A 109989-nucleotide genomic window follows, 5' to 3' on the forward strand; every position below is an offset into this window, starting at 1 on the left:
AGATTGCTGATCTCATGGTGGGCCAGCGCCAATCTTTCCAGAATGGCCGCCGCGTGAATCGCCAGTTGCTGGCCACTCGCCGTCACCGTCAGGGTGTTGTGGACCCGGTCACGCAACACCAGCTTCGACCCAAATTCCGTTTCTAATCGCTTGATGGCAGTGGTAATTGTCGGCTGAGTCACGCCAAACTCTAGGGCCACTTGCGAAAAGTTTTTTAAATTAATTAAACGGTCGAAATAGGCTAAGTCTTTTGTGTTCATTTCAGAATCTCCCTCTAGCACTGTTTATAGACTCATTATAAATTATTTTTATAACGACTGCTAGATTTGACTATAGTTTTCGTAACCGGTTATAGTATGACTTGTAAAGTTAACCACGAATTGGAGGAAATCATCTATGAAATCCACAGCTTCAATCTTAAATAATCCATTTTTAAACAAAGGCACCGCGTTCACTCAGGCTGAACGCCAATCACTCGGCCTCGTTGGCACGTTGCCTAGTCACGTCCAAACGCTGGACGAACAGGCCACGCAAGCCTACACCCAATTCCAAAGCAAGCCTAACGACCTGGAAAAACGCATTTTCCTGATGAACCTGTTCAATGAGAACCGGACGCTCTTCTTCCGGCTGATGGACGATCACGTCGTTGAATTCATGCCAATCGTGTATGACCCAACGGTTGCCGACTCCATCGAAGAATACAGCCACCTCTTCACCGACCCCCAAAACGCCGCCTTCATCTCCGTGGATGATCCCGACAACGTCGAGGCTGCCTTGAAGAACGCCGCTGACGGCCGGGACATCCGGTTGGTCGTGGTTACCGATGCTGAAGGTATCCTCGGTATGGGCGACTGGGGCGTCAACGGTGTCGACATCGCCGTAGGTAAGCTGATGGTTTACACCGCAGCCGCCGGTATCGATCCCGCCCAAGTGCTACCCGTCAGCATCGACGCTGGTACTAACAATGCAACCCTACTCGCCGATCCCCTCTACTTAGGGAACCACCACAAGCGGGTCTACGGTGACCAATATTATGACGTCATTGACCGCTTCGTAACCGCGGAACAGAAGCTATTCCCAGAATCACTCCTGCACTGGGAAGACTTCGGGCGCTCCAACGCTCAAGTCATCCTCGATAAGTACAAGGATAAAATTGCCACATTTAACGATGACATCCAAGGGACTGGGATGGTCGTCTTAGCCGGGATCCTCGGCGCCTTGAACATCTCCAAGGAAGATATCAAGGATCAAAAATTCGTGACGTTCGGTGCCGGAACTGCCGGCATGGGTATCGCCAACCAAGTTCTCGATGAATTGAAGCGCGCTGGTCTTTCCGAAGACGAAGCCCGCAAGCATTTCTACGCTGTTGACAAGCAAGGCCTGTTGTTCAGTGACACGCCTGACCTGACCGCAGCGCAAAAGCCATTCACCCGCGACCGTGCCGAATTCGACAACGCCGACGAGCTGACGACCTTAGCTGCCGTGGTCAAGACGATTCATCCAACGGTCTTGATCGGAACTTCCACGCAACCGGGAACCTTCACCGAAGCCATCGTTAAGGACATGGCGGCTCACACGGAACGGCCAATCATCTTCCCACTGTCTAACCCAACGAAGCTGGCCGAAGCGACGGCTGCTGACCTGATCAAATGGACGGACGGTAAGGCCCTGATTGCCACCGGGATTCCTGCCGGCGACGTGGACTACAAGGGCACCACTTACCACATCGGTCAAGGAAACAACGCGCTGATGTACCCCGGCTTGGGCTTCGGTCTAATCGCCGCTAAGGCCAAGGTCTTAAATGGTGAAACACTATCCGCCGCTTGCCACGCCCTCGGGGGCATCGTCGACACCACAAAACCCGGCGCTGCCGTCCTGCCACCCGTTTCTCAACTGACCGCATTCTCCCAAAAGTTGGCTGAAATCGTGGCCCAAAGCGTCCTCGACCAGAAATTAAACAAGGAACCCATCACCGATGCCAAGCAAGCCGTTGCTGACATGAAGTGGATTCCAGAATACAAGAGCCTCGACTAACCTGTTCCTAAACAACTTAATTCAATGTCACCTTGTGCCAGCAGGAGTTGGTTCGCCCCAATTCCCGCTGGCACAATGCGTCACGGTCTATTGTGTATGATTAAATTGCAGTATAACAGTTAATCAGTAAAACCACTTATCTCAAAAATAAATCACTACCTTACAGCACTTGGCATAAGTCGCTGAAAGAAATTATTTGAAAGAAGGACGTCACTCGTGGCTGTTTTATGGAATTCAATTCAAAGTGTCCTCGTCGTTGTTTTAATCATGATTCTCGGTTTTGTCCTCCGGCGACAAGGCTGGTTCGACGATAAATTCGGCGGGACCATCTCAAAATTTATTAAGAACATTGCCCTGCCCGCTTCCATCTTCGTTTCCGTTTTAAGTCGGTTAACGCGGGGGCAACTGGTCTCCTTCTCAGGCTATCTGGTCTACGCCTTTCTCGCCGTTATCATCGGCTATGTCATTGCGTTTGGCCTGGTGCGACTCATGCACGTGCGGCCCGGTCGTAAGGGGATATTTATCAACGCGATGGTTAACGCCAACACCATCTTCATCGGATTGCCTTTGAACATCGCCCTGTTTGGCGACAAGAGTATGACCTACTTTCTGGTCTACTATATCGTCAACACCGTGTCCACGTGGGCGTTCGGGGTCTTCCTGATCTCAAACGATGACCCAACCCAGCCGAAGGAAAAGCACCACAACAAGATCGACTGGAAGAAAGTCATTCCGATGCCACTGGTCGGTTTCCTGGTTGCGCTGATCTTCTTGCTCCTCAATATCCCCGTGCTCAAGGTCAGCTTCATTAACTCGACGCTGACCTACGTGGGAAACCTGGTAACGCCGCTCTCCCCGATTTATATCGGGATTGTCCTGGCCGATGCCGGGTTGAAGAGTATTCACTTTGACCGCGATACCGTTGTCGCCTTGCTGGGTCGGTTCGTCCTGTCCCCTATCCTGATGGTCGGGGTACTCCTGGCTGCCGGTCATTTCGGCGCCACCTTCCCAACGCTGGCTTCACAAACGCTGATCGTGCAATCCGCAACACCAATGCTAGCCGTCCTGCCAATCCTGGCGAACGAATCCCATGGTGACGTGGAATACGCCACCAACGTGGTCACGACCAGTACCGTCCTGTTCATTATTGTGGTACCAATCTTGATGTCATTGATTCAATTTATCTAGTTTGCTTACTTCCGATTTTACGAGGGGCACTGCCGTTATGGTGGTGCCCCTTTTTGATGCCTAAATTTTCTCAAACAAAAAGGCCACCCCTCACTGGAAGTGGCCTCTAATGTTTCACATGAAACATTGACATTGCTTTAATTTTTACCCGTCAGTAGGTCGTCACGACGGCTCCCATAATCTGCAGCTCGCCAGCGACGCGTTGGACCATCATATCCGTATTCAGTGGCCATTCATTCTTGCCACTGCCATGAATACTGGCAACAACCCGGTTCTGCCCAACAACTCGCCAGCCATCGCCAACAGCCGTTACCGTCACGTGATCCTCAACGGATGAGAAGTACCGCATGGTGCCCCGTTGGAGTTCCCCCAGCCATTCGGCGCGAAGCTGAACGTAGCCGGTCATATGGGTCAGTGTGAAGTCTGGTGCCAACAGCCGATCCAATACCACCGTATCGTCAGCGGCCATGGCAACGTTGTAGGCGCGATATAAATTCAAGATTTCTTCGTTCATAGTCATCACTTCCGGTTAATTCCCAAGCTGTCTCGTGACCCCAGCGTGTCGTCGTGCGCTAACCGCATCACGAGGTCGGCAATACTCTGCCTGGAAACATCGTGGCCACCGAAGGGCTCGCCCTTCTTAGTGACTTGGTAATCCGTGTCGCCACCATTGTCGAACCAGCCGGGACGGATCACCGTGTAGTTCAGGTCAGAGGCTTCCACAGCATCGGCCGCGTTCCGATAACCCTGTAACATGGGGTTGCTACGCAGGTTCCCACTCGCACCAAGACTAGCCGGAATTTCATTGTAGATACCCATGGAGGCGATGAATAACAGCCGCTTGACGCCGGCCTCGTCCATCCCCGCAATCAAGCTCTTGGCCATGCCAGCCAAGTTGCCACTCAAAGCGGCGAAGACCACGTCCTGCCCCTTTAAAGCATCCTGTAAAGCCGTCGCATCGGTGACGCTCCCACTCACTGCCCGCTCGCGATCAGACAACTTGCCTAAACGTGCCGTGCTCCGGGCCATCAACGTTAAGTGATCGTCCGTATTGCCCAAGAAATACTGCCGGGTGACACTGCCCACAGAACCCGTTGCGCCAATAATTAAGATGTTTGTCATAATGAATATCCTCCGTTCGTGATTGCTTAAAACTAGTGTAGTGCCTTGCAGTTACTTCAAGGCAAGCGTTATTTGCAAATTAATTTAACTTTTTTATTTTGACTGCCGTTCACCCGGCACAATCAGAAAGATTGCCGCTAACAGAGCCAATATCAACAGGGCACCACCCATTAAGATAGCGTGTTGGAAGCCAGCGACTTGGCCGGTAAACAGCCCTTGCACCGTCACCAGAATTGACAATCCCACAGAGCCCCCAATCTGATGCATAACGTTAACAACACCAGAGGCTGCCCCCGCGTCAGTACCACGGGTATGGGCCACACCGGCCGCCGTAAAGGGACTCAGCGAGAAGCCTTGACCAATCCCGACGATGACCATTGGGGCGGCAATTCCCCACCAGTAGCCAACTGCCGGCGTAAAGCGGCTCATCCAAATCATGCCAATTGCAGTCAGGGCAATCCCGATGACCAGCAAGCCGCCATTGCCCCATTTCGCCGTTAACCGCGCCACTTGTAAGGCCACGATAAAGTTTACGATGGTTAAGGGGAAGAACGCCACCCCAGCCATCAGGGCACTGAATCCGAGTTGATTCTGCATCAGCTGTGGCGTGATGAACCAGAAACCCATCATCGCCCCCAGATAGAGAAACCGGCCAATGTAGGCCCCGATGCGTTCGCGGTCGGTGAATAATCGCAAGGGCATGATGGGTTGCCCCGTCCGGTGTTCCTGATAGATGAAGATTCCCAAGAACAGGATCGCTAACAGAAAAACTGACAACTTGGCCCAGTCACCGATGATGCTGTAGACCAGCGCACTCATCCCGATTAGAGAACTAAAGGTACCCAGCCAATCTAATTTACCCGTCTGACCGTTGTCCCTGTTCAACTGCTTAGTGGCTAAATAGAACATCCAGATGCTGATGGGAACGTTCATGAAGAAGCCGACACGCCACGTCAATAGGCTGGCGAAGACCCCACCGATAACCAGACTTACACTGGCCCCGATACCAGCCATGGCCCCGTAGTAGGCAATTGCCTTCACCCGTTCGGCCCCCTTATAGGTGTCCATCAGGATGGCTAACGTGGTCGGTGCCAGAATGGCCGAGCCAATACCCTGAAACGCCCGCGACGCAATGATCATGGGCGCGTTAACGGCCAGGCCGACAAGTAGCGACCCCAGGCCGAAGATCACCAGCCCAATCTCGAACACCCGCCGCCGGCCAAACAAATCACCCGCTCGGCCACCTAGTAGTAAGAAACCACCAAATGTCAGGGAGTAGGCGCTGCTGACCCAAGACAGGGTCGCCTGATTTAAGTTCAAGTCCTGAGAAATCTTGACCATTCCCGTAAAGATAATTGAATTGTCCAATAGAATCATAAAGTAACTCATTAAGATGACCAGTAAGATCCAGTCGAATCGTTTTTGCTTTGCCATGTTTGTTTTACCTCTCTCATCTTTCAAGTGAATGATTAGGAGTTTAGACCTTCATCTGCACTTCAAGGCAAGGGGGAATTTGAAAAAAGTTACATTTAAATTCAACACGCGAGAATTTTTCAAGCTACGCCAGTCATTCGCAAGAAAAAAGGGGCAACGAAAAACACGTGCTAACCCATTAAAGTTAGCACGTGCCAATTATCATTATATTATGATTTTCTTCAAGCCCATTTTGTGGGAGAGCATCTGGCCTCAGGTAAAACCGGCCACGCCCTTTCCCCCATAATTATTATACCATGGCCACGTTAACAAAAACAGACTAGTCATTGCCACCAAAGGGCGTAAACTAGGGGCTCGGAGGTGATTGGATGTCACAATCAGAGGCACACCACTTACAGGTGATCTATCAGCGTTTAACCAGCGATATCGATCGGTTAACGGCCCAGTTGGCTGATCTGAGTCAGTCCGCACGCGCCATGAAACAGCAGCTGAGTAGCGAAGGTCATCTCGACTTAGGGACCTTCAGTGATCAGTTGGAGACCTTTGCCAGTATTGAGGCCAATAATCGGCAGATTGACACGTTAAATGCCCGCCACGATACCGCGGTGACGCGACTGGCCCACGCCCAATTCTTGTTGCCGCAAGCTTACTTTGCCAAACTCCAACTCGACTTTGGGGATGGCGACCACGAGGCGCTTTACTTAGGCAAGGTCGGCTACACCGATGAAAATACCAACGACCTTATTTACGATTGGCGGGCGCCCGTGGCTGACGCGTACTATGCCAACCGAACGGGCGCTACTAGCTATCAAGCTAACGGTCGCACCATCCCCGTCACCGTCGTTTCTCGGCAACAATTTATCATCGACCACGCCACCCTCCAACAGACGATTGACACCGACGCGGCCATCGGCGATCCCCTCTTGCTCGATGTTCTCGCCAGCAATCGCAGTGGTGGTCTGCAGGAAATCACGGCCACCATTCAACAGGAACAAAACGCTATTATCCGCGAAAACAGCCAGCCGACGGTCATCGTCGACGGCGTAGCAGGTAGTGGCAAGACGTCCGTGCTCCTCCAGCGCGTGGCTTACCAACTGTACCGTCACCGAGACAGCTGGACGCCGGCCGATATCCTCATCTTAACGCCCAATGCTGCCTTCAGTCGCTACATTCGCGGCGTGTTACCGGCGCTAGGCGAGGCCGAACCACTGAGCACGACCTATTCGAATCTCGTCGGCTCGTGGGGGCGTCGGTTTGGGCTGACCATTTCCACCACTCACGGCAACCACCTCGTCGAACTGGCCGAAATCATCCAAGCACCATTATCTAAAACACCAGCTGGCCTAGCCGAGGATGCGTACGTCCAGTCCAGTGTGCACGACAGCCTATTAACCCGCATGCAGCGGGCCTGGCGATGGCTACAAGCCGTTGGTCGCCTCCCAGAAGACGTCAGTCAATGGCTCGACTGGCCGGCATTGGCCCATCAACTGGGCCTGGCTGAGCTGACGCTTTATGACCAATTGTATCTGCTCATTCGTTTCACAACCTACCAACAAACAACGACGGCTGCCCTTTTCGTGGATGAAGCCCAGGACTATGCCGCCGATACCTGGCTCTTTCTGACCGCCCTCTATCATAACGCCGAGCTGACCATCGTTGGCGACCACCGCCAGCGGCTAGCAGGACAGGCCGTCACCATCTCCGATTACTTTGACCCGGCGAAGACGGCCGTCCTCCACCTCACCACGAGTTACCGCGCGACGGGTGAGATTACGCAGTTTTTCGCGCAATTCGCTGGCGACTGGCAAACGACGATCCAGGCGGTACAGGCTGCGGGGACACCGCCACGCCAACTCGCAGCCGCTGATTTGAAAACCACACTCGCTGATCTACCAGCGACCACCGACCAAAGCATTGGTATCCTCACCCCCTCAGCAAAGGCCGCAGCCGAACTTGCGGAACGCCTGCCAAATGCACAGCTGATTACCAGCGATGGCACACGCACCGTCCGGCCCGGCATCAACATCCTCCCCCTAACCGTAGCGAAGGGCTTGGAATTCGACTTCGCCGTAGTGACCGATTGGGAGGCCAGCTTCTATCAGGACCCACAATTCGGTAATAACCGGCGTTACGTGGCCGCCTCGCGGGGAACTAAAGGGTTGCTTTTGTTACACTAACTCACGTAAACAAAAAGGCCCACGTCAATCAGACGTGGGCCTTTATTATTAATAATTGTAAATTAATTAATCGCTAATAACTAATAATGACTTGATAGCTTCACGCTTATCCATTGCGGCATAAGCCTCCGCTACGTGGTCAAGGTCGAAACGCTGGGTGAATACCTTACCGGGGTGAATCTTACCGGTCAAAACGGCATCCAACAACACGTCGCGGTCATAAGTCGTGACGGAAGCAATTCCCCCACGCAGGCCAATATTCTTCCAGAAGAGGTTGTTCGTGTTCATTTCAGCCTTTTGTGGCACGCCGACGCGGCCAACCACGGCTCCAGCCCGGCCAACTTTAACGGCCGTATCGACAGATTGGGCCGTCCCCACACATTCCAAAACAGCATCGGCACCAGCGCCGTCCGTTAGTTCCATGACGCGCTTAACCGCGTCATCCCCACGTTCAGCCACCACATCGGTCGCCCCGAACTCTTGGGCTAATGCTTGGCGATCGGCATGCCGGCTCATCGCGATGATTCGTTTGGCACCACGAAGCTTGGCGGCAATCACACCACACAGACCCACGGCGCCATCACCCATGACCATGACCGTGTCGCCGTCCTTGACCTCGGCGGTGGCAGCGGCATGGTACCCGGTCGCCATCACGTCGGCCAACGTCAACAGGTCGTTGAGTTGGGCATCGGAATAATCGCTAGGTTGGCCAGGAACCTTAACCAGCGCCCAGTTGGCATTCTTGAAGCGTAAATACTCGCCTTGGTAGCCGACGATTTCGTCATCGGTCCGGGCGTTTTCACAGTTACCATCGAATCCAGCTAAGCAGGCCGCACAGTGACCACAACCGTGTGTGAACGGTGCGATAACAAAGTCGCCGGGCTTAACGTTGGTAACTTCACTCCCAACACTTTCCACGATACCAACGGCTTCGTGCCCGACCGGCGTATTCTTCTGACGGTCATTGATGCCACGGTACCACCACAGGTCGGAACCGCAGACACAGGCCCGTACAATTTTTAAAACGGCGTCCGTTGGGTTCTTGACCGTTGGCTTTGGTAACTCTTGGGCTTCAACCTTGCCCGGTTCGACAAATACTGCTGTTTTCATTGATTCATCCTCCATTTTTGATCGATACAGTCAGTGTAGACCTTAAAGTGGACTTCAAGACAAGCAAAATCTGCTTAATTCTGGAAATTACGCCACCAACCACGCAGCACCTGTTGGTCACGAGCCAAGTCACCAGCCATCATCCCGAGCCCCATCACAAAGGTTCCCCGCGGAACCAACTGTTCGAAGTCATCCTCATAGCCGCCAGGATTGCCCGTATCCGTATAGAATGGCGCGACAATTCCCTGAAAACTAGTCAGTTGTTGCAGAAAGCTACGCACCGGTGTAGCAACCTTACCGTTCCAGACGGGCCCCCCAACCAGCAGCGTTTGATAGTGACTAAGGTCTGGTTGTTCATTGGTCAGCGTCGGCAACTTGCCACTCGAAAGTTGTTGACTGGCGACGTCAGCGGTCGCAAACATATCGGGTGGAAACGTCCCTTGCGTGACGGTCAAATTGACCTTGTCGGCCCCCGTCACCTGCTGTAAATCAACGGCCATCTGGGCGGTCGTTCCGGACCAGGAATAGTCTACAATCAAAGCTGAGCTTGCCATCTGAAAATCTCCTTCATGTTTCATCTTGTGTCTAGTATACCGGGTTATAGTCCCTCTAAGTCAATGCTTAGCTCAGGAATCGTATTAACCATATATTTATTATAGTTATTAACTGTTTAGGAAAAGCAAGGGCTCAGCCACCCCCATTATCGCGGTGACTGAGTCCATTCTAAACTTCGCTGACTTAACACGATTCGGCAGCTCACCAATTGTGCCTGCCATGCACGGCTCCTCGACAATCTAAATAGACTAAAAAGGGACGGCTCCCTCATACAAGGCCATCCTTCATCATTAATAGTTGGTCAACCCATCGCCATCTTCGGTCGGCTTCTGCGTAACCTTATCAGCATGTTGACGCTCCAACTCGCGGAGCTCTTGTTCCGTCGATTCCATGTGGTCGTAGAAGTGGTTGAGCTTGTAATTCAGGTGGTCAATGGCCGCCTGCAAGTCACCGTGCTTTTCTTCCATCACGCCGAGCTGTTCCTGCAGAAGGGCCTTTTGTTCCTTGGTATTGTCCTCCTGAGCATCAAACAACTCGATGTAACGCCGAAGATTTTCAATGCTCATCCCCGCTGCTCGCATTTGCGTGACAAACGTAATCCTCCGAATGATCCGGTCGTCGATGTCTCGGTTACCAACCGCGGTCCGGTCGATAGGTGGAATCAATGATTCTTTTTCGTAGTAGCGAATCGCTGCGGAGGAGACCCCCGTCTTTTCGCTGGCTTCTTTAATATTCATTTTATCTTCGCTCCTCACAGATTAATAAACAGGTCGCTCTTGGCCCTCGGTATCAGGGTCAGCCATCCCAATACTATCGCGACTGTACTGGATAGGATCAGCGACAATGTGCAACACAACATCGGCAACACTCTGCCGTGACCCGGAAACACCATTGTAGGCTTGATCCTTGGTGGTCACCACGTATTTAATGCCGCGGTCATTCAGCCAAGGCAGCCGCAACGTCGTGTAATCTAAGCCAGAATCGGCCAATAGTTTATCGGACTCGCGCGCCGGTGCCATGCCAGCACCGATCATTTCTGAATTCCACCGACCAAATTCACTACCGACTTCATTGTACAACCCTAGGACATTAGCGAACAGCACCCGGGAAACATTGTTGGCCTTCATCCCGGCAATGACGCTGTTGGTCAACCGATTCTGCTGGTCATGGTCTACGACGGCAACAAATACTAGGTCTTGGCCGACCATGGCAGCACTCACGGCAGCGGGGTCGGTGATGTCCCCTTCAACCAGCGTCACTCGTGGATTGTTTTGCAAGTTGGCGAGCCGACTGGTGTTCCGTAAGAAGAGTGTCAGGTCAACGTCTGCGAATTGGTCTTCCGTTAAGACTCGGTGTTCTACGATTTGGGCAATTTGCCCGTTAGCTGCTAAAATCATTACTTTTTTCGTCATTATTAAAATTCCTTTTCTCACGCTTGAATGACCTTAAGTTAAACCTTCATGTGTACTTCAAGGCAAGGGAAAAGTTTGAAAGATTCAAAAAAGATGATTGCTACCTCATTTAGTAGCGAATCATCCCTAAAGTGTTAATTAATTTTCTCTTTGCCAATCGGCTCTTTGCGCTCAAAGTTACCGATATCTTTTATCTCAGACCGGAAATCAATATCACTGAAAGACCCATTCAACCAAGGATTCGACCTCTGCATTTTATTAGTCAATACGTCACCCTCCTTTAATTACCAGAAGCACTTAATATTAAGCTAAAAATGCCGCGCGATTCTGCAAATAACTCATCTCATCATAAATAATCTGTTCTTGCAAATCATCTGCCACCACCGTCGACATTTCACCTGAGGCTAATTTGGCTTGGACCAATTCATACTCCGTGTGGAACGCCGCCAAGAATAGTTGGTAGACAATGGCTGGATCAACCTCTGCCGCGTTGAGTTGCCGGCAGCGTTCGTTGTAGTAGCGTTGGACAACGTCAACCGCCGTACGATTTTCGACAGTTTTCACCGCCGCTAATTTTGCCGAAGCCGCCTGATTGCCGACTGCCTCAATGGGCCGGATATCCTCGCCATGCTTCTCAAACCACCGCTGCCAATAGATCTGCTCCATCACCAAGGGCGACGTCATGAAGGTATCCTGAGCCTTCTGGATATCGTGATACATTTGTCCCATGTGCACGCCAAACCATACACGCAAAATGAGATTCTTCCACCACCGCTGATCAACGGTGAAGCGACTGTATTTTAGAAAACGCCGATAGTGGCTCCACGCCTGCTCGGTAATCTTACCGTCTTCATGCAGTGCCTTTACGGCTTGTTCTTCCACCTGATCGGCCTGACGGAACACTGCCCGCTGCTGACGGCGACGCGGGGCCTGCTGCCATTGAAATTGCTGAAGTAACGCATCAATGACAATCTGACGTTCACTTGGATGAGTCGTTTGGCCTTCCAAATCTTCAATCGCTGCCAACCGCATCCGGTGGTGCCAAGCCATTATCGACTCGGTCTCCGTTGGCCCCGCCTTTAAAAGGTGTGGCAGGGCAAAGGTCGGCACTAACAGGCTCAACAAAATAACCACGGTCGCCGTAAAGATCAGCGACCCCCGGAGCGCAAAGGGTTGCCCCTTAATCAACAGCGGCAAAGAGAAGGCTAAGGCCAACGTAATTGTGCCGTTAGCCCCGCTCAACGCCATTAGCCAACTGTCCGACCACCGATGCTTGCTGGGTGCATGCATCCAAACAAAGTACCGCGACCAGACTAGCCGCATCACGAACTTCAGACTGTAAATGAAGATTCCCGCTAAGGTGAGTTGCCACCACAGGACCTGTTCATTTTGCCAAACGGCCTGGAATACCCGTGGTAATGAAATCCCGAGCAGCACGAAAACCAAGCTGGAGGGAATGCCATTAATAACCTCCCAAACGTTGGCGCTGACCATCTGCATGCGACTGGACGTCATGCGCAGGTGTTCCCGCTCGCCACCTTGAACTAGGCCAGCTGCGACAACCGCCAAGATTCCCGAAAAGCCTACCCGATCCGCCACATAGTAAAGGACGAATGGCGTCACCAGTTCGATGGTCACTAAGACCAATGGCGAGTTATCTCCCCATCGAATCAACAACTGGCGAACCCAGGCAATGGCCAATCCTAGGAGTGCCCCGAGTAAGAGTCCACCCAGGAACTCCTTTCCAAAGTCCAGTAACGCGGTACCCACTGCAAATTTACCGGACACATACGTCGCGATTGCGAGATCAAATGCCACAATACCGGAAGCGTCATTGAATAGCGATTCATTTTGAAGAATCGTTTGCGGAACCCGGTACTCCTCACTCTCCGGCGCAATCGCACTCACTGCGGAGGCATCCGTTGGCGTCACCACTGCACACAGCGCAAAGGCCAGGCTGAGTGGGAAGATGGGAAATAACCAGTGGACACCCATGCCCACGACCAGCACCGTCAGGACAACCAAGACGATTGCTAGTGAGAAAATATTAACGATTCCCCGACCAACCCAGTAACGCGAAACATTTTCCGATTCGTTATACATAAGCGGGGCAATAATGGCAAATGTAAATACATCTGGACTGAACTGAAACCCATGGTACAGTGGGAAAAATGCAAATAATAACCCTAAACCAATGAGAAAAAAAGGTTGTGGTATTCGCGGACAATGTTTCCCAAGAACATTGCCCCCCACGACCGCAATCAACAAAACCAATACTAAAAATACAGTTTCCATCCGTAACCTCCATCCCGCTAATCAAATTAGAAAAATTAAGCTAGACATTCTCCAAAAAAAATCACTAGCACCTAATCTTAATTTGATCGATGGCCGCACAACTTCAACCGCCATCGCCGATTGTTGCGTCCACTGCACACCTTAAGCACAACTAACGGTGGACGCTCGGCTCGTTAAATCATTGCGTCACACCAAAATTGGCGTGACCATTCAACTTGTCTGCAGGTCATTATAGCATCAAATAGATAACGGTTTCAGCTTAAATTTTCATGTATGGGTTACTCTGGAAACTATTTCAGATTCAATTGCTGATGCGTTTGTTCATCAAAGTTGCTTAATTCCAATCGTTATTATAATCATATGTCTCATATGAATAGTCATCGCCATCATCATTGTCCTCATAATCTGAGTAGTCACTATTGGCGGTTAAGTCAAACGTTTCCTTGAAAGTATCGTTTGACTTAGGTCCCTTGGACCAGATGACCAATTGATCATCACCTGAAAATTCATATTCATCAAAGTTACCTTCAACGCTAATTTTAAAATAGCCTGAAGCATCTGCCACCGTACGGGCTTCCTCATCTCCACTAATAGAAACTTCCGCATTTGGAATCGTGTAACCACTCACGAATGAATCGAAAATATCAGGAGTTCCTGATAACTTGATAAAATTGCTAGGCTTATAATCCTCCAAGTATCCCTTGATATACAGTGCATCAGAACTGTCAACATACCGCTTAGTACTCATGCTCAGCGACTTTACGTTTGCATGATGGTCAACTTCTCTGAGTTTGTATTTAAACGTCAACGTCTTGCTCCCAGCAAATTTGCGCTTCAAATGGATGGTATAACGTGATTTTGCCGAACCAGTGACGTAAGAAATCTTGTAGGTCCGTTTGCCAGCATGCAAAGACTTTTTATTAAAGTAGATATAATCTCCAGGAACGTCGTCCATCTTCCACTGGTAGTTCCACTTTCCTTGTAAAGCTTTTGGTACTGTATGCTGATGCTTGGCCGCTTGTGCTGTCGTGACCGACATGCCAGACAAACTTGTGGCACTCACTGCAAATAGCGCTAGTGCGATAATCTTCTTCAAGTTTCTTCCTCCCCAGGAAATCATTTAGCCTTGATCATTCAGATGGCCATTATCCAAAACTACATTTTTAGCAGAAATATACATATCTTTATAAATAGGCGTTCTGTTCATCTACCCTTGAATCATATCAGATATACCATTAAATTCCATCTATAACGTCTTATAAATTTAATTGTATATTAATTATTATTTACATTAACTATGTAATAAAAAAGACGACCGTTGTCGTCCTTTTTCACTTAATCTTTAGTTAACACCTTCAAGCCAGTCCAGCAATCTCAAATTGGAAATCATGGTCCTGATCCCCAGCGATGTGATACTGCGGTTCAACATCAGCGCCCCAACTGTCGATACCGCCCACACCGCGAACGGCACCGTAGACAGTCAACACGGTTCGCCGTGGTGCCGGCAGTTCTTCCTGATGCGTCGCATTTTCCAGCTCTAATGGCGTATACGGTAGGCAGCTAAAAGCAAATGGCGCGTCATGCTTCTGCAGCGTGATACCAAAGGGCTGGTGGTCGGGATCGGCATTATTTAGCGTGTGGTCTCGCGTCACCGTGACCCAGTCATTCGCCATATGCATCCCACATTCCTGAGGTACCAGGTACGGCGTCACAGGCAATCCCGTCACGTGGTAAGTTCCCGGTTGTCCCCCGGCCATACGATCCGGATACGTTTCCCCCGAAAGGCCTTGGTAGTCAAAGCCACTAGCCGCCGTAGGCAACACGAAACGTAACCCCAGCGCCGGTAACTCTGGCAAGCCAGCGGCGCCGCGGTAGTGGACCGCAACCGAGAGTTTCCCCGTGGCATCCATGAGGTAACTCACAGTTACCGTCGTTGCCGGGACGGTCGGTGTGGTATACGTGAAGGTAACTGCCACCGTAGTCGCCGTCTCGTGGTCACTGTAGCGATTGTTCTCTGGCGCAATTGGTAGCGGAATCGACTGACCATCCACAGCCACCGCCACTTGGGTGCAGTGGGTAAAGGCATCAGCTCCCAGCCACATCGCCGATTGCTGCGAGAAGCCGTTTCCCCGGTCATTATCGGTCGTGGCGCGCCAAAACGCTGGCATCGGCGTCCGATACAACCATTCTTTTCCGTAGCGCACTAGTGATTCCAAGCCGCCGCGGTCGTAGGCGAAGATATAACGAAAGTGATCCCCACTAACGCCCAACGTGACGTCGCCATACGTCACATTTAGTTTAGTCGTGTTGGCCATACTCATAGCGCACCTCCTGCAAAGCTGGCTTAGGGGTTCGGTCGGCAAAGAGCAGCCCGTCGCCCGAGAATTCATAATCTGAATGGCGGTCATCAAAGTCCCCACCATAACGTAGGACTGGCTGACCGGTCACTTCATCTTTTACCCAGAGTGCCTGGTCGATGAAGTCCCAAATGAAGCCACCCTGATACATGGGGTAACGATCAATTAAGGCCGTATAGCTCGCCATGCCACCGAGTGAATTTCCCATATCATGCATGTACTCACAGTCCAAGAATGGCTTGGTTGGTGACTCCTGCAAGTATTTTTCAATCTCCCGGGGTGGATTGTACATCCGACTCTCCACATCAGAAATGCGGTCAGCATACGCCCGATTCTGAAATACCCCTTCGTAGTGGGTCAACCGCGTTGGATCGACGTGATGATAATAGGCGTCCATCGCAACTAAGTCTTCACCTGCATAGGATTCATTTCCCAACGACCAGAATAGGATGGCTGGATGATTTTTAAACATTTCATAGTTACTCTTTGCCCGATCAAGCACCGCCAGTTGCCACTGCGGCAAGTCGCCAGGAACGTTGTAAGACGGCTCTACGGCGCCCATCTTCTGCCAAGTGCCGTGCGTCTCCAAGTTATTTTCGGCCATCATGTAAACCCCGTGTTGGTCGCACAAGTCGTACCAGACTGGCTGATCCGGGTAATGGCACGTCCGCACGGCATTGATATGATTGTCCGCAAAGACTTCCAAGTCGTGGTGCATATCGGCCGTCGTCACCGCGCGCCCCCGGTGGGCATCCCATTCATGACGGTTAACGCCATTTAAAATCAACCGCTGACCATTCAGCATGATCACCTTGTCCTTAATTTCCAGTCGCCGAAATCCAACTGGATAAGGAATCACTTCGACCAAGTCGCCAGCAGCATTATGTAAACAGATCCGCAAGTGATAAAGGTAGGGATCGTGATGTTGCCACAGATGGACGTGCGCGATTGTTGTGGTCGCTGTCAGCGTATCGACTACGGCTTGTTCCGTAGTCCACAACGGTTGCCCCGTTGCATCTTGTAATGTGATGACCGCTGTGCCCGCAAGCTGCTGTGCGGCTGAAAGTTGGAGCTGTAAATTGAGCGTCCCAGTGGTCAATCCAGCATCTACCGTGGGGCGAATCGTCAGGTCTTCCAAGTGAAGAGCGGGCTTCGCAGCCAACCGGACGCTCCGGAAGATTCCAGAGAAGCGGAACATATCCTGATCTTCAAGAAAAGCGGCCGTGCTGTGCTTAAAGACTTCAACCGCTAGTAAGTTCTCTCCGGGCTGGAGGTAGCGCGTCAGGTCAAACTCGGAACGGCTAAAACTATCCTCGGCATAGCCAACGAAATGGCCGTTCAGCCAAAGATACATGGCTTGCTCGACGCCATCAAATTCAATGCTGACCCGCTGATTCTGCAGTGCTGGCTGCAACGTGAATCGTTTAACGTAGGCGCCGACTGTGTTTTCGGGGTCTTCGCTAAACATCCCATGAGCCGGTTGATCAGCGCCCATGCTGTATGCGGGCCGGCGATAGTGCTTGCCCTCCCAAGGATAAGCCGTATTGATATACTGAATCTGGCCGTAACCGGCGAGCTCAATGTGGCCTGGAACTGTAAGTTGGTCAAAATCGGACCGATCATAGTCCGGTTGATAAAATCCAGCTGGCCGGTGTTGTGGGTCGGCCGCAAACTGAAAGTCCCAATTACCATCGAGACTCTGAACAAGACTGCTTTGACCCGCTTGGGCTTCCGCAACCGTCGCGTAACCGCGATGATCACTATGGGCCGGCAACTGATTGATACGAAACGTCTGGGGATCATCAAGCCAAGTAAGATCTGCTTGCATTTGTATTTCCTCCTTCATGAATTGTTACCCCTTTCATTATACTCTCCTTGCGACCACCACAACCCGCAACCATTAATCGATTTCGCCACCCAGTAGAGGAAAATATAGGAAATTAATTTCCCGGGTTATTTTCTGCACAAAAAGGACCGGCTCACAGCCAGTCCCCAATTTACTCAGTTAGCCTTGTTCCCGTAACCCGTCCCAGAATCCCATGATGAAGTCCATAATTTGTGGCATCAGCAGTAAACCAAGGACCGCGATAGCAACGACGATGACCAGTCTCGACAGTGCGTACTGCCGGCGCTGCTGATTCCGATAGATCATCCCTAATAGGATGATGACGCCAATCAGTAGGGGTATCTGTACCCAATCCGACAGAGTTGCCGTGTGAATACCCAGGGCTAATGCCACCACAGCCAAGGGTATGGCCACTCCCAAACCACCAACGACAATCAGTCCCAATGGCCCCGTCACTGGACGGTCAAACGTCCGTCTCAGGTCGATGTCGTCACGGACTAAGTCATCGATGGTTAAATTGAATAAGTCACTGATCAAGACCACATTGGCAAAGCTCGGCAGCGCCGTCCCCTGCTCCCACTTTGAAACTGACTGCCGCGAGATCTTTAAACGATCAGCCAAAATCTGCTGTGACCAGCCCCGTTGTTTCCGCTGAATCTTTAATTGCTCCCCAATTTTCATACACTCTCCTCCTCAATTCCTGCTTCTAGCATACTAAACAATGCTCCCGATGACACGCATCCTCTGGTTGCCGCGGGAAATTAGGAGAATATAACCCGGGTTAACCCCCATTATTTTGAAATTTCTACTCACAAAAAGAACGTTTGTTCGTTTATTTTCATCTTGGTTTCCGGTATACTTATCATATCTAATTTTTCAGAGGAGGTCCGGCGTCGGCATGCACAAATTCATTAAAATCGGGTCAGGGATCATTGCACTGCTTGCCGTTATCTGCGCGGGATGGCAAACGGCTAGTGCCCAGACTGAACGGCCCAGCGCACTGGTCAAGGTTGGTAATTTTACGGCCAGCACCGACTTCTTAAATCTCAGTCAATACTACGTGCTCACCCGGACGATTAAGGTCAAGGTCAATTACGTTCCCACGCACAAGGTCGGTCACGCAATCAACCGCGATTTCAGGCTCCCGGTTGGGACAGTCGTCGCGGGAAATCTCACGAGCACCAAATCTGGAGACTTCTTAGTGCCCGGTCTCCAACTATACTTATCGCGGCTGAGTTACCCCTTGATTCAACAGAGCGCCCCTGTCGGCTACACGATTGACCCCGGCGCTGGCGCCTATGATCCTCAGGCAACGCTCAAGGCGACCGATAAGCTGACGGCCTTCAAGCGGATTAAGGCCCCCGACTTTATGCCCGGATACAGCCACGGTGACCTTTACTTGGGTGGCGCCAAGGCAGCCCTGAGCGCTGTTGAAACGACTACTTCGAGTATTCGGGTCACGCCAGATGGCTACCTCGAGTATCTGAAGTACGATGCCAAAGCCAATGCCGGCTTAGGCTTCATGCAGAAGCCCACTGGCATGGCTAAGATCACCAAGACGGACTTTCACGACCCCTATCGCGTGCTGTACTTCGCCCACGATATTTCAGGTCTCAAAACTAAACGCGTCAGTCATACCGGATTATATCAATACCGCTTAACACTAAAGAACCTCCACGACCCGCAGCATAATGCCGGTAACGAGGACAAAGGTATCGCCGGCACCTTTGACAGTTTGTATCACATCGGTGGTCACACCTACTTTACATTTATCGGTTACGATGGCGTGACTGGGTAATTATCTGCCAACTACTCATGTGTACAATCATCATCGTCTTCAAGACTTTTGGTATTCCCCACACAACATGCTATACTCGGGCCAACAACCCAAGGGAGGTCCGCATCATCAGAGGAAAAGTTCTGAAAACTATTTTGGCGATTATTATTCTTGGTGCCACAGCGAGCATCTGCTTGGGCCACTGGGGAACGCGCGCCGAAGCACAAGCCGACTTACCCCAAGTAACCCTGACAACGACTAACTAATTCGCAAAAAACGAGTGACCACCACGGCCACTCGTTTTAATTTACGTTAATCCTCAATGTCCAATCCTAGTGCCGCCGCAAACGTCACCGCCTGGAGTGCATCAATCTTACAGCCCCGTACCAATCCCGGAGTAAAGACCAGCGCGTCAATATCACTGGTCCGCAGATCAACTAATTTCAACTGGCTCTCCGAAAAGTCGGCGCGTACCAGTTCACACCGGTTGAAACTCAGTCGCCGCTTGACCGTCACCATCTGGAAACTCGCCTCGTTCAGTCGCGTCTCGCTGAAGTCACAGCCGGTCAGGACGGCCTCTGCGAAATTGGCGTAGTCCGCCCGCGTTTCGCTGATGGTCACGTCCTTGAGTCGGGCCGCAGTAAAGTCACTGCCCAATAACTGGCAACCATCGAATTGGCACCGATACAAGTAACTCTCCTGGAATTGGCAATTCAAAAATTGGCAGCCTTGAAACTGGCAATCCAGCCACTCACTATTTTTAAAATCCGTCTGTTGAAACCTACACTTCTCGAAGGTAACCTCTTCTACCCGAATATCTTGGTTGGAATAAGTCAGCTCGCAGTTCACGTACTGGTTACCGGCTTCCAACGCATCTAGCGAAAGGGTCTCGCCCGTTACAGTTGCCATGTACTCGTCTCCCTTAGTGGTTTTAGTAATCCTAGAATACCACGAAAAAGTCCCGCCACGGCAATTGACCGCAACGGGAACCGATTTGTTTCACATGAAACATTAGCGCAACTGATTTTGTCGGCGCATCCCCCAAACGTTAGGAAGAATCACGGCACCAATAATCACCAGCACTCCCACAATCTGGAGCCAATCGACCTTTTCACCCAAGACGAGAAAGGCAATCGTGATGGACGCTGGTAATTCCAATGAGGACAGAATAGGACCGATTCCCAAGTCCAAATACTGCATGAAGATCGAGTACGCCACCAATGGAAAGACCATAGAGAAGATGGCAATCCAGAAGGCCCACTTCACGGTATCAAACGTCACTGGTGCCGACACAATCTGTGGCCCCCAGACGACCGAAATCAGGATAAACGCGCCGATACACAGCAGCCACGTCTTACTCAACGGGTCCAGGTTATTTCCCAACATTGCGGTGAATTGAATCGTGCAGGCGTAGGCACATGCCGCCAGAAACGCCAGGAATAAGCCCCACAACGACAACGGTTGGGTAATTGGAAAGAGGCCCGCAGCCAACACCGTCCCAATCAAGACTAGGACAATGCTCACGACCTGCAGCCGAGTCGGTCGGCATTTATGCAGGATGCTGCCCAGCAGAACCGACAGCCACACGGCCTGCATCAACATGACCGCCGCGGCCGCAACCGGAATTAATTTCAACGACTGAATGTAGAAGGTATTGGTAAACCCGGAAGCCGTCCCGGCCGCCATAACCGCCAGCAGTTGCTTCCAGTTTGTATGCTGGTAACGTAGCCAGCGACGACGCGCCACGTGAATAATTCCCAGGATGATCACGGCACTCAGAAACGACCAGAACAACAGTGGCCCGTTGACCACACCCTCACTACGCGCAATCTTCATCAAGGTGGCTGGAACCCCAAAGCTGATGGCGCCCAATGCCACAAAGAATGGTGCTATTTTTCGCAAAAACTTTCACTCCATTTCGTAAAATCTCACCATTCCATTATACGCTTCGTGTGTTGGCCCTGCCTGTCTCGACATGAACAGTTCCAATTACGCCGTTACCGCGTCATTTCGATGATCATAGAAGAACGCCAGCGTCCCCAAACTAAAGACCACCACGATACCGACTAATATCCAGCAAATTCCGGCAATCGAGCCGCCCAAGGAAATCGTGTGCCGTAACCCAGACATCGCAATCGTCATCGGCAAATACGGATGGACTGTCCGATAGAGGGGATTGGTCAGTGCAATGGGATAGGTGCCACCCGAACAGCCAATCTGAAAGATCATGAAGATCAGCATTAGCCAAGCACCGGTGAGCCCCAGCCATAAACGGAAGAACGTGACCAGACTGAAGAATGCTAGCACAATGAGCAGCGAGAGCAGATAGGTCTTCCCCGGCTGGAGCGGTCGTAAACCATTGATGTCCCGGACCCCTAGCCACATGGCCGAGGCCGCCAGCATCACAAATGCCCAAAGCATCCCCATCTTGTCTAGCCACGCCAATGCAAAGTTTCGGTATTTCCCGTGACGTTTGCCCGCATCGTAAATGATATTCAAGGTAATGCAGCCAACAAAAAGTGAAATTGCCATAAAGTAAGGTGCCATGCCGGTTCCATTGTTGACGACCGACGTGACATTGTGCTGAACCAGCCTGATTGGCGCAGCCAACGCCCGCAACTGATACGGCCGCTTAGACTGCTGCGTCAACCGTTGACCACTGTGCGTCAGTCCCTGAATGATTGCTTCATTCGTTTCGTTGGTCAGCGCGGCCGGAGCGCCTGCCGCACTGGCTCGAACCACCTGCTGTAACTGACCAGCCGTGGCGACCAAACGTCGGCCGGATTGCACCGTCTGCTGTTGAATTGCCACCAGTTCGGCTTGAATCACAGTTTGGTTAAGCGTGGCCTGCAGCTTTTGCATGGCAGTACTAGTCATCTTAGCAGCCACCGCGCTCTGCCCAGCATCCGTTTGATAGGTTAGTCGCAATGTTTCAGGATGACTTGCCAGCCGACTTAATTGAGACGATGACTGCCGTGGAATCGTCAAGACTAAATAAAGCTTCCCCGCACGTAGTTCTCGATGGGCCTGCCGGGCGGCCATCCGGTGGAACTGCAATGACTTACTGCGTGTGAGTTGCCGCGTAACGGTCTGCCCCCAATGCATCGTCGCCGTCGCTCGGTCCTGGTCGACCACCGCCATTGGCAGGCGATGAAGCTCGCCATACGGATTCCAAACGGAGGCTAACAAAATTGCCGCATACGCCAGTGGAATCACCAAAATTCCCAACAAGATACGCCAAACCGTTGGATGCTGCTTGATATAGGTCCATTCATGAAAATTCATGATCTCATCCCCCTTATCTCAAACGAGTGAACGAATCATTCATTCGAATTGCCCCCAGTTTAACCACTGACGTGTAAAAGTCATTTTAAAGTGATTAAAACTGCGGCGTTCACTCGTTGAGATAACGAAGGGCCTTACTGATAGCTCCGGCGTAACATCTCTCGAACGACCGCGATCATCCGGTCATCCTCACCGTGAGCCATCTCCATCTCGAAGCTGTCATAGCGCTTGTGCGCGCACCACCAGAAGACCAGATCGACCACGATGACGCCGTTACGCTGTGGCTCTGGAATCGCCGATAGTTTTTCCGCGATAAAAGCCCCTACCTGTTGATACAACGTCTGCCGTTGCTGGCGATAGAGTGCCGTCAACGCTGGATTCACCGTTGGATTGTGCTCCAAAATCAAAAAGTATTGCCCGTACCGTTCGAATGCCTGAAATAATGCCGTCAAAAGGTCATCGAAGCTCGCGGCCTTGTGACTAGTCAATTGCCGATTCCAGTCGGCATAGGCTGCCTGCGTCCGGTTGACTAATTCCCGTGGATCGACCGATTCCAATGGATAAGTCTTCATCGTCATTGTGGCTGTCGGCAGGGTCGTCAAGAACACATAGTCCAAGAGCGCCGCCTTACTGGTAAATAATCGATAGAGTGTCCCCACTGCGAGCTGCGAGCGCTGCGCAATCATCTGCATCTGTGTCTCATGATAGCCCGGCTGAATGAACAATTCACTCGCCGCTGCATAAATCCGTTGTAGCTTTTCTTCATCCGTCATCGTATTTGCCCCCTTTCTCCTATTAAACCCACAATCCTATAAAAACACCGCTTAAATCTCTTTAAGCGGCGTAACTTTGTCAGTGAGTTTACCAACCATCAATGTTTCATGTGAAACACTTCCAAACCACTGCTAGTAATTTTTGACAGGCTAAGGTATAACTGATGTAGCGTTTACATGCGAACACAAACTTTACCATAAGCGCCCATCCAGCAGAAAGAAGGCCGTCCCTTGTCCCTTGACCAACTCTATCTAGAAGCTTTGGCGGTCCCCGCCGCCATCTTTAAAACCGTCCAGCATCGACCGAAGATCACCTTCAAGCAGGGTAAAATCTTAACGTCAGCGTACATCGCCCTATTTCACGAAATACCCGACCACGAGGCCATCATCACCGTCTTTCGGCACAGTCAGAACCTGTTTTCAATCTGTCTTAAACAGGCTGACCTCACCTATATCTTAGGTCCTATCCTGGTCACCGACGTCACGGCCCACGATCCCACCGATAACGAAGCCCGCACAATTTATCTGCCACAAGTTTTAAGTACATACTCGATTACACGCGACCAGTGTCTAACACAGATCCTAGCGTTGACGCAGATTATCCACTTATCCATGACTGTTGAAGCCGTGACGACCGCCTTCGAACAGGCCCTGCGTTCCGATCAGTTCAATGACAAACTGATTCTGGTCAACTTCGATGACGAGGGGGCTCACGTCAGTTATGCCTACGAAAAGGCGCTGAAAACCGCGGTCGAGCTGGGTAAACCCTCCATGGTCCACGACGCCTTCGTTGGGCTGGTCAACTCCGGTCGCATTGGCATTCTCGCGGACGGCAGCAACCTCCGTAATATCAAGAATTGGGGCATCATTAGTACTTCGGTCACGCTCAGAGCGGCCATCCATGCCGGCATGGACTTCGACCAGGCTTACTCGCTCAACGACCACTACGTCCGTACCCTGGAAACACTGACAACCTACGACGACGTCATGACCGGGATTGAAACGATGATCAAGGACATGGCCCAACGCGTTCATCAGCTCAAGAGTGTTCATCTGTCCGCACCGGTTCGGCGGGCCTACCAAATCATCATGAACAGTCCCGAATCCAACATCACCGTGACCCAACTCGCCAATCAGCTGGGATTATCACCACACTACCTATCGACCCTTTTCAGTGCAGAGATCGGCGTGCCCATCTCGCGCTTCAAGATTCTGGTCAAAATTAATCGGGCCGTTGAGATCCTACAGACGACCAATCTGCCCCTCTCAGAGATTGCCGCAATTTTGAATTTTACCGATCAAGCCTACCTGACGCGCGAGTTCAAAAAGTTTGTCGGTGTCTCTCCTAACAAAGCGCGTAATAATCCCCATTTAACGGATGACTGGCACTTATATAACTTCACAAGTATCAATATCGGTTAGTTATTAATAAGTCAGGACTGGGATTTCATCCCAGTCCTGACTTTAAGTTCATGATTTCGTTGTAACCAAGCGTCACTAACCTTACGCACCAAATTCAGCTTTCACATCATCAACAATATCTTTGACTTCGCCGCGACCTTCTTGCAAATTGCCTTTAGCCTTGGCGCTCACGTCGCCGGTCAACGTTCCCTTGATTTGTTGGGCCTTGCCAGCGACCTTATCGACGGCGTTATCTGCCCGGGACTGCAATGCTTTAAGTTGCTCTTTGTCCTGAAGAACGAGATAGGCTAGGGCCACGTTGGCTGCTAAACTAAAACCTAAGAGTAAATTTTTCATTGTAGAGGTCCCCCTTTAGATTGGCTAATGATTTATATTAGCTTTGAGTATACGGGAGACAAGACGCCGACGCAACGAATATGCTCATTGCCTGTCTAATATTTATTATTAATAATTGATTATTAAAGTGGCCGACCAGTCAGACCCGGTCGGCCACTCATTTTAACTTAGACAAATTAGTTGTTACTTAACTCGGTTGATACATCGCCGCAACTTCCTCAGCGGTTGGATAGGACTTCTGCGTCCCCCGCCGCGTCACGGTGATGGCGGCATATTCATTGGCGTGCCGCAATGCCTTAGGTACCGTCTCACCCTGGGCGTAGTAATTGGCAAACGATCCGATGAAGGAATCGCCTGCACCAGTGGTATCGACTGCATCGACTCTGACCGCATCAATCAGCTGACTCGTCGTGGCACTGACCCACAGCACGCCGCGAGATCCAATCGTGACCAGCACGTTCTTCACGCCCATATCGACTAAACGTTGCGCGGCCCGCGAGATTTCATCCATGGACTCCGTTGGTAAGCCGGTCAACGTCGCTAATTCCGTTTCGTTTGGCGAGAAGAAGTCCACCCGCCGCACGTGTTCCATGTCGAGTTGCTTGTTGGCGGGCGCTGGATTCAGGAGGACCGGTACGCCATAACGATTGGCCAAGTCGATGGCATGATAGTTAGTCTCCAGCGGAATTTCCTGCTGCAACACAATTAACTTCGTATTTCGAATCATATCGAGATGCTCATCCAAAACGGCCGGTGTTAACTCACTATTGGCCCCCTTGACGATGAGAATGCGGTTGTCAGCCGTTGGGTCCACGAAGATCGGTGCGGCACCACTGTTCTTATGACCAACACCAACGCCAGACACATCAATGTTTGCGGCTTTGAAGTTGGCCAGTTGCTGTTCTCCGAAGCTATCGTTACCAACCATCGAGATGAAGCTGACCTGGGCACCTAACCGGGCAGCGGCCACGGCCTGGTTCGCACCTTTACCGCCAAAACCCATCGAGAAGTCATCGGCCTCAACGGTTTCGCCCGCCACCGGCATGCGCTTAATATACGTCATGAGATCAATCATGTTTGACCCAATTACTAACACATCACTTTTTTTCATACCTGGACACCTCTTTATTTCTAAACTAACACAAATCGCCTGTTATGTAAACGCTTTCAAATCTTTTCACAAAAGCGTAAAGGGTATGAATAAGTATATGCGATAGTGATTGCCATCTGCTCATATTTTCTGAAAGGCGTGCTCGTAGGACTCACCGCAAGTAAGAGTTGCCTAGACCAATTGACTAACCTCACAATTATCAGTATCATTGGAGAAGTTGTGCAAGTTTAATAGAATAGAAGGCCGTTTAATGTCAAAGGAAATTAAGCATTCGTTATTTATCATGGTATTTGGCACTTTCTTCGGCATCCTATGTTCCACTCTGATGAATGTAGCATTACCAACGTTCATGACCGTGTTTCACGTCAACTCGTCCACCGTTCAGTGGATCAGCAACGGCTACATGCTAGTGAGTGCGATGATGATTCCTGTCAGTGCCTACCTGATTAAAAAGTTTACGTTTCGCAGACTGTTCATTCTGTTTTCCGTCATTTTTCTGATTGGAACACTACTCGGCAGTCTGGCACAGAGCTTCTGGATGTTGATTCTGGGCCGCATGATCCAAGCTACCGGTTCAGGTGTCATGATGCCGCTAGTCAATATCCTGGCGATTCGCTACGCCGCGCCCACCAAAAAAGGCGCGGTCATGGGGATCGTTGGTCTGGCCTTCAACTTTTCTCCTATTATAGGACCGACATTGTCCGGGGTCATCCTGACCTACATGTCGTGGCGGTACCTGTTCATCCTGGTGCTCCCCTTCATTCTGCTGGATCTCATCTTGGCCTACTTCTACCTGCCAAGTGTACCCACGAATGAATCGCCGACCTTGGACCGTTGGGGCCTGTTTCTCATTAGCTTTGGTGCGTTAGGGCTGTTGTGGAGCTTCTCAAATGTAGGCCAGTACTCACTGGTCTCCCCATTTGTCGTCGCCCCATTTATCATCGGTCTCATCCTAACTATCATCTTCATCCGGCAACAATTACATAGCACGAACCCCTTGATCAATCCTAAAATTTTCAAGAGCGTTCAGTTCACCACGGCCACCAGCCTCAACGCGTTGATTGTGGCTACCATGTATGGGAACACGATTCTGCTGCCCCTCTTGATCCAGTCGATCATGCATCAAAGTCCGATTATCTCTGGAATTGCGCTGCTGCCTGGTGCCTGTCTAACAGGGATCATGTCGCCAATCAGTGGGCGGCTCTATGACCGTTACCCCGTGCGGCGAATCGTCACAGCTGGCCTGTTGATCGACTGCTTTGGGACTATCATGCAGGCGTTCATTGACGTCAACGCTTCCGTGGTCATGTTGACGGTTGGCCAAACGATTCGGCAATTGGGACTCGTCTTGATTCTGATCCCGATTCAAACACACGCACTGACCCACCTGCCCAACCGGTTAGTTGCTGACGGTGTTGCGACGTTTAACACTCTCCGGCAGATTTCCGGCTCATTTGGGACCGCGATCATCATCGCCACGATCAACTTAGCCACTAAGTTCTTCACAACCCATCCCAATGCCCCACAAATGGGGATTCAAGCTGGATTTACCATGTGTCTGGTCTTCTTGGTCATTGCCCTGGGCGTGTCAGTCAAACTCATGACAATTCGCGAAACCAATTAAGGTTGACTTCCCGCAGTACCCGTGCGATACTATCCAATGGTGCCAAACCAAGGTGGGGGTACGCGATCGGTGCGCAAGCATTCAGAAGGTCGCCGCACCTCACCACTGCCATCCCGAGTAGAACGCGGGATGGCTTTTTTTGTATAGAGAGTGAAGCAAGCCGCTTAGATTCTGAGCATTAGGGAAATAAGGAGCTTCTGTTCGGCTACGCCGGACAGGAGTTCCTTATTTTTCTAAGCGTAAGAATCTGGCTTGCGGAACTCGTTTCCGAGGCCGCATATTTCCGGATATTCCGGCGAGAGAAAGTCTAGCTCTCTGAATCAAAATAGCCACTAAAAAACCTCGTCGGACAGGAGAACTTAGATTTCTAAGCGGAAGAACCTGCCTTGCGGAACTCGTTTCAGAGGCCGCATGTTTCCGGATATCTTGGCGAGAGAAAGTCTAACGACCTTAACCAAAACAACCACCAACGACCTCGTCGGACAGGAGTCACTCAGCTTTCTAAGCGGAAGAACCTGCCTTGCGGAACTCGTTTCAACCAGAGTGTGAAAACGGGCGGTAGGTCCTGAGCATTAACGTAGATGAGTGCCAGCTTGGCGGAGCCGAGCCGGTGCTTATCTGGGTTAAGCGCAGGGACCTATCCGACTGAACACGTTTTCGAGGCCGCAAATTCCCAGATATTCTGGCGAGAGAAAGTCTAGCTCTCTAAACCAAAATAACAACCACTACTAACGCCCAACGTCAATGACACTAGACTTCATCCCCAGGCTTATAATCCGCCCAATCCGGCCGCGGCTCCCCCGCAATCTCGGCCTGTTTAATCGCCGAATAAAATGCCACCTTCTGGGTAATGTGGCGGTGATACTTCTCAAGTTGGGCCAATTGCCGGGCTACTTCATCTTCGTGCTCATTTAATATCGCCAAAATCTTATCCAAATCAGCACCGGTCTCTTGGTAGCTCAGGAGTTCCTGCAACTCACTCATGCTCATCCCGGAGTTCTTGAAGCAGACAATACTATTCAGTTTTTCAAGATTCGCTTCATTGTAGACACGATGATTTCCCTTCTGTTGAACATTGGGAATCAACCCTAATCGCTCATAGTAACGGAGCGTCGATGGGGCTAAATCATACTGTTTGGCAACTTCTGAAATCGTTAATTCTGTCATCTCATATCAGTCCTAATCATTTAGTAAAAAAACTTTACTTGAAGCGTACTTCAAGTGCTATGCTTAAAATATTCAGAAGGGAAGGTTAACCACTATGGAATTTAGAACATTAGGAAAAACTGGTTTTAACATTAGCGAGGTTTCACTAGGCACCTGGCAACTAGGCGGTAAATGGGGGGACCCATTCGACGAAAAAGATGCTATGGATACCCTGGAAGCCGCTTATGACCACGGCGTTAACTTCTTTGATACCGCCGATGGCTATCAGGATGGTTTGAGTGAAAAGGTCATTGGCCAATTCATCAAACGCCACCCCGACGTACACTACTCAACCAAGGTTGGTAGAAAAGAAATGCCCCTTTCCGAGGAACATTTCAGTCCTAAATTCATCAGACGTTACGTCGAAGAATCCCTGCAAAACATGCAAGTCGACTCTCTCGACCAAGTCTTATTACATTGTCCGCCAATGAGCATCTACTACCAACCAGAAACGTTCAAGACCTTGGACGACCTCAAAAAGGAAGGCAAAATCGCCAACTATGGGGTCAGCGTTGAACGCGTTGAGGAAGCTATTAAGTCCCTGGATTACGATATCTCCAGTGTTGAAATCATCTTTAACATGTTCCGCTTACGGCCAGCCAAGTTATTCTTCGACTTAGCTAAGAAGGCCAACGTTGGGATCTTGGCTCGGGTACCTTTAGCTAGTGGCCTACTCACCGGTAAGTTCACTGCCGATACCCACTTTGGCCCGCAAGACCACCGGACAAACAACCGCGATGGCCAACTCTTCAGTAAGGGTGAAACCTTCTCCGGCGTTGATTACCTCACCGGGGTCAAGGCTGCCAACGAATTGAAGGAACGCTTGGGGACGAACAATTTGGCCGCTACCGCCTTACGTTACATCCTGATGTTTGACGCCGTTTCAGCCGTTATTCCTGGTGCCAGCACCCCTAACCAAATCGAACGGAATACGAGTGCCGCTGAAGTAAAGCCACTGACGAAAGACCAAATGGCCATCGTCACGGACGTTTACGACAAATACATTAAAGATCCAATTGAATACATGTGGTAAATCCACACTTGATGGGCGACTGTAACTGGTCGCCTTTTTTGTTGGCAAATGTTTCATGTGAAACATCCTAAACAAGATAATCTGCCGAGTGGCGCTCCCGCCTCTGCGTCTTGCGAAAGGCACTCGGGGTCATCCCCGACCACTGTTTGAATTGCTTACTGAAGCTGGCCTGACTGCTAAATTTCATCTGGAGGGCAATTGCTTCGATCGAATTCTCCCCAATCTCCAAGAGGCCCTTCGCCCGGCTAAACTGGCGCTCCTTGGCATATTCGGTCGGTGTGACCCCGTAGATCTTCTTGAAGATGCGATGGCCATACGTGGTGCTAATGTTGCGGTGCGCACACACGGCCTGGAAGGTCCGGCGCGTGGTATCCTCGGCAAATAGGCCACTGGCCAACTTCTGGGCCAAGATGACTTCACGCTCCGGGTACTCCTGCGCAGTCGTCACCACCGGTTGCGACTTGGATAAGGCAATCATGAAGTCTAAGAAGAAAATCTCCAGCCGAAATTTGCGTTCGGTTGCCTGAACGTTGGCCTCTTCCAGGACCACGATTGATTGAATCAGCTTGCGAGCAGCCTGACTGACCACCGAATCGGCGGGAATCACTACATTTCCCAGATTCTTAATGATCCGCGTCTTCAGGTCCAGGTCACCCACATTAAAGTGAAAGCAGAAGAACTGCAACCGGTCACCACTGAAATTGAAACTCTCATGCGGCGTTTCCGGCGTGATAATCACCGATTCGCCGGCCGAGATTACCCGACGACTAGTCCCCATAAACATGGTGACACTCCCCTGCATGACGGCAATCAGTTCGAATAACTGATGCTGTTCGCGCGGATAGTGCCAGCTGGGAAAGTTTCGCTGGAAATGACCCCCATACAGGTAGATATTTGATTCAATTGTCTGAAAAAGCTGTTGCTGCGCCATGGTCTCGTCCTTTCTCAAGTGAAATCGCTATAGTCTCAGCCTACCAGCTAATCCACGCGGCGACAATCCCTTTTAGTTGCCATTTGGACAAATTGAGGGTGGTAATTGCCATAGACGAATCCACTGTAAGCGGTTACGATAAAGGGGTAAGGGCGCTGAACGACTGGGGTTTTATCCCTGGTTACGATTAATTTCAACTCAAACAAGTCTTATTGGAGGCAGTTTAGTTATGAGAAAATTCAAAAATGAATTTTGGACCACAACTTCTGGCGATCTGACCCAACGGCGCGAACCGTTAGCCACCCCAGATTATCAAACCGACATCGCTGATGCCAAGAAGATCGTGATTGATCCTACAGACAAGCACCAGGACTGGAAAGGTGCTGGGGCCGCCATCACCGACTCCGCTGCTCACTTACTGTGGCAGGACATGGATGCCAAGCAACGGCACGACCTGTTGACCGAACTCTTCGATCCTGCACAGGGCGGCTTCTCCAGTGTCCGGGTACCTTTGGGCTCCTGTGACTTCCAGAGTCAAGACTACTATACTTACGACGATATGCCTTATGGCGAACACGATAACAAGCTGGAACACTTCTCCATTGGTGAGGGTGAACCCGGTGCACCGGACGCTACCAAGGACCTGAAGAACATTGTGCCCGTCCTCCAAGAAATCTTGGCAATCAACCCCGCACTAAAGATCATCGCCTCGCCTTGGTCTGGGCCGGCTTGGATGAAGAACACCGGTCACCTGACCCACGGAGGTCACTTACGCTTCGGCGAATTTACCGGCAACGGCTATACCGAGGAGAACCGTTTCGAATACATCTACGCCCAATACTTCATTCGCTACATCGAAGAATATCAAAAGCTGGGTATTCCCATCTACGGTCTGACGATTCAAAACGAACCCTCAACCGCCGCTCACTGGCCAGCCATGATCTGGACGGTACCAGAATTGGCTAGCTTCGGCTACAAGTATCTCCGGCCAGCGCTGAACCGGTCGTTCCCAGATACCAAACTCTTCCTGCTGGATGACAGCTTCCACGCCTTGACCAAGCCAATTGAAGAAGAAGTCACCCCTGCCGAGGCATCTGCCTTTGATGGTTTGGCTGTCCACACCTACTCCGGGCCATTTGAAAATATGTACCACGCCAACCGGGCCTACCCTAACTGGGACGTGGTCATGACGGAACGGCGTTGCATGATGACCGACGATCCCGAGGAAAGTGCCCACATCATGTTCGGCATTATCGGTAACTGGCTGGTTCACAACGGCTTGAACATGATCACGCTGTGGAACCTGGCACTGGACGAACGGGGCTTGCCAAATGCTGCCGACTCCACCGGCCGTGAAGGGGTCGTCACCATCGACCACACCACCGGGAAAGTCCAACGGAATCTCGAATACTTCATGCTCAGAAACTTCGGGCAAGACGTCCCCACCGGCTCCAAGGTCATCGGCTCAACCAACTACACCAAGGATGGGTACACCGGCAGTCTCGGCTCCGTAGCCTTCTTGGGCACTAACGGCGACATTGTTGCCCACCTCTACAACCCAACGGATACGCCAATCAAGGCAGCCGTGACGGTCAATGGCGACGGCAACGACTGGCAAATCGCAACCGTTCCCGCCTATGGGACAGTTACCTTGCACAAGTCGGATGCCGCCATCAACACGACGACCATCCCAACCGACGATGAGTTCCCCCTGAACCCAACCCCAGCTAACCACGATGACGTGGCCCCTGGCCAGAGTGAAGGCAGTCAACTCGTCTAATCATTTTGAATTTACGAACACCGCTTTGAAGAGCTTGGACGCAGGTCTGAGCTCTTTTGTTGTGGATAAAGCGAACGCAAAATAGATGCACCTATGCTATGATTGAACCCTAATCACTCCGAAAGAAGGCCTCGTTTGCCATGAAAATCATCATCGCGCCCGCTAAGAAGATGGTCATCGATACCGACACCTTCGCTTACGATGGCGTTCCTCAGTATCTAGCGGCCACCCAACAAATCTTAGATCAGCTACGACAACTCACTTACCCACAGGCCAAAGCCCTCTGGCACTGTAGCGACAAGTTGGCACAACTTAACTACGATTGGCTACAGCAACTCGACCTACATCGCCAACTCACACCGGCATTGTTGGCCTTTAGCGGCATTCAATACCAATACATGGCACCCGACCTATTTACCGCACCCGCGCTGGATTACGTCCGCGATAACTTACGGATTCTCTCCGGTTTTTACGGCCTTCTGCGGCCATTTGATGGCGTCGTCCCCTACCGTTTGGAAATGCAATCCAAGCTTGCCGTAGCTGGAACGGGTAATCTCTACGCCTTCTGGGGCGACCGCCTCTATCGCGCACTGACGCCCACACCAGAACCCATCCTCAACCTCGCGTCGCAGGAATACGCTAAGACGATTACGCCCTATCTCGCAGAAAACCAGGCGATGGTCACCGTCACCTTTGGTAGCCTCGTTGCTGGCCAATTGAAGACCAAGGCGACCCTCGCCAAGATGGCCCGTGGCGCGATGGTCCGATACCTGGCGGAGCACCAAGTGACCAAGGTCGCCACCGTGACCCAATTCGACCATCCGGATTGGGCCTATTCGGCAGCGCGGTCGACTGCGACGAATATCGTCTTCGTCTATCAAGAATAGAACCGAAAAGGACGCCGGACTGGCGTTCTTTTTTTAGCCACGAAAATCACCCAAAAATCCCTGTAGCCCGCGCATATTTAGCGTCACCAGCCGTTGCTTGAACGCCGGTAGCGAAAGATCCAACTGCCCGGTAATGTACAGCCGAAAGAGGGTCAGTGTGCTATCGATCAGGAAGTTGACCCCAATCTGCGCATCCATGGCACTCAATTGATAATCCTGTTGGAAGCTAGCTGTTAGCCCGGCAGCCACCCGGCGTTTAACGCGCCGCGACAGGAAGCTGTAATCATCCGATGTCAGAATAAACGTATAGAACTTTGGGGCCTTCTCGAAGAAGTCATCCAAGCGTTCAAACCACACACCCGAGTTATTCAGAGGATCGTGGTCGGCCGGTTCCTGGAGCAACAAGCTCAGCAGCTGGTCAGCAATCTCAGCGGTAAAACTGTCCGCTAAGTCATCGATCGACTCAAAGTGTAGGTAAAACGTCTTGCGATTGATATTGGCCTCCGCCGTTAACTGTTGTACCGTAATTTCGCGGAACCGGTACTGCTGGGCCAGCTTGCGAAAGGCTTCCCGCAGTGCTTGGTTAGTTCGCGCAACGCGTCGATCCGTCATAAAATCCCTCCAGTTAGACCCCAGATGTGGCAAAAGTGCGGTTTAATCCCCAGACTGCACCATTCTGTTGTGGACGATCACGCACGAGGCGACTATGATTTGGCCACACATGAGGTTTAGTTTGACCTTAGCGTACCACATCAAAGGGGGAGTCGCCGATGATTCGAGCTGAATGGCGTTACTTAATCAAACACAAGTTACTATTAATCGTGTTGGCGGTAATCATGTTAATCCCATCCATCTACGCCGTCACATTTCTCAAGTCCATGTGGGACCCCTACGGCAAGCTGGATGATCTCCCCATTGCCGTCGTCAACCAGGACCGCGCCGTACATTATCAGGGGAAAACGCTCGCGGCCGGAAAAAATCTGACGACCACCCTCAAACACGCGACGTCGATGAAATTCATTCCCGTCAGTCACGAAGCAACGGCCAAACGGGGTCTTAACAATGGCACCTACTACATGGTCATCACGATTCCAAAGGATTTCTCATACAACGCGACGACCCTAATGCAGGCGACCCCACGCCAAATGATTCTGCACGACGAAACGAGTGCTGGTCACAGCTTTATTGCCGCAAAGCTGACCGCCACGGCTGCCAAGACTGCCGCACAGGCGGTCAGTGATACCGTCACCCAGAGTTACGCCAAGACCATGTTTGCCACGATCAAGCAGCTCGGCACTGGGTTGACGGCTGCCGGTAAGGGGAGTCACCAGTTAGCAAGTGGCGGACAACAACTCACTAATGCCGACCGCAAGATTGCAACGGGCCTAAACACCCTTGCCGCCAGCACGGTAAAGTTAACGAACGGCGACACCACGATTACCACCAAGCTCAATCAATACGTCGGCGGGATGCAACAGGCACAAAACGGTAGCCAGCAGCTAGCGACCGGCCTGGACCAACTACTCAGCAAGTCTCACACTCTGACCACCGGCGTCCAGCAACTGGCCACCGGGAGTCGACGCGTGGCCAACGGTGTCAACGCCTACACGCAAGGTACCAATCAGCTCACAACCGCAGCGGGGAAACTCGCCAGCGGAAGCCAGACTGTCAAAACTGGAACGCAACAACTCAGTAGGCACACCGACGAACTCGCCACCGGCAGTCAACAATTGACTGGCAATTTCGTGAAACTGGAAACCGGCAGCGCCGCCCTCACCAGCGGCCTCAAACAGCTGCAAGCTGGGCTAAAGTCTTCACAAACCCAACAGGATCAACTCAAACAAGCGGTGGCGCAACTCGCGACTGACCAGCAATCCAGTAATACCGTCTCCGAAGATGCTACCAAGCTCCAGACGGCGCTCGACGCCCTGACGAACGACAATAGTCATCAAAATACAGCCCTACAAAGCAAACTTGCCGCAACCGCGGATGCGCAGGGACTGACCGCTACCCAGAAGGCCGCGATGCTCAAAGCTGCCAATGACAGTTCCACTGCCGACACCGACGTCAACACGGCGCAGTCCGCCGCCAAACAACTGAGTCACGATTTAGCCGGCCTGAAATCGGCTAACTCAGGGACTACCAGCCTCAACAGTAGTCTCACCAAAGCTGCAAGCGCGCAATCTGAACTAGCCACAGGCTTGACCACCCTGACGACTAACGCTGCGACCTTAACCAGTGGACTTCAACAGGCCAATCACGCCCTAACACAACTCAACACAGGTATCGGTTCCTTGGCTACCGCGACCCCTACGCTAACCAACGGCACGACCCAACTGGCTGAAGGTGCCTCAAAGCTTGCATCGGGAGGACAAAAGCTCGTTGCCCAGACACCGCGTTTAACGGCTGGAACGGCTGCCTTCACAAGTGGTCTCACTAGCTTGAACCGGCAAACGCCGCAACTCACAACCGGCGTTAGCCAACTCGCGAGTGGCGCTGATAAGTTGAATACTGGATTGGCCACGCTAGCCGCCAACGGATCGAAGCTAACGACCGCGATGGCCACCGCCACTGCTGGTTCATCTGCCCTACATGCCGGTGCCGCACAGCTGGCAACTGGTGCCACACAAGCAACCACCGGCGCAACGAAGGTTCAGTCTGGGAATGCTAAGCTAGCAACGACGCTTCACCAAGCCAGTCGGCGTGCCGCCGTGCATCCCTCGCAACTGACCTATAAGCAATTTGCCCAGCCGACGACCACGGCGCACAGCGATCCCGACCATGCACCGGATAATGGAACCGGAATGGCGCCGTACATGATGTCCGTCTCCCTATTTGTGGGGGCCTTGGCCTTCAATCTGATGTTTGACATGTACACGCCCCGGAAATATCCTCGGAGCGGCTGGAGCTGGTGGCTTGGTAAGTCTTCCATCATGACTGCCTTTGTGCTCGGCGAAGCCCTCTTCATGACGGGCCTACTGGCAGCCATCGATGGCCTGAACCCAATTCACCCGTGGGCGACATTTATGATGCTACTGATCACCGGTGGGACCTTCATGAGCATCGTCTACTGGCTCAATCTGGTCTTCGGCAAACCCGGTGCCTTCTTTAGCATGGTCCTCCTCGTCCTGCAACTAGGCGGCTCGGCGGGAACCTACCCCCTGCAGCTGACCAACGGCTTCTTCCGGGCGATTCATCCCTGGCTACCGATGAGCTACTCAGTCGACGGGTTGCGAGAGACATTGATGATCGGTAATTCTGCTATTCCAGAAATGTTGGTCCTGTGTGCCATTGCCACCGCCTTCTCTGGAATGGGCATCTTGTTCTATGCACGACGTCACGGCCGCATCAACGAGATGGATATTCCGGAACTTTGATAGCAAGCGTAAAACCTACTGGGTATTGTCCTGGTAGGTTTTTGCGCGTTAAAAGTTACTAGGCCGTATGGCATCTCCCTCCTGTCGTTGCGTAGCGGGTCCGGTCCATAATCCGTCGAAATAAAATCGGCCATTCGTCAAATCCCCCCTACACTTATTACTAATGTAAAAATCTCGGAATTTGTCGCATCTTTCTAGCCAATTAAAGAAATTCTTTAGCATTAGAATTCAGATGTTTCACATGAAACATTGTCCGTCAAAAAGGCAGTCCCCCCATTCGTTGAGAGACTGCCGCGTTATGACGAATTTAGTTATGAAACGACTGCAACACCGGTTCGTTTGACAGGTACCGTATTAGTCAGATTGTCCATCACGGGACACGTATTTTCCGCAAAGTCCATGAACTCGTGACACTTCTGCTTGGATTCATCGGTATTCAGGTGAACAGCTACACCAATGCGGTCCATGCCTGGCCGCTCGGAATCCCCGGTTTTAATCCCCTCCACCGTGTAGTAGAAATCGCGGTAAGTAAAGTCCTGTTGCTTGTTGAAGGACGCCATCACAATGGCTTCACACGCACCTAACGCCTGTAGAATTGCCTCGTGAGAGCTCGCGGCAGACGTTGAATCTGGCGCTAGTTTGACTTTAAAGTCCCGCACAGCGGCCTGATATTCATTTGGTCGACCCGTGCCGGTCACTTGTACTTTGAACGTTTCCATTGCCATGTTGAAGGCCTCCTTTAGACGATTTCGACTTGGTCTAGGACTACCGTGACACCATTGCTAAGCATATCCTCAATCGGACAGTTGGCCGCCACAAGGTCCGCAAATGCCCCACAGGCAGCCTGCGATTCGGTCGTCTTGAATTGCAAATTATAGCGGATCTCTTGGAACCCATTTCGGATGTCTGGATCGCCCATGAATCCGGCCGCATCCAAATCGCCCTCTAAATTGACGATCATTTGCTCATATGTGAACTTGTTTTCTGGTGCTAATCGGGCCGCGGTCTCCTGTAGCGAAGTGCCCAGCGAACTCAGAACCAACTCAACCGGGTTCATCCCCGTATTGGTTCCACCCAAGCTCTCTGGCTCGTCAATAGTCGTGTGTACGCCGCGGGAATGGACATCAACTTGTAGACTAGATAAGGTCTTTCTGGCTGTTGCGTTATATCTTTCCATTGGTGTAGCCCCCTATTCCATGATTAGTAAAGCGCTTACAACCCCAGTATAACGAATCACTGCGCAAAGTCAATAGTTAGCTAACTATCTATTTTTAGAGAAATCATGGTATAATAAGGCCATAATTTTCTCGAGGGCGGTGACGAATAATGGCAACATCTCAATTCGATTTGGATAGCTGCATCATGTGTATTACATCGCGTAGCAGCAAGCTGTTTGCCAGCAAATTCAATGACGCGCTGGCGCCCATGGGCATCAATCGCAGCGCCTGGATGGCCCTCTACTACATCGACCAACACCAGCAGATTCGGCAGCGTGATCTCGCCGAACTCGTTGGGATCACCGGCCCCAGCATGGTCAAAGTCGTCAATCAACTGAGCACGGCCAACCTCATTACGGTAGCGGTCAGCGCCAAGGATCACCGCGCGCGGTTGCTGGCGCTGACGCCGGCTGGCACGGCACTTTTGACCAAGAGTATTCCCCTGGCCGAGGCGTTTCGCACCCAGGTCACCGCTGGAATCCCCCAAGCTGACCTCAACACCCTCGACCGGGTCATGGAACAGATGATGGCCAACGCTAACGACCTTTAACCGGACAAACAAACCCACATCAGCCGACCGAAATGGCCAGTTGATGTGGGTTTTCTTTAGTCTTTTTTAGATAGCCAACCGGTTAACCGGTCCAGATAAGCTGGCGCCTCCTCGATGAAAGCCATGTGGCGACTGTGAGCAAAGAGGGTCCACTCGGCATGCGGTAGGTGATCGACCATGGTCTTAGCCACCAACGGCGTGCAGAGATCGTTGACGCCGCTAGTCACCAGCGTGGGCAAGGTCAGTTGCGCCAATTTATCGGTATACTCGTAATCCTTGAGCGTGCCGGTCGGGAAGTACTCGTTCGGCCCCCAAGCGGTCGTGTAAGCCACGGTACCACTACGTTTTGGCCGGCGTAAAAACTCAGGAGATGCCGCCGTGACGGGACCCGCGGCGTGCCGTTCCATGAAGTGTTGGTTAGCCGTCAGGTAGGCCGGGGTCGTAAAGTTTCCGCTCGTTTCGGCCGTGGCAATTGCCTTCTGGTCGACTGGTGCCATGAACCCGATCATCCGGTGCTGTTCCTGCGCCCACAGCTTAGCAGACGAGAGCGTGCTGGCCAGGATTAGACTTTGGACGCCCTGCGGCTGGTAGTCGCACAGGTAAATAATGGCGAGCATCCCACCCCAGGACTGGCCCAGTAGGTGCACTCGGTCTAAATTCAAATACGCCCGTAACGCCTGCAGCTCGGCAACCCAGGTTGCTGCCTGCCAGAGACTGGGCTCATCCGGCATGTCGGACTTCCCGCAACCGAGCTGATCATACATCACGACTGGCCGCCCTGTCCGCTCTGCCAGCGCATCGAACGCCTCAAAGTAGTTGTGCGTTGATCCGGGCCCACCGTGCAGTAGCAATAACGGGGTTAACCCGGAATGAAGATCACCGACGACCCGGTAATACGTGTGATACTTTTGAAATGGCATATAGCCTTCTGTAATTTGCATGGAAGCACCTCACTTTAGACCCATTATACCCGCCAATCTAACTTTACCGAACGACTGAATTAGTTTTCTTCCTCTGTCACATCGGTAGCGGCATTGGCATCCTTTTTCTCCGGAGAGAACTTGAACATGATCCGGTTGAAAATATCCGACGCATACCCAATCACAAAGATTCCTAGTAACATTGACCCGTAGAGTTGAACCACGAAGAGCGACCAGTTATGCACGGTCACATTGGTGATAATCAGCATCGTCGTCCCCCAGGCGATCAGCCAGGCGGGAACGATCGTAAATTTTAGAATCGTCCCTTGCAGGAATAGGGCGAGGAAGGTCAGTAGACCAAACATGATGGCACTGGGCCAGAGAGGTGCGATACTCGGCACCTGCAGAAGGCGAAAGGCGATGAGTCCCCAGATGATGCCGAGGGCAAAGCTAACCAGGATATTCCAGAGCTTATCCTTGGGAAAGCCCGCGCCGAAGAAATACGAAACGGCGATAAAAGCCGCGGACCCCATCCATAGCGACATGCCACCCATGATCAGACTGTAGACCAGTGTGAAGAGCCCCACCCCAATGGCGTCAAACCAGACTTTTTTACTTATTTTCATGAAGTTACTCCTTAATCGTTAAAGCGTTTGCATAATTTGTGTAATTGTCAGTTTACAGGATTGCTGACGGAAGGGCAAGGACTTTTGGTAAAACGTTACAACGCACACCATAGTAGGATTATTACATGCCAATATTTTATTATTAATAATTATTAATAACAACGTTCGCAACAAAAAAGCCACCGTGGCGGATTCGCTCACGGTGGCTAAAATCTTATCTATTCTGGTTGATCTGCGGAAATGGAGAGGTCACGTTCGGCCTTGAATTCACCCAATGACTTTTCGTATTTAGCGATAGCCATATCGGATGCGAACTTGCCCAATGGTAAGTGCAATGGCAAATCAGCCGCGTGGTTTGTGACTTGGTCGTAGATAATGGCAGCGGCCTTGTCGGGGTCTCCTGGCTCGTGATGGGCGCCAGTGGCACTTTCCTCAATGTTGTCCGCAAATTTCTGGTACGCTGCAATCTTAGGTTCCGCCTTTTGGGAAGAACGTCCTGCCCAGTCGGTCCGGAAGCCACTTGGTTCAATCAGCATGAACTTGATACCTTGGTCAGCAACTTCTTGTGCCAGAGAATCCGTAATTCCTTCCACGGCGTGCTTCGTCCCATGATAGAAGGACAGCGTTGGGAAGGAAGCCAGACCAGCAACGGAAGAGAAGTTTACGATGATACCGGCCTTTTGATTCCGCATCGTTGGCAATACGGCACGGGTCATGTCGACCAGCCCCCAGACGTTGACGTCGAACATGTAACGGACAGCGTCCCGGTCGCTTTCCTCGAAGGTGCCAAAGTAACCCAAACCGGCGTTGTTGATCAAAACGTCGAGACTGCCAAATTTATCCGTGGCGGCTTTGACGGCCGTCGCAATTTCATCGCGATTCGTCACGTCCAAGGTCTGCTTTAAAATCTGACCGTGATCGTATTGATCCAGGTAGCTCAATTGATCGGTATGACGGGCAGTGGCGACCAAGTTCACGTCATCCTTCTGTGCCAAATAAATTGCTAGAGACTTCCCAAAACCCGTTGAAGTCCCGGTAATCAGCCATGTTTTTGTCAAAATCACTCACGCTCCTAAATTTTTAATGACTTTAGCCTACACCTTAGGGCCGGTGGAAGGTCAAGCCATTCCCCTCAACACTAGAGAAAATAATATCCTCTCAAGGGTTACGCAAGTTAGTGAGTCGTGATTGCAGCCACCAGGTGGGCATCCCCGGCGGGAACTCTTCCAGAAGCTGACCAAACACTTCATCCACCGGTAGCTCGCTATGGACATAGGGTAAGAACCAAGTATCGAAGAAATCCGCTGGCACGCTTGTTGGCCGGCCATTCAGGACAACTCGTAGGGCCGCATTTTCGGTAGCGAGTGATTGCCAGGCATAGCTAAAGGCTTAACGCTCTGCTAGGGTCACTGTGGTCTCTGGTAGCTGCCACGTCAGCACCTGCTCCGGATCCATTTCACCTAATCCAGTAAATTCCTGATAAGAGGGCGTCGGCACTGTGCAGGCAAAATCCAGCGGTACCTTGACTTGGGTAACCGCCACATCAACCGCCTTAAGCTGATCGCAGAACCACAGAAACCCCAGTTGATCCTCCGCCGTCTCACTGCGCCAGACTCGTAGTGCGTCGCCACTGGCAATTGCCGATTGTAATCGGGTCAGCCGTTGTTGAACGTCTTTGAAAAGTTGTTGGGCAGCCTGGTCTGTGTACTGGGATTTAAGCGTCCAGAAAGGATTTTGACCATTAGTCAGTCGCGTAAGGTCTCCAATCTGAAGATCCAGCTGTAGTCCCAGTGCAGGTTGCCGTTGCATGACTTGTAAGGATTTGGCAAAGGTGGTGCTAAACGTCACATCCATGGGCGCCTCCTCATTGGCTGTTCCTAGCGAATCGCGTACTTCCATGCCTTGTAATAGGTATAATTGCCGGACATGTACTTAACGGTCTTGCCCTTCAGCTTCTTAGTTCCGGTGTAGTAGAAGCTGAAATCATCCTGATAGGCCGCATAGAAACCAAACATCTGCTTGTGATTTAGCTTCTGCCGGTAAACGTAGAGCTTCTTGCCGGTCAGGGTTTGCTGATGCTGCCACTTTCCCTGTTTGTGCTGCCGGTAATACCACTTGACCTGATGCTTCTTGACGACAATCTTGTTGGCACCGATAGTCTTGTCCCAGTTGTACCACGTCCCTCGTGCGCGCTTTGGCGTGGTGTGGGTGTATTTGATGCCCTTCAACGTCTTGGGTGACCCATAGGATTTAGCAGCCGCACTTTGCGTGTTGAGCACCATTCCGCCAGCCGTCCCCAATACCGCTAGCGTTCCTAATAAGATAATCTTTTTAAACATGAACTTCCCTACTTTCCTGAGTATGTACGAGACAAACTAGCCGTGGCTCGCTCGTTTCTGGCTTCATTATACAAAACCGTCCTGACATATGGTGTCGTTAGCAACAAAAACGATGTGATCTTTAGAAAAAATCACATCGTTACGATTATATTTATTCTTTTAGCGTGAGGTTAATAGAAACTGCCACTCTCTTAGCCTTAGTTAGACATTTTCGCCAATGCATCCGCCGTATACACATAATCCACATGTGCCATCCCCGGGACGTCATCCCAGTGGACCGGATAGCCCGCGCCATGCGCACAGAAGACGGAACCCGGCGTGTTCTCCAGGTCGCCGACGGGGTCGTATGCCTGTTTAGTCACGACCTCTGCCGCGTTGTGGCAAGGACGGTAACCGTCAATCAAGCACTCTAACTGCCCCTGACCATGCGTGTAGGCGTTGACCTCCTGGACGTAGCCCTGCATTTCAGAAACGGGCGCCGTTCCCGTCAAGATACTCATCCCATCCCCGGTTGCCGAGGGAGCAGTTGCATCCGGCGTTTCAAAGCGCCCATGCATCCGTTGAATATCCGTCATGGCGCGGCCAACTTGATCTTGACCGACCTCTAATCGGAAACGATACCACGGTTCTAGTAACTCGGTCTGGTCTTGTGCCTGTGCCATCATCAGTCCCTGACGAACAGCGCGCCAGGTAGCTTCCCGAAAGTCGCCCCCGACCGAGTGGACGATGCTGGCACGGCCACTAACTAACGTAATCTTCACATCCGTTAGCGGTGATCCCGTTAACACGCCCAAATGTTCCTTAGCCCGCAGACTGGTTAGCACTTGATGTTGCCAGTTCTTTCCCAGCACTTCCAGGTCACAGTCCGCGTCAAACGTCACGCCGCTGCCCCGCGGTGCTGGTTGCATCAGCAAGTGCACCTCGGCATAGTGCCGCAACGGTTCGAAATGCCCCACACCTTCCACGCCTTGCGTCAACGTTTCTTTGTAGAGGATACTCCCCTCGCCAAAGCCGACGTCGAGGTTAAACCGCTCGCGTAAGATCTGCTGGAGAATCTCCAACTGCACTGCGCCCATAATCTGGACGCGAATTTCTTGAAGGTGGCTCGACCACGCCACGTGGAGCTGCGGGTCTTCATCTTCCAACTGTTGTAGAATTGTCAGACACTCGTGAATGTCATGGCCCTGCGGATCAAGCGTATAGTTAAGCACCGGTTGAATTTCCGGCGACCGGCCAGCGGTCTGCTCGCCCAGTCCCTGCCCAGGGTGGGTCCCTGTCAAATTAGGAATCGCACACACTTCTCCTGCCGCAACGGACGGCCGAATCGTAAACTTCGCGCCATTGTACACCCGAAGTTGATTGACCTTCTGCTCGCCTAAGATAACGTCCTTATTGGCCAAGACACCCCCGGTAACGCGGACCCACGTCAGCCGTTCGCCCTTGTCATCGTGCGAAATTTTGAAGACCTTCGCGCCAAACTCTGCCGCGTATTCGGGCTCACGTGTCCACTGTTCCAGTCCCGCCAGCAGGTCGTCAATTCCATCTAACTTCAAGGCCGCCCCAAAGTAACAGGGGAACACCTCGCGCCGCTGAATCATTTGCCGCACAGTATCGTCCGCCACGGTTCCAGCATCCAAAAAGTTCTCGAGCACGTCATCATTTTGCATGGCGATATCTTCATAGGCATCAGTTGGAATATTTCCTGCCGCCGTGGTTGCATCATTAAACGCAATACAGCCGGCAGAGAACACCTGCTGGAGCTGAGCCAAGACCCGGTCGTGGTCGGCGGTATCGGCGTCCATTTTATTCACAAAAATAAAGGTAGGCACTTGGTAGTGGTCCAGTAACCGCCACAAGGTCCGCGTATACCCCTGAATGCCATCGGTAGCCGAGACGACTAAGATAGCGTAGTCCAGGACGCTGAGCACCTGCTCCGTCTGTGAAGCAAAGTCCACGTGTCCCGGAGTGTCCAGTAGTGTTAAGTCGAGGTCGCCGTGCTGTAGGCTGGCCTGATGGGAAAAGATGGTGATGCCCCGCTGTTTCTCCAGATCATCGGGGTCAAGGAAGGCATCGCCGTTATCGACGCGGCCCAACTGCCGCAATGCGCCAGAGCGATACAGCATCGCTTCGGAAAGGGTAGTCTTCCCGGCATCCACGTGGGCAACGATACCCGTTACGATGTGCTTCATGGTTGAATTGCTCCTTTTAGTTTCTGATTAAAAATTCCGTTTAAGTGGCTCAGCGACAGCACTTCGCCGCTGAAACTTGTCATTCTTAATCATTATACTATCCAACCACTGATTCACGAAATTTCGCGAATCGGCCGGGATAAAGGCAAGCAATTCTGGCTCCCACACCTAACCAATGTTTCACATGAAACATCTCTCGTTAGGGTGCCGTCACAAACGTCCAATCCAATTGCGACGTATATTTTCCTGGGAGAAAGTCCGGTGTTGCAACCTTAACCTTCAAGTTCTCCCCATGACTCTTCCCAATCGACGGGACAGGCATCCCACTGGCAACTGAGGCGACTGTCTGATCAGCATTCGTCAACAAGGAGGACAGTCCCAAACCATCATCATAGCTTAACCCAGCCGTCAAAGTCGTCTGTCCATTACTGAACGGCGTTTCTTGCCGCAGGTCAATCGTCGTCGCTGTCTTATGACGTCGGTTATCCGTCACATCCAAGAGATCACCGTCACCGGTGGCAATCCCTGGAATCTCCTGACCCAGATTAGTTGTGGTAATTTCGCCAAAATTCACGTCATTTGCCACTGCATGGAGCTTCCCATCGGTAAATTTCAGTGTCAGTGGCGCTCCCGAATAGGTATTGATCTTGTTATGTTGAGCATCCTCACCGCTCAAATCTACCCAGGTTTTCATCGTCCGGTTGTCAGTCTGATTCGACGTGAACGTCACGCTAAAGGTATGGGTTTTAGTCTTTGAAAAATCAACTCCGGTGACCAGCACCTTCATGTTATCACCACTGGGATATTTACCAAAGTGGGCCTCTTGTCCATCCACCGTGATGTCCGGCTGAACACCAGTTGGCAGTGTGATCAAAAATTCTCCATCTGTCAACTTGGAATAAGGATTATCGTCACTGAAGCTCCCCGTTACCTTACAAGTATCCCCACTGAGAATATTAGTAAGCTCACTCGTCGTGTTGCCAGTATTATCGGTCACATCTGCCACCTGATTAGTTATCGTCACTTTAGGCGTTGTATCAGGAATAACCGTCAGTTTGGACCGATTTGTGGTCATATTCTGCATGCTACCATCTGGCGCCTTAATCGTAACAACCGCATAGTACTGCGCTTGGTCATCGGCCATACTGGTGGCCAGTGTGGTATAGCTCAGCTTGTTCTCGCTAGTCACGACCGAATCCTTTCCGCCCATTATGCGGTGCCAGACAACGGTCGATGGTGCCTCAGCAAAGCTCCCCTGTACGCTGAAGGTTGCCGTCTGGCCCTCAGCGACCTGTTGTTCCACCACCAGACCACCACCAACTTCAATAGCAGCTTGATCTGTCTCAGTCGACCCATCGTCATTCGTCATCGTTCCCGTAATAACCACCGTTCCTGATTGCCCGCTCGTATTAGCCTTCACCTCACCAGTTGCCTCATTCACCGTCGCTAACTGATCATCGGAACTCGTCCACGTCAATTTCCCCGTCGCGGTGGCTGGCGTCGGCGTGCCGTGAACGTATGTCACCATGGCATTTCTCTGATTATTGTAGAGATAACTCTGATCGCTGGTAACCTTCAGTCCCGTCGCTGGTATTGGTTGGGGGAATGTCGTCACGGCAGCAACCCGCGAGTAATAGATTGGTGCAAGAAACGATGATAAATAATAATACTGAAAGGACTGCTGGTAATAAACCGTGCCCGCCTGGGTCGGTGTAATCGTAAGATCGGCCTTTTGATCACTATTCAAGCTTTGCCAAGTTTTACCGTCATTAGTGGACTGATACCACTGAAAGTGATCAATTGCAAAAGGATCGACACTACCCAAAATTGAATGAGCCGTCGTTGTCGTCAACATGACGCTCCGATTTACCGACGTATAGCGATTCTCTGGCTGTAAACTGAAACCTGTAGTGAAATAAAAGCCAAATATACCAATTGGCGTTCCACTTGGCGACCCTTTACCTGGAATCCCAGTTGCCGCCTGCGCATCTCCCAGCTGCTGATTTCCCTGGCCCCCAACCATAACGACAACTAGCGCCAACAACCCAACCAGCACGCGTAACCACCATTTCCCCATCATGCTGCAATCCCTCTTCCATAATCCTTTCCTTGAATCGCCATAATTTATACACATCTTTTGCAGGATTAGATGTTAACAAAGTTCATCAATAATCCGTTGCGCAATCAACCTATTCTGTCCGAAATTAACCAGTCTTTATTTTATAGAAATCACTTACACTTTGATAGTACGCCAATTAGTTATCATGTGATTACGACTCACACAAATTTCCTAGTCACATTATCTGCCATCAGTATACAGGTAATCTCGCCCAAATACCATCAAATGCATAAATTATTTTGGTAGTGTTTAATTATAAAAAAATTTATAACACATCATCCATAAAAAAGGCTAAGGAACACCGCCACAACGGTGTTCCTTAGCCTATGATTATCTAATTGTTTAAGCCGGACAAGTATCTTGCGGTAATTTCAACAACTGGGGCCGACTGAAGTAATATCCCTGCTTCAGCTTAATTCCAAGTTGCTTACTCAACCGATTGTCAGCGTGATCTTCGATGCCCTCCAATACCATTCGCAAGCCATACTCTGCACTAATAGCGCGCCAGAAGCGAATCTTCTGCTGAATGTGGGGATCTTTGAACTCGCGATTGAAGTTTTGTAGCGCAAATTTAATCTCGGACGCTAGTGGCAACAATTCCTGAATATCTTTGAAGTAGTTGTCTCCGGTCCCAACGTCGTCCAACGAAATCTGCATGCCCATATTGATAAAGGCCTTCAGTTGCGGCAATAGGTCGGCGATCGTATACTGTTGAGGCCCGTCATCTTCAGTCAGTTCAACCACGAGTTTCGTGGGGTAAAGTTGCTCCTGACTTTTGATGATGGCCTTAGCAATGGTCGTAGTCATCAGTTGTTCGCGATTGACATTGACCGATAAATAGCGCACCTTTAGCGAGAGTACCCTTGTCGTTGCAACCAACAGATCCGCCGTAATTTGCGGGTCAATCGCTGAAAATGATTCCGGCAAGCGCCAACCCTCCGGTGTCATCTGTTTCATTAAGAGTTCATAGCCAAAAATCGTCTTCGTATCGGTGTCGATTTGCGGCTGAACAAAGTAACGGTAGACTGGTTCCAAAAAAAGTACCCCCCTAAATAAATATTTTACGTGAACTATATTCTAAGTATACTATAATAAAGTTAAAGTGGTGTTACAAAAAGAAAGGATTGATGACATTGAAAGTTGTCGTCATTGGGTGTACCCATGCGGGTATTGCCGCTGTTAAACAAATTTTAAAAAATTATCCTGACGCTGAAATTACCGTTTACGAGCGTCAGTCAACCATTTCTTATCTCTCTTGCGCAACCTATTTACATATTGAAGGCACAGTAAAGTCGCTGGATGATGCCCGTTATGTCGAACCAGATGATTTTGCCGACGAAGGCGTTACTATGCAAATTAGCCATGATGTCATCCGAGTCAACGCTTCGGAACACACCTTGTTGGTTCAGAATCTGGCGACCAAGGAGATGGCCACCGACACCTACGATAAATTAATCATGGCGACCGGTTCATTGACCGCGATTCCAGCCATTCCAGGCGTGGAAAATCCCAAGGTACTCCTCTGCAAGACCTACAATCAGGCACATAGTTTATGTGATTATAGCACCAACCAGAAGCGCATAGCAATTATTGGTGGTGGTTACGTTGGTATCGAGCTGGCGGAAGGTTATGCCAATACTGGCCACGAGGTCCTGTTAATCCAACAACCAACGCATTTACTCGACCAGTATGTCGAGCCAGAAATATCCGAAGCAGTCGCCAGACTTTTGAGGTCGCATGGCGTCCAAGTTCTGCGGCATACCCGTGTGACGGCCTTCGCAGATACCGATGAGGGCAAACTGTGCCTAGCTACTGAAGCGGGCAACTTCAAGGTTGATATGGCGGCCATCAGCGCTGGCATTATTCCGCAAACGGACCTGTTGCATGGACAGGTCAAAATGGCTCCCAACGGTGCTATTTTGACTGATGACTACATGCAGACCTCCAACCCCGATATTCTAGCCGCGGGTGACGCATCTGTCAGTCACGATAACGCGACGAATGCGCCCATTTACGCACCGTTAGTTTCTCACGCAGTTCGTCAAGGAGCCTTGGCGGGAACCAACGCTTTTGAACGCCGTCTGCGGACGATTGGCACTCAGAACACGACTGGCGTCTTGGTCTTTGGCCACACACTGGCCCGAACTGGATTGACGATGAAACAAGCGACGGCGGCCAACCTGAACGCGGCACACGTCCTCTACGCTGGCCCTTACCGACCTAAATTCATGCCAGAACACTATCCGGTCATGATGGAACTAGTCTACGATCGAAATAATCGCAAAGTTCTGGGGGCTCAGTTACTCTGTCAGCACGATGTCTCTCAGGCAGCCAATGCGGTCTCGGCTCTCATGCAGAATGGCGGTACGATTGACCAGTTGGCCATGCTAGACATGCTATTCTCACCCAATTTCAGTGAACCCTTCAACTACCTGAACAAGACGGCTCAAATGGCTGTGGATCAGGAAAAAGGATACTTGCGAACTTAAACCTAACTGAAAGGGAAAGATTGCCATGATTACCTACCACGTCTTAATCCCAACCAGTCCGCTCTGGCCTCAAGCGACGACCCAAATCGGTGCCATCGACTGGCCAGCGGGTCCTCATTTAGCTAAACGTATGCAAACGCCAGCAGTCTGGCAGCCATTTGAGCGTATCATCTACGCTACCACTGATGACCAATTGGCGGGCTTTTGCGCATTGCTGGCAGAGGATATCGTGCCCGACACGCCCTACTCACCATTCGTCAGCTCGGTCTACGTTGCTCCAGACTACCGGCACCAAGGGATCAGTCTCCGGCTGGTCCAGCAGGCGGAAACCGCGGCGGAGGCGGTCGACATAGAAGGTCTTTACATCGTGACCCGTCACATGGGGTTGTACGAGCACCTGGATTATGCTCTGGTGGATCGGCGTGAGGATCAGTTTGGACGGTTGAACCGCGTATTGTATAAGAATTTTGCATGAAATAAACCACCTTCGCCAATCGACGGAGGTGGTTTTATTTTGCCAAATTTTGAACTAACAACCGGGCGACTGCCTTGGCCGAAAAGGGATTCTGACCGGTAATCAGATGGCCATCCTGAACGGCATATTCCTTGTAGGCACGGCGCTTCATGAAGGTCGCCCCCCGTTGTTCAGCAACTGTTTGATTGAAAAATGGAACGACTGATTGCTTGCCAGCCAAAATCTCCTCGGACTTGGTAAACCCGGTGACGTTACGGTTAGCAATCAAATACTCGCCGGATGCCGTTTGAATGTTTAGGAGTCCCGCAATCCCATGACAGACGGCGGTAACGTAGCCACCATTGGCATAGATACTGGCAGCGAGGCTCTGGAGTGGCTGATTGTCGGGGAAATCCCACATGACACCATGACCGCCAGCATAGTAAATTGCGGCGTAATCCGCCGGGTCAACTTGCGTTGGCGCTAGTGAATGTGTTAACGCCCGCTGTTGGAAGTCGGCAGTCTCATAGAACGCCATAATTTCGCTATCAGTGTATTTCATGCTACGCGGATCCAACGGCACGAAACCGCCCTTAGGACTGACATAATCGATCTGATAGCCAGCCTGCTGTAGAATCAGGGCAAATTCAGTCGCTTCACCCAGCCACAATCCAGTCGGGTCGGTCGTATTGCCATAACGTGTCGTATTTGTAAGTACAATTAGGATTTTCTTTAAAGGTTTTGATTGCATGTCATCGTCTCCGTAACGTGGTCTAAGAGGGTCTTCAATTGGTCAATGGCTTTGGTCTGATGCGTGAGATAATAGAAATTCTTCGTCCCCTCTCGTCGATAGTCGACGAGCTGGACGTCCTTCAAAATTTTGAGATGGTGTGACACGGCTGGCCGCGAGAGCCCTGTGACGCCGATGAGGTCGGTAACCTGAAGTCCTCGATGGATAATCTTCTGATCCAGTAGCGCAATGATAATCGCTTGACGCTTCTGATCTCCCAGTGCGACTAGAAAGTCGCTAGAACGCGTGAACTCGTGCTTTAATTTTGTTAAATTCGACAATTTATATCACCTGGTCGTTTATTATTTTAAACCATTAAACCATGCTATCGTCCCTTTGTCAACTTTGATGTATCAATGACTAGTCTCAAACTTATTCGTTGACATTTTTAAACCAATTAGGTAATATGCACTTTAATCGTTCGAAAATATAAACGGAAAAGAGTGCGAAACAACGTGTCCAAAACTATGAAAGCCGCCGTAATTACTCACTATCAGCAAGCCACACCCACCATCAAGACCGTCGCCATGCCCACACCGCAACCAACCGATGTGCTAGTCAAAATCAAAGCTGCCAGTATCAACCCCATCGATCTGAAAACGATGGCAGGTGGCCTAAAAATATTACTGTCCTACCAGATGCCACTGATCATCGGCAGCGATTTTGCCGGCGAAGTAGTGTCTGTGGGCACTGACGTCACAACCTTTAAAGTCGGCGACGCCGTGTACGGTCGGCCTCGCAAGAACCGGATTGGTACCTTCGCGGAATACTTGGCGGTCGATGCTACCGATATCGCGTTAAAGCCCCGTAATCTTAGTTTCAAGGAGGCTGCCGCAATGCCACTAGTCGGTTTGACGAGTTATCAGGCGCTCCACGATATCCTACAGATTAAGCCTGGCCAACACGTACTGATTCAAGCCGGTGCGGGGGGCATTGGCACAGTAGCCATTCAGTTGGCCAAGCGCCTCGGTGCCATTGTCGCGACTACAACCAGCCCACGAAATTTCGATCTCGTTCGCAAGTTGGGCGCCGACCGCATCATCGACTACCATACTGAGAATTTTGCGGATGCGCTGACCGATTACGACGCAGTATTTGATACTCTAGGTGGGAAAGATCTCGAGCAGGCCTTCTCAATCGTCAAACCAGGCGGCCAAGTGGTCAGCATCTCCGGTTTGCCTAATGCCCGTTTCGCAAAGGCATATGGTCTCCCACGATGGAAACGTACCCTCTTCAGACTTGCAACGCATCGGCTAAATCACTTGGAAAAGCAGACACAGGTAGCCTACCGTTTTCTCTTCATGTGGCCCAGTGGCACTGATCTGGCAGAATTAACGCGCTTGATAGAACAGGCGCAATTGCGCCCAATTATCGATCGCAGCTTTAATTTTGATGAACTTAATCGTGCGCTAGCTTACGCTAAGAACGGACACGCTCGCGGAAAAATCATCCTTAAAATTAGTTAGTCAAAAAAGTCGGGATACTTCACTACGGAGGTATCCCGACCTTTTTGACTGACTGTTTAAGTGTACATTCTGCGGTTACATTTACAAGTTCTGTGTCAGCACATACTGCTCACCATAGGGACCAAATCGCCGCCGACCAGTATCCGTGTAGCCCACCTTTTCATAGAGCTTTTGGGCTGGGAAATTCCCGTGATCGACGGATAGGGTCAAGGTGGTTGCCTCCGGAAAATGGTGGCGTACAAACGCCGGCAATAGCTGCAGCGCCTGGGTGGCAAAGCCCTGACCACGCTGCGTTTCCGAAATGGACAACGAACGAATCAGGACGGCCGTGGCTGGGTCGGCTCCCACCTCTCGAACATCTTCATTCTTGATAAGCACTAGAAACCCGACGAGTTCGGTATCCGCTAAAATCATGACCGGTAGTCGATCCGGATTACCAATGGCGATGGCCAACGCCGTTTGTGGGGTCGCTGTAAAGGTCGGATCACTCAGCGGATAGGCCGCGATGCGGTCGCGATCCTGCTAAACTGTGAGGGTTAACATGGCAACACTCCTTTGAAATTAATTGGCCAATAGCTCTAAGATACCACGATAGTTCTAGTGCGGCACAACCTAAAAACGCGTAATCCTAAGAAAGCTGAAGCCCTCTCAGATTACGCGTTTCTGGTAAATGCCTATTTAGTTCCTGCGGTTATGTGAGTCCTATTCAAATTCTTCATAAACATTCGGATCTTGGCCAGCGACTACTCGGCCTTCAACCTTAGTTAAAGCCGCAATCTGGGCCATTTCGTCATCTGTTAATTGAAAGTCAAAAATATCCAAATTTGTCCGTTGATGGGCGATGTTATGCGTCCGTGGTAACGGAACGATGCCGCGTTGATGGTGCCAACGCAAAATAATTTGGACGACATTCTTGTGGTATTTGGCAGCCAGTGATTGAATCAAAGGTTCCTTGATGACCGAGCTTCCCCGACCGAGTGGACTCCAAGCTTCCGTCAGAATTCCCCGTTCGCGATTGGCGGTGACCATGCGCTCCTGGTTCCAGTAAGGATGAACCTCGATCTGATTAACGGAAGGCGTCACCCCGGTCTCTTGAATGATTCGGTCGAGATGTTCCGGTTCGAAATTGGACACACCAATTGACCGAATGAGGCCTCGCTTTTGGGCATCGATCATGGCTTGCCAGGCTTCCACGTATAGGTCCTGTTTCGGCAATGGCCAGTGAATCAGGAAGAGGTCAAAATAATCCAAACCCATCCGATACAGCGACTCCTGAATTGCTGTCGTTGCGTCGGCATACCGATGATATTTACCTGGTAATTTCGAAGTCACCACTAGCTCGGCACGTGGTACCCCGGAACGGCGAATGGCCTCACCGACAGCACCTTCGTTATCGTAACTCGTTGAGCTATCGATGCTTCGATAGCCGTCATTAATGGCGATCTGAAATTGGTTAACGGCCGCCCCACCACGAACACGAGCGGTCCCCAAGGTAATTGCTGGTAACTCCCAGCCATCATTCAATGTGAAACTTGGAATTGTCATAATCTGCCTCCTACATTTTCAGAAAGTTGGCGTTGAATGAATAAACGCATTAACATGAAGCGCTTACATAGTTTACCACTTTTATTGCCTGATTACGCTAAAGTTGTCCCCAGCATTTGTTTCTTTGTGAAATAATATAGGCGGGCAATTATCTTCCTTCAATGTTGGCGTGACCAAGCGGTATGGGCCACAAAAACTGTCTCTCTGGGACGAACTGGTAGCGACAAGGAATTACACTGTTATCCCACCTCATGCGTTTAGATGGCAATTTGGCGCCACTCACTCTATCAAAAAATACTCGCAAGTGATGTTTCACATGAAACATCACTTGCGGGTATTTTAGCTATTCAAAATTTTCATCCAGTTGGACAAAGGCCGTGTGCCCCAGTCCACCGCCAACTTGCATAACACTCCCACCATGACGTAGTTTACCGAGGTTAACCGGTCGGAAATTGAGTGGCTTAACCAATGCGACAAAGGTCTTCTTGGCGTCCTTGTCATCCCCAGCGTAGAACAGCACGCGCCGACCGGGACCGTCAACTTTACCCGTCATTAGCTCATGCGGCAAGGTGTTAAAGGCCTTGATGACGCGTGCATTGTTGGCCGCCGCCGCAATTACTTCACTACCGGTCAGTGGCCGGGTGTCGATTTTCTTAAAGTCGGCGGTAAATTGATTGGTCACGTCGACGACGATCCGCTGCTGATAATCCGTGACCTGGCGGAGCACATCGGGGGCAATGCCAAATGGTACAGCAACAATCACAAGCGGTTGCTGAAGGGCGTCGGCTACCTCACCAAAGGTAACGTTAGCCGCAAACTCATCACGCCGAGGCGCGAGACTAGCCGCACCCCGGGAATGGCTGAGAATAATTTCATTATCCCCGCGACTAAACGTCTGTGTCAGAATCGTGCCGACCGTTCCAGATCCCACAACACCAATTTTCATATGTTTCACCCTTTCGAAAGACTTATAACATAAGTGTACGCGGCCGCTGGCGGAATGCGAAGCTATTTGCCTGACAGTTTGGCTTCAGTCAATTTTCGCTTATTAAAACTGCCTGTTCACTTTGATAAGTAACAAACCTCACCGTCGCAATACTACAGGCATTGCCATTGGAACTATACTTGCCACAATCGTAAACAAGAAGGTGGCAGCAATGAAACATGCCTATCATATGTCCAACGCTCCCCTGGCAGGCTTAGAATCTACCCAGGCTTTCAAGTATCTTTCCTTATATCTAAAATCACTGCCAGCGTTCATTATCCTAATCTTATTAAATTGCCAATTTATCGTGGGCAGATTTGTCTTTACCTGGAATTTCACCTCATGGTACCTAACCGTCTGTTACCTAGTATTCCCTTTGATTCACGTCCCTCTCGCAAGGCTTAAGAATAGTCTTGTTAAACATACTTCTGGAGCTAATCCATCTGTTCCCAAGGCTATGATTTATGCGGCTGGTTGGCCGCTGATGCCTATCCGTGATTACGCTGGCCGCGAGTCACGAGTTCTTCCAGACTTGCTTGAACTTTTGCTCGAATTTATTTTGGCACCATTGATTTTGGCTGTTTTACCATTGTTGCAACGTCCTTGACGAAGCGTTTACTCTCACTTTTCTATCGCCCATTTTTTTACACACTACACCCCAGTTAGAGAGCATAATTTTTGAAAGTAAAAGGGCCAATCTATGGGTTGGCCCTTTTGCATTCCCTAGCACAGAAAATACTAGGTAATAAGTCACTATACTATTGAAAATCAACCTCACATGCGTGGGGAATACGCCCAAATTGCTACCATCGAGCCTTTCAAGTCAGGATCAACCCCACATGCGTGGGGAATACCAATGTCACGGATTCGTTGTTAACGATGTTGAAGGATCAACTCCACATGCGTGGGGAATACATCTTTTCATCGAGGTTGAACTGCTTAGTGATGGGATCAACCCCACATGCGTGGGGAATACAGTTTCCAGAATCTCATTCATATCCACCGAAAAGGATCAACCCCACATGCGTGGGGAATACGTCGTTGTAGATGGGAGGTGGCCATGGAGATGAGGATCAACCCCACATGCGTGGGGAATACTTTAACCGACTGGATTTAGCTAAGTCGGGCTTTGGATCAACCCCACATGCGTGGGGAATACGTACAAGATTCTAAAGAAATGGAAGTGGCTTAAGGATCAACCCCACATGCGTGGGGAATACCGGTATTCCTTAGCAGCGGTATTCATCACCGTGGGATCAACCCCACATGCGTGGGGAATACCTCGCGTAGTAGTGGCGGCGAATCTCCGTAACGGGATCAACCCCACATGCGTGGGGAATACCACGTTTGCCACTTATAAGGTGGCGGCTTTGCCGGGATCAACCCCACATGCGTGGGGAATACGGACTTAACTTTCTTGACCATCTTGGCTCCCCAGGATCAACCCCACATGCGTGGGGAATACAATTTAAAATCAATGCTTTCTTTCTGCTATATAGGATCAACCCCACATGCGTGGGGAATACTGAAAATATTCGGTGACCATGTCGTTATGTGGCAGGATCAACCCCACATGCGTGGGGAATACGACCGAATAAGACGGCAACCATTATTGATCACGGGATCAACCCCACATGCGTGGGGAATACTGGAATGCACAGTTGGCCCAAGATTCAGCGGTAGGATCAACCCCACATGCGTGGGGAATACTAGTGCCGTCAAGGACGCTGATTACTTGCAGGAGGATCAACCCCACATGCGTGGGGAATACTGCACATCATATTCAGACCATGTGATGTTTGGAGGATCAACCCCACATGCGTGGGGAATACGAGGATTGAACCACTTTTGTAAATTTGTACCCAGGATCAACCCCACATGCGTGGGGAATACTCTTTTAGCAGTTGCTCGGAATCGAGTCGTTTGGGATCAACCCCACATGCGTGGGGAATACACTAAGAAAACGCAGTTATACCGCGATTCTCAAATCTCAAGAATCCCTTTTTCCATTAACTTGGTCGCCAACTCAAAGGTTGCTTGGGCATCTGCCAACGAATTATGGGGCTCTTCATTTTTGATGTCATATTCATCCATGACCGTTTGTAGTCGGTAATTATCCAGAAACTTATTGGCCTTCTTAACCACTGGCATCAAGTCCAGCATTCGATTGGCAAAGTCTGGTTGATCAACTTTTCTAGCACCATTGGTCAGAAATGCTTCATCAAATCGTAAATTATACCCAATAATCACACTGTCTCCGACAAAATCTCTCAGGTCCTGCATGCTCGATGCCAACCCAACACCATCCGAATTCAACATCTCAGAAGTTATTTTAGTTAGCTCTGTAATTTTAGGTGGAACAGACTGCTTAATTTTAACCAGCTTATAGAACTGCTCCACCTTGGCCCCGCTTTCCTGTTTCACGGCTCCGATTGAGATAATTTCATCCTTCGTGGGATCCAATCCAGTGGTCTCCAGGTCAACCGTGACCATCGCTGATCCTGATGAACGATGGGGTCTTCGCGATACCTTCCGCGTCATGACCTTGGCTTTATGGAATTTTGCAGCATCACTGAATCCATGCTTAACTGCCCCATTCGCTTCGTTCAAATGCATCATCAGCGGAATACCATCAAAATCGATGACTTCCCGATCCTTACGCGTCGTTCTGAATTGATAGCCAAATTCGTTGTTAGCATTATAGACCATGGTAGCTTCACCATGGCCTATATTCTTCATGATTCTATCCCATAACATATCTCGGATTCGTGCGCTCACATTACCGACGTAAACACCTGTCTGAATTTCTTGATACCACTTTGTCAGATCCCCGCGTAGCGACTTAGGGACCTTCGTCAAGGTGATGACAATCATCGGCTATCATCTTCTTGCAGCTCATGATACTGAACGCCAAATTTTTGAAGGCCCAGACGGTCATCCCACAGACTAACCACCTCAGCTTCTTCAGCATCGGCTGGCATGCCTAGGAGAGCCTTCAAATCCTTTACCATCCGAATGATCAGTTTGCCATCTACAAAGGCATCTCGCATGGCCAACCGTGTTCTGGAGCCAATATCCGGATCGGTCCCGAACTTTTCGGCCACACTAAAAGCGATTGGAATAGAGTATTCTGCTTTATACAAATCGGCAAAATCATACACAAAGGATAGATCATGCCCCGTGTGGACAAATCCTAACCCCGCCGAGGCACCTAGCGCGGCGATTACACTATAACTCAGACCATAAATTGCCTGATGCGCTGCCGTTAACGCCTTGTTAATCGGCGTTCCCGAATCAAAGTCATCCGGATTATACTCCCGATGAGACCAAGCAACACCGGTCCTCCGTGACTGCTCAAGATAAACCTGACGGACCCGTGCCCCTTCTTTTCCTCGCAACTGCTGCATGCTTAGTTGGGAAACATCGTCATTGGGAAAACGCATCTGATACATCTCACGAGCCACCATTAGCCGCGACCGCTGGTTTGACACTAACTTAGCCTGCGCTTCAAGTAACGCTGAGGAATGGTTCAACGAACGCCCATACGCGTACTGACGAACGCCTCGTTCTCCAACCCAGACGACTCCTAGGCCAGATTCCCCAATCAACTCCATGGCACGATGCGTCACGTCCACACCCGGTCCAAGCATCAACACACTCAGTATCGCTGCGGGAACGTAAACAATGCCTCGTTGATCCATGACTTGAATGGCGCTGTCTTGCCGGTTGAGCTTAGCATGTTCTAAATATAGAAACGTGATTCGATCACGCACGCGACCAAGCTCATAGCGCTCCGGCTTCTTAGCACCGACTTCCTTTTTTGACATGATTACGCCTCCGGAATCACCGTCATTAATCCCATACCAAAAGCTTTTTCCCGACCAATTCCTTGTGTCAGAGTTTGCTTAAATTCGGCCACATCGCTAACTCGTAGGAGTCCTTCGAAAGTAACCCGGCTAAGTCGCGGACCATGTCCGGCCTTCCGATGCAGAACTGGCCAATCACGACTGACGATATCAAATGCCAACGTTGTTTTATCATCGGCCTCACCAGCGACAGTCTGTTTAATCAATTGAAAGCCGGATTTTTCAGCCCGGTCTGCCAACCACAGGCGTTGTTGTGCCACCGTAATATGAGGGACAACTCTTCCCTGCTTCGCGCCAACCGCCTTTGCCCGATAACTCGGATTAGCTGTTAGACGAAATTGGAGGACTTGTCCTTCCTGAATGCTGTCTAACAAATGATCGTATGACTTAACCATCGCAGACTCTGAGACACCATACTTTTCGAGCGCTGTGACATCTGGTCTTTTCTCGCTTAAAATGAGCAAGTATCGTTTACCCGCCAGCTGATCAATCCGCCATAGATGTCGGCTACGTTGTTTCGCTGCGACTTCCTCAGGAAAGCTTTGCTCAACCCAATTATGATAAGCGCCGAGGTGCGTGAGATCTTTCGTCTTCGCACGATTTTTGCTATCAATTTCTACTCTTGATAAGTACATACTTACTCCTCTCCGAGGGACCCCATGATATCGTGCTGCGTATCAGCGTCGTCGCTCTGTGTTTTAAGATTGGTTACCGCAATCCTGATTCTGGAGATTGCCCGAAATCCATAGCGCCGATCGCGCTGATCAAAGGACACAACCCGGTCCTTGACCATGACTTCTGAATGATCTGCAATCAAATCAGCATCGGCAATGACTTCAAGCGTTTGGGGGTTCCGCTTTCGTTGGTACCACGGTGCTGCCTGCCAAACGAACTTCTTCAGGACGTCAATTGGCTCTTCTTCAGAAAATTCGTGAAGTCGGAGCACACCCGCAGGTGCATTCGAACGGCGCCCTAAAAATAACTGGAACTTAGGATGCTTGAGGGCAAACTCAATCTTATCCATTAGAGCTTCATCCTCACTACCCAAAGCCACCACAAATATTGCATCCTGAATGTAATCCCGGTACGTGATCTTTCGCGTGTCCTTCTTCCACTCAACTGTTTGAAAATCCGTCAGATTTCGACCGATTTGATCGACCCTAACCGCAAAGTGCAACTCATTCAGGCTCGCAATCCGGGCATCTGCTCTACGGTATCCGAGGGCCGCTGCCACCATGCCAATCACCGCACTCTTAGTTGGATAATCGTTCGTTGTCCGCCGCTCAAAAGTCGCTTCATTCCCATATGATTGCAACGGTGCCGTTAATTTAATCGTTAGTGTTTTCATCCTGAACCACCTCTGATAACGCCGCCGTCACCTTCTCTAGAAGTTCGGATAGGTTGGCCACGCTTTCCCCAACTTGAGAGTCTGCTTTGCCAAGAACCAGCGCTGTAATTGGTTGATCAACGTACTCATTAGTCCGGCTATATTCAGCTTCAAGTTTGTCGATTGACTTCTTAACGTACCCATGATTAGACGTTACCGGTTCTTCAAAAGCCGATACCAGGTTGACAGGTGTATCCGTCCGGAGCGTAACCAGGACATAGCTAGGCAGTGTTTTGTTGGCAAAAGTATTTTGCTTCCCAGTTGGCATAGAGATCAAGAAGTCTTTGATGAAGTCCGTCACCCCGTGAATGGCATCCGTTGCGTTTAAGTTATGTACCAATTCATTCATATTCACGTTCGCATAACGGTAGAGCGTTGCGGAATTAAAATCGATACTCCCAAGCATGGCGGCACCAGCCGTATCCTTAGGTTGTTCGTCATCCAACGCCGTAAAATAATCGTATTCTGGAACAACTTCATGCGTTGAAACTGCATGAGCCACCTGAGCTGACGCGTCCACATTTAATTCGGGATTATCCGCTACCATCCGACCGAATAAAGCCAGATCCAGGGATTGGTCTCCTTTCAGAACCTTCTTAATTTCCTTTTTATCTAACTCTTCATTATCTAGCGCATATTGGGCCAACTTGTTGATTTGACCCCGGCTGATCAACAATAACGCGCCGGTTTCATTGTTTTTATCCAACTTAATGCCAGCTGCTTTGAAGATTTCCCCAACTTTACCCATTGCGGTCTCATCATCCAAAGAGGCATCAAGTTTCTTCAGTTGTTCCGCCAACAAATCAGCCGCTTTTTTCGTCCGCGTTCCTGCAGAAACATTATCTGCTTTAAAGATATCCCGAACGGCTTTCTTCCAACTCTGTGAAGAGACCCGTGCCCGCGTAACCCCACCATAGAGCGCCGTCTTAGGTGCCCCGGTATCATCACGGTTGATATTTGAGGATGGCACGGTTTGTAAAACATTCACGTCGACATATAAGTTTTTTTCGGTCATTATTTTTTCTCTCCTTCATTTTTAGATCCCGCCTGATTTTCTCGAAAATATTGCTGGCCCCAAATTAGGCGAACACGATTGGCGCGTTCATAGCTTCCCTGTAGCCCATATAAGTCCTGTGCTAGATGCGCATAATCTATCTTTTGAGTACTATTGTTGGCTTTTAAAATACTAACCAAATGTGACAGTCCGTTAATCACACTCGCCGCATTGGTCGTCGCTAATAATGGCTGCACTCGGCGATCCAATGCCACCCGTGTATCTTCATTTCTGCGCATTTTGCCCAATGCTTCAAAGAGTTGCTGTCCTTCGGGGTCTTCGCCACCAGCTGAACCATACACGGATTGTTCCTTACCTTGCTGATGAATCGCGTAGAACCGCAGTGCAGCGTACACGGCCGTCTCAGCCGAAGTCGGTGTGCCATTTCTACTCAGATATCGTGCATCCAGCCATGCCATCATGATTGGCCACACCGCCTGTGCCCGTTGACTTTCCATAGTGGCCGCATTTCTTAGACTGGATAGAACTGCTTTGTTGGGGTTGCCTCCGCGATAAAGATCACTAATAATCCAGCTTGTTGTTTTCTCAATTTCATATGTCATAGTTCTGCCATCACCTCTCCTACAGATTAAGATGAACCCGGACGTTATACACCAAGTGGTTCTTCGCGGTGAAGATATTTAAGGGACCGCGTTCGCCTGGAATACCCTTAATGTCTCTAGGTGAGCTTGCCTGCATGACATCGTCCGTTGCCATCGTCACAATCTCTTTGAGCTGCGTTTTCCATAAATTAATTTTTGCATCCCGGTCATCTTGGCCCGTCAGTCCCTCTAACCACTCTTTGAAGGGCTCATTTAACCGTTCATAAAACTTCGCACTCATACCACCAGCAAACAACCGTACATCTAGATTACGAATCTTCCCAATGTCACTAGCAAAGTGATAGTAATCGGTCCCCACAGTCTGTGTGAGTTCAATCACATCTTCAATTCGCATTGGCCAATAGTCCGCTATCTCCGAATCAAACAAAACATCCGCCTGCATCTGCATGTCATCCACTACCTCTGCGGCAGGTGACTGCGACGTCGCATTACCATCGCTAATCAGGACCGCTGAATTCAAGAGCAATGGTTTGTCGTGGGCAATCAGATGCTGAGATTTAAGGAGTCGGAGCCAAACAACTAATCCGGGCTCATGAATATCGTCGGCCTCTCTAACCTTGACGTATTGACCAAAGTTACGCCACATCGCAATCCCCAGTGAGCGTAAACCCTTGGCTGCTGGTCGATAATCGTTGGTCTTCTTGTCTCGCCGCCAAGTCGTCATCGGCTCAATCAACGCATTATCGTAGCCAAACATTGGAATCCCCGCGCTAAAGAGAGTTGGTTGGCCCGTTTCATCCCACTCGATATGGATAATTCTGGACCAAGCCGTATATAACTCTGAAATATTAGTTGGCAAAACTTGTTTTTTTCGTTGATCAATATATGCCCGAATTGACTGGTACTCCCACACCGGTTTCTGAAGGATGTAATCGCCAGAATCGTCTCGCTTATCGACCAAAATTAGATTCAACAGCAACGTCTCAAAAAGTGAGTTTCCTTTGGCAAAAACTGGGTTAATTCGATAAATCCACCCGGCCGAATTCGAAAATTTTTCTTCCGTTTCGACCTTAGTTTTATCGGTAACGCCAGTGAAATTTTGATACGTAATCAGCCAGCGAACTAGCTCATCTAACGACATCTCATTTTTAACTTCCCCAGACTTCGGCGCAAAGATGGCCGGTGAATTGGCACTTTCGGAAACCCGCCGATTGAGTTGTTTAACTAAGACTTGGCCTTTGCCTGCAGCAACGCTTTTATTCTTGGGAACCAAGGCATCGTAATCTTCGGTCGTCACCTGATAAAAGGGCCTCTGACCAAAGAAGTCAAACCGATCAGCATATTCCTTTAAGTAGCTCGTCACCACTTTGGAAAATTTACCGGCCTTGTAGAGTCGCTGCCACGTCTCTAGCAGATCTTCCTGACTCGCATCCTGGCTAAATTCATCCTGATCAATTTCAAACGTTTGCGGTGATTCTGCACTCTCCCTTAGCCAAGGATATACTTCGCCAGCCGCGTCAAAACGAGAGTAAACCGTCGTTAAAATTGCCAACAAGAAACGTAGAATGGCCAAATCCTGACTACGCATTTCACCAGCTAGCTGACGATAATCTTGCGCATTTTCAAACAGGTCGACCAAAGAAACCATGCGTTCTCGATCTGTATCTAATTCGATGACTTTAAGCCACGGTTCCGTTACTAAATTAAAACTTTTATTGTCCATGAGCCTCATCTTCCTTTACGTACTTTAGCCCGAATTCCGAAGAATACGACAACTGCCAGCCCTCAAAAATGGCTGAAAAATCTTGATCCAGTGGCAGTGCCAGTGCCCCTTTGAGCCACACATTGCTTTGCCATCTCAAGAAATATCGGCTGGTCAGCGTCTCCAAATCCTTAATTGCTCGGTCAATTCCTGGCGTAACAGCGGCTGGGAGTCGAATCACCTGCTGCGCAATTTCTTGAGGCTGCACATCGCTTAGTGGACGACCATCTAGCAAAAAATTACCTTCTGCTGTGTGTTGTACCAGAATAACTTCCAACGTTTCTCTGATATCACGAACTGCAGCACTGGCTTTCTGCTCGTCTTGATCAACGCTTCCCAGATTCCGTCCTAACCAATCATGAATCGTGGCCCCGAACCTAAAGTTTGGGTCCCCAACCTGAAAGACACCCGCTTTTCTCTTTTCTTGATCAAAGTCTGTCGTAAACTTTTCTCTAGCTGCAGCGATATCGGCAATTTCGGCATCAGTTTGGGGATCATATACCTGCTGTACCAATGGTGAAATGTCGTCCGGCAAAGTCATGGTTTCCCTCATGAAATGATCGGTCTTCATGAGTAGGTACTTGCCATAGACAATCTCATTACCGTCACCATAGTCACCCGGCCCTTGAATGCCCATCACAAATAGTTGCGGCGCACGTAAGCTTGCCGGGCGCACAATCTGATGACGATGAAGCCGGCCTGCCCTTTGTAGAATCAAATCCATTGGCGCGATGTCTGTATACAAAACATCAAAATCAATATCTAAGGACTGCTCCAACACTTGAGTCCCAATTACAATCATCTTGGCTGGACGTTCGCCGTGCTTACCGATGGCTGCCTGCAGCTTAGTCTCTTGTTTCGTTCGGTCCGTTGCCAAAAATGCTGAATGCAAAACCATCAGTTTAACATCGGCTGGAACCAACTCTGCCAAGGTCTGCGCACGCTTAACCGTATTAACGATAATTCCAGCGATACCGCCCGCACTAATTTTATCGACAACTTGTGAAATTAGGTCATCATCTGCCAGATTTAACCGTTGCACCTGAACCGCCATTGGTTTTTGATCACTCTGACCAGGGAACTCTGTAACCTGCTTAATTCGGTTGCCATCTAGAACGCTGAGTAGTGGGTACGCTTGGGTTTCTTCCCAACCTTTGGGCGCAGACAATTGCTGCTTGTATTTCCGACCATATTTCCCTTTCAAATAGGATCTTAGCAGTTCGTTTCGTTTCGCCTTTGGTAAGGTTGCCGACAAAATAACAATGGGCACGTGATAGGCACCTAGCCACTCAACGGCCTTATACAAGTATTGATTCATATACGCGTCATATGCATGAGCCTCGTCGATAACCACAACTTTTCCGCTCAATCCTAAATGTCGCAGGAACAGATGCTTTTGTTTTAGTCCCATCAGGAGTAAGTGGTCGATCGTCCCCACTGCAAATTTTGTTAAGATCGACTTTTTCCCAGAGAACCAACTGTTAACCACAACTTCTCCAAAATCATCGTCAGAATCATAGACGTTCATTGCGTTAGGAATGCCCTGATAATTCCGGTTAAATTGTGCTTTACCATGCATCAGCTTAACTGGAAAGTTTTCACCTTGTGATTGTGCTAAAAAGGTTAACCACTCCGTCACACGATCAAACATGGCATTGGTCGTCGCCTGCGTTGGCAAGCCCATGAAGAGGCCATCTCTACCGGTAATATACGCTAGTTGTTCGACCGCTAGTAAGGCAATTTCGGTCTTTCCAAGTCCCATTGGTGCTTCAATGATCACCATTCCCGGATCTGTAGTTTCACTGATTGCCTGCGTCATCGTTTTTTGAACTGGCCGTGGATTGAAGCCCCAACGCTTCTTATAAGCGTCTTTCAAGTCGATACGCTGTGGATTCCATTCACCACCCAAATCCCACGACGTCATCGCCTGCCGAAACCGACGCGTTGTGTCAATGTCGTGCCAAGTCTGGTCAACCGTAATTAGTGGAAAAAGTGGCACGCTTTCATCCTGACTCAGATACTCACTGGAAGCTAACCAGTCCGCCATGATCAGTACCCCTTCTAAAACAACAGCTTGTGGTTGCGAAATATCAGGAATATCTGTGACGGCTTGATAGCCCGACGAATTCAATCCATAATCAAACAGCTCTTTTTGCACCTGTCGCCACGGCAGCTGGAGTTGTGGTTTATTATCGCTCTGATAATAATTGGCCGTGTAATTCTCAATTTGTTCATCAGGACTCTCACTAGCCGGCTTACCATGGTGGCCACCAATGATGGCACCAATTGATTCGGGTACGCCAAATTTTTCGAGGATGGCTTCCCCGGCAAGGGCATGCGGCGACTTGTTGGCGGAGGCTAAGTTTAATTGATCTAGTTCTAAGAACCCGCCACGAGATAATCGACTGTTTAATTGCTCATCAAGCGAATCATCACGGTCATACGATTTCTTCGTTTGGAAGCTTGGCGTAGCCTTCCCTAAGTCGTGGGTGAACCCAACCAATTTCACCAGATGTTGCGTGGCTTCTTCTGACAATGAGCCCATGAGTAATTGTCGCTGTCCAGCGCTCAGCCAGTGATTGAACAGCCAATTGATTGTGTTTTGGGTATCCACCAAGTGCACAATTAATGGTAGCCAATACTGTTGGTCTTCTTCTGAGCGTTTCTTAGCCCACAGCACTGATGCCTGTTCCGATAGTTCCATCACCATATGTATTACCCGCCCTTTTTATTCAAAATCTGTCACGAATCCGTTTTGACTAGCCTATGTTGGCACTGAGCGTTACTGTTTTTATGTTATATTTTCAAAGATACAGGTTAAGTTATCTCAAGTCAACATATTAAATATACAAAATAATCAATAATGTTATTTACATGTTTTCTACCTTCACTAGTTTCTAAAATACTGTGGTCTAACCCTTTGATGAAAGCGTATTCATTATATGTCTTAGATTACACCTTCCCTAACATCATATAAAGGCTTAAATATTTCTATTAAATATTATTTTTTTAGATTCAGCCTCACATTTGTGGGGAATACGCATATAAGCTAACCAACTTTGTACAAGGGAGAGGAGCACCCCCATATGCATGGGGAAATACCAGAAGAAATTTGATCAGCAAACTAAGACTATTGGGATCAACCCCATATGCATGGGGAATACTCCGGTGGCGTATCAGTAGACCAACCAACGGTGGGATCACCCCCATATGCATGGGGAATACGCACCCTCTTTAAGCAACTCACCGGCCAAGTCGGGATCAACCCCATATGCATGGGGAATACTTTGCCGGGTCAATGGCCTTGACTGCTGGGGTAGGATCACCCCCATATGCATGGGGAATACAAAAAACACCGGGACAGGTCTTTGATGATCTGAGGATCACCCCCATATGCATGGGGAATACAGACACTCAATTCGGACATTATTGTAGATAGTGGGATCACCCCCATATGCATGGGGAATACGATTGGCACCGATGATAATACCGTTTTGAGTCGGGATCACCCCCATATGCATGGGGAATACGGACTGGTGCTCAACAAAATGCTGGTAAGCGTAGGATCACCCCCATATGCATGGGGAATACTCGCGCTCTTGTGTCACCTTATCCAACTTGTCGGGATCACCCCCATATGCATGGGGAATACCCTGTGGATCATCAGCAACGGATGCCCACTCAGGGATCACCCCCATATGCATGGGGAATACCGACACTCATTTTATTTTTGGCTGGAATTATTAGGATCACCCCCATATGCATGGGGAATACTGAGTGCCAGCTGTCATGGGCGCGGACGCACTAGGATCACCCCCATATGCATGGGGAATACCTCCACGTCCTCATTTTTCACATCGCCAAATAGGGATCACCCCCATATGCATGGGGAATACTTTAATCAGGAACTGTTCAATTCGGCTAAGGTAGGATCACCCCCATATGCATGGGGAATACGGCCAAGTTTGAGTTTGGGAGCCTATCCACTGAGGATCACCCCCATATGCATGGGGAATACTGTAAAGGTGAATCAACCGCTGAGCCGTCTTCGGGATCACCCCCATATGCATGGGGAATACAAACTGCTACCAATGGTTGTTGTGACATTGCTGGGATCACCCCCATATGCATGGGGAATACGGATTCCACCCAATCAAGATGATTAAGGACGCAGGATCACCCCCATATGCATGGGGAATACGTATCACCCTTCAAACACGATCTGGCCAATAGAGGATCACCCCCATATGCATGGGGAATACTCTTGCTTTGCTCGAACAGCTCGGACTTATCAGGGATCACCCCCATATGCATGGGGAATACTACGGTGTCAGGAATAGTGTATTGGCAAGTGTGGGATCACCCCCATATGCATGGGGAATACGAGTGCCCTAGGCGTGCCTGAATCTCTTTTATAGGATCACCCCCATATGCATGGGGAATACCACTCGCTAAAAACATCAGCTGCATCATTATCAGGATCACCCCCATATGCATGGGGAATACGCCATGCCAGTGAAGCCAAACAAAATGAGTATAGGATCACCCCCATATGCATGGGGAATACTCGGCCATAGGTTTCGCCGCTGCTCCCTTTTCGGGATCACCCCCATATGCATGGGGAATACACTAAAGAAATCCCGTCACACCGGCCTTTGAAAATCACCAAAGTCTCGTTTTCAATCAACTTGCTTCTTAAGCATACATCAGCGCTACCCCCGCCACAATAAAATAATCCCGCATTCTCACAGGTATCTAGCCAGTCAATCTCAAATCATAATTTCCAAGAATATCCAGCGACTCCCACTTAAACTGCTATAATAACAATAGCTTTTTCCGCGGGCATCGACATTAGTGCTCGTGCGAAACCAATTAATGCATAAGGAGTTCCAGAATGAATAAAATTCTAAAAGCACAATTCTTCGTCGATGATCTTTCAGACGATCAAAAGACGGTAATCACAAATATTAACGGCTACATTAAACAGGGTCTCACCGGCGATACTTCCTCGGTTGCCATCATTCAAGGCGCCGCCGGAACCGGCAAGTCTGTTGTTCTGATGGAACTCGTACGTCAGTACATGACTGACAGCCGCTACAAGACGTCACTGGTGGTCAATCATCCCGAGTTGTATAAAGCTTACCAAGACCTCGCGGAATCCATTCCCAACATGAAGGTCAAGTCAATTCGCCGACCAACCTCACTGATCAACTATGCGCAAAAGAATCATAAAAAATACGATATCATTTTCGTCGATGAAGCCCACTTACTCTACTCCAAGTCAGAACCCTACGCGCACTACCGCGGGCAGAACCAACTCACTGACTTGATGAACTTGGCCAAGGTCGTCGTTGTCGTCTATGACTTCGACCAAGTCTTCCAGTCCAAGATGTACTGGGACAAGGACCTCCTCTTCAAGACAATTGGTTCTCATCCCTACAAAATGTTTGATATGAATTTCCAATACCGGATGGTTGCCAGCGACGAACAAGTTGCCTGGATGGACGACCTAACCGCGCAAAAACCACTGAAGGCTTTCCCAGAAAACAGTGACTTCAAGTTTAAAATGTTTGATACCGCTGGCGAGCTCTTCGAAAATATCAAGAAGCGCAATAAGGAGGTCGGTATGAGCCGGGTCGTCGCGACCTCTGGCTTCCCACGGATCGATGGCCGGCACAACGTTGAAATGGATACGTTCAACTTGCCTTGGGACGAATGGGACCCACAGCGAACACACTGGGCCAAGCGTGAAGGTTCCATCACCCAAGTTGGGACGATCTACACCCTTCAAGGCTTTGACCTGAACTACGTCGGCATGATTATCGGTCCTTCATTCGGCTACGACAAAGCCACCGACACGATGACTATCATCCCCGAGAAGTACTCCCACAAGGAAATCTTCAAGAAGCGTAAGGATATGAAATTCACCCAGGATGAATACAAGACGTTCATCGCCAACGTCCTGAATGTCCTGATGAAGCGTGGGAAGTACGGCCTGTACCTAACCGCTTACGATGATGCTTTACGGCAACGCTTGATGGAACTCGAAAGCGAAAAGTAATGGTTTTAAAATATACTGCTGATAATCAAACATTGTTGATTACCAGTAGTATATTTTTTATAAATAAAAATAATAGTCAACAAAATTAGCAATACTTTGTCTATTTATCTGATATATCAGTTTATTGGGCATTTTTACTTATATTGTATAATTATTTTGAATATATGCATATTTTTTCACTTTGTTGTACTTGATGGCTTCAAGTGGTAAAATGTATGCGCTTACTAACATATCTGTTTAGCTTATTTTTAGGAGGGATTTACTTGGCAGCTGACTTACTCGCCCTTTTTTGGGTGCTTATCGGAATTTTACTTTTAGTTTTCCTAATCGTTAAAACAAAAGTACATAACATCATTGCCTTACTAATTTCAGGGTTATTCATCGCCTTTGCCGAAGGATTACCTATGGTCAAAATTGCAACGACCATTGAAACTGGTATCGGCAGTGTCATGTCATCTTTACTACTGATTGTTATTTTCGGGGCAATCATTGGTAAAATGATGACAGAATCAGGTGCCTCACAGCAAATTGCGGATACCATTGTCAAAGCAATGGGGCCTAAATTGTTGCCTTACGCGCTACTACTTATCGGGACAATCTTTGGGATGTCAATGTTCTACGAAGTGGCCTTTCTGATCACGATGCCGCTGGTTATTAACATCGCTAAAGAAGCTAAGGTTCCCTATATGAAGTTGGTTATTCCAACCATTGCTGGTGCCACCATGGGACATAGTATCTTTCCTCCCCAACCCGGTCCAATGGCCCTGGTCACCGCATTTCATGCCGATATTGCCCAAGTCTATATGTTAGGGTTTATCGTCATTGTGCCAACCATCATTTGCTCCGGTGTTCTCATCCAGCACTTCATCCCAGGGTTGGCGGACATGCCACTCGGTAATGTGATGAAGCCAGCACCTAAGCGAGCTGCAACGGATATTCCCAGCTTTAGAACCAGTATCATCATTCCATTATTACCTGCTATTATCATTATCTGTGCGTCACTGGCCAAAACATTGTCAGCTACCAGCAGCTGGGTATTTAAATTTGCCAGTTTCATTGGTAGTGCTGAAATTAGCATGCTCATCACGGTTATCGTCGCCATGCTCCTCTTTGGCTACCGCAGAGGCATGTCTGGTAAACAGATTTCAGATCACATGACCAGCGCCATTGCCGGTATCTCAAACGTTCTGATGGTCATTGCCGCCGGTGGTGTGATGAAGGAAGTCATCATTGATAGTGGTATTGGGAGTAAAATTGTCGATTTGGTGGGTCATACCAATATCTCCCCACTGATTCTTGCCTGGGTCATCACCGTCCTCATCCGACTCATGACGGGGCAAGGGGCCGTTTCTGCGATCACCGCTGCTGGTATTGTGGCACCGATGGTTGTCGCCTTTCACGTTAATCCTGCTTTGATGATGTTAGCTTGTGCCTGCGGGAGTAACACAACGACTTTGATGTATGACGGTGGTTTCTTACTCTACCAACAATCATTCGGTATCTCCTTAAAGGACACCTTCAAGACTTGGGGGCTGCTGGAATTCGTAAATTCCTTTGTCGGCCTGCTGATGGTACTCTTGATTAGCGTGTTTGTTCATTAATTATTATCTAAATTTTCAGCTTTTTAATTTCAAAGCAACCGCGGATACCACCTAGAATGTAGGTGTCTCTGCGGTTGCTTTATTTTTACGCTGACTTAATAGGCAGAGCGACTCACAAGCTCTGGCACCCTACCTCCAAGCCAATGTTTCACATGAAACATTCGTCTCAACTTCTCCTTGACTGTAACGCAACGGCACAGCTTACACTGGTGATACAGACATTTACCAAAGGAGAAAACTAATGACAACTCAAAATACTCCATTAACCGACAAGATTATTGCTTTAGAAAACGGCGCACTGGACAAGTGGTTCAAAGGTGATACCTCTGGCTACCTCACCATTTGGTCCCAGAAGAGCTTTTCATACTTCGACAGTTTCAAACCAGAACGGATTGAAACCTACGCCGAGATCAAAGACTTTGTTCTCGCTAACGTTGAAGGCAAGCTCTTCGCCGACTCCTATGATTTCGTCTCACCCCGGGTCCAGGCCAGTGATGACATGGCGATTTTAACCTACCAACTGTTCGCGAAAACCTCTCTGAATGACATGCGCTACAACTGTATTGAAGTCTACCAACGAGAGGGTGCTGACTGGAAGGTCGTCCACTCAACCTGGTCCGTCATTCGGCCAATGGATATGAACTTTGACCGTAGCAAGCCGCTCGTTTAAATCAGCGATCGTTTCAATAAAAAAGGTGTCCTCATCGTTGAGAGCACCTTTCATCTATCTAGCCATTCTGTTCGTGCCACGCCTTGATCTGCGCTAACCGGTCCTTGAACCGCCGCTCGTTACCTTCACTAGTCGGCAGGTAATACTCATGCCCCGCGACAGATGGCGGCATCGTCTTCATCGTCGTCAGTTTATCCTTGGCATAGTGCGCCAGCTCATAGCCTTTGCCATACCCCAAGTCCTTCATTAACTTCGTCGGGGCATTCCGAATCTGCAGTGGCACCGGATCATTCGCCGTCTGCTTCACATCCTTAGCCGCGGCCAACCGCGCCTTGTAAATGGCATTGGACTTCGGTGCCAGCGACAGATACGTCACCGCCTCGACCAGGTGGACGTCACACTCGGGCATCCCAATAAATTGGCAGGCTTGAAAGACGTTAATCGCCACGTTAAGGGCATTCGTATCCGCCAAGCCAATGTCTTCACTCGCAAATCTGACGAGTCGTCTGGCAATGTACAGTGGGTCTTCGCCGCCCTCCAACATTCGTGAGAGCCAGTAAATGGCCGCATCCGTATCGCTATTCCGCATGGATTTATGCAGCACGGAGATGATGTTATAATGCTCCTCACCGGTCTTGTCGTACAGCACAAACTTCTTCGCAATCAGCTGGCTGAGATCGGCCATGTTGACCGTCGTGGCGTCATCCGTCTTGTTCCCATTTAGAATCGCCATCTCCAGCGTATTCAACGCCGTCCGAGCATCCCCATCGGCAAAGTTGGCGATGGCTTGAATCTCATCCTGACCAATTTTGATGGCCTGTTTACCAAAGCCACCTGGGTTACTCAGCGCATTCTCCAACAGGGTAACGATGTCGTCCTGCTTCAGGGCTTTCAGCACAAACACCTTGCATCGCGACAGCAAGGCCGAGTTGATTTCAAACGAGGGATTCTCGGTCGTCGCCCCGATTAAAATAATGCTGCCCCGTTCAACGTAGGGGAGAAACGCATCCTGCTGGGCCTTGTTGAACCGGTGAATTTCGTCGACGAACACCATCGTTTGCTGCCCAATCTCGCGGTCCAACTCCGCTTGCTTCATAATTTTCTTGATTTTACTAATACTGCTATCCACCGCGCTAAAACTCAAAAAACTTGACTGCGTTTTCCGCGCAATGATCTCGGCCAAGGTCGTCTTCCCCACACCCGGTGGGCCCCAGAAAATCATCGACGAGACCTGATCATTTTCGATAATTTCACGAAGAATCTTGCCAGTTCCGAGCAAGTGCTGCTGCCCGACAAACTGATCCAAGCCCTTAGGCCGAACCCGACTGGCTAACGGCGTGTTCTGCGGTTGATTTGAGAAAAGTGATTCTTGTTTCATACAGTTGCCACCCCACCTTTAGACTGAAAGTAACCTACATGCTGTGATCCATCATAAGCTATGACGTTACGTTACAGTCAATGAATGTCTCCCGAGATTCAAAAGTTATAAGCTGTACAAATCTGCTCTTAGTGGCTCTCAAACTTTTTCGTCATGACGTTAATCCATTATTTCTTCAAATACACCAGTCTTCCAACAAATCAGGTCATTTACAAGGAAAAGTCCCCGCCCTTATGCACTTGAATTGTCCACCGGAAATTTATACACTTACCCTGTTGAGTCACATGAATCACGACGTTTAGGGGGTATCATGATGAAAATGAAAAAAGTTCTAGGTCTCTTTCTGGCACTCGTCACGGTTGCCGTTATATTCACGGTTCCTGCTTCATTTACCAGCAACCAAAGCAACACAGCCTACGCATCACGTAAGGCTATCTCTTTAAAAGAAGGGAAAAAATTGCTAAAGAAGGCCGGCTACGGCAGCGAACTGGGTTATGCTTCGATTTCTTCTATGACTAAGAAAAAAACGGTCATCAAAACTTATCCTGGCGCTAAGGGAAAAGATATCTTTACGTTAAAACCTAAGGGAAAGCATGTTAAGATTCACGCCACGTTCGGTAGTCTCGACGGCGGACATTTCACGAAAATCAATGTCGGTCTGCCACACAGCAGAACCGTCAAAAGATAACCAAAAACTGGGCAACGCATCCCGCGTTACCCAGTTTTTTATTGATAGTAATTCTTACACCTGTGCCCGCGCCACCGAATGCAACTCCCCGCGGATCACCAGTCGCTTCGGCTCGCCTCGTTTCGCGGAGTTACAAGTCACCAGGGTCACCAGCTTCTTGCCGGGAACATCGTCGATGACCTCGACCTCGTGACGATCGACCACCTGGACGCGGGTGACCTTATACCGATACACCTGTTGCTTATCCGTCAGGTACACGCTGTCTCCCTTGTGGACGCCTTTCAGCGGCGAGAATAGGAGACGCTTAGCGACCATGTAATGCCCCGCCAGTGCGTAGTTACCCTGGCCCATCTGCTGGTCCGCCTTGAGCGTCCCCGCCCCGCGAACCAGCACGGCATTACTGACACCAACGCCAATCGGTAAGTCCAGTCCCACCGCTGGAACCCGTAGCTGACCAACCGCACCGTAGTTACTGGTCCCGGTCAGCTCCCGTAGGCTATAACTGCCGACCGTGAGTGGATTCAGTTGAGACGTCTTCGCGTAGTTGAAGGGGGCCGTTTCGCCTTGTGATTCGCGTTTGACCCGCTTGACACTCTCAATCGTCATCTCCCGTGTTGCCGTCTTGCCCAGCTCGGTCACCGAAAAGCTTTGCGTCAGTCCCAAGAGGATCAGCCCCGCACCGACGAGAAACATCAGCAGCAACCAGAGGGAACTTTTTTTGTGTCGTTTACGTTTCGCCATTTAGCTCGCCTCCTTTGCGCGTCTGTAACGTCGGTAGCCCAGCCATATCCCGGCTATCAGTGCCAGAATCGCTAGTCCCAGCACCACCGTCTTGTATCGATTCCAGACGAACTTTCCCGGAGGAATCGTCTCGGTTTCGTTGGGAATCCGCTTGCCAGTGACCAGAAGCCGGTGGGTGTTGATCATATACGGCGTGCAGGTCATCAGTGTTACCTGGTTTCTCGTTGCCGACCGGTTGATGGGTTGCCGCGTGTCCGCCTTCACCGTCCGAATCGCAGTGACTTCATAAGTCATCAAGCCATAAGCGTTCTTCAGGTAGAAACGGTCACCACGATCCACCCGCCAAAGGTCGGTGAACAGTTGCGCTCCGGGTAACCCGCCGTGGGCCGTGATCAAGCTGTGCTGGTTGTGTTTCCCCTGCGGAATATCCGTCCCGTTGACCAACCCTGCATATTTCTGAAGGACCTGTTCATTGGTGCCGGCAAACACAGGTAGCTCTACGTCAATCTTGGGAATCGCCACGAGCGCCAGAGGTTCCGTTTCGATGAACTTCTTTTCATTCTTTTTAAACGGGTCCTTGACCGTGGCTGTCTGCTTATCCGTTTCCTGCTTCTGCAGCGAGCGTTGCAGCGTCTTGAGTTGCCTCGCACTCGCCGTTTGTAACTGGTTTTTATACGAAGCGAGGACCCCCTGCTGCTGCCAGCGAGCCACTACGTTACTCGCGGCTGGGTAGCCGATCAGGCCCAAGCCTAAGCAGAATAGTAGGATCGCTAGCCATTTGCGCATGTGGGGGTCCCCCTTCTCTAATTGTCTAAGTGTCGATTAAGCTTACGCTGCCTTGCGTTGCCGGTAGTACAGGTAACCCGCGCCACCCATCAGGAGACTCCCGATGAGGAGGAACAACCAGATACCCATCCCCCCAGTAATTGGAAGAGCGTAGCGTTCATTTTCGATGGTCTTAGTCTCAATGTCTGTGGCCTTATCATTGGTGATGTCAAACTCGATAACATCCTTCACGAGGGCATAGCCGGCCGGCGCTTGCGTTTCAACTAGGTTGTACTGCGTTACCCCTCTGACCTTCTCGTCGTACACGTACGGGAGGCCGGTGAAACCGAAAGTGCCATCAGCTGCGGACGTTAATTCCGTGGCTTTTGCTTTACTCTTGACCCACTTTACAAACTGATTATCCTTGAAGACTGCCCAGTGAGTCCCTCTTTTGCTGAGGCTTTGAACTTTAAACTTCGCCCCAACCAAGCCTTTTTCTGAGTTGGCATCGACCTTCTTGAACTGAGCGCCACCAAGGATCAGGTGATTCACGATGCCAATCCGTGGGCCGTCGACTGTGAAAAATTTTTCGTCTGGCCGTGCGCTGACTACTTTAACGTTACCGGCCTTATCGACGGTAAACGTTAGGGAGATCTTGATGTCTCTGCCCTCTGGTTGTTCATACCAAGGATACTTTTCAACGGAGTGTTCCGTTAACACGTATTGGGTGTTAACAGTCAAGCCGCCAAATTCAATATCGCCATTTTCATCAGTGGTCAGCGTTTCAAGAACTTCCTTATTCCCTTTCTGTCGTAGCTCGAAGACCACGCCCTCTAACGCAATATGCTTGCCACTAGTCGGTGCCGTGGGGTCAATCCCAACCTTGTGAATCGCCGGGTCGACGTCGCGGGCAACGATGTTCTTAGGATATAGGTGAATCGTATCCTTGTCGCTCAGGGGCAACCCGATAATCATCGGAGCCGCGATTCCCGTTAAGTGATGAGCAGGCGCTCTGGTCTCCATGATCAGGTAGAAGCCGTTGTTTGGAAGGTTCTCAAACGTTAGGATGCCATCGGAACCTTTTAATACCGCGGTCTTAACCGGCGCTAGTCCTTTATCTGTCACAAACTTCCTTTGAGCGGCAATCAATTCTTGGGGATCAGTCTTGCCAGCGGTAATCGCTGCAAGCAACTCATCGCGTTTATCTTCAAATTGCTTGCTCGTCATTTGAATCTTGTCTCCATTTTCATCCTCGAAAAATTTGGATATATCATAGACGCTAAAGGTTACTTTTCCATATTTTTTAGCGTTGTAGGGGCTCATGCTTTCCGGGATTTCAACTTCATCCCCAGTGTTTTTAATTTCCTCGCGAACTTTATTTTTCGGGTCATCCCCGTTACCAATATTATCCAGTTTATGCAGTTTCATCGTGACCGTTTCTGGCGTTGGGTCAGTTGTTGTCTCGCTGGCAATCGCCGTCATGTGGCTGCCTAGCGTGAGGCCACAGAAGGCGAACGTCGCCAGGGCCAGGTGTCGTAGTTTTCTGAATTTCATGGGTTATCCTCCTCTAGGGTGAGTGCGCCAAATGGCGAGTGCCGATAGGGTGAGTATGAGCCCTAAACTGATGAACCAGATGATTCCTCGGCCCCCAGTAACGGGTAGGCTGTAAGGGTCATTCTTAATCAATTCTGTCTTATCTTGCGTTTTTTTCGAAACGGTAAATTTATGCGTGGTACCAACGACGTAGCCATCTGGAGCTTTGGCTTCAATCAGCTTGTACTTGCCGTATGGCAGGCCCGTCACCTTGATGGGGTCTTTTGTGGACGTCAGCCGAGTCGCTTCTTGATGCGTATCCACGACACCAGTCATCTTGTTAGAATCGTCAAATGTCAGATACTTGCCATCTTTATTACGGATGATAAACTCGGCACCCGCAAGCGGCTTGTCAGTGGTCCCGTCAATCTTTTTGAACTGGTAGCCACCCCGCTTAACCTTGTTCGTTACGGTGATGACTTGGCTGTTCTGACCGCCGGAGATGACAACTTGAGCTGAGTTACCAGAGATCTCCCAACGGTTGCTATCCTTGTTATAGGTTAAAGTGAATTCTTGCGGTGAGACATAACCTTTGGGAACTTCTTCAGTAATCGTGTAAGTCTTCTTCGGGTTCAGTTTGCGTAGAACGAGTTCACCATTGTTATCAGTTTCAACTTGGGTAGTTTTCCCACCGCTAGACTTAACGTTGAAGATAACTTTCTCGAGTTCTTCAGTTTGCGCAGGGTCCCACGGGAGGTCACCCAGCTTCTTTAGCGTTATGCCTCGGTGGAAACGGGTCACAACTTTGTTTGTTTCCTTTTTCCAGATATATTTCCCCCCGGAATTAAACTCAACTCGGGCTCGGTTCTTAAAGGTACCTACAAAGTCAGCACTAAACGTTACACGCATTTGAAAGGCGAATGGGTCTCCGTTGAAATCCAACATTCCAATTTCATCGCTGGATAATTCGTACCTTACGTTCTGGCCTTTAACAGTGAGCGTGCCGCGCTCAAACGTAATAATCTCAGGCTTCTCAGCCTCGGGATTTTTTACTTTCTCATACACAAGTTGCTCACCATTCGTGTTGTATAAAACAAAATCTTCTGGTTTTTCCGGATCGATTGACGCACCATTTGGTAATCTATCCGTCAAGATAATCTTATTGGGCTTAGTAACGGACTCGTTTGGAATACTGTAAGTTGGCTGATAAACCGTGTAGTAGAAACTGTTTAGGTCATTCTCGTCACGGTTGATTGTTGCGCCATCTAAGTCGTTGTACTTAGGATCAAAGACTGGATTTGTGTGGACCGTTTTGGTAGGCTTATCAGGCTCAAGCGGAACAATGGACCCCGTAGAGAATGACTGCCAAGTGAAGCCCAGTTCACTTCTCAACATATACTGTTGAACGACTCCAGTCAGCGGGAAGGAAACTGCACCTTTTTCATAGTCAGCTGCACCGAGGAAGTCCCCCCAATCGCCCGGCCAGTCTTCAGCGTCTCTCACAACCCCTCTACCAAAGCCTTCATACCATTTATTATCTGCGTGGGCCTTAACGAATGAGCCCTCAGACAATTTTGCTGGTAAGCTCAATCGTGTACCGGCCCATTCATGTTGCTCGTCTGTATTACCATTTAGCGAACCAAACGTGAAGTAGGCACTGTGGTCCTCCTCACTAACAAATTCAGGAAATTCAAGTGCTCTGGTTCCATCTTCGTTCGTAAACGTGATATCGATATTGAGTTCTTCGATGCCGTTGTAGACGATACCTGAGTAGAAGTTACTGGAGAAATCGATGAAAGGTTCCTGCAGTCTTTTCGGCGTTTTACCCTTATCACGGTACGTCATATTTGAAATTTTGACGATAGCGCCCATCTTTTTATCTGGCTTCTCTGCCTGATTAGAATCGGTATATGCCCCTACCTCTGGGTAGTACACAACGATTTCTTGGTTTTTAAGATCTGGATTTCCTGGGAGGGCTACCGCATGCGACAGTGCATTGCTTTTTTGCTGGTAGGAAACGTAGTAGAATTTTCTAAAATTATCCCCTACATAGAATCCAGCAACATTTTTCCCATCTTCTTCCGATGTCTTGTCAACAACCTCAACACCCTCTTGACCTATAAGATTTCCACCAATGTCCATCTTTTCTGACCAGCTTCCGATTTGAACCTGGCCCTGATGAACCTTAATATTCTCACCAGTCAGTCGTGTTGCTGGATCCTCCGTTGGTGTCGAAAGGGTCGTCTTTGTCAGGGAAGACTTTTTGGCGTCACTCGTTTTCGTAACTTCCTCAGTTGCTTTTGTATCTTCCGTAGTATCTTCCTTGGGCGTCGTTTTCTCAGCAACCTTCTTAGTCGTGTTGTTATCGTTGTTAGGCGTTACCGTTTTCTGCGACTTCTTTTGTTTTGTCTTTTGCGAGTCTTTCTTTTTGGTAGAAGTATCTTTATCCTTGTCTTCCACTACCGTTTCTTCAGCAGCTTCGTCATCCGCGTCGCTGTCCTCAGCCTTAACTTTAATTTCATGAATCCCTTCAACATCTACTGGCGTGTCACCAAGCTTTAGCTTAAGCAGCAATGTTGGGATCAGTAGCGGGTCAGCCAACTTGATAGGCACAGTCAGCTTCACATTCTGTACTTCTTCTTGTTCGTTATTGAGCAAGAGTTGGTGTTCTTCATCAACTTCGGCTGTAATATCCTTGTCCGGGTCTAAGTCAGTAATTTTACCTGGCTTAAACTTAGCGTTGTCTTCATTATCCAACGTCACCACCGTCTCGCCCTCAGGAATCTCAATGGCTAGTTCCAATTGCAGATCCTGAGGTTGGTGACTGGTAATTTCCGTAACAACTCCGCCCGTCTTATCCTGGAGAGTCGCCGTTGAAATACTGGCTTCCCGTTCCTGCGCTTGCGTGCGTAGAAACGATGTCAAACCAACGAAACACGTTATTAGTAAAATTATTCTTAGCCATTTTTTCATGAGGCAATCCTCCATCTTCAAGCGGGTGGCGAGCTGTCTTCTTTTCGAGTAATTTCAGAATAACAGTGAAATGTGAAAAACTTATGAACACCATATGTGTTTTATAATAACATTAACCATGTTGTTGTGTTATATATTGAAGTAATTACACAGACGTCTAAACAGTTAAATGCTTGCGACTGCTATTTCTTCTATAAATATGAAAAGTTAGCTGTTGCTGCAAAACATTAAGATGACTCTCTTGAAATGAAGGCAATCCAACTCAGAGAGTTCACTTCAACAGTTCAAATATTCGGTAACAAGTTTAATTCTAAAATCTAAATCAAATTTAACCATAATAAAATCCCCAAGGTTAGATTTCCATCCAACCTTGGGGACCACTTGACACAGCTTATTTTTTGAAAATCACCTAATGCCTAGGTAAAAATAATTCAAGCCGCTGATATTACGTTGAAGACTTTACAAAATGATCTTTTTCGGATTACTTTCTGTATAATTACTTTCAATATCATCAAAGATATCATTAGCTAGCTGCTTAAATGCCTTTTGAGAATTAGCGTTAGCTGCCACTCCACCAATAATATTATTCGTCTTATTGCTAGACTGCCAATAGGTCTTCATATCAATGATATCACTTGTAATACCAACCCCTGCATACATCTCTAGAAAATTTCTGATCCCTTGAACTGAAAAGTCTGCTTTCGATTGGGCTTTACTATACATAAGATCAAACAATTTTCCGGCTACACTACTTAAAGAAAAAATACCCGGCGTTTTCTGAATCACCCATTTATTTTTATCATCAATACGGTCAGGAAATGCCGATGGCATAATCTCCCTCAAAGCCTCCCAGAAATTACTAATAAATTTCGCTAAGTCATTCCCCATCACTTCTTCAGTTTTTTCTGAGTTTTTTATAGATACATTCTCATCCGAAACTCCGGTAATTTGTTGTAAAATAACTTTACTTGCGCCTCGGCCAGTAATTAATGGTTTAAGAGCTGTCACAAAAGAGGTCGTAGATGCAATGGTACTACTATTCTTTGTTTGCCCAACGGAAATACTCTGAAACCAAACAGAATTTGGGTCATCATTAAGAACCATTGCAGCATTAAGCGCCACTAATTGAGCTCTTTTGGTGGCATTCAAATCAGAATTAACTGAATTCTCACTCATCTCTTTCAATAATTGGAGCGCCAAATCCGTAGCTACTCGTTTAGGAGTACTATTAATTTCATAAAAGCTCTGAATTTCATCAACTCTATTTTTTGTTAACATAATCACATAGGGCAACTCAAAGTCCTCAAGATTCTTAATCTTCAGATCACGAATAGCGTACTCAATGCCTTTAATACGGTGTTGTCCGTCAACTACTCGTAACTTGTAATTGTCTCCCAAGGTAACTCTAACTAGTGGTATTTTTAATTTTCCAAGATTCATCAGCTCAACAGTAGCTTCCTTGCTATCATCAAGATCAGAAATAACAGTGTCTTGTGTCTCGTTCAAATCAATTACGTCTCCATCAAGCTGTAAAGAACTACTCAATGTAATAGATGTAGGTAACCAGAACGAATCTTTTTTAAACTGCCGTCCAATTTTCCGATAATGTGCAGGAATCGGCTTTCTCTGACTCCCCTGTTCATCAATCGGCTTGTTGGGCTCCCAAACATCAATATCATAAACATCTAACATATCTTGAATGCTCATGATCCCAGTAATAATGTAACGATTCCGTTGACGGCCTAAAATTCCATATAAAGTCTTCTTCATAATTATATTCTCCTTTTACCTATATAACGTTCAAGCACAAATTACAAAAAACAAGTAAATCGATAGGATCAAATAACTGATACCAACGAATTCTCATAAATCGTTGGTGATCATCAATCTAATTGGTGACGAACTGTAAGCTTCGTTAGCGCAGTATTTACTGGAATAACATGACTGGCTCGACCATGTACGTGAAGGTTAAAAACCACAGCCGCTTGTCCACGCTAGCTAACCCAATGAGAGTATATTCCTACTTCTATTTTTCACAGAGCATAGCTCACCAAAACGATGTCACCAACATCAACTAGCCAGATAAAGTGAAATCGAGTTTGACGCTCAATTAAAAACAAAATTGTATTCTCTTTTCAATCGTGCTTACCAATGATGGTATCACTCACGAAGTAACAGAACTATTCTTGAGTCTCTACTTTCTTCAGCCAGTCCGTCTTTGATTTTCGACCCAAACATACAAGAGTACTTCTAAACAATACCTGCTCCTCCTTATTCGAATAATCAGTTACACTTCCCACATCCAGACAGTCAGTAAAAAAATAAATTTATTTCTTGGAATTATCTGCCTCCCACTTTTAAGCATCTTAATAGTAGATCCAAAGTTGGCTAAAGTCAAGATCTATTTTAAAGATCATAAAAATGGATCTAACTTTTTTATTCTCTTGAATAGTCTCATACTTTGCTTCCCCCCCCATGGAAAAACTATACTAATCCGCATATTGATTTTTTATCCCCGGCTTAAATTAAACGTTAGATCTATGATATAGCCTCCATAACTACCCACTTAGCGATTAATTCCAAGAAAAACCGCATCACTTATGATATGGAGACCCCTCATTAATCATAAAAGCCCGGTAAACCTGCTCCGTCAGCACCAATCGCATCAACTGGTGCGGCAGCGTGAAGCGGCCAAACGAGATTTGCGTGTTCGCACGCTTCAGGACGGCTGGCGTCAGTCCCAGCGAGCCACCAATGACGAAAGTGATATCTGAGTGGCCGTAGGTGGTCAAGTCCTTGATCTCCTTGGCAAACTCCTCCGATGACCGTTCCTTGCCCAGGATGGCCAGTGCGTAGACGTATTCGCGGTCCTTGATCTTACTCAGGATTCGTTCGCCCTCCGCCGCCATCACCTGGTCCATTTCTGCCTGCGACATGCTTTCTGGGGCCTTTTCATCCGGCACCTCGACGATACTGAATTTGCAGAAACGGGAGAGCCGCTTGGCATACTCCGCGATGCCCTGTTTGAAATACTTTTCCTTTAGTTTACCCACGACGACGAATTTGATGTTCATAATTATCCTCCTATACACAGGTTGTCCACAAAGTTATCCACAGGTGTACAATCTACTTTCCTAGATGTTGGGGGTAAATTGCGTCCCACCTACGACATCTATTTTTTGCTAAAATGTCAATCCTTATTTAGTTATCCACCGCTTTTGCGCAAAACAGACGTTCGGTGTTCTCGCTTACAATCCTTGCTGTATCAGTGTTTGCACGCCATCCACAACGGATAAAGTTTTTCTTTCCACAGTTATCCCCAGTGCCTGTGGATAACTTTTGCACCGCTATCAATGCCGTTCTAGTCCTGTTCATAACTTTTCTACCGGTTGGGGTCGCGTTTGTCCCCCAAGTTATCCACAGATATAATTACCGTTATTTTTGCGGCTGAATTACGTGGGGGCTTCAGGGTTAGTTCGTTCGGCCAGCCAACCGGCGGGTACGTTTTCATCCCACCTCACCCGACCCTAAACTTCGGCTTTTCATTGAATAGTTTATCATACGCAAAAAGCGGCCGCTGGAAAAATCCAACGACCGCTTTCATTTTGACTAACTTTCTGAGTTTTCCGTCGTACTGGTCGTGCTCTTTAACTGTGAACTACTCTCGGTCAACTTGACCTTCGTCGTCTGCTTCTTACCGTTATGATAGTAAGTCATCGAGACGGTATCGTTCAGCTTATACGTGTAGAGGATGTCCCGCAGCGTCGATTGGTCGGAAATCTTGTGACCACCCAACTCCGTGATGACATCATACTTGGACAGGCCGGCCTTCTTCGCTGGTGACCCAGCCGAAGCGCTCATGACCACGACCCCGGCATCCACACTAGATGGCAACTTCAGGACTGACTTCTGTTGCGAGCTGGAAACGTTGGCTAAGTCGACGTAGGTAATCCCCAACGCTGGCCGCACAACCTTACCCTTCTTCACAAGCTGATTGATGATGTTGACCACTTCGTTTGACGGAATGGCAAAGCCCATCCCCTCAACACTCGTGCCTTCAGCGTCACTGGCAATCTTCGATGAGGTAATCCCCACGACTTGCCCACCGACGTTGATCAACGCCCCACCAGAGTTCCCAGGGTTGATCGCAGCATCCGTTTGGATAACCGTGGCGTTCCCAGTCTGGGTTCCAGCAGAGTTCGTCGTCTCAATCGTTCGCTTCTTGGCGGAAATGATTCCTTCCGTCAGCGAGGTCGCGTACTGGCTACCCAGTGGGGACCCGATTGCCAAGGCGGTCTCGCCGACCTTGATCTTATCGGAGTTCCCGAACGAAGCGACCGTCTTCAAGTCGGCACCGTTAACCTTCAGCACGGCCAAATCAGTCACGGAATCCTTCCCGACTAACTTCGCTTGCAGCTGCTTACCCGAGCTGGTCACGACCCGTAACGCTGACGAGCCGGAAACCACGTGATTGTTGGTCACGATGTAAGCCGTATTGCCATCCTTCTTGTAAACGACCCCGGAACCTTCCGAAGCCTCTTCCAATTCGGATTTTGACTTGCTGGAGTTAGAGGACGAACTGTCCCCAAACAACTGCCCCAGCGTGTTACTACTACTATTCTGCTTCTGCAGGTTGACCACGGAGACCATGGCCCCCTTGACCTGGTTAAAGGCCTTGGTGGATTGGCTGGACACGTTGACCGTCACATTGGAGGTCTTCGTGTTGCCATTGGAGTTACTGCTGCTAGGAACAGCCGTATCATTAATACCACTATTATTAATATAAGAAATACCACCGTAAGCCACACCACCGCCAAGTAGTCCGGCGACGGCCGCCGTAACGGCCACCTTGGTTAAAGTGATGCCGCCCCGCCGCTTCCGTGGTTGGGGTTCCGGCGTGGGTGTTGGTGTTGCCTGGTTATTATCATTAGCTTGATTGTTTTGATTATTATTGTTGTTATCCATAGCATTGCGCAAGACGCGCGCTAACCCTCCTCTTTCGTCGGCCGGGGCGATAAGGCCCCCAACCGTATTTTTGATAACTCTTATAATAGCTGGATTGTGTGAATTTTTTTTGACAAATCGTTGCCGAAGTCCTAAAGTTTACGTTTTCTTTATAAAGCGACTAGTGGCGTAGCTTCCTCCGGGTTGGTATCGATCAACTGGAAGTCGTGGCCCACGCCAAAGTCTCGGTTCTCCATCATGGAGGCCACAGTCAGGTGACACAGCGACTGCATGTTATTGTGCAGGCTCCGGTGACCCAGGTAAATCTTCTTGGTCCGGTTGCCCAGCACATCCATCAGGGCATCGGCGCCCTCTTCGTTGGACAGATGGCCCTTGTCGCCGAGGATCCGTTGCTTCAATGGCCACGAGTACTCGCCCATCCGCAGCATTTCCACATCGTGGTTACACTCCAGCAGGTAGGCGTCGGCATCGGCGATCACGCCTTCCACGTGCTCCGATACGTAGCCGGTATCCGTCAAGATCACGAAGGTCTTACCGTGGTAGTGAATCGCGTAGAATTGGGGCTCCGCAGCATCGTGAGACACTGAGAAACTCTCCACGTCAATATCGCCAAACGTTTGGACGGTATCCGGGGCAAACAAGTTCTTCTGAGCCAGATCAACCTTACCGATCTTTGCGCTCATCGCGTCCCAGGTTCCCTGGTTAGCGTACACGTCGAGTTGCTTGTAGCGCCGCGCCAAGATACCCACGGCCTGCCGGTGATCCGAGTGTTCGTGGGTGACGAGGAGGGCGTTCACGTCCTTCATGTCCCGGTCGATATTGCCCATTAACTTTTCAATCTTCTTGCCACTCAACCCGGCATCAATCATGATGCGTTCGTTGGGGCTCTCCACGTAGCACACATTTCCCGTACTGCCGCTGGATAACACGCTGATGCGTAGGTCATCCGCTGTTGCTGTTTCCGTCCGCAAATCCATTCGACCTCTCCTTAAAATTCAATACCGTAATAATACCGCATTTCGACATCCTTGTAACTAATATTCATTTTCTTGTACTGTCGACCGGTCCTTGTTGCCCGTACCTGGGTTGGGCGGTCTCTACTGCACCACCCGCGAGTCGCTGGCTAATCTCATCATTCACTCCGAAAGGCCTCAAACAAGTAAAAAGGCGGCCGTGGCCGCCCTTTCTTATTCGCTAGTTGTCGCGGTTCCGCTGACGGTCTTGACGTTACTGTCCGACGTCAGGATTGCCCCGGTAAAGGCATTGACGTGTTTCAGCTGCAAGACGCCCGCGTTACTCCCGCTGTTGGTCTTGACCGCGATGACCCAGGTTGGAATATAGACGCTGCTGTTCTTTAAATTAAAGTAACGGGTATAGGCCAGCTTGGTCCACACAATCTTGGTGTTATTGGCGATCTGGTTATATTGGTACAGCCAGATCAGCGCCTTACGTTCGGAAATCGTGTCTGTCTTTTCACGCAAGGTCTTCACATCCGTCAAGTACCCCTGCGTGTAGCCGGTCACGGTGCCATAGTTCGTCAGGCTAAACCGAATTTCACCGTATTTCGAATAAATCTGTCCGTCCGTCACGCGTTGCGTGTAGACCACCGTATTGCGGCTGGACAATTGTTTATTATATTTATACTCGCCGCCGTTCAGAATCAACGTGGCGTTGTTGACGACCGTATCCAAGGCCTTGTCCGGGTGATCGACATCCACACCGGTAATCGCGGTCTTGAAGGTCGAGGTGAAGGTGCCATCCGTCTGGTAACGGACCGTCTGATCTGACAGCTCCGTTAGCTCACCCTTCACACTATCGTTATTACTCGTGGAGACGTAGTACCCCTCACCACTCTGCTTGGACGGGGAATTGAACTTGATGTCGTCCGTCCGCATTTCCTTGATGATCGTCGTATCACTATCCGCCGAACGACTGGAGGTGGCATCCGTCTGACCAGTCGTATCGTGTTGAAACGCTGCGAACAGGAATATATCAATTGCAATGAACGCGACTAGAAATAGCCACTCGATGCGCCGAAAATCCATGCCAGATTGCCCTCCCTTTCAGCAGATTACTGTTGTTGCTTCAACAGTTGCGTGTAGGTCTTCCAGCTACCGTTATAGTGAACGTACCACGTTGGCGTCAGGTTAACGACCTTATCGGATGATGAGGACGTCAGCCACTGATAGCCAATTTGGAGGCTACTGATCTTAGATTTATGATAACCAGCAGCGGTCAACTGGTCAATGACGGCCTGAGTCCCTGGCAACGTGACGGATTTCTTATCCGTCGGCACTGGAACCTGCAGGCTATACAGTGAGAAGTTGTAGCGGCGGACACCCTGTGAGAGCATCTGAATCCGCGCCGCGCCGTAGTTACTCTGATTAAAGATCGGGAACCCTTCGACGAAACTCCGGTAGGTCACCGTTGAGTTCGCCGAACTGTAGCCGTAGTACCGCAAGTTTTCCATCGGAATCCCAATGGTCTTGACCGCACTATAGCTGGCCTTGAGCGCCTGGCTAAAGCTCAGTGACGACTGCAGAGCACTGTAATCCTCAAACAACGCGGTCCCTTGCTTGTTGTAGACCGTCAGTTGCCGCGAAGCCCCATCACTATAGATGGTATTGTCCTTGTTCTTCTTCGCCGAAACGTTGGTCGACTCCCCCTTATTCAGAAGGCGGGTCGTAAAGTAATCGGTCGACTGTTGGTTGACCAGATAGCTATACGATGGCACGGCCACACCTGACTTGACGTAGGCCGTAGCCGAATCACTCAGCCACTGCATCTTCACGTTGATTCGAAAGAGATTTTCCTTCATAATCTTACGAATTGCCGAGGCGTTTGCTGTCTTCACCGCTACTTGATAGACATCTTGGTCCTTATCGTCCAGCAAGTAGATATGGTGATTGTCATTCAACGGCACCACGATCCGGGAAAACCGGGTCGCGTGGCTATTCAACGAACTATTGAAGACGGTATTAAACATTTTGACATTGATTGGACTAGCGTAAGACAGCATCAAGCTACTCTTCCGCGTCAGATAGGTCATATATTCACGCTTGGAGCTGATATTGACCTTATTGACCCGACTAAATTCCCATTTGGACAGTGCTTCACGCAACTCGGTGGTCAGATTAACTTTTCGGTTATTCAGGAGTTCCTGATTCCCGTTGGCATCACTGTAAACCACCTGCGTTGGGAGGTAGACATCCTTTTGTGGCCGGGTACTTAGCTCAGTCGTGGGTGTATTCGAACTACGCTGACGGTTCCGCTCGTACTGCGCCGGATTGGTCCAGATCATCGCGGATAAGACCACGCTGACGGTGACCGCAGCGGCCAGTCCCAATGGCAAGAAGGCTTTAGTTATCTTCATCCCAAAGATCCTCCTCCTCGTACGGCTTGTAAGGCAGGGAAATGTAGAACGTTGACCCCCGACCTTCGCGACTGTCGACCCAGATTCGTCCACCCAGGAGCTGGACAACTTCTCTGGAAATTGCTAATCCTAGACCAGTCCCACCCTGGGCCCGTGAACGAGCCTTATCGACCCGGTAGAAACGATCGAAAATCCGGGGAATATCTGCCCGTGGAATCCCGAGGCCTTGGTCAGAGACGCTGAGAATGACGTTGTTGTGCGTCTCCAGCAGCCGGCAGGTCACAGTTCCCCCATCTGGGGAGTATTTGATGGCGTTGTTCATTAAGTTATCAAGGACTTGCGTGAACCGATCGGTGTCGATTTCAACCCAGAGGTCGCGCTTGGTAAAGTCCCGCTTGATGATGTAGGTCTTTTCAGGCCGATCATCCTGCTTCAACATCATGTCGAAGCGGTCGAGGACGTAGTTAAAGAGTTCATTTAAATTGACCATTTCCAGATCAACCTTTTGCGTCCCGGAATCCATCCGTGACAAGGTCAAGAGGTCGTTGATCATCCGAATCATCCGATCAGTTTCTTCTTGTGTGACCTTCAGGAACTTCGGCGCGATCTCAGGATCCTTCCAGGCCCCTTCTGACAGGGATTCAATGTAGGCCCGCACACTCGTCAACGGCGTCCGCAGTTCATGCGAGACGTTGGAAACGAATTGCTTCCGGTCCTGATCGATCTTCTGTTGTTCGGTGACGTCATGGAGCACACAGACCAATCCAGAAATGAAGCCAGACTCCCGTTGAATCAAGGAGAAGTAGGCTTGGAGGATCAGGTCGTGTTCTTTAGTAGAAAAGTCCAAGACTAAATCGTCCGGATCTTCCAATAGTTCGCGCAACGTATAGTCGTCACGAATGTCTAAGAGATCCAGAATTGATTTACCCACGGCGCTATCGGTTTCCGTATCCAGAAAACTGGCGGCCGTTTCGTTAATAATTGTGACATTTCCGCGCCGATCGGTGGCAATAACGCCATCGGTCATGTGTGACATCACAGAATCTAGCCGGCGGCGTTCGGACTCAGTGGATTCCTGAGCCTCTTCCACCCGCACAGACAGGTTATTGACGGCACTGGCCAATTGGCCCAGTTCGTCGGTTCCGTAGACCCGCACGTGCCCAGAGTAGTCCCCTCGAGCGATCCGGAGCGTCTGTTTCTTCATTTCATCGATTGGCCGGGTAATTGCCCGGGAAATAATGATGGCCATAACCAAACCCAATATGATGGCAACAAACGTTGCGGAGACGTAGATCAGCGTGATTTGATTGATATTTTGATAGACGGAATCGAGACTCGACCGCATGTAAATAACCCCGACCAATTCGCTGTTGTTGCCCTGGGTGCGAATCAATCGCGTAATTGTCGTGTAGTAACGACTATTATTTTGCGAGTTATAGGTTGTGCGGATCACGTCACGGTTGTTATAGATTGAGTTCTTAATGTTATTGTCGGTGGTCTTTTGGCCAACGATCCCTTGGTTATCGACTTCGTTGGTTCCCCGAATGGTCCCCTTGTTGTCGATGACCCGAATCTGGGCGTTGTTAGTGTTATTGATCTCCGATAAGGTCGATTTAATCTGTTTATCTGATTTGGTCGTATTCGTTGTCGACAGCTCATCCGACAAGCGGTTCACGATGTACGTTTGCACAACTTGTTGGGATTTGAACGTGTTTAAGTTCTGACGTTCCAGTTGCCGGACAAAGACGGCACCAACGATCTCCAGCGTTAATAATAGGAGTAGCGCGAAGACCAGCGCGATTTTAAAGTGAATCGACTGGAAAAATTTAATTTTGCTATTCACGAAGTCACATACTCCTCCAATGCGAGATTTAGCGGTAACCCGCTAGCTTAGGCCTGATCGGAATCAGGGTTGCGCAAATAGTAACCGACACCCCGCCGCGTTACCAACCAGGTTGGGTGACTTGGGCTGTCTTCGATCTTTTCACGCAGACGACGCACCGTGACATCCACGGTCCGCACGTCACCAAAGTAGTCATAGCCCCACACCGTTTGCAGCAAGTGTTCCCGGGTCATGACCTGACCAATGTGTTGGGCCAAGTAATGAAGCAATTCGAATTCACGATGGGTCAATTCAATATTGGATCCTCGCTTAGAAACAGAGTAAGCTTCGGGATGAATCGTTAAGTCACCGATCTCAATGTCTTGGTTTTCAGGTTCTTCGGGTTGGGCGTGCGCTGCAGTATTCTGCCGCCGCAAGTTGGCTTTAACCCGCGCGACCAGTTCTCGGTTGGAGAATGGCTTGGTCACGTAATCATCGGCTCCTAATTCCAGGCCGAGGACCTTATCCAGTTCAGAGTCCTTCGCCGTCACCATAATGATTGGCATATCGTGCTTTTTACGGATCTCCCGGGCAACTTCCAGCCCATCGACCTTAGGCAACATTAAATCAAGGATTACCAGATCAGGATCGCCGTCCTCAACCTGTTGGATTGCGGCCTCGCCATCGTAGGCGACGTCCACTTCGTAACCCTCTTTTTCCAAATTAAACTTCATAATATCAGTAATAGGCTTTTCATCATCGACAACTAGAATTTTTTTAGGCATAATTAAAAATTTCCTCCTTAAAGGGAAATACAGTCCGATCCGATAATTGCAGGATTATCGGCAGGCCAGCCATTGGATGTCAAGGTACCATCGTCAACGGGGCCACTACGATTATTGTACGGTTTACGTGTTACTCGTTTAAAGTCAAGGAATAGTGGATCAGTCATTGTCACCAATCCGGTGTTTTTTAGGTGCGCTGACCGGCCTGATAAGGTTCCAGAGTCGGGAAAACAACGCTACCTGAATTATAACACATCATGAAGTTTCTTTCAGTTTAGAGCCCAAGCGGGTTTAAGGTGGTGTTAAAGAACTATTTCCCGGGAAATGTTAAAATGTATTAGACACATGGGCGTGTTTTGTCCGATTTTGATTTTTTTATTATTCTCGTCCTAACGAATCCATCCCGATTTGGCTTAAAACCAGCTAAATCTCAAAAAAATTTTTATTTTTTCCAATCGCGTTAAATTCCCGGTAAATTAGGGGATTGGCGGCATAAAATAACCAATTTTTTGAATAAAAATCAACTTTTTTTCAAAAAGGGGTTGCACACCCCTAATCCTCATGATATGATAGTTCTCGTTGATATGGAAGACATACAACAGCAACAAATCAATCACATGGGCAGTTAGCTCAGCTGGCAGAGCAACGGACTCTTAATCCGTGGGTCCAGGGTTCGATCCCCTGACTGCCCATAACTACTAATCAGCTTTCACGAAGACATCTTCGTGGTTGCTGATTTTTTTGTGTCTTCAATTTATAAATATCCGTTTTTGTTATGTTTATTCAGTTTGCATTGCTGGCCCAGAACCCATCTTGCTAGCAGCGGTTCTTCTGTCCATCCGTTAGCCTCCCCCTCATGCTTTTAGTATACTTAAAGTAAGCCATAACTAAATAGTAGGAGGAGCTTAACATGAACGACCAACCCTTTTCAACAAATATGCTGACCTTAGAAGTTCTCGACGCCATCTGTGACCGCTTGGGGATTCGGCCTAGCGCTTTGATTTTTCTCGACCACGATTTTTCTAATGACGAGATTACTGCATTGGAGACCTATTTGACACAACACTCGCTCGGCCGCGTTAAGACAACGCTAACTGATCTCACTGCCCAACTTCTCACGATCAAGCCAACTTTCACGCCAGAGACCGCGCAGACGATCGCTCGTGAGCTTTGCACCGCCTGGCTTCAGGAAGACCGCTACACCCAGACATTAACACTGGCCTAAGCGCACTCGGCATCTACCTTTGAGGTGACTATTATTTTTTCTTTTTACTATGAGAAAATGACAGTTGCCCTTTTTATTTGTCCTTTTGTACCCAAGTTATCTGGACTTCTGACAATTAAGGTACTAAAGTAGTTTTGTATTTACATATTAATCGACCGGCGTAACTGACCAATAACTGGCTGTTAACGCCCCGCCATTTTACATAGAGAGGCCTGGTTTTACGATGAAGTACCATCTATTAGGAATATTAAGCTGTCTCGTCTTGCTGGGGAGTGTTCCGGCAGCTGCCGCGACGAAGAACCCCACCCCCACGACCAAGTACCGTTACGCCACTAAGAAGGCGTCCGTCTACACCAAGTCTACGAGCAAATATTACCGTTCCGTCTGGAACAACGCACGGTCGACTTGGAATAAGAAGAAAGTCTTCAAGTGGTCGACCACGAAGAATAAGCAATCGCGGTCATACGTGACCACCGTCAGCAAGAAGACCGGGATCTGGACCAACGCCACAGGAATGGCTTACAACGGCAAGTCCTTTGATAAGAAGGGCAATCAGACTGGTGCTGGCATGTACCTCAACCGGACCGTGCTGAAGAAATACAAATACAACAAGGCACAGCGAACCAATGTGGCCATTCACGAGCTCGGGCACGGCCTGGGACTCGGGCACAACGCGGCCAAATCCGTCAGTGTTATGGGCCCAACTAACCGGAAATACACGATTCGGAACTGTGATGTTCGTGGCGTTAGGAAGGCCTATTCGACGCCAGCCAAGACCCGTGACACGCTGGCTTCATCTGCTAAACCAGAACTAGAAGTTGACCACATCAAGGATTATTCCAACGGAATTAGCGGCGTTCAAAATATCAAGCGGACCGCAAGTGTCATTGTCGAAGGTGAAATCATCAAGAGCGTCAGTCATCACAAGGCGCCCAAGAACTACTACACGACCCAAACGATGCGGATTGACCACCACTTTAAGGGCAAGACCGGTAAAACCATTACCTTCACGCAAGGGGGCACCAAGAACATGGCCGTGGCCGAGAGTGAGATTCTTCCTAAGAATGAAGAAATCGTGGTCATGCTGGCCAAGAATGTCAATGGCAACTACTACGTCATCAACGATGGGCAAGGGATGTTCGTGGATACCCACAAGAATAACGGTCATGAGCTATTCGAACACGTCTCAGACCACAACATTTATACAGAAGATATGCTCCATTAATCAAAACCGACGACTGCGGGAATTCTCCCTAAGTCGCCGGTTTTATTGGTTTTAATGTTCATTTTATAAGCGATCTTGTATACAGTTTGACGTATAAAGCGGTTAAACATTGACTTAGTTGTCAAACTTCCGTAGTGTGAAGGCTAAACTAGGAGGCTAACGATGAACAAACTAACCCTAGGCATATTTGTCGCTGTGATTCTCGTGGGCACCGGTGCCGGCCTAACGTTTAAGGCCAGTACAGCCAGCGCGCCCTTCACCGTTACCAAAGTCCAATACAATGGTCACACCCACAAGCTCCTTCTCAAGACGAAATCCGCGCGCGCTCAGAACCTCAAGGTCACCTACAAAGGGAAGACCATTGCGCAATCATCCCGCGCCTCTAAGCACCACCACTTCAAGGTCAAATTCCGCGGCTACGGCACCTTCAAGGTCACCAATGGTCATCTAACCAAGAAGGTCGCTGCCAAGCGTTACGCGACCGCTAAGCCGGTTCTCCAGTCCGCTAAGACCCCCGCTGGCCAACAAAACTGGCAACCCACGGTCAAGGTCCCCGTACATAGCAAGGTCATCCTTAAATTCCGGGGGAAGGTCTATCACGCCGATGCACAAGCCAAACACCAGGTGACGTTTAAAGTTCCCGTTAGGACCCGTTCGTCCGATCAGGCCTTTCGTCAGGAACAAGTCACGTTGACTGCTAAGCAGCCCCATAAGAAGACTAGTAAGCTCCTTCAACGCAAGATTGGTCTCGACTTTCCTGCCTAAACTAAAAAACAGCTACCTCTAAAAGATAACTGCAGATCACTTCAACGCGAGTGGTAGCGCCGAATCGCCTCAAACAGGTCGATCACGGCGAATAAACTGATGAATCCACCCACACTCTTTAAAATTAAAAGACCATAACTTAACCAGAATAATTGCCCCTGTGACAGATAATCGATGGTACCCTTGGCTAAAACCACGGGAACCAGCATGCATAAGAATATTTCTAATAGGTCAACCGTTTGCACAACTTGATCTCGCAAGATTTTTTGAAAACTCACTGCGCAGCCTCCTCCAGGTCGGACCCACCCCATTTAGTTGTCGATTTGCCGCCGACTGACGTCAACGTTCCCCCAAATCAACGACCAAAACGGTTCCCCGAGGTCCTCCTTGGTCTCATAGTACCACAAACTAATCGCTAACTGATTAGTTTTCTGATACAACTATTTTCAAGCTTAAAAACAAAAAAAGCCGCCCGCAATTTTGCGGCACAGCTTTCTCAGATAGGGGTTGGATTTCACTTGGTGAGTGGGGTCTCTCGGGGCGAACACTCACGGCTCTTGTTGCTTTGTGGCTGTTACATTCTCAGCTTATTTCCAGTAAGCGTACTTGTACTGTGCATCGGTCATCATGGTGTACTTCAAGCCACCCACTTGGTTTGAAACCAGGTGTGCTTTGGCTTGTTGGTAGAGTGGCACGAGACCAGCTTGTTGGGTCACGTACTTGTCGGCTTCCTTCATCAGATCCCACCGTTGTTGCGTGGTGTAAGTGGAAGTGTCATCGATCTTCTTTAACAGGTTGGTGTAGTGTGCATTGTCCCACTTCGTGAAGTTAACCGGACTGGTGCCGTCAGCCATTTGTAAGAAGTCAGATGGATCCCGCCAACCAGTGTTCCAGCCATCCAGGTCGATGTCGAAGTTCCCGGCAGAACCCTTCGCAATCTGTTGGGCCAGTGGCATGGACTTGATAGTCAACTTCAGACCAGGCATGTACTTTTGAGCTTGTTGTTGCAGGTATTGCGCCGCATGCTTCTGTTCATCAGTGTCGGCCGTCAGCAATTCTAGGCTGGCACTCTTAATGCCGAGTTCCTGCTTAGCCTGGTTCCACAATTGCGTGGCCTTCTTAGGGTTGTAGCTCAACAGGTTACCGACATATTCAGAGAAGTCCTTGCCGGTGGTTGGATCATCACCATCGCCATAAGGAATCAAGCTCTTGGCTGCGGCTGATCCATCCTGTAAGACATTCTTGGTCAGCGCGTTCCGATCAATGACGTAGGAGAAGGCTTGCCGTACCTTGGTGTTGTGCGTCACCGTCTTCTTGTCATTGAATTCCAGGAACCGCATGGAGCTGTTCAACGTGGTCTTCAGTTCTTTATTGTTAGCATTTTGCTTGATGTACTGGCCAGATAAAGTCGTCTCTTGGACCTTGCCAGATTTAAATAAACTAGCGGAGGTTCCTGGGTCCTTAACGACCTGAACGGCAACCTTATTGATCTTAACATTCTTGGCATTCCAGTAATGCGTGTTCTTCACGTATGACCAGCTATCCGTTGTGCCACTCCAACCAACTAACTTGTAAGCCCCTTCGGACATCGTCTTCGTGGATGACGTGCCATAATTGCTACCATACTTCTTAAAGAGATCCGTCTTCATAGGATATTCGGATGTTGCCAAGATATCTGGTAACCAAGGTTGCGCCTTTGACAGGGTCAACTGTAACGTTGACTTGTCCAACGCCTTTACACCCAGTGACGAAACAGCCTTTTTGCCCGCTTGAACGGCATCGTAGTTCTTCAGGAATTTCAGTTTGTTCGCCACTTGTGATTTTGACTTAGGGTTGATCTGCCATTGGAAGGAGGTGACGAAATCTTGCGCCGTGACGGGATCACCGTTGGCCCACTTGGCTGCCTTCTTGATCTTGAACGTATAAACCGTACCATTCTTCGTTGGCTTAACGACCTTTTCGGCCACGCCGGCAACGACCTTACCATTTTCATTCAGTGTATACAAGCCTTCTTGCGTCTGGGAAATGATGCTAGAACTGTTGGAATCCCCAGAAATTGCTGGATTGGCCGTAGCCGGATTCCCAACCATGGTGACGTTCAATGCCTTATCATCACTACTCTTGGCCTGCGTGGTGCCACAACCTGCTAATGCTGCAATTGCCAATAACCCGAAGCTTAATCCTACTAATTTTTTCATAATCCAATCCCTCATTTCATTCAACTAAAAAGAGCCACTCATCCTCGTTGGTTTCCTCAAACCAACAAGGGCGAATGACTCGCGGTACCACCTTGTTTTATCTCTCATGGAGCTGATCACAGCCAGCTCTCCGTGCGGTAATGGGCACGACCCAGAGGTAACTACTACTTTCATTACCGCGACGCTCCGATGCGCTTCACCCTAACCATTTGATTCGGCTCCCATCGGCCCGAACTCGCTTGGCAAATTGATTAAGGTTACTCTTCATTGCTTAGTCTCATATATTGATATTAAATTTATCATCATTCATTATTGCTGTCAATACTTTTATAAACATTCATTTTTATGTATATTTTCTGAATATTCGGTTAAAAAAAGAGCTAACCCTTATCCCTGTAGGTTAGCTCTCCTGTATATTCATGTTTAAACACTCAAAAATACGTTAAAATTCGTTTAGATATTCATTTTAGTGTTGTGGCTGATTCTGTTGTTGCTGTTGTCGCGTCGGTGATGTAGTCGTTGTCTGACGACTGACCGTCTTACCTTCTTGACTCGTTGTGGTCTGCGTCTTGATTTCGACGTGACCGCTCCCCGTTGTATTCGTCACTTGTACCGCCGTCTGCCCAGATGTGGGCTTCACGACGGAATCCGTAATCGTTGACTGATTCCGCGGTGGCTGCGCAAATAGTAGCAAGCCGAGCACGAGACCGATCAACAGACCACAGACTCCCCTTATCTGTTTTTTCATGTGCTTTCCCCTATTTCCCTAATAATCCAGATAGTTTCCTAGTGTCATTATACACCATTCGCGTCAGAACTCATTTAAAAATTTCCACACGGTGTTGGTTCCCAGTAATAATGACGCCGTTGAGCGCCAAGATCGCCAGGTTCGCGACCGCCGCAATAATGAAGAGCAGCGTATAGGAGGAATGATCAATGACAATCCCCCCGAACAATGGACCGACCGCCTTACCGACCGAGGCCCAGGCGTTGGCCATACCCTGATATTTGCCTTTAACGGCAACGGGGGTCAGATTGTTGACAATCGCTGGAATGGCTGGAAACGCCGTCGCCTCACCCATCGTCAAGATGACCATCGCAATCACGAAGTGCAGGTAGTCCTTGGCAAAGATCAGGGTCACAAACGATACCGCAACGAAGAAGATGCCGGCATACACTTGCATGTAGAGATTACTAATGTAGTGGGAGAACCAGTTGATCAACGCCTGAAAGACCACGATGAGACCCGCGTTAAGCGTCCACAACAGACTGTAATCCTTCATCGGAATGCCCATTCCCGTCATGTAGACGGATAAGTTCGACACCCATTGTTCGTACATGATCCAGATGACCACTAGTGAAATAAAGAAACCCGCCATGATGCGCCGATTGGGTAGTGCGATGTGCACGTGTTGATTTTCCTGCTTAACGATTTGCCGTTGCATCACGGCTGGCGCATGGTAACACAGAATCGCTACGGCCAGAAAGAGAACAAACAGGCTCGCCGCGATCCCAAAGAGCAGGGTCACGCTGGTATTATAGATGTAGCCCACCATTGCCGTTCCCAAGACGACCCCCAGGTTCTGCGCAAAGTATAACATGTTAAATATGTATCGCCCATCACGGCTATGAATCGTGGTCCCGAGTGAGTTGACCATCGTCAGCGTCCAGCCCGATGCTAATCCCAAGAAGATCAGCGAAATGGGGAACGCCGGCCAGTCATGATTAAAGATCAAACTGCTCAGCGTCAGTAGGGAAACGGTAACCCCACCGATCGTCAGATAATACGGATTCAAGCGGTCAAATAAGCGGCCGCCCAGCACACTCCCGACCACGTTTGCCAGGGAGTAAAAGAGCAAGACGATGCCGACCTCGGTCAGCGAAGTCCCCAACCGATTGTGCATGTAGATCGTGGTCAACGGCCAAATGAAGCTCATGCCAATGCTGCTAAACAGTGCGCCTAGTAACAACCAGCGGAGCCGAATTTCTTGTTTCATAGTGCTCCTCCTTTCGCAAATTGCATGTTAAGCTACATTCTAGCACTAGCCTCCAGGAAATAACTACCCGTCAATTTGCGGAAAGCGTTGTCATTTTGATGACCGCAAGCTTTATAAAATTTCTTACATACAAGGGAGTTCTGCTCATGTCTATCTTATTCATCAACGGTAGCCCACGCCGTCAAGGCAACACCGCAACCCTTGGCAATCGTCTGCTCACCAACATTCCCCACACGACACTGAATCTAGCCGACTATCAGCTCAACTTTGCACAGGACCAACGTGAGACTAAGCAGCCCCAATGGGACCTGACCGACGACTACGAGCACCTCATGACCACCTACTTTGCCCCGGCTAGCGACATTATTCTGGGCACACCGGTCTACTGGTATGGGATGACTGGCCAGCTCAAAGTCTTCATGGATCGCTGGTTCGACAGTTTTAGCCATGACTTTCCGTTTGCCGGCAAGCGGATCTATCTCCTAGTTATCGGCGCCGACCAGCCGGAGATCAAAGCCACTGGTATCACCCAAGCAGTCCGTTACTCCTGTGATTGGCTCGAGATGGCCTTCTGCGGAACAGGTGTTGTCACCGCCGACGGACCGCAAGATGTCGCCCACTTTGCGACGCTCCCTGTCAGTTGTCAGGCGCTGCGTCAGAAAATTAAAACTAACGCCAAATAATGTTTCATGTGAAACATTCGCCATCTAAAATAGCCCCATACCAGTCAATAACCGGTACGAGGCTTAATTTTAGACAAAGAAAAAACCACCGCTCGGGGAAAGCGATGGTCATCGGAGTAGGGGTAACGTCATTATACTAATGACGTTAACTATTTTTTCATTATTCCAGGGGAGGAGGAGTACATGAAAAAAGATTGTTAATCTTTGGTAGAAGCAACCGATTGGTTAACTTCTATGATTCATATAGTAATCTGAAAATATGACGAAAATGTGAACTTTCTAGCACAACCCTATGAATTTTGCGCATAAACACCATTTATCCACTTATTTTCACGAATAAAATAACAATTATGGGTCACAACTTGACTGATATCAATTTATTCGAACCCATTTCGACCACAATTAGTCCCTCGCTACCGGCCGCTCATTGTACCTAAAAAGTGCCTTGAGCGACAACCGCCGTCCAAGACCCCCCCACTAAACTTATTGTTGCCCATCCGGCACATAGGCCACGGATGAGAATTTATTGAATGATTTTACGAATAACAATTTGACGGTTCCCCGAGGACCCGACCGATTCTTTTCAATAATGACTTCAACTTCACCGACATCTTGATCCCCGTCATCACGCGGATCACTGTCGTTACCGCCACCACCGTCTTCATCGCCATCGCGTTCGTAATAGTCATCACGATACAGGAAGGAAACGATATCGGCATCTTGTTCGATTGATCCGGATTCCCGAATATCGGACAACACAGGCCGCTTGTCTTGCCGTTGTTCCACACCCCGTGAGAGCTGTGACAGCGCAATAACGGGCACGTGAAGTTCCTTAGCCAACTTCTTGAGTTGCCGCGAAATATCGGACACTTCTTGTTGCCGACTTTCGTGGTTGGTGCCTTCGATCAGCTGAAGGTAATCGATCACGATTAAACCTAGATTACCCTTTTCCTTGGCCAGGCGCCGACACTTGGCCCGAATTTCGGTAATCTTGTTCCCGGCCGTATCGTCGATGTAGATGCTGGCCTTGGCCAAGCTTCCCATCGCTACAATCAGGTTCTGCCACTCGTCTTCTGAGAGCTGACCAGTCCGCAGATGGTTGGCATCGATGGAGCCTTCCGCACAGAGCATCCGGTTGACCAACGATTCCGCACTCATTTCCAGACTAAAGATCGCCACAGTCTTGTCCGTCTTGGTACCCACATTTTGCGCAATATTCAGCGCAAAGGCCGTCTTCCCTACGGCAGGACGTGCGGCGAGAATCATCAATTCATCGTTGTGCAGCCCCGTCGTCATCTTATCCAGCTCGGCATATCCCGTCGACAACCCGGTGATGATGTCTCCTTGCTCAGATAACTTGTTAATCTCTTCAAAGGAATTGTTCAGCACGTCGCGAATCGGCTTGAAACCAGATTGATTACGGGTCTCCGCCACACTCATGATGTCCCGTTCGGCGTTGTCTAACAGGTCTGAGACGTCCTCATCCTGCTGATAGCCTTGCGTGGCAATGTTCGTCGCCGTTTGGATCAGACGCCGTAAAATGGCCTTTTCTTGGACAATTTTGGCATAGTAAGTGGCATTGGCGGCCGTTGGCACGGCGCCTGCCAATTCGGCGATATAGGTGATGCCACCCACATCGTCCAGTTCGTTTTTCGCCGTCAAACGGTCCGTGATAGTCACCACATCAATGGCTTCATCGCGGTCGTTGAGGTCGATCATGGCTTGAAATATAATTTGATGTTCCCGGCGGTAGAAATCCTCCGGCGCCAGGTATTCCAACGCATCCACCAACGCGTCGGTACTCAAAAAGATCGCCCCGAGGACGGCCTTTTCGGCATCGAGGTTCTGTGGTGGTGTGTGGTCTGTTAGTACGTTATTATCCATGCTTAACTATTTACCTCTTCACTGGCCTCTTCAACAATAATCAGACATTCATTCTACCATGTAATCGGTCGCCAGGTAAAATCAGATGACCGACCCATTTCTGCGGAGATTCTACTATGAATCATACACTAATTTTCCCGTCCCGCGGTACCCAAATGCTTCGATCAAATGATGGGAACAAAAAACCGCCAGTAACACGGCGGTTTTCAATAACTTAATTATTTTTGCTTCGCTGCCACGTGCACGCGAATCTTAGCGGTCACGTCAGTGTGAAGCTTGACCGGCACGTTGGTGTAGCCCAACGACCGGATTGGTTCTGGCAGTTCAACTTTGCGCTTATCAATCTTTAAATCAAATTGCTTTTGCAAAGCTTGGACGATCTGTTTGCTTGGAATGGAGCCAAACAGCCGACCATCTTCGCCGGCCTTAGCCACGATCTCAACGACCGTCTTATCGTCTTCCAAGTGCTTTTGCAGATCCTTGGCTTCAGCTAAGTTTTCAGCCTCACGCCGTTCTTCCGCAATGCGTTCACCCTTTAACTGGCTCATCGCAGCTTGGTTGGCTTCCTTAGCCAACCCGCGTTTGATCAGGAAGTTTTGGGCGTAGCCATCGGGAACATTCTTGATTTCACCGCGCTTACCTTTACCGCGGACATCTTTCATAAAAATGACTTTCACGTCGGTCACTCCTCACTCATCATTCAATATTGTTACTTCTAATCCTACGCCGAAACGTCGCTAGAAGCAATTAACTACGTGGTTGCCGGTTCTGGCTCATCAGAGTGCGTCAGAATATCCAGCAACTGCTGTTTAACTTCGGCCACGGACTTGTCGCTGATCTGGGTTGCGGCATTGGACAGATGACCACCGCCACCCATAGCTTCCATGACCAGTTGGACGTTGATCTCACCCAATGACCGGGCGGAAATCCCCACGCGACCATCCGCCCGCCGCGTAATCACAAACGATGCATCCACGCCAGACATGTTCAACAGGTCATCGGATGCCTGCGCCGCCGTGACTGGATCGTAGGTTTGATCCTCTTCACCGGTAATTAAGGCCATGTCCTCATTGACGAACTCAACCATTTCAATCAAGTGATTGCGTTGTAGATAACTGTCGACATTTTCCTTCATATACTGCTGCATCTCAATCGAATCGGCGCCGGCAGACCGCAAGTAACTTGCAGCGTCAAACGTCCGGGTCCCGGTCCGCAACGAGAAGTGCTTGGTATCCACGAAGATCCCGGTCAACATCGCTGTGGCTTCCAGCTTATTGATAGGTTCCCCTTCTTGGGACTGGTACTCAAACATTTCCGTGATTAATTCACACGTCGAGCTGGCATACGGTTCAATGTAGACCAACAGTGGATTTTCGGGGAACTCTTCGCCTCGCCGGTGATGGTCAATGATCATCACCCGATTTTCCAAACGGTGATAGAGGTCTGCCGAAATGGAAATCGATGGCTTCGAGTGGTCAACCATCAGCAACATACTCTGCGCTGTGGTCTTTTCCAGGGCCTCTTGCGGCGAAATGATGGCGGCGTCGATATCGGGGTAGTTCTTCAGATTATCCAACAACCGTTGCACATCCGAGTGAACCGTCTCCTTATCCAACACAATCCAACAGGTCTTGTGATTCATCTTGGCAATCCGACGAATCCCCAGGCAAGCGCCCAGTGAATCCATATCCGGTTGTGTATGACCCTGCACGAAGATCTGGTCGGACTCGTTCATCAGCTCTTGCAGGGCTTGTGAAATCATCCGGGCTCTGACCCGCGTCCGCTTCTCCATTGGATTGGTCTTGCCGCCATAGTAACGTGCTTCCTGATCGGCGGCCTTGACCACAACCTGGTCCCCACCCCGGCCGAGGGCTAAGTCCAGATTACTCTGCGCCTGGTCCGCCAGCTTATTCAGGTTTGGATCACCGTAAGCAATCCCGATACTCAGGGTCAACGGGAAGTTTTGCTTCGACGTTGTCTCCCGGATTGTATCCAGAATCTTAAACTTATCGGCTTCGATGGCCGCCAACGACTTAGCGTAGGCCAAGACGAAGTAGTGGTCGTCATCCAGTTGCTTTAAGTACATGTCAAACTGTTGCACCCACGAAGATAATTCATTAGTCACGTAGTTTCGCAGGTTAGAAATATCCTGATCGGTCATCGACTGGGTCACTTCATCGTAGTTATCCAAGAAGACCTGGCCAATGGCGATTTTTTCATTATCATACTGTTCTTGAATCAACTGGTAATGCGTGATGTCGTAGAGGTAAACGGCATGAAAATCCGGCTCCACAAACAACGTAAAGCGGTTATCGCGCCACTTCACAGTCGTCATCGTCTTGGGTTCAGCGTCGTTGATCAATTTGGCAAGCTCTGCATCCACGTCGTTGATCGACCGACTCAACACGTCGGTATCACCGAAGTAATTCTGCAGATACGGATTGACCCATTCCACCTGATCGCTATCGCCCAGAATCATGACACCGGGCGGCATCCGCAACAGGGCTTCTTGCTCGCCCTGTTGAATTCGAAACGACAGATCGGAAATGTACTGCGTCGTGTCGTCGCCGATCTCCGCCATAGTGTTGAACACCACCAGCGTCGCGATTCCCACCAGGACTAAGACGATCACGCCAAAGACCCAGTTCAACAGAAACGACAGGACAATTCCAAGAATGGCCAGAGCAGCCGTCATGATAGCGATACCGCGTAGACGCCGGTTCTGTAAGAACTCGGGTATGTTGGATCGCGAAAATAATTTTTTCATTTTGCTCCTCATCTGATTCATCTGGAAAAATTCGTTTTGACCGCCACTTCACGGGCTTCCCGCGGGGGGACCAAAAAGTTACAAATAATACCTATATTTTATCACACTCCGGGGTAATCACAAAACTTACCTGCGTCAAAGAACCCCGGCATGGCGGGGCTGCTTACTATTCTTTAGTTGGTAATGCATAAATAACGGCAGTTTTGATAAAGCGCTGTCAATTTTATCAAAAGCCTTGACCTTGACGCCACGGCAACCTCTATAGTAAGTTCTAAGCAAGAAAGGAGGTGGTCACGATGATCTACAGCATTCAACAACTGGCACGGCTCGCCGGCGTTAGTCCCCGGACACTGCGCTACTACGACCAGATTGGTCTGTTACCCGCGCAGCGGAATCCGGCGAATGGGTACCGCGAGTATCCCGCTGAAGCGGTCGATCAGCTACAGTTAATTCGCTACTTTCAGGAGTTTGGCTTCAGTCTGGTACAGATTCAAACCTTACTCGCTCAGTCCCCTGCCGAACAAACAGCAGCTCTCACCGCACAACGGGCCCAACTGGTCGCCAACCGTGACCATCTCACGACCCTGCTGAATACTTTGGACCGCACGCTAGCGGCCCGCAACGGAGGTCCCCAAATGACAGATACGGAAAAATTTGCTGCCTTTAAGCAGCAGCAACTCGCGCAAAATGAACAAAAATTCGGTGAAGAATCGCGCCAACGCTATGGCCAAGCAAAGGTTGCCGCCAGCCAGAGAAAGTTCGCTGGTCTCAGTGAAACTGACTATCAAGCAATGCAAGCCACGGAAGTAAAGTTGGTAACGATGCTCAAAGAAGTCACAAACACGGGTGACCTCGCCAGCGACACTGCCCGCGAAGTCTACAACTTACATCGGCAGTGGCTGTGTTTCACGTGGAACAATTACCCGGCAGAGGCCCACCGTGGTCTCGCTCAAATGTATCGCGATGATGACCGCTTTGCTCAGTACTACAACGACCGTGTGGGCTTAGCTAATGCGACCAAAACGTTGGTGGCGATTATTCAGCGTTATGCGCGATAATCTACTAAAAGTGACCTTAATTTCAGCGAGGATAGCGAATATGTTACGATAATTATAAACAGCAACAGGGTCACACAAGTCAAAAACAGCTAACTCACTGGGGAGGCATCAATTTGAAATTAGGCTTCGGTCAACGATGGACACGCGAGCTCAAGCGGCAATATAATCCCAAATCAGTCCGCCGTTTGTTAGTCCTCATGCTAGCACTTTTAGTGGTCGCATTTATCTTTGCGTTTCTGGGATATGCAACGTTTGCATTTGGTTGTTTAACCTTTGATTTCTTTTTATTTGCTGACTACCTAACCAATGTACTGGCTAGACACAGTATTCACATCGTTTTCAGCATCCTCTTAGGAACACTAGGTGGTGCTGTTGTTTACGGTATCGCTGGTCTGTTCCTCATGTTTTTAAGCAAGTAATGCTCCAAGATCTCACAAAAGGGTAGAGCCATCCTTAACGGGTGTTTCTACCCTTTCGTTTTGATTTCAAAGCCGTCCTATTATTCTAAACTAGCCATTGTACAGATACTTTACACAAATTGAATTCGTAATTGCTTATGCGTTTTTTGCGCAATTTCTGCAAGAGTTTTGTTGCTCGCCGTCACAGCCCCTGCCTCGATCCGAGCAATTGTTGATTGTGGTTTTCCAATCAGATCGGCAAATGCTCGTTGAGAAAGTCCTAAGCTATCTCGCAATTGTTTAACGGCAACGGCAATCTCTAAGTCGACCTCTGCTTGGTCATACGCCTGAGCAAATTCTGGACTTACCGTTTGTCTTTCCTGGATATAATCATCCACTCTTTTTAATACCATTAGCGCTCATCCCTCCTGATAAAGATACCTCGTAGTCTTTTCCCACGATTAATTTCTCGAATAGGTGTCTTTTCCGTCTTTTTGGTGAAGCCATGCGTAATCACGTATTCTGACCCTTCCAAATGGAAATAAATGACGCGCTGAATATCATTTCCTTGTTGTGCACGCAACTCGTACAAATTATCATCCAACTTCTTAACCCACTTCATTTGAATAGCTAAAGCCATACCCTTATTCTGGACCCACTTGATGATCTTCAGTAGCTTAGCCGCATCCTTATCCGGGAGTGCCCTTAAGTATTGATTAAAGGTACCCTCGTCAGCGTAAACAAAATGGATTTTTTCCATAAGCGAATGATAGCATTTATGCTATCGGTTGTCACTTCCTTTCCCTTGCTTTTTTCAGTATCACCTATGGATTCAATCTCTGCTAGCAAACACCCATTCTTTTTTCAAAAAAACCGCCAACAGCCATCTAATTTGAAACGAAACCTCTATCGAGCCAATCGTTTGTTCTATACACAATAATTGTGTATAGTCCGTTCATAAAAAGAGGTTCCGCTATGCCGATAATACCAAGAGAAATGCTCAAGCTTCTCAAACAAACCGGTCAAAAATAATGATCAAAAAATTGGAGGTACTTCCTATGAACCCACAAAACGTAGTGGTCTATCCCATCGTTCTTCATCCCGAAGATGCTGGCGGCTATAGCGTAGAAATTCCAGATGTTGGCAACTCTTGGCCACAAGGCGACAATGCGCTGGAAGCTTTAGAAATGGCCCAAGACCTCATCGGCACTATGCTCGTTAACAAATCAACTTTTCCACCTGCCACGCCATTTGAATCGCTAACCGTCTCTTCGCCGGCCATTAAAACCCTGGTCGAGGTAGACATGCTGGCCCTCCGCAAGAATCACACTCACATTGTTAGAAAGAACGTCTCTATCCCGGAATACCTCAACGAATTGGGCAAGAAACAAGGTCTGAATTTCTCCGAGGTCTTGACCGAAGCCCTTCATGATAAATTGAACGCCTAAACGGCACCGAGCCAACTGCTCGATGCCGTTTTTATTTCTCAGTAGACCCCGTCTTCCAATCCACTTCTCGCGCCAATCGCGCTAAACTATCGGGTTGAACCACCCGATAGTGGTGCCCCACCTTCTCCAGGTAACCTAACTTTACAAAATCTGCCAACACATACAACAGATGGCGATACGACACACCCAGGTACTGTGCAACCTGAGTGTGTTTTTCTTCGTACATCTCATCATTCGCCGTCAATAGAATAAAGCCAGCTAGTCTCTGAGACAAGGTGAACGCTTGATTCTGCGAGGACGTTCTAATATTTCGCGAGTTTTTCCGGCCCAAGTACTGACACACACTCCGTAAAAACGTTGTGTCCTGTAGTAACTTCTGCTGGTATTCCGCCATTGGCAAGGCCAGACACCAGCAGTCTTCGATAGCCTGTACCGTAAATGACGGACTCTTTGGATCGAGCAATTCCATCTCGCCAATAAAACAGGGTGGTGTAAAGAAGTCAATCAACGCTACCTTACCATTTGCCAGAGTGTCATAAAGTTTCGTCTTCCCCTTAACCAAGTACAGCAAGTCCCGCGGCCGATCTGGTGCCTGCACGATGATACTCTTGGCGGGAAATAAGTAGAGTTGTGCAACCTGAGCAATATCGAAGGAAAATTGGCGGTCATAGCTCCACTCCGCAATAAACCGTTGTTTTAAGTCTTCATTTTTAATAATTCGCAAGTTAAATTCACCTCAAGTATGAGATTTCTCATACTTACCTTAACAACTGGCCCGCTATAATGCAATCAGTAAGTAAGGGCTTACATATAATTCAGGAGGTCTTTCAAATGACAAAACGTAAAATTATTCTCGATTGTGACCCAGGACACGACGACGCGATTGCTATGCTGATGGCAAATGCCCATCCAGACATCGATCTACTGGGGATCACCATTGTCGCCGGTAATCAAACCCTCAAGAAAACCGTTCACAACGGCTTGAACGTCGCACAATTACTGGATATCAACACTAAGATCTACCCCGGGATGCCACAACCCCTGGTACGCGAACAGGTCGTGGCAGGCAACGTTCATGGCAAGACTGGTCTAGATGGTCCCGTCTTCCCTGAACTACACCGAACTGCTGAAAAAGAAAATGGCGTCCGTTTCATCATCAACACGCTCCTTGCAAGCGATGGTGACATTACCTTAGTGCCAACTGGTCCACTGACCAACATTGCCACTGCCATGCGGATGGAACCTCTAATCATCCCCAAGATTAAAGAAATCGTCTTGATGGGTGGGGCATACGGCACTGGTAACTTCACACCATCTGCTGAATTTAACATCTTCGCCGACCCTGAAGCCGCTCACGTTGTCTTCAAGTCTGGCGCTCCCATTGTCATGATGGGCTTGGACCTGACGAACCAAACCATCTGCACACCAGATATCATCAAGCGCATGGAGGCTGTGGGTAACAAGGCAGGAAAACTATTCGGCGACCTCTTACGATTCACACTGAAGACACAATTTGAAGAATTTGGCTTAGCCGCTGGCCCAATTCATGACGCCACCACCATTGGTTACCTCATCAACCCAGAACTTTTCGACATGCAGGATATGTTTGTCGAGGTCGACATCAACCGAGGGCCTTCTTATGGACGGACCGTTTGCGATGAAAACAGCGTCTTAGGCAAGCCCACCAACGCTAAGGTCGGGAAGAGCATCGATACTGCTGGCTTTTTTGACCTCGTTGAACAGTGTATTCGAATGTACTAAATCCTATTTTAAGTAAAAGAGGTTATCTGCCATGTATCTTGCAATCAATGCCGTGGGCGTGGTGGTCTTCCTGATCATCGGCTTTCTCTTTTCAAAAAATAAACACCAGATCCACTGGTGGTCCATTGGCATCATGTTGACCCTAAACCTAGTCTTAGCTTGGTTCTTCACTAGTTTTAGTGTCGGTCAAGATGCCGTTAAGGCCGCGGCCGATGGCTTTAATTGGTTGGTCGAAGTGTCCTATCAGGGGATCGTCTTCGCGCTCCCAAATTGGGTCTCACCAGCCTTTGGGGGAACCGCCAAGTCAATGAATTTCATTACCAGTGCGCTACTCCCCGTGCTGATGATTGTGCCTCTCTTTGATATTCTGACCTATATTGGTGTGCTTCCCTGGATCATCAAGTGGATTGGTCGCGGTCTCTCCTTCATCACGGGTCAGCCACGTTTCGAATCATTCTTCGCCGTTGAAATGATGTTCTTGGGCAACACTGAAGTCCTCGCTATTTCAGGCATTCAATTGCGGCAAATGCGCGCCGAACGTAACTTAACTCTCGCCATGATGTCAATGAGCTGTGTAACAGCCTCTATCCTGGGAGCTTATACTCAGATGGTTCCCGGTCAATTTGTCTTGACGGCGGTGCCCATCAACGTGATTAATGCCATCATTGTTACTAACCTGTTGAATCCCGTCCAAGTTGCCACTGAGGAAGATACCATCGCCAAGGTCGGTGCTGAGGGACAGGATGGTGATGGCAAACGAGAACCATTCTTCTCATTTTTAGGTGATTCTATTCTGACTGCTGGCCGATTGACCCTCATCATCGTGGCTAACGTCATCGCCTTTGTGGCTCTCGCTGCCTTAGCGGATAAACTGTTGGGCCTTATCTGGAAACCCTTGTCGCTCGAAAGTATCCTTGGCGTCATCATGTTTCCTTTTGCCTGGTTACTGGGCTTCCCCGTACATCAGGCCTGGCTCCTATCGCAGGATATGGGACTCAAGCTCGTCACTAACGAATTCGTTGTCATGGGAAAGGTTGCTGGTAGTGTTATCAACGGCTACACCCCCCATTTACGCGCTGTGCTAACCGTCTTCCTAACATCATTTGCCAACTTTGGAACGACAGGGATGATTATCGGGGCCTTCAAAGGATTAGTCGATAAGGAAAAGAACGATCTGATTGCCAAAAACGTTGGTTACATGCTGCTGTCGGGGATTCTGGTCTCCCTGTTGTCGGCTGGTATCGTTGGCCTGTTCGTATGGTAAGACTTGAAAAGGTCGCCGTTTTTCAACGACGACCTTTTTTGATTAGGCATTCGGATCCTTAATCTGACTCCACAGCATCACATGTAGCATCACATGTAGCATCCACGAGATCCCGTACCTATCCGTGAAGTGGCCCACCTTGCATTTTTATCACTATTTTTAACGATTCATCTCCTAAACCCTTCAAGAAAATATCTAAATACATTTCCTTAGACTGAAATTTATATAGAAATGTCGTCTCAATTATACTAAACGTTTTATTATTAAAACCATATTGACTGTTAACCTTGCTTGTGTCATAATCCCTAGTAAAGTGATATCAGTAACTTTGGTTCATCAAAAAGGACACGATTAAGATTATTTTTTCAATAAATGAAAAAGGTGATTGCTGTGCGAACGCTAACCATACTACCTCTTCTAATAATACTAATTGCTTGGCTATACAAAGCACAAATAAATACTTTTTACCTGAATCACCAAAAATTTTTTAACCTCAATTGTCAAATCAAGTGCAACACTAAGAATCTATTCTTAGAAGTGGTCTAGTTGCTAAGCTAGTTCAGGCATT

The 109989-nt window shown here is 49.3% G+C and carries 97 protein-coding genes, 1 tRNA gene, 1 pseudogene and 2 CRISPR repeat arrays (1 of these 101 cut by a window edge); of the genes and pseudogenes, 29 read left to right on the top strand and 70 right to left on the bottom strand.

What is annotated here, in order from left to right; translation table 11 throughout:
* On the bottom strand, positions 1-260 hold the start of the coding sequence (locus tag EKM73_RS01665) for a LysR family transcriptional regulator (RefSeq protein ID WP_125700253.1). 631 nt of this gene lie to the left of the window's left edge; only the first 260 of its 891 coding nucleotides appear in the window; it begins with the start codon at positions 258-260; its stop codon lies beyond the left edge, outside the window.
* Positions 261-396: 136 nt separating this feature from the next.
* On the opposite strand from EKM73_RS01665, the gene EKM73_RS01670 reads away from it, so the two are divergent.
* Both EKM73_RS01670 and EKM73_RS01675 read left to right on the top strand, forming a co-directional pair.
* Complete coding sequence (locus EKM73_RS01670; protein WP_125700254.1) at positions 397-2034, top strand: malolactic enzyme; 1638 nt, start codon at positions 397-399, stop codon at positions 2032-2034.
* Positions 2035-2250: 216 nt separating this feature from the next.
* Complete coding sequence (locus EKM73_RS01675; protein ID WP_125700255.1) at positions 2251-3222, top strand: AEC family transporter; 972 nt, start codon at positions 2251-2253, stop codon at positions 3220-3222.
* Between the two features lie 151 nt (positions 3223-3373).
* Here EKM73_RS01675 and EKM73_RS01680 read toward each other — a convergent pair whose 3' ends face one another.
* The 3 genes from EKM73_RS01680 to EKM73_RS01690 form a co-directional block, all read right to left on the bottom strand.
* The gene (locus EKM73_RS01680; RefSeq protein WP_164508817.1) at positions 3374-3736 is read right to left on the bottom strand and encodes a nuclear transport factor 2 family protein; all 363 of its coding nucleotides are present in this window, start codon (positions 3734-3736) and stop codon (positions 3374-3376) included.
* Positions 3737-3741: 5 nt separating this feature from the next.
* Positions 3742-4344, bottom strand: a complete 603-nt coding sequence (locus EKM73_RS01685) for an NAD(P)H-binding protein (protein WP_125700257.1) — start codon at positions 4342-4344, stop codon at positions 3742-3744.
* A gap of 93 nt (positions 4345-4437) precedes the next feature.
* Positions 4438-5778, bottom strand: coding sequence for an MFS transporter (locus EKM73_RS01690; protein WP_125700258.1), 1341 nt, complete (start codon positions 5776-5778; stop codon positions 4438-4440).
* Between the two features lie 368 nt (positions 5779-6146).
* Between EKM73_RS01690 and EKM73_RS01695 the strand changes: the two genes are divergently transcribed.
* A complete protein-coding gene (locus EKM73_RS01695) occupies positions 6147-7955 on the top strand; it encodes a UvrD-helicase domain-containing protein (RefSeq protein ID WP_125700259.1) in 1809 nt (602 codons plus the stop codon).
* Positions 7956-8021: 66 nt separating this feature from the next.
* Here the strand turns inward: EKM73_RS01695 and EKM73_RS01700 are convergent, their stop codons facing one another.
* The 9 genes from EKM73_RS01700 to EKM73_RS01740 form a co-directional block, all read right to left on the bottom strand.
* Positions 8022-9065 carry a zinc-dependent alcohol dehydrogenase family protein gene (locus EKM73_RS01700; RefSeq protein WP_125700260.1) on the bottom strand — a complete coding sequence of 348 codons (1044 nt, stop codon included), beginning with the start codon at positions 9063-9065 and terminating at the stop codon, positions 8022-8024.
* A 74-nt stretch (positions 9066-9139) separates the two neighbouring features.
* Positions 9140-9619 carry a flavodoxin family protein gene (locus EKM73_RS01705; RefSeq protein ID WP_164508818.1) on the bottom strand — a complete coding sequence of 160 codons (480 nt, stop codon included), beginning with the start codon at positions 9617-9619 and terminating at the stop codon, positions 9140-9142.
* Positions 9620-9910: 291 nt separating this feature from the next.
* Positions 9911-10357 carry a MerR family transcriptional regulator gene (locus EKM73_RS01710; protein WP_125700262.1) on the bottom strand — a complete coding sequence of 149 codons (447 nt, stop codon included), beginning with the start codon at positions 10355-10357 and terminating at the stop codon, positions 9911-9913.
* Positions 10358-10378: 21 nt separating this feature from the next.
* Complete coding sequence (locus tag EKM73_RS01715; RefSeq protein ID WP_125700263.1) at positions 10379-11032, bottom strand: NAD(P)H-binding protein; 654 nt, start codon at positions 11030-11032, stop codon at positions 10379-10381.
* A gap of 303 nt (positions 11033-11335) precedes the next feature.
* The gene (locus EKM73_RS01720) at positions 11336-13327 is read right to left on the bottom strand and encodes a cation:proton antiporter (RefSeq protein WP_125700264.1); all 1992 of its coding nucleotides are present in this window, start codon (positions 13325-13327) and stop codon (positions 11336-11338) included.
* Between the two features lie 334 nt (positions 13328-13661).
* Positions 13662-14423 (bottom strand): hypothetical protein, encoded by a 762-nt coding sequence (locus tag EKM73_RS01725; RefSeq protein ID WP_125700265.1) that lies wholly within the window; start codon positions 14421-14423, stop codon positions 13662-13664.
* Between the two features lie 259 nt (positions 14424-14682).
* A complete protein-coding gene (locus EKM73_RS01730) occupies positions 14683-15642 on the bottom strand; it encodes a beta-galactosidase small subunit (RefSeq protein WP_125700348.1) in 960 nt (319 codons plus the stop codon).
* Positions 15626-17512: a glycoside hydrolase family 2 TIM barrel-domain containing protein gene (locus tag EKM73_RS01735; protein WP_125700266.1), complete on the bottom strand. Its 1887-nt coding sequence runs from the start codon at positions 17510-17512 to the stop codon at positions 15626-15628. The genes EKM73_RS01730 and EKM73_RS01735 overlap by 17 nt, the downstream gene beginning before the upstream one ends.
* 177 nt (positions 17513-17689) lie before the next feature.
* Positions 17690-18211 (bottom strand): helix-turn-helix domain-containing protein, encoded by a 522-nt coding sequence (locus EKM73_RS01740; RefSeq protein ID WP_125700267.1) that lies wholly within the window; start codon positions 18209-18211, stop codon positions 17690-17692.
* Between the two features lie 217 nt (positions 18212-18428).
* Between EKM73_RS01740 and EKM73_RS01745 the strand changes: the two genes are divergently transcribed.
* Positions 18429-19328 carry a hypothetical protein gene (locus tag EKM73_RS01745; RefSeq protein ID WP_125700268.1) on the top strand — a complete coding sequence of 300 codons (900 nt, stop codon included), beginning with the start codon at positions 18429-18431 and terminating at the stop codon, positions 19326-19328.
* Positions 19329-19619: 291 nt separating this feature from the next.
* Here the strand turns inward: EKM73_RS01745 and EKM73_RS01750 are convergent, their stop codons facing one another.
* The 4 genes from EKM73_RS01750 to EKM73_RS01765 form a co-directional block, all read right to left on the bottom strand.
* The gene (locus EKM73_RS01750; protein ID WP_125700269.1) at positions 19620-20216 is read right to left on the bottom strand and encodes a pentapeptide repeat-containing protein; all 597 of its coding nucleotides are present in this window, start codon (positions 20214-20216) and stop codon (positions 19620-19622) included.
* A 102-nt stretch (positions 20217-20318) separates the two neighbouring features.
* Positions 20319-21209 (bottom strand): EamA family transporter, encoded by an 891-nt coding sequence (locus EKM73_RS01755; protein ID WP_125700270.1) that lies wholly within the window; start codon positions 21207-21209, stop codon positions 20319-20321.
* An 87-nt stretch (positions 21210-21296) separates the two neighbouring features.
* The gene (locus tag EKM73_RS01760; RefSeq protein ID WP_125700271.1) at positions 21297-22592 is read right to left on the bottom strand and encodes a YhgE/Pip domain-containing protein; all 1296 of its coding nucleotides are present in this window, start codon (positions 22590-22592) and stop codon (positions 21297-21299) included.
* A 134-nt stretch (positions 22593-22726) separates the two neighbouring features.
* Positions 22727-23365, bottom strand: a complete 639-nt coding sequence (locus EKM73_RS01765; RefSeq protein ID WP_125700272.1) for a TetR/AcrR family transcriptional regulator — start codon at positions 23363-23365, stop codon at positions 22727-22729.
* 231 nt (positions 23366-23596) lie between these two features.
* Between EKM73_RS01765 and EKM73_RS01770 the strand changes: the two genes are divergently transcribed.
* Positions 23597-24787 (top strand): helix-turn-helix transcriptional regulator, encoded by a 1191-nt coding sequence (locus EKM73_RS01770; protein ID WP_125700273.1) that lies wholly within the window; start codon positions 23597-23599, stop codon positions 24785-24787.
* A gap of 81 nt (positions 24788-24868) precedes the next feature.
* On the opposite strand, the gene EKM73_RS01775 is transcribed toward EKM73_RS01770, so the two are convergent.
* Positions 24869-25123: a CsbD family protein gene (locus tag EKM73_RS01775; RefSeq protein ID WP_125700274.1), complete on the bottom strand. Its 255-nt coding sequence runs from the start codon at positions 25121-25123 to the stop codon at positions 24869-24871.
* A 187-nt stretch (positions 25124-25310) separates the two neighbouring features.
* A complete protein-coding gene (gene rbsK / locus EKM73_RS01780; RefSeq protein WP_125700275.1) occupies positions 25311-26234 on the bottom strand; it encodes a ribokinase in 924 nt (307 codons plus the stop codon).
* Between the two features lie 250 nt (positions 26235-26484).
* On the opposite strand from rbsK, the gene EKM73_RS01785 reads away from it, so the two are divergent.
* Complete coding sequence (locus EKM73_RS01785) at positions 26485-27858, top strand: DHA2 family efflux MFS transporter permease subunit (RefSeq protein ID WP_125700276.1); 1374 nt, start codon at positions 26485-26487, stop codon at positions 27856-27858.
* A 750-nt stretch (positions 27859-28608) separates the two neighbouring features.
* Here the strand turns inward: EKM73_RS01785 and EKM73_RS01790 are convergent.
* On the bottom strand, positions 28609-29025 hold the full coding sequence (locus tag EKM73_RS01790) for a MerR family transcriptional regulator (protein ID WP_125700277.1): 417 nt from the start codon (positions 29023-29025) through the stop codon (positions 28609-28611).
* A 94-nt stretch (positions 29026-29119) separates the two neighbouring features.
* Between EKM73_RS01790 and EKM73_RS01795 the strand changes: the two genes are divergently transcribed.
* Positions 29120-30097 (top strand): aldo/keto reductase, encoded by a 978-nt coding sequence (locus EKM73_RS01795; RefSeq protein ID WP_125700278.1) that lies wholly within the window; start codon positions 29120-29122, stop codon positions 30095-30097.
* 67 nt (positions 30098-30164) lie between these two features.
* Here the strand turns inward: EKM73_RS01795 and EKM73_RS01800 are convergent, their stop codons facing one another.
* Entirely contained in the window at positions 30165-31046 is an 882-nt protein-coding gene (locus tag EKM73_RS01800) for a helix-turn-helix domain-containing protein (RefSeq protein ID WP_225421244.1), read from the bottom strand.
* A 211-nt stretch (positions 31047-31257) separates the two neighbouring features.
* Between EKM73_RS01800 and EKM73_RS01805 the strand changes: the two genes are divergently transcribed.
* Together EKM73_RS01805 and yaaA are read left to right on the top strand one after the other, a co-directional pair.
* Positions 31258-32808 carry a glycoside hydrolase family 30 protein gene (locus EKM73_RS01805; protein ID WP_125700280.1) on the top strand — a complete coding sequence of 517 codons (1551 nt, stop codon included), beginning with the start codon at positions 31258-31260 and terminating at the stop codon, positions 32806-32808.
* Positions 32809-32948: 140 nt separating this feature from the next.
* Positions 32949-33695 (top strand): peroxide stress protein YaaA, encoded by a 747-nt coding sequence (gene yaaA, locus EKM73_RS01810; protein ID WP_125700281.1) that lies wholly within the window; start codon positions 32949-32951, stop codon positions 33693-33695.
* Positions 33696-33728: 33 nt separating this feature from the next.
* Here the strand turns inward: yaaA and EKM73_RS01815 are convergent, their stop codons facing one another.
* Positions 33729-34307: a TetR/AcrR family transcriptional regulator gene (locus EKM73_RS01815; RefSeq protein WP_125700282.1), complete on the bottom strand. Its 579-nt coding sequence runs from the start codon at positions 34305-34307 to the stop codon at positions 33729-33731.
* A gap of 158 nt (positions 34308-34465) precedes the next feature.
* Between EKM73_RS01815 and EKM73_RS01820 the strand changes: the two genes are divergently transcribed.
* A complete protein-coding gene (locus tag EKM73_RS01820) occupies positions 34466-37072 on the top strand; it encodes a YhgE/Pip domain-containing protein (protein WP_125700283.1) in 2607 nt (868 codons plus the stop codon).
* A 311-nt stretch (positions 37073-37383) separates the two neighbouring features.
* On the opposite strand, the gene EKM73_RS01825 is transcribed toward EKM73_RS01820, so the two are convergent.
* Together EKM73_RS01825 and EKM73_RS01830 are read right to left on the bottom strand one after the other, a co-directional pair.
* Complete coding sequence (locus EKM73_RS01825) at positions 37384-37797, bottom strand: OsmC family protein (protein WP_125700284.1); 414 nt, start codon at positions 37795-37797, stop codon at positions 37384-37386.
* Positions 37798-37811: 14 nt separating this feature from the next.
* Positions 37812-38249 carry an OsmC family protein gene (locus tag EKM73_RS01830; RefSeq protein WP_125700285.1) on the bottom strand — a complete coding sequence of 146 codons (438 nt, stop codon included), beginning with the start codon at positions 38247-38249 and terminating at the stop codon, positions 37812-37814.
* Between the two features lie 185 nt (positions 38250-38434).
* Here EKM73_RS01830 and EKM73_RS01835 point away from each other — a divergent pair, with 185 nt between their 5' ends.
* Entirely contained in the window at positions 38435-38839 is a 405-nt protein-coding gene (locus EKM73_RS01835; protein ID WP_164508819.1) for a MarR family winged helix-turn-helix transcriptional regulator, read from the top strand.
* A gap of 56 nt (positions 38840-38895) precedes the next feature.
* Here the strand turns inward: EKM73_RS01835 and pepI are convergent, their stop codons facing one another.
* The 9 genes and pseudogenes from pepI to EKM73_RS01880 form a co-directional block, all read right to left on the bottom strand.
* On the bottom strand, positions 38896-39780 hold the full coding sequence (gene pepI / locus EKM73_RS01840; RefSeq protein WP_125700287.1) for a proline iminopeptidase: 885 nt from the start codon (positions 39778-39780) through the stop codon (positions 38896-38898).
* Positions 39781-39839: 59 nt separating this feature from the next.
* Entirely contained in the window at positions 39840-40385 is a 546-nt protein-coding gene (locus EKM73_RS01845) for a DUF1097 domain-containing protein (RefSeq protein ID WP_125700288.1), read from the bottom strand.
* 218 nt (positions 40386-40603) lie between these two features.
* Positions 40604-41446: an SDR family NAD(P)-dependent oxidoreductase gene (locus EKM73_RS01850; RefSeq protein WP_125700349.1), complete on the bottom strand. Its 843-nt coding sequence runs from the start codon at positions 41444-41446 to the stop codon at positions 40604-40606.
* A 97-nt stretch (positions 41447-41543) separates the two neighbouring features.
* Positions 41544-41756, bottom strand: a pseudogene (locus EKM73_RS13025) (DUF3658 domain-containing protein); the annotation flags it as partial.
* 18 nt (positions 41757-41774) lie between these two features.
* Positions 41775-42239 carry a DUF1835 domain-containing protein gene (locus tag EKM73_RS01860; protein ID WP_164508820.1) on the bottom strand — a complete coding sequence of 155 codons (465 nt, stop codon included), beginning with the start codon at positions 42237-42239 and terminating at the stop codon, positions 41775-41777.
* A gap of 23 nt (positions 42240-42262) precedes the next feature.
* Positions 42263-42724 carry a hypothetical protein gene (locus EKM73_RS01865; protein ID WP_125700290.1) on the bottom strand — a complete coding sequence of 154 codons (462 nt, stop codon included), beginning with the start codon at positions 42722-42724 and terminating at the stop codon, positions 42263-42265.
* Positions 42725-42921: 197 nt separating this feature from the next.
* Positions 42922-44913, bottom strand: coding sequence for an elongation factor G (locus tag EKM73_RS01870; RefSeq protein ID WP_125700291.1), 1992 nt, complete (start codon positions 44911-44913; stop codon positions 42922-42924).
* Between the two features lie 199 nt (positions 44914-45112).
* Positions 45113-46993, bottom strand: a complete 1881-nt coding sequence (locus tag EKM73_RS01875) for a hypothetical protein (RefSeq protein WP_125700292.1) — start codon at positions 46991-46993, stop codon at positions 45113-45115.
* A gap of 381 nt (positions 46994-47374) precedes the next feature.
* Complete coding sequence (locus EKM73_RS01880; protein ID WP_125700293.1) at positions 47375-48067, bottom strand: EAL domain-containing protein; 693 nt, start codon at positions 48065-48067, stop codon at positions 47375-47377.
* 92 nt (positions 48068-48159) lie between these two features.
* Between EKM73_RS01880 and EKM73_RS01885 the strand changes: the two genes are divergently transcribed.
* Positions 48160-49521, top strand: coding sequence for an FAD-dependent oxidoreductase (locus EKM73_RS01885; RefSeq protein WP_125700294.1), 1362 nt, complete (start codon positions 48160-48162; stop codon positions 49519-49521).
* A 25-nt stretch (positions 49522-49546) separates the two neighbouring features.
* Positions 49547-49996 (top strand): GNAT family N-acetyltransferase, encoded by a 450-nt coding sequence (locus EKM73_RS01890; RefSeq protein ID WP_125700295.1) that lies wholly within the window; start codon positions 49547-49549, stop codon positions 49994-49996.
* A 34-nt stretch (positions 49997-50030) separates the two neighbouring features.
* On the opposite strand, the gene EKM73_RS01895 is transcribed toward EKM73_RS01890, so the two are convergent.
* Positions 50031-50726, bottom strand: coding sequence for a type 1 glutamine amidotransferase domain-containing protein (locus tag EKM73_RS01895; protein ID WP_125700296.1), 696 nt, complete (start codon positions 50724-50726; stop codon positions 50031-50033).
* Entirely contained in the window at positions 50708-51046 is a 339-nt protein-coding gene (locus EKM73_RS01900) for an ArsR/SmtB family transcription factor (protein WP_125700297.1), read from the bottom strand. Before EKM73_RS01900 ends, EKM73_RS01895 begins: the two co-directional genes overlap by 19 nt.
* A 186-nt stretch (positions 51047-51232) precedes the next feature.
* Here EKM73_RS01900 and EKM73_RS01905 point away from each other — a divergent pair, with 186 nt between their 5' ends.
* Entirely contained in the window at positions 51233-52231 is a 999-nt protein-coding gene (locus EKM73_RS01905; RefSeq protein ID WP_125700298.1) for an NADP-dependent oxidoreductase, read from the top strand.
* A gap of 81 nt (positions 52232-52312) precedes the next feature.
* On the opposite strand, the gene EKM73_RS01910 is transcribed toward EKM73_RS01905, so the two are convergent.
* The 3 genes from EKM73_RS01910 to EKM73_RS01920 all read right to left on the bottom strand — a co-directional run bounded on the left by EKM73_RS01910 (position 52313) and on the right by EKM73_RS01920 (position 54722).
* Positions 52313-52684: a GNAT family N-acetyltransferase gene (locus EKM73_RS01910; protein WP_164508822.1), complete on the bottom strand. Its 372-nt coding sequence runs from the start codon at positions 52682-52684 to the stop codon at positions 52313-52315.
* Positions 52685-52933: 249 nt separating this feature from the next.
* Positions 52934-53776 (bottom strand): aldo/keto reductase, encoded by an 843-nt coding sequence (locus EKM73_RS01915; protein WP_125700300.1) that lies wholly within the window; start codon positions 53774-53776, stop codon positions 52934-52936.
* Between the two features lie 343 nt (positions 53777-54119).
* A complete protein-coding gene (locus tag EKM73_RS01920; protein WP_125700350.1) occupies positions 54120-54722 on the bottom strand; it encodes an NADPH-dependent F420 reductase in 603 nt (200 codons plus the stop codon).
* Between the two features lie 211 nt (positions 54723-54933).
* Here EKM73_RS01920 and EKM73_RS01925 point away from each other — a divergent pair, with 211 nt between their 5' ends.
* The gene (locus tag EKM73_RS01925) at positions 54934-55368 is read left to right on the top strand and encodes a hypothetical protein (protein WP_125700301.1); all 435 of its coding nucleotides are present in this window, start codon (positions 54934-54936) and stop codon (positions 55366-55368) included.
* A gap of 158 nt (positions 55369-55526) precedes the next feature.
* Positions 55527-56715: a CRISPR direct-repeat array (repeat unit 28 nt; unit sequence GGATCAACCCCACATGCGTGGGGAATAC).
* Between the two features lie 29 nt (positions 56716-56744).
* Here EKM73_RS01925 and cas2e read toward each other — a convergent pair.
* From cas2e to cas3, 8 genes are read right to left on the bottom strand one after another with little or no spacing between them, the layout of a single operon-like run.
* Positions 56745-57635, bottom strand: a complete 891-nt coding sequence (cas2e, locus tag EKM73_RS01930; RefSeq protein ID WP_125700302.1) for a type I-E CRISPR-associated endoribonuclease Cas2e — start codon at positions 57633-57635, stop codon at positions 56745-56747.
* A complete protein-coding gene (gene cas1e, locus EKM73_RS01935; protein WP_125700303.1) occupies positions 57632-58588 on the bottom strand; it encodes a type I-E CRISPR-associated endonuclease Cas1e in 957 nt (318 codons plus the stop codon). Before cas1e ends, cas2e begins: the two co-directional genes overlap by 4 nt.
* A 2-nt stretch (positions 58589-58590) precedes the next feature.
* Entirely contained in the window at positions 58591-59262 is a 672-nt protein-coding gene (cas6e, locus tag EKM73_RS01940; protein WP_125700304.1) for a type I-E CRISPR-associated protein Cas6/Cse3/CasE, read from the bottom strand.
* 2 nt (positions 59263-59264) lie between these two features.
* Positions 59265-59975: a type I-E CRISPR-associated protein Cas5/CasD gene (gene cas5e / locus EKM73_RS01945; protein WP_125700305.1), complete on the bottom strand. Its 711-nt coding sequence runs from the start codon at positions 59973-59975 to the stop codon at positions 59265-59267.
* Positions 59956-61029 (bottom strand): type I-E CRISPR-associated protein Cas7/Cse4/CasC, encoded by a 1074-nt coding sequence (gene cas7e / locus EKM73_RS01950; RefSeq protein ID WP_125700306.1) that lies wholly within the window; start codon positions 61027-61029, stop codon positions 59956-59958. The genes cas5e and cas7e overlap by 20 nt, the downstream gene beginning before the upstream one ends.
* Entirely contained in the window at positions 61029-61631 is a 603-nt protein-coding gene (casB, locus tag EKM73_RS01955; RefSeq protein WP_125700307.1) for a type I-E CRISPR-associated protein Cse2/CasB, read from the bottom strand. The genes cas7e and casB overlap by 1 nt, the downstream gene beginning before the upstream one ends.
* A gap of 19 nt (positions 61632-61650) precedes the next feature.
* Positions 61651-63354, bottom strand: coding sequence for a type I-E CRISPR-associated protein Cse1/CasA (locus EKM73_RS01960; RefSeq protein ID WP_125700308.1), 1704 nt, complete (start codon positions 63352-63354; stop codon positions 61651-61653).
* Positions 63344-66097, bottom strand: a complete 2754-nt coding sequence (gene cas3 / locus EKM73_RS01965) for a CRISPR-associated helicase Cas3' (protein ID WP_449824802.1) — start codon at positions 66095-66097, stop codon at positions 63344-63346. Before cas3 ends, EKM73_RS01960 begins: the two co-directional genes overlap by 11 nt.
* Positions 66098-66466: 369 nt before the next feature.
* Positions 66467-68021: a CRISPR direct-repeat array (repeat unit 28 nt; unit sequence GGATCACCCCCATATGCATGGGGAATAC).
* Between the two features lie 266 nt (positions 68022-68287).
* On the opposite strand from cas3, the gene EKM73_RS01970 reads away from it, so the two are divergent.
* The 3 genes from EKM73_RS01970 to EKM73_RS01980 all read left to right on the top strand — a co-directional run bounded on the left by EKM73_RS01970 (position 68288) and on the right by EKM73_RS01980 (position 71725).
* Positions 68288-69454 carry a DUF2075 domain-containing protein gene (locus EKM73_RS01970; protein ID WP_125700309.1) on the top strand — a complete coding sequence of 389 codons (1167 nt, stop codon included), beginning with the start codon at positions 68288-68290 and terminating at the stop codon, positions 69452-69454.
* Positions 69455-69717: 263 nt separating this feature from the next.
* A complete protein-coding gene (locus EKM73_RS01975; RefSeq protein ID WP_125700310.1) occupies positions 69718-71055 on the top strand; it encodes a gluconate:H+ symporter in 1338 nt (445 codons plus the stop codon).
* 241 nt (positions 71056-71296) lie between these two features.
* The gene (locus EKM73_RS01980; protein WP_125700311.1) at positions 71297-71725 is read left to right on the top strand and encodes a nuclear transport factor 2 family protein; all 429 of its coding nucleotides are present in this window, start codon (positions 71297-71299) and stop codon (positions 71723-71725) included.
* Positions 71726-71783: 58 nt separating this feature from the next.
* Here the strand turns inward: EKM73_RS01980 and EKM73_RS01985 are convergent, their stop codons facing one another.
* Complete coding sequence (locus EKM73_RS01985) at positions 71784-73103, bottom strand: replication-associated recombination protein A (RefSeq protein WP_125700312.1); 1320 nt, start codon at positions 73101-73103, stop codon at positions 71784-71786.
* 313 nt (positions 73104-73416) lie between these two features.
* On the opposite strand from EKM73_RS01985, the gene EKM73_RS01990 reads away from it, so the two are divergent.
* Entirely contained in the window at positions 73417-73791 is a 375-nt protein-coding gene (locus EKM73_RS01990) for a hypothetical protein (protein WP_125700313.1), read from the top strand.
* Between the two features lie 54 nt (positions 73792-73845).
* Here the strand turns inward: EKM73_RS01990 and EKM73_RS01995 are convergent, their stop codons facing one another.
* From EKM73_RS01995 to yycF, 12 genes are all read right to left on the bottom strand, one after another.
* Positions 73846-74532, bottom strand: a complete 687-nt coding sequence (locus tag EKM73_RS01995; RefSeq protein WP_125700314.1) for a class A sortase — start codon at positions 74530-74532, stop codon at positions 73846-73848.
* Complete coding sequence (locus EKM73_RS02000; protein ID WP_125700315.1) at positions 74533-75318, bottom strand: class C sortase; 786 nt, start codon at positions 75316-75318, stop codon at positions 74533-74535. It lies immediately after the preceding gene.
* 42 nt (positions 75319-75360) lie between these two features.
* Positions 75361-76851: a SpaA isopeptide-forming pilin-related protein gene (locus EKM73_RS02005; protein WP_125700316.1), complete on the bottom strand. Its 1491-nt coding sequence runs from the start codon at positions 76849-76851 to the stop codon at positions 75361-75363.
* A gap of 3 nt (positions 76852-76854) precedes the next feature.
* Entirely contained in the window at positions 76855-79803 is a 2949-nt protein-coding gene (locus tag EKM73_RS02010) for a SpaA isopeptide-forming pilin-related protein (RefSeq protein ID WP_125700317.1), read from the bottom strand.
* A 459-nt stretch (positions 79804-80262) separates the two neighbouring features.
* Positions 80263-81573: a DGQHR domain-containing protein gene (locus EKM73_RS02015; protein WP_125700318.1), complete on the bottom strand. Its 1311-nt coding sequence runs from the start codon at positions 81571-81573 to the stop codon at positions 80263-80265.
* Between the two features lie 824 nt (positions 81574-82397).
* Positions 82398-82877, bottom strand: a complete 480-nt coding sequence (rlmH, locus tag EKM73_RS02020) for a 23S rRNA (pseudouridine(1915)-N(3))-methyltransferase RlmH (protein ID WP_020090078.1) — start codon at positions 82875-82877, stop codon at positions 82398-82400.
* Between the two features lie 535 nt (positions 82878-83412).
* Positions 83413-84666, bottom strand: a complete 1254-nt coding sequence (locus EKM73_RS02025; RefSeq protein WP_164508825.1) for a S1C family serine protease — start codon at positions 84664-84666, stop codon at positions 83413-83415.
* Positions 84667-84917: 251 nt separating this feature from the next.
* Positions 84918-85745 carry an MBL fold metallo-hydrolase gene (locus EKM73_RS02030; RefSeq protein WP_125700320.1) on the bottom strand — a complete coding sequence of 276 codons (828 nt, stop codon included), beginning with the start codon at positions 85743-85745 and terminating at the stop codon, positions 84918-84920.
* Between the two features lie 210 nt (positions 85746-85955).
* Entirely contained in the window at positions 85956-86813 is an 858-nt protein-coding gene (locus tag EKM73_RS02035; protein ID WP_125700321.1) for a two-component system regulatory protein YycI, read from the bottom strand.
* Between the two features lie 26 nt (positions 86814-86839).
* Positions 86840-88141, bottom strand: coding sequence for a YycH family regulatory protein (locus tag EKM73_RS02040; RefSeq protein ID WP_125700322.1), 1302 nt, complete (start codon positions 88139-88141; stop codon positions 86840-86842).
* The gene (gene walK / locus EKM73_RS02045; RefSeq protein WP_125700323.1) at positions 88128-89984 is read right to left on the bottom strand and encodes a cell wall metabolism sensor histidine kinase WalK; all 1857 of its coding nucleotides are present in this window, start codon (positions 89982-89984) and stop codon (positions 88128-88130) included. Before walK ends, EKM73_RS02040 begins: the two co-directional genes overlap by 14 nt.
* Before the next feature lie 47 nt (positions 89985-90031).
* Positions 90032-90748 carry a response regulator YycF gene (gene yycF, locus EKM73_RS02050; RefSeq protein WP_020090072.1) on the bottom strand — a complete coding sequence of 239 codons (717 nt, stop codon included), beginning with the start codon at positions 90746-90748 and terminating at the stop codon, positions 90032-90034.
* A gap of 619 nt (positions 90749-91367) precedes the next feature.
* Here yycF and EKM73_RS02055 point away from each other — a divergent pair.
* The 4 genes from EKM73_RS02055 (at position 91368) to EKM73_RS02070 (ending at position 93963) form a co-directional block, all read left to right on the top strand.
* A tRNA-Lys gene (locus EKM73_RS02055) sits at positions 91368-91440 on the top strand.
* A 218-nt stretch (positions 91441-91658) separates the two neighbouring features.
* Entirely contained in the window at positions 91659-91973 is a 315-nt protein-coding gene (locus tag EKM73_RS02060) for a hypothetical protein (RefSeq protein ID WP_125700324.1), read from the top strand.
* Positions 91974-92196: 223 nt separating this feature from the next.
* The gene (locus tag EKM73_RS02065) at positions 92197-93198 is read left to right on the top strand and encodes a matrixin family metalloprotease (protein WP_225421246.1); all 1002 of its coding nucleotides are present in this window, start codon (positions 92197-92199) and stop codon (positions 93196-93198) included.
* A 162-nt stretch (positions 93199-93360) separates the two neighbouring features.
* Entirely contained in the window at positions 93361-93963 is a 603-nt protein-coding gene (locus tag EKM73_RS02070; RefSeq protein WP_125700325.1) for a hypothetical protein, read from the top strand.
* 41 nt (positions 93964-94004) lie between these two features.
* Here EKM73_RS02070 and EKM73_RS02075 read toward each other — a convergent pair whose 3' ends face one another.
* From EKM73_RS02075 to EKM73_RS02090, 5 genes are all read right to left on the bottom strand, one after another.
* Positions 94005-94241 carry a hypothetical protein gene (locus EKM73_RS02075; protein ID WP_125700326.1) on the bottom strand — a complete coding sequence of 79 codons (237 nt, stop codon included), beginning with the start codon at positions 94239-94241 and terminating at the stop codon, positions 94005-94007.
* Between the two features lie 33 nt (positions 94242-94274).
* A complete protein-coding gene (locus EKM73_RS12935; protein ID WP_263853794.1) occupies positions 94275-94403 on the bottom strand; it encodes a hypothetical protein in 129 nt (42 codons plus the stop codon).
* Positions 94404-94550: 147 nt separating this feature from the next.
* Positions 94551-96161 (bottom strand): peptide ABC transporter substrate-binding protein, encoded by a 1611-nt coding sequence (locus EKM73_RS02080; RefSeq protein ID WP_125700327.1) that lies wholly within the window; start codon positions 96159-96161, stop codon positions 94551-94553.
* Between the two features lie 466 nt (positions 96162-96627).
* Positions 96628-96909, bottom strand: coding sequence for a hypothetical protein (locus tag EKM73_RS02085; protein WP_125700328.1), 282 nt, complete (start codon positions 96907-96909; stop codon positions 96628-96630).
* Positions 96910-96979: 70 nt separating this feature from the next.
* Positions 96980-98158 carry an MDR family MFS transporter gene (locus EKM73_RS02090; protein ID WP_125700329.1) on the bottom strand — a complete coding sequence of 393 codons (1179 nt, stop codon included), beginning with the start codon at positions 98156-98158 and terminating at the stop codon, positions 96980-96982.
* Positions 98159-98304: 146 nt separating this feature from the next.
* On the opposite strand from EKM73_RS02090, the gene EKM73_RS02095 reads away from it, so the two are divergent.
* Positions 98305-98841, top strand: coding sequence for a flavodoxin family protein (locus EKM73_RS02095; RefSeq protein ID WP_125700330.1), 537 nt, complete (start codon positions 98305-98307; stop codon positions 98839-98841).
* 483 nt (positions 98842-99324) lie between these two features.
* Here the strand turns inward: EKM73_RS02095 and dnaB are convergent, their stop codons facing one another.
* The 3 genes from dnaB to EKM73_RS02110 all read right to left on the bottom strand — a co-directional run bounded on the left by dnaB (position 99325) and on the right by EKM73_RS02110 (position 103492).
* Entirely contained in the window at positions 99325-100725 is a 1401-nt protein-coding gene (dnaB, locus tag EKM73_RS02100) for a replicative DNA helicase (RefSeq protein ID WP_125700331.1), read from the bottom strand.
* A 218-nt stretch (positions 100726-100943) separates the two neighbouring features.
* Complete coding sequence (gene rplI, locus EKM73_RS02105; protein ID WP_125700332.1) at positions 100944-101402, bottom strand: 50S ribosomal protein L9; 459 nt, start codon at positions 101400-101402, stop codon at positions 100944-100946.
* 74 nt (positions 101403-101476) lie between these two features.
* Positions 101477-103492, bottom strand: a complete 2016-nt coding sequence (locus EKM73_RS02110; protein WP_125700333.1) for a DHH family phosphoesterase — start codon at positions 103490-103492, stop codon at positions 101477-101479.
* 296 nt (positions 103493-103788) lie between these two features.
* Between EKM73_RS02110 and EKM73_RS02115 the strand changes: the two genes are divergently transcribed.
* On the top strand, positions 103789-104550 hold the full coding sequence (locus tag EKM73_RS02115) for a MerR family transcriptional regulator (RefSeq protein ID WP_125700334.1): 762 nt from the start codon (positions 103789-103791) through the stop codon (positions 104548-104550).
* Between the two features lie 113 nt (positions 104551-104663).
* Positions 104664-104969, top strand: coding sequence for a hypothetical protein (locus EKM73_RS02120; protein ID WP_125700335.1), 306 nt, complete (start codon positions 104664-104666; stop codon positions 104967-104969).
* A 110-nt stretch (positions 104970-105079) separates the two neighbouring features.
* Here EKM73_RS02120 and EKM73_RS02125 read toward each other — a convergent pair whose 3' ends face one another.
* Both EKM73_RS02125 and EKM73_RS02130 read right to left on the bottom strand, forming a co-directional pair.
* Positions 105080-105361 carry a helix-turn-helix domain-containing protein gene (locus tag EKM73_RS02125; RefSeq protein WP_125700336.1) on the bottom strand — a complete coding sequence of 94 codons (282 nt, stop codon included), beginning with the start codon at positions 105359-105361 and terminating at the stop codon, positions 105080-105082.
* Positions 105361-105708: a type II toxin-antitoxin system RelE/ParE family toxin gene (locus tag EKM73_RS02130; protein ID WP_125700337.1), complete on the bottom strand. Its 348-nt coding sequence runs from the start codon at positions 105706-105708 to the stop codon at positions 105361-105363. The genes EKM73_RS02125 and EKM73_RS02130 overlap by 1 nt, the downstream gene beginning before the upstream one ends.
* 298 nt (positions 105709-106006) lie before the next feature.
* Between EKM73_RS02130 and EKM73_RS02135 the strand changes: the two genes are divergently transcribed.
* A complete protein-coding gene (locus EKM73_RS02135) occupies positions 106007-106396 on the top strand; it encodes a type II toxin-antitoxin system HicB family antitoxin (protein ID WP_125700338.1) in 390 nt (129 codons plus the stop codon).
* Positions 106397-106427: 31 nt separating this feature from the next.
* Here EKM73_RS02135 and yeiL read toward each other — a convergent pair whose 3' ends face one another.
* On the bottom strand, positions 106428-107120 hold the full coding sequence (gene yeiL, locus EKM73_RS02140; protein ID WP_125700339.1) for a transcriptional regulator YeiL: 693 nt from the start codon (positions 107118-107120) through the stop codon (positions 106428-106430).
* Between the two features lie 107 nt (positions 107121-107227).
* Here yeiL and rihB point away from each other — a divergent pair, with 107 nt between their 5' ends.
* Positions 107228-108157, top strand: a complete 930-nt coding sequence (rihB, locus tag EKM73_RS02145) for a ribosylpyrimidine nucleosidase (protein ID WP_125700340.1) — start codon at positions 107228-107230, stop codon at positions 108155-108157.
* Between the two features lie 31 nt (positions 108158-108188).
* On the top strand, positions 108189-109421 hold the full coding sequence (locus EKM73_RS02150) for a NupC/NupG family nucleoside CNT transporter (protein ID WP_125700341.1): 1233 nt from the start codon (positions 108189-108191) through the stop codon (positions 109419-109421).
* Positions 109422-109989: the final 568 nt, after the last annotated feature.

Source organism: Levilactobacillus fuyuanensis (assembly GCF_003946395.1).
Lineage (GTDB): Bacteria > Bacillota > Bacilli > Lactobacillales > Lactobacillaceae > Levilactobacillus > Levilactobacillus fuyuanensis.

What these genes read in the sequence shown, in the direction of transcription:
- EKM73_RS01670 (WP_125700254.1), top strand. Translation starts at nt 397, where the DNA reads ATGAAATCCACAGCTTCAATCTTAAATAATCCATTTTTAAACAAAGGC.
- EKM73_RS01680 (WP_164508817.1), bottom strand. Translation starts at nt 3,736, where the DNA reads ATGAACGAAGAAATCTTGAATTTATATCGCGCCTACAACGTTGCCATG.
- EKM73_RS01685 (WP_125700257.1), bottom strand. Translation starts at nt 4,344, where the DNA reads ATGACAAACATCTTAATTATTGGCGCAACGGGTTCTGTGGGCAGTGTC.
- EKM73_RS01690 (WP_125700258.1), bottom strand. Translation starts at nt 5,778, where the DNA reads ATGGCAAAGCAAAAACGATTCGACTGGATCTTACTGGTCATCTTAATG.
- EKM73_RS01695 (WP_125700259.1), top strand. Translation starts at nt 6,147, where the DNA reads ATGTCACAATCAGAGGCACACCACTTACAGGTGATCTATCAGCGTTTA.
- EKM73_RS01700 (WP_125700260.1), bottom strand. Translation starts at nt 9,065, where the DNA reads ATGAAAACAGCAGTATTTGTCGAACCGGGCAAGGTTGAAGCCCAAGAG.
- EKM73_RS01705 (WP_164508818.1), bottom strand. Translation starts at nt 9,619, where the DNA reads ATGGCAAGCTCAGCTTTGATTGTAGACTATTCCTGGTCCGGAACGACC.
- EKM73_RS01710 (WP_125700262.1), bottom strand. Translation starts at nt 10,357, where the DNA reads ATGAATATTAAAGAAGCCAGCGAAAAGACGGGGGTCTCCTCCGCAGCG.
- EKM73_RS01715 (WP_125700263.1), bottom strand. Translation starts at nt 11,032, where the DNA reads ATGACGAAAAAAGTAATGATTTTAGCAGCTAACGGGCAAATTGCCCAA.
- EKM73_RS01720 (WP_125700264.1), bottom strand. Translation starts at nt 13,327, where the DNA reads ATGGAAACTGTATTTTTAGTATTGGTTTTGTTGATTGCGGTCGTGGGG.
- EKM73_RS01730 (WP_125700348.1), bottom strand. Translation starts at nt 15,642, where the DNA reads ATGGCCAACACGACTAAACTAAATGTGACGTATGGCGACGTCACGTTG.
- EKM73_RS01735 (WP_125700266.1), bottom strand. Translation starts at nt 17,512, where the DNA reads ATGCAAGCAGATCTTACTTGGCTTGATGATCCCCAGACGTTTCGTATC.
- EKM73_RS01740 (WP_125700267.1), bottom strand. Translation starts at nt 18,211, where the DNA reads ATGAAAATTGGGGAGCAATTAAAGATTCAGCGGAAACAACGGGGCTGG.
- EKM73_RS01745 (WP_125700268.1), top strand. Translation starts at nt 18,429, where the DNA reads ATGCACAAATTCATTAAAATCGGGTCAGGGATCATTGCACTGCTTGCC.
- EKM73_RS01750 (WP_125700269.1), bottom strand. Translation starts at nt 20,216, where the DNA reads ATGGCAACTGTAACGGGCGAGACCCTTTCGCTAGATGCGTTGGAAGCC.
- EKM73_RS01760 (WP_125700271.1), bottom strand. Translation starts at nt 22,592, where the DNA reads ATGAATTTTCATGAATGGACCTATATCAAGCAGCATCCAACGGTTTGG.
- EKM73_RS01765 (WP_125700272.1), bottom strand. Translation starts at nt 23,365, where the DNA reads ATGACGGATGAAGAAAAGCTACAACGGATTTATGCAGCGGCGAGTGAA.
- EKM73_RS01775 (WP_125700274.1), bottom strand. Translation starts at nt 25,123, where the DNA reads ATGAAAAATTTACTCTTAGGTTTTAGTTTAGCAGCCAACGTGGCCCTA.
- rbsK (WP_125700275.1), bottom strand. Translation starts at nt 26,234, where the DNA reads ATGAAAAAAAGTGATGTGTTAGTAATTGGGTCAAACATGATTGATCTC.
- EKM73_RS01785 (WP_125700276.1), top strand. Translation starts at nt 26,485, where the DNA reads ATGTCAAAGGAAATTAAGCATTCGTTATTTATCATGGTATTTGGCACT.
- EKM73_RS01790 (WP_125700277.1), bottom strand. Translation starts at nt 29,025, where the DNA reads ATGACAGAATTAACGATTTCAGAAGTTGCCAAACAGTATGATTTAGCC.
- EKM73_RS01795 (WP_125700278.1), top strand. Translation starts at nt 29,120, where the DNA reads ATGGAATTTAGAACATTAGGAAAAACTGGTTTTAACATTAGCGAGGTT.
- EKM73_RS01805 (WP_125700280.1), top strand. Translation starts at nt 31,258, where the DNA reads ATGAGAAAATTCAAAAATGAATTTTGGACCACAACTTCTGGCGATCTG.
- yaaA (WP_125700281.1), top strand. Translation starts at nt 32,949, where the DNA reads ATGAAAATCATCATCGCGCCCGCTAAGAAGATGGTCATCGATACCGAC.
- EKM73_RS01815 (WP_125700282.1), bottom strand. Translation starts at nt 34,307, where the DNA reads ATGACGGATCGACGCGTTGCGCGAACTAACCAAGCACTGCGGGAAGCC.
- EKM73_RS01820 (WP_125700283.1), top strand. Translation starts at nt 34,466, where the DNA reads ATGATTCGAGCTGAATGGCGTTACTTAATCAAACACAAGTTACTATTA.
- EKM73_RS01825 (WP_125700284.1), bottom strand. Translation starts at nt 37,797, where the DNA reads ATGGCAATGGAAACGTTCAAAGTACAAGTGACCGGCACGGGTCGACCA.
- EKM73_RS01830 (WP_125700285.1), bottom strand. Translation starts at nt 38,249, where the DNA reads ATGGAAAGATATAACGCAACAGCCAGAAAGACCTTATCTAGTCTACAA.
- EKM73_RS01835 (WP_164508819.1), top strand. Translation starts at nt 38,435, where the DNA reads ATGTGTATTACATCGCGTAGCAGCAAGCTGTTTGCCAGCAAATTCAAT.
- pepI (WP_125700287.1), bottom strand. Translation starts at nt 39,780, where the DNA reads ATGCAAATTACAGAAGGCTATATGCCATTTCAAAAGTATCACACGTAT.
- EKM73_RS01845 (WP_125700288.1), bottom strand. Translation starts at nt 40,385, where the DNA reads ATGAAAATAAGTAAAAAAGTCTGGTTTGACGCCATTGGGGTGGGGCTC.
- EKM73_RS01860 (WP_164508820.1), bottom strand. Translation starts at nt 42,239, where the DNA reads ATGGATGTGACGTTTAGCACCACCTTTGCCAAATCCTTACAAGTCATG.
- EKM73_RS01865 (WP_125700290.1), bottom strand. Translation starts at nt 42,724, where the DNA reads ATGTTTAAAAAGATTATCTTATTAGGAACGCTAGCGGTATTGGGGACG.
- EKM73_RS01870 (WP_125700291.1), bottom strand. Translation starts at nt 44,913, where the DNA reads ATGAAGCACATCGTAACGGGTATCGTTGCCCACGTGGATGCCGGGAAG.
- EKM73_RS01875 (WP_125700292.1), bottom strand. Translation starts at nt 46,993, where the DNA reads ATGATGGGGAAATGGTGGTTACGCGTGCTGGTTGGGTTGTTGGCGCTA.
- EKM73_RS01885 (WP_125700294.1), top strand. Translation starts at nt 48,160, where the DNA reads ATGACATTGAAAGTTGTCGTCATTGGGTGTACCCATGCGGGTATTGCC.
- EKM73_RS01890 (WP_125700295.1), top strand. Translation starts at nt 49,547, where the DNA reads ATGATTACCTACCACGTCTTAATCCCAACCAGTCCGCTCTGGCCTCAA.
- EKM73_RS01895 (WP_125700296.1), bottom strand. Translation starts at nt 50,726, where the DNA reads ATGCAATCAAAACCTTTAAAGAAAATCCTAATTGTACTTACAAATACG.
- EKM73_RS01905 (WP_125700298.1), top strand. Translation starts at nt 51,233, where the DNA reads ATGAAAGCCGCCGTAATTACTCACTATCAGCAAGCCACACCCACCATC.
- EKM73_RS01915 (WP_125700300.1), bottom strand. Translation starts at nt 53,776, where the DNA reads ATGACAATTCCAAGTTTCACATTGAATGATGGCTGGGAGTTACCAGCA.
- EKM73_RS01920 (WP_125700350.1), bottom strand. Translation starts at nt 54,722, where the DNA reads ATGAAAATTGGTGTTGTGGGATCTGGAACGGTCGGCACGATTCTGACA.
- EKM73_RS01925 (WP_125700301.1), top strand. Translation starts at nt 54,934, where the DNA reads ATGAAACATGCCTATCATATGTCCAACGCTCCCCTGGCAGGCTTAGAA.
- cas2e (WP_125700302.1), bottom strand. Translation starts at nt 57,635, where the DNA reads ATGATTGTCATCACCTTGACGAAGGTCCCTAAGTCGCTACGCGGGGAT.
- cas1e (WP_125700303.1), bottom strand. Translation starts at nt 58,588, where the DNA reads ATGTCAAAAAAGGAAGTCGGTGCTAAGAAGCCGGAGCGCTATGAGCTT.
- cas6e (WP_125700304.1), bottom strand. Translation starts at nt 59,262, where the DNA reads ATGTACTTATCAAGAGTAGAAATTGATAGCAAAAATCGTGCGAAGACG.
- cas5e (WP_125700305.1), bottom strand. Translation starts at nt 59,975, where the DNA reads ATGAAAACACTAACGATTAAATTAACGGCACCGTTGCAATCATATGGG.
- cas7e (WP_125700306.1), bottom strand. Translation starts at nt 61,029, where the DNA reads ATGACCGAAAAAAACTTATATGTCGACGTGAATGTTTTACAAACCGTG.
- casB (WP_125700307.1), bottom strand. Translation starts at nt 61,631, where the DNA reads ATGACATATGAAATTGAGAAAACAACAAGCTGGATTATTAGTGATCTT.
- EKM73_RS01960 (WP_125700308.1), bottom strand. Translation starts at nt 63,354, where the DNA reads ATGGACAATAAAAGTTTTAATTTAGTAACGGAACCGTGGCTTAAAGTC.
- cas3 (WP_449824802.1), bottom strand. Translation starts at nt 66,097, where the DNA reads ATGGAACTATCGGAACAGGCATCAGTGCTGTGGGCTAAGAAACGCTCA.
- EKM73_RS01970 (WP_125700309.1), top strand. Translation starts at nt 68,288, where the DNA reads ATGAATAAAATTCTAAAAGCACAATTCTTCGTCGATGATCTTTCAGAC.
- EKM73_RS01980 (WP_125700311.1), top strand. Translation starts at nt 71,297, where the DNA reads ATGACAACTCAAAATACTCCATTAACCGACAAGATTATTGCTTTAGAA.
- EKM73_RS01985 (WP_125700312.1), bottom strand. Translation starts at nt 73,103, where the DNA reads ATGAAACAAGAATCACTTTTCTCAAATCAACCGCAGAACACGCCGTTA.
- EKM73_RS01990 (WP_125700313.1), top strand. Translation starts at nt 73,417, where the DNA reads ATGAAAATGAAAAAAGTTCTAGGTCTCTTTCTGGCACTCGTCACGGTT.
- EKM73_RS01995 (WP_125700314.1), bottom strand. Translation starts at nt 74,532, where the DNA reads ATGGCGAAACGTAAACGACACAAAAAAAGTTCCCTCTGGTTGCTGCTG.
- EKM73_RS02000 (WP_125700315.1), bottom strand. Translation starts at nt 75,318, where the DNA reads ATGCGCAAATGGCTAGCGATCCTACTATTCTGCTTAGGCTTGGGCCTG.
- EKM73_RS02005 (WP_125700316.1), bottom strand. Translation starts at nt 76,851, where the DNA reads ATGAAATTCAGAAAACTACGACACCTGGCCCTGGCGACGTTCGCCTTC.
- EKM73_RS02010 (WP_125700317.1), bottom strand. Translation starts at nt 79,803, where the DNA reads ATGAAAAAATGGCTAAGAATAATTTTACTAATAACGTGTTTCGTTGGT.
- EKM73_RS02015 (WP_125700318.1), bottom strand. Translation starts at nt 81,573, where the DNA reads ATGAAGAAGACTTTATATGGAATTTTAGGCCGTCAACGGAATCGTTAC.
- rlmH (WP_020090078.1), bottom strand. Translation starts at nt 82,877, where the DNA reads ATGAACATCAAATTCGTCGTCGTGGGTAAACTAAAGGAAAAGTATTTC.
- EKM73_RS02030 (WP_125700320.1), bottom strand. Translation starts at nt 85,745, where the DNA reads ATGGATTTGCGGACGGAAACAGCAACAGCGGATGACCTACGCATCAGC.
- EKM73_RS02035 (WP_125700321.1), bottom strand. Translation starts at nt 86,813, where the DNA reads ATGGATTTTCGGCGCATCGAGTGGCTATTTCTAGTCGCGTTCATTGCA.
- EKM73_RS02040 (WP_125700322.1), bottom strand. Translation starts at nt 88,141, where the DNA reads ATGAAGATAACTAAAGCCTTCTTGCCATTGGGACTGGCCGCTGCGGTC.
- yycF (WP_020090072.1), bottom strand. Translation starts at nt 90,748, where the DNA reads ATGCCTAAAAAAATTCTAGTTGTCGATGATGAAAAGCCTATTACTGAT.
- EKM73_RS02060 (WP_125700324.1), top strand. Translation starts at nt 91,659, where the DNA reads ATGAACGACCAACCCTTTTCAACAAATATGCTGACCTTAGAAGTTCTC.
- EKM73_RS02065 (WP_225421246.1), top strand. Translation starts at nt 92,197, where the DNA reads ATGAAGTACCATCTATTAGGAATATTAAGCTGTCTCGTCTTGCTGGGG.
- EKM73_RS02070 (WP_125700325.1), top strand. Translation starts at nt 93,361, where the DNA reads ATGAACAAACTAACCCTAGGCATATTTGTCGCTGTGATTCTCGTGGGC.
- EKM73_RS02080 (WP_125700327.1), bottom strand. Translation starts at nt 96,161, where the DNA reads ATGAAAAAATTAGTAGGATTAAGCTTCGGGTTATTGGCAATTGCAGCA.
- EKM73_RS02085 (WP_125700328.1), bottom strand. Translation starts at nt 96,909, where the DNA reads ATGAAAAAACAGATAAGGGGAGTCTGTGGTCTGTTGATCGGTCTCGTG.
- EKM73_RS02090 (WP_125700329.1), bottom strand. Translation starts at nt 98,158, where the DNA reads ATGAAACAAGAAATTCGGCTCCGCTGGTTGTTACTAGGCGCACTGTTT.
- EKM73_RS02095 (WP_125700330.1), top strand. Translation starts at nt 98,305, where the DNA reads ATGTCTATCTTATTCATCAACGGTAGCCCACGCCGTCAAGGCAACACC.
- dnaB (WP_125700331.1), bottom strand. Translation starts at nt 100,725, where the DNA reads ATGGATAATAACGTACTAACAGACCACACACCACCACAGAACCTCGAT.
- EKM73_RS02110 (WP_125700333.1), bottom strand. Translation starts at nt 103,492, where the DNA reads ATGAAAAAATTATTTTCGCGATCCAACATACCCGAGTTCTTACAGAAC.
- EKM73_RS02115 (WP_125700334.1), top strand. Translation starts at nt 103,789, where the DNA reads ATGATCTACAGCATTCAACAACTGGCACGGCTCGCCGGCGTTAGTCCC.
- EKM73_RS02125 (WP_125700336.1), bottom strand. Translation starts at nt 105,361, where the DNA reads ATGGTATTAAAAAGAGTGGATGATTATATCCAGGAAAGACAAACGGTA.
- EKM73_RS02130 (WP_125700337.1), bottom strand. Translation starts at nt 105,708, where the DNA reads ATGGAAAAAATCCATTTTGTTTACGCTGACGAGGGTACCTTTAATCAA.
- EKM73_RS02135 (WP_125700338.1), top strand. Translation starts at nt 106,007, where the DNA reads ATGAACCCACAAAACGTAGTGGTCTATCCCATCGTTCTTCATCCCGAA.
- rihB (WP_125700340.1), top strand. Translation starts at nt 107,228, where the DNA reads ATGACAAAACGTAAAATTATTCTCGATTGTGACCCAGGACACGACGAC.
- EKM73_RS02150 (WP_125700341.1), top strand. Translation starts at nt 108,189, where the DNA reads ATGTATCTTGCAATCAATGCCGTGGGCGTGGTGGTCTTCCTGATCATC.